This is a genomic window from Thalassobaculum sp. (genome assembly GCF_040219215.1).
Lineage (GTDB): Bacteria > Pseudomonadota > Alphaproteobacteria > Thalassobaculales > Thalassobaculaceae > Thalassobaculum_A.
In genome coordinates this window covers 1-111,096 of record NZ_JAVJSX010000001.1, presented here as the reverse complement: position 1 = coordinate 111,096, position 111,096 = coordinate 1, and the positions used below count along the sequence as shown (strand labels likewise).

Here is a 111,096-nt window from a genome sequence, read left to right as displayed (position 1 = left end):
GTGGCGGACGCCGATGCTGGCCACGATCGGCGGTAGCGTGACGCCGACACTGCGCACAGTCGTGATCAGGGCAGTGGACCGTGCCGCCGGGTGGGTTCGGATTTACACCGACCGACGCTCCGACAAGGTGGCCCAGCTCATCGACCGCCCGGCGGTTGAACTTGGCTTCTGGGATCCATCCGTGAACCAACAGCTCCGCGTCGCCGGACGGGCCCAACTCCTGACCGACGCTGAAGCAGTCGACTCCGCGTGGGCGGCACTGCGTCCCGAAGCGCGACTGATCTACCAGTCAGCCGCCGCGCCCGGCACGCCGATCGACCCCACGGCGCCGGCGCCGCCGGACGCAGACCGCCGTGACGTGTTCTCGGTCATCAATATCCGATGGGAGCGATGGGATTGGCTGTGGCTCGGCCCGGACGGTCATCGCCGTGCCCGCATCCACTGGTCACGGGACGGAGAACGACAGGCTGTATGGGTCGTTCCCTAGAGCCGTCTGAATCGGAGCACCGACCCGAAGGGATCGGTTAGCGCGCGACCAATCGAACAATACGTCCGATGGCTGACGCCAGGAACGACGCGACGGCGAGAACGACCGGGGCCAGAATTTCGCTTTGCGCAAGGGTCATGGCAGCGCCGGGATCGCGCACGGCATTGCGCGAGACAGTCTGTGGCATGGTTGCCTCCTGCAACATCCGGTGAACGGTGCCCGCATGTAGGGCGTCGGTTGATCCGCCACCAGCGCCGCCGCATCGGGTCCGACCTGCGTTCACTGCATGGCTATCAATGCAAATCGCAAGGTACCGAGATGGTCAGGATTACCCGACGCGCCGGGCCAGCCGGAACGCGCGCTGGCCACGCATCGCGCGATGGTTCGGCATTACCAGGATGCAGCCGTCGTACGGGGTGCACAGTTCCTCGCCACCATCGACGGCGATCACCTGCCCCGCTTTAGGAAACTCTTCCAAGCCATTAAATTTACTCGAAAAATAAAAGTCATCAGAGCGAATGGTATGGCCATCCGTCACCTCGAGAATGGTCTGCGGCGCCGGCGTCCGATCGCATACATGAGCGTCGAAGAACTCCGGTGACACCATGTCCAACGCCTTCAGGAAGTACAGCGCGGTATCCAGCGCGACGACCGCGGATGCCTTGGCCCAATGATGTCCGCATTCCACCAGGACCGCGATCTTGTCGCTGGCCGGATCATTGAACGGCGCGTACTCAATCAGTCGCCGCCCTTCCACATGCCCAGAGCCGCCGGCGACCGTCGCCGGAACCCGCATGTCGCGGGCGAAGCGCCGCTCTTTCTCCAGGCCGTGGATCAACAGGATCGGCGCCGAGTAGGTTCCCATCGAGTGAATGTCGAGCAGCCGATCGACCTTGTCGTAGAGCGGACGCAGTTCACGGGCCCGCCGCAGTTCTACCGACATGTCGGGACCATCCAGCCGATCGGCCGTCCACACCCGGTTCATGTCCTCGTCGACGAATCGCGAACGTGTCGGTTCGGCCGGATCGAAACGGGCGTAGGCAGCCGGATTGACGAAGCACAGCGTCAGGCGGCCGCGGGTCGGGCGGACACCGGCCCGCAGCAACGTATCGAGCGCAATGGCGCCGCACAGCTCGTTGCCGTGGATCACCGCATTGATCATGGCATCCGGCCCAGGCACACCGCTGTCCAGATGGTGGACATAGTCGATCCCGACATTGCCGGTCTTCCACGCAGCAATATCGGGCGCCTCAAGTTCCACATGCAGGGTGTCGTCGACCATGGCAGCGTTCCCAACCCAAAGCCCTGCATCATGCGACGCGGACGGTGGCTGGTAAACCAGTCGGGGCTCTCGAGATGTCGCGCGGTGCGCTTGGCCACCCTTGCGCCTTTCAGCGACCGGCGGCCACGGCCCAGCCTCTACCGCGTCACTTCAGCAATGCAGTTCCCAAGCCGCTTTGGTCAAGCCGGGTCCGTCGCATCATCTTTCAGGAACCAGCCGAAGAAGACCGTGGCAAGGACAGCCGCGACCAATTGCACCCCGACGAATGCGGCAACATCGGCCGGGTTGATCCCTGCGAATGTGTTGGAGAACGCTCGTCCGATGGTGACGGCCGGGTTGGCGAAGGAGGTCGACGACGTGAACCAATAGGCTGCGGTGATGTAGAGCCCAACCGCGACCGGAATGAAGTCCGGACGTGCCCGCAGACAGGTGAGGATGGTGCCGACCAGTCCGAATGTCGCGACAAACTCTCCCACCCACTGCCCGAGTCCGGTGCGATCGGTGCTCGAGGGGTCAATCAGCGGATTGCCAAACATGATGTGGGCAGCGAAGACGCCCACGATTCCGCCCGAAATCTGCGCCAGAACGAACAGGCTGGCCGCCCGGGCCTCGATTTCTCTGCGCAGAAGGAAACAGAGGGTCACGGCCGGATTGAAATGCGCTCCCGAGATCGGCCCGAAGACGGTGATCAGAACCACAAGGATCGCGCCGGTGGGGATGGTGTTGCCGAGAAGGGCAACGGCCACGTTTCCACCGGCAAGCCGCTCGGCCATGATGCCGGATCCCACGACGGTTGCCAAAAGCGAGAACGTTCCAAGCCATTCCGCGATAAGTTTCCGGAGCATGTGTCTCACTTAGCTGGTGATCTGGTGGGTCAGGGAGCAGAAGCGGTCGAGGTCGACGTTCCCTCCCGTGACAACGGTTGCGACCGTTCTACCCGAGATATCGATCTGCCCGTTCAGCACCGCGGCGATACCCACGGCGGCCCCCGGTTCGACGACGATCTTGTAGTGCTCGAAGGCAAAGCGCATCGCTGCGGCCACATCGGCGTCACTCGCCGTCAAGCCGCCCGCGAGGAGCGCTTGGTTGATCGGAAAGGTGACGGTATTCGGGATCGGCGTCATGATCGCATCACAGATCGTGCGGAGCCCAATTGGATTTGGCACCCGCTGGCCAGCCAACAGGGATCGGCGGGTATCGTCGAAAAGCTCGGGCTCGACTGCGTAAACCTGGGTCCCCGGAGAAGTCTCTCGCGCGACGATCGCGGTGGAAGCGGTCAACCCGCCACCGCCACACGGCGTCAGAACCGCATCGATGCGCGCACCGAGCGCTTCAGCCTGTTCGAAGATCTCCAAGGCAACCGTTCCTGCGCCGGACAACACCTGCGGATGCGCACTTGGCGGGACATGGACGCGTCCCGTCTCCTGCCTGAGGCGTTCGACGACGTCGTCATAGTTTTCCCGATCCCGGTCGAAGGTCGCGATCTCGGCCCCCAGCGACCGCACGGCGGCCATCTTGGCCGCGGGCGCATCGTCGGGCATCACGATCAGCGCAGTCGAACCGAGGATCCGCGCCGCTTGCGACACCCCCAGCGCATGGTTGCCCGAGGAGTAGGTGATCGCACCAAGCGCGCGTTCTTCAGCGGTCATGTTCAGGATCCGCCAATAGGCGCCGCGGATCTTGAACGCACCGGTTCGCTGGGCGCATTCGGCCTTGATCAGCAGCCTGCCACCGAGCGACGCATTGACGTCGGCATTCTCGAGCAGTGGGGTGCGAACGACAGTGCCATTCAAGGCTCTTGCCGCGGCTCGAACATCATTCAGGGAAATAGGGAACTCGGTGGCAGGCATTGCACGTCCATCATCTGCGATGATCCGGAACACCGCGTCACCCGACCAAGCCTGCCCCACAGACCATCTGCAGAGCATTCTGCCGTCGTGGAGAAAGCACACTGCCCCCAGCGGCTAGATGGGTGGATGGGTGCCCAACTCCTCGATCCGACAATGCTTCGGTAATTTCCGAATTATCGAAATCCCTATCGAGCGCAGCGAGCCTTGTCAAGATTCGATAGTTCGGGCATTAACGAATTATGGAACAGGACAAAGCAATTGAGGCGTTTGCCGCATTGGCACAGCCGTCGCGCATGTCGATCTTCCGATTGCTCGTCCGCGCCGGTCCCGACGGTCTCCAGGTCGGTGAGATCTCGCGGAGGCTCAACATCGTGGCGTCCACCCTCTCCGGCCATCTTGGGGTTCTAAAACGGTCAGGTCTGCTGCGAGCCACCCGGCATCAGCGGGAGATCCATTACTTTGCCGATCTCGAGGTCGTGAACCATCTCGTAGGGTTCTTGCTGGCGGATTGCTGCGATGGTCGGCCGGACAACTGCTCCGAGGTCCTTTCGCTCCTGAACCCGGTGTGACCGGCAGGTCAACCTGTGCATCAGGTCGGCGAGCATCCAGCCGGTCGCGCCGACACATCGGATCCGCGTGACCTGCTCACCCGACGACCGACAAACGGGCTCTTCAACCGGACTCGACGGAACCAGCTCAGACCCGAATATTGCTTGGATTCTCTGGAACTGCGCCTGACACAGCCAGCCAACTCACAGAAAGAGTTGGCGACCCCTACGGGATTCGAACCCGTGTTGCCGCCGTGAGAGGGCGGTGTCCTAGGCCTCTAGACGAAGGGGTCGTCGGCGAGAGGCGTCAGATAGCAAGCCTCCCGTTGGAATGCAAGAGCCCGAACAGGAGTACTCTCAGACGATCAGGACGTCCACGCTGACCAAGCTGCTGGTCGAGTAGTTCGACAGCGTGATGGTGTTGCCGCTTCCGAGATCGATCACCACGTCGCTGCCGACCTGGGTAGCCCGTGACGTCACGTCGGAGAAGCTGGTAATCCCCGACCCATTCACATTGCTTTGGATCACCAGATAATCGGTGAAATAGGTGAAGTCGGAGATCGTGTCGTTGCCACTGCCGCTACCGAAGATGAACCGGTCAAAGCCGTCGCCGCCGATCAGGAGATCGTGCCCCTTGTTGCCGTATATCGTGTCATTGCCGGATTCACCGCTCACAGTGTCTTCGTCCTGACCGGCGTAGATCAGGTCGCTGCCGCTGCCACCCAGGATCAGGTCCGAACCATAATTGCCGTACAGGACATCGTTTCCCGATCCGCCGTCGATGGTCTCAATACCACTGCGGAACTTCGGCACGCCATCGCTGCCGGTACTCTCGGGACCATCGTTCTGGCCACCAAAGATCGTGTCGTTGCCCGATCCGCCACTCAGCAGATCGGATCCGATGTTGCCGTAGATCAGGTCAGCCCCGTCGCCACCCAGAACGGTATCGACGCCCGAACCGGCGGCGACCCCGTCATTGCCGCCCAGAACCGCAATGTAGTCCGCACCGTCGCGGCCGTGAACGTACTGAACGCCACTATCGCCGGTGAACGTCTCTGCGGTGTCCGCCCCGAACGTCACGTTGCCGATCGTCCCGGTGCCCGAGAAGCCGTAGAGATAGCGCGCGGCCAGAATGTCGTAGGATCCGAGAGACGTCGGATAGACGACGCTGCCGGTCGTGTAGGACATCACCGTGTTGTCGGTATTGTCGACCGATGCTGGCAGGAACGGTCCGGTGCTGTTGCCGTAGTCGCCCGGATGCTTCAACCCGATGGCGTGCCCGATCTCGTGCATGTACGTCAGGTAACCGTAGTTTCCGACGACCGGCGCAGTGTTGTAGGCAAAGGAATTGCTGATCCAGATATCGCCGCCGATGGCGCTGGTGCTCGGGTAGTACGCATAGCCCGCAAAATCGGACATCGCCTCGCTGCCGAAACGCAGCGTCCCGCCACCACCGGCGTCCGAAACCTCAACGAAGGTGATATTGGCGGCCGACGACCATTCGGCCAGGGCAAGCCGCGCCGCCGACTTCATGGTGACGTTGAATTCCTGGAAGTTCGAGGCGGTCGAGTTGTACGACGGATTGCTGGTCAGGAACGAGTAGGTGACGGTCACCGACTGCCCCATCAGGCCGATCGGCCCCCACTTCGAGGACGATCCGGCGACCAGCGCGTCGATTGTTCCGTCGCCCGAGGATTCGGAAGAGGTCAGGGCCTGACGACCCTCTGCCTGGAACGCCCCCGCACCACCAGCGCCGCAACCCGCACAGCCGCAATAGCGATGCGCCGCCAACTCACTGTCGTGTCCGATGGACATAGATCCCTCCGAACGCACCATTTCCTAAGGGTGCGCGCCAGCCGACCCTCTGGTCAAGATTGCTGCAGGGAAATGGCGACCCCTACGGGATTCGAACCCGTGTCGCCGCCGTGAAAGGGCGGTGTCCTAGGCCTCTAGACGAAGGGGTCTCGTCGGCAGGGGGATGTACCCCCGAGACGGCTGGAAATCAACCCCACAACGACGGCGTTGATCAACCAGTTGCGGGCGCCGCGTCATCGACGATCAATTGGACCTGATCGCCTCCCCGAAAGTCGTCGGCGCGGAGATGCCCGGCCACATGAAACGGCGTGCCCCCGGCCTTGAGCAAGGCCTGGCCAAGGTCACCGTCCAGCGCCCGGAACGCGATTGCCTTGACCCGGGCGCCGTCGGATCCCATCAGCGTGCAGCGGACGTGGTTCTCGCCGACCACGCCGGCTCCGACCACCCGCACGGCCGGAAACGCGAATCGCGGTTCGGCGTTTCCGGTGCCGAACGGCCCGATGCGGCCGACCGTACGAACCAGATCTCCGGTTGCTCCGCTCGGCGCCAGCGCGGCATCGATCGACAGGCTTGCCGTCCGGTCGCCATCGGCCAGATCGGCGGTGACACGCTCGCAGAGAAACGCCTGAAACGCCTCCACGCGGTCGGCCGCCACGGTAAAGCCGGCCGCCATGGCATGCCCACCGCCTTTGATCAGCACGCCGGCCTGTTGCGCAGCGATCACCGCCGCGCCCAACTGGACGCCCGTCACGGAACGGCCGGACCCCTTGCCGACCCCATCCTCAACACCGATCACACACGCCGGGCGATGAAACCGATCCTTCAACCGGCTCGCGACGATGCCGACGACGCCCGGGTGCCAGCCTTCTCCGAACACCACCAGCGCGGCCGCGTTGGTCTGGGTCTCAGCCTGGGCGATCGCGGCTTCGAGAACCTCGGCCTCGATGGCCCGCCGCTCGCCGTTGTAGCGGTCGAGTTCGGCGGCCAGCGTTGCCGCCTCCACCGGATCATCGGTTGCCAACAGCCGGGCTCCGAGATCCGCCCGCCCGACCCGTCCACCCGCGTTGATCCGCGGCCCGAGCACGAAGCCGAGATGGTACGGGTCCGGACGCCGGTCCAGCTTGGCGATGTCACCAAGCGCCGCCAGGCCCGGGTTCCCGCGCCCGGCCATCACCCGGATGCCCTGCGCGACAAAGGCTCTGTTCAGCCCGGCAAGCGGCACCACGTCGCACACGGTGCCAAGCGCCACGAGATCCAGCAGAACCCGCAGATCCGGCTCCGGCCGTTGCCGGAACCAGCCACGGCGCCGCAACTCCCGGTTCAATGCAACCAGCACAAGGAATGTGACGCCACACGCCGCCAGTTGGCCGTACCCGCCGGATTCGTCCAGCCGGTTGGGATTCACCACCGCCACCGCCGGCGGCAGTTGGGGGCCGGCCAAGTGGTGATCGATCACCAGCATGTCGATTCCGGCCGCACGGGCCTGACCGAGGGTCTCGACCGCCAGGATTCCGCAGTCGAGGCACACGACAACCCCGGCGCCCTGCCCGGCTAGGCCTTCAATCGCCGGCAGGTTGGGGCCGTAACCTTCATCAATGCGGTCCGGGATGTGCACGATCGATGTTGCCCCGACGGCCCTCAGATATCGGGTCATCAGGGCCGCCGAGGTGGCGCCATCGACATCGTAGTCTGCGAACAGCCCGACCGGCTGTCCGCCCTGCACGGCATCGCTCAGCCGTGCCGCCGCGACATCCATGTCCTTCAGCACGCTCGGATCGGGCAACTCGGCCTTCAGGGTCGGCTCCAGGAACCGCTCGACCCCGTCGAGCCCGATGCCGCGCTGGGCGATCAGGCGGCCGACAATCTCCGGCACCCCGTGACGCTGAGCAATCGCGAGACCGAGGCGCTCAGCCTCGATCACCGCGCCGCCGCGCGCAATCCACCGCTTGCCCGTAACCGATCGCTCGACGCCGAGGACCGGGGTGGTCATTGCAGCGGTCTCAATCCTTGGCGGACGGCTTGCGCGTGAAGTCGTGGGTGGCCTCGATGGTCCGCACCGTTCCGGTCGTGGAGCGCATGATGATCGAGTGCGTGTAGGCCCCACCGGTGTAGCGGCGAACGCCCTTCAGCATGGTGCCGTTGGTCACCCCTGTCGCCGCGAACATGACGTCGCCACCGGCCAGTTCCATCAGGCCGTACTTGCGATCCAGGTCCTCGATGCCCCAGCGCTTGGCCCGGGATCGTTCATCGTCGTTCCGGAACAGCAGGCGGGCCTGTATCTGCCCGCCGATGCAGCGCAGCGCCGCCGCCGCAAGAACGCCTTCCGGCGCGCCGCCAGAGCCAAGGTAGATGTCCACGCCACTGGTCGGCTGAGAGGTCGCGATCACACCGGAGACGTCACCGTCGGAGATCAGCATGATCCGGGCACCGGCCTCGCGTACCTTGGCGATCAGCTCGGCATGCCGTGGCCGATCCAGAATGCAGGCGACAATGTCGGAAACGTCGGCCTTCTTCGCCTTGGCGAGGTTCTTCAGGTTCTCCTCGACCGTGGCATCGAGATCGACCACCCCATCCGGCAGCCCGCCGCCGACCGCAATCTTGTCCATATAGACATCAGGAGCATTGAGGAAGCCACCCTCGGACGCGAGCGCGACCACCGCCAGCGCGTTCGCGCCGCCCTTGGCGGTAATGGTGGTGCCTTCCAGCGGGTCCAGCGCGATATCGATCTTCGGACCGCCGCGGCCGACCTTCTCGCCGATGAACAGCATCGGCGCTTCATCGCGCTCGCCCTCGCCGATCACCACCGTGCCGTCGATCTCAAGGTTGTTCAGCGCGGTCCGCATGGCATCGACCGCCGCTTGGTCCGCCGCCTTCTCGTCGCCCCGGCCCATCAACCGCGACGCAGCCAAGGCTGCGGCCTCGGTCACCCGCACTGCCTCGAGGGCGAGATTGCGGTCCATGGTGAAGACTTCGGCATCCGTTTTCGACATCGGTGGCTCCCGATCCCACAATTGGCGTTCTGATGTGACAAGTCCGCTCCGCAGCGAACCCCGGAGTGTCGAGCTTTTAGCCCATCCGGGCGTGCGTCGCGAGGCCCGATTGGATTCCTAAAGCTCAACAATCCTGATCATGGCCGGCGGTTCCTGCACGGCGTCGAGCCGGCCGATCTTCTCCAGGGCCCGGCGCATCGAAGCTTCGTCCACTTCATGGGTGGTCAGCGCCACCGGCACCTTTTCCATCGGCGCCCGCCCCTGCTGCAGCATAGACTCCATCGACACGTGCTCATCACGCAGGATGGCCGTTACGTCGGCCAGCACACCCGGGCGGTCGATCACCATCAGGCGAACATAGTAGCGGCCCTCCATCGCCTCGATCGGCGCTGGTTCGGCGGTGCGCAGCTCGGCCGCGGCGATGCCGAACACCGGAGCCCTACGTCCGGCAGCCACGTCAACGATGTCGCCGATAACCGCCGACGCGGTCGGCCCGGCACCGGCGCCACGGCCGAGATACAGCGTGGTACCGACAGCGTCGCCCTCGGCGACGACGGCGTTGAACACGCCCTCGACCTGCGCAATCGGCGCATCGCGCCGGACCATGCAGGGATGGACGCGTTGCCGGACGCCATCCGGCGATTCCTCGGCTATGCCGAGAAGCTTGATGCGGAAGCCAAACTCCTCCGCATAGGCGATGTCGAGCGGAGAGATCGGCCGGATTCCCTCGATGTGAACGCCGGAGAAGTCCACCTCGCGACCGAACACCAGAGCCGCCAGCAGCGACAGCTTGTGCGCCGCGTCAACGCCATCCACATCGAACGATGGATCGGCCTCGGCGTAGCCAAGGTCCTGAGCCTCGGCCAGCACGTCGTCAAACGCCCGTCCGGTCTCGCGCATCGCCGTCAGGATGTAGTTGCACGTCCCATTCAGGATTCCGTAGACACGGCCGATGTCGTTGGCGACCAGACCTTGGCGAAGTGCCCGGATGATCGGTATTCCACCGGCAACCGCCGCTTCGTATCCCAGCGCGGCGCCTGCCGCTTCGGAGAGTTTCGCAAGCGCTGTTCCGTGATGCGCCAGCAGGGCTTTGTTGGCCGTCACCACCGACTTGCCGTTCTCCAACGAGACCTGGACCAGATCGCGCGCCGGACCCTCCGACCCTCCGATCAGTTCACACACCACATCGACGTCTTCCCGCCTTGCCAGGGCGACCGGATCGTCCTCCCAGGCAATCCCCGACAGATCGACGCCCCGGCTCTTGTTGCGGTCGCGGGCCGACACCGCGACCAGTTTGATCGGCCGCCCGGCTCGGCGCGCCAAATCATCGTGACGGACCTGCAGCAGCCGCGCCGTTTCGGCGCCGACCGTGCCCAGTCCCGCCACGGCGACCCGCAAAGTTTCACTCATTTCATCCTCACTCAAAACATGAGATGATTCGCATAAAGCACTATAAATATTGCCTTATGAACGCTCTCGATCAGTATATCAGGAAGACCTCGACACGCCGGTTGCCGGCCTCTCCCGCGGGCATGACCTCATAGAACTCCGGCTGCGAGTCGCCGAGCGCATCGATTCGGATGCGATCGGCTGGCACACCCGCATGGACAAGCACATCGGCTACCGCATTGGCGCGCTTCAGCGACATGGTGAAGTTCGCAACCTCATGTGCCCGCAGGTCGAGATCCGCGGTGCGCGACGATGCATGACCGATCACCCGCACGGCAGCGCCGCTGGAAGCCGCAGTCTGTGCGACCTTCGCGAGCTCTGCGCGTTCAGTGCCGGTCAACCGAGCCGAACTGTGTCCGAAGTACACGGTCGAGGCCAGATAGGGCTGCCCCGAAAAGGAAGCGGCGGCCGGGACCGCATCGAGTGCATCATCATTGACGATGACGCTTTGGCCCGAGGCCGTCGGCGCCGAGGACGACGGCACGGCTGCCGGGGCCGACGACGGTGCGGCGGCCGCCTCCGGCCTGGGCGCCGGCGCCCGGCCAGCGTTGCCAGCCGAGTCCAAGGTCGTCCGCTCGGCGAGTTGCGACGTCAACGCCGGTGCGCTCGACGAGGGGGCCGAGACCCGTGCCGGAACGGGAGTCGGCTCCGATTGCGGCATCGCTCGCCGGACATGCTCGCCACCGACTTCCGCGGTGGTCGCGCCGGTTATGCTCGGGGTTTGCGGAGCCGGACGATTGGGCCAGAGCGCGGATTGGTCGTTGGCTCCCGCAGCCAGCCGCGAGGCAGACGACGGCGGCGTCGATGCTGGCACCGCTGCCTGGGGCTTGGTGGACGGAGCGGGCACTGGAACAGCCGAAATCGGCTCAGGAGGCGGTGTTTGCTTCGACTGCGGCGCGGTCGATCGAGGCGCCGACTGCACGGGTGCCGCCTGCACGGGTGCCGGCTGGGCCGCCGGGGCGTCGGTGTACCGCGCGTTGGCGCGGTCTGCGATCAGCCCCTGTTTCAGGGTCTCGCGCTGCTCCGGGGTGGTGGACGGCGTCGGACGCGCCGGGACGGTTGCCAGGTTGGGGTACTCGGTGTTCGAACTGGGTCCAGGGTCGCCGGCGACCGTGGTCGACGACGGAGCGGCCCCGTCCTTTGCGGGTTCGTCTTCGAACCAGCCGCCGATCGTATTGGATGTGCCGCGGTACCATTCAACCGGGTTGACGGCGTCGGGGATGGACGAACAACCGGTCAGACCGACCATGCCGACGACCGCCAGAACCTTCACCATCCGTCGCCCCGATGTCGCCATAGCGATCCGCGTTTTTTGAATCATCCCGCTCTCCCGACCTTGGCTATTCGTGTTGCCTTCAGGGCCCACGTCTCACAGCAGCGCAGCACCTTTACCTGCCAAACTGCGAAAATAACATGGGTTTCCATCTACGGACACGGTTAGCGCGACCGTGAAGTGCCGCAATGGCCACCCGACAACGGTTTCTGCTACAACCGACCGACAAGACGGAACCCTGCACCGTCCGGAGGCGCCACAAAACCGCCATGACCCAGAAACCCGACCCACAGACCACGCCGCCTGATCCGATGGAACTGTCCCGGACCATGGCCAGCATCGCCGAGCGCAGTCAGCGCATTGTCCAGGATTTCCTGGAACAGCAGAACCGGTCTGCGGGCGACCAGGACGCGCTGGGAATCTCCGATCCCATGAACATCGGCAACGCGTTCCTGGAGATGACCAGCAAGATGATGGCCGACCCGGCCAAGCTGCTGCAGGCGCAGTTCGGACTCTGGCAGGACTACCTGACGCTCTGGCAGGCGACCACGGCTCGGATCATGGGCGGCCCGGGCGAAGCGGTAGCGACCCCGGAGCGTGGAGACAAGCGCTTCAAGGACGACGCCTGGGAGGAGAGCTTCCTTTTCGACTACATCAAGCAGACCTACCTTCTGACGGCACGCTGGATGCAGAAGACCGTCGGCGAGGTCGAGGGTCTGGACGAGAAGACGCACCGCAAGGTCGATTTCTACACAAAGCAGTTCGTCGACGCGATGGCGCCGTCGAACTTCGCGATGTCCAATCCCGAGGTACTGCGGGCGACAATCGAGAGCCGGGGCGAAAACCTGGTCAAAGGCCTGCAGAACCTGGTCAGCGACCTTGAGCGCGGTCACGGCAAGCTCGACATCCAGATGACCGACCAGGAGGCGTTCGAGGTCGGCGTCAACGTCGGCACCACGCCCGGCAAGGTCGTCTACGAGAACGAGCTCATGCAGCTCATCCAGTACTCGCCGACAACCGAGACGGTGATGCGTCGCCCGCTTCTTCTGGTGCCGCCGTGGATCAACAAGTTCTACATCCTCGATCTGCGGGCCAAGAACTCCTTTATCCGTTGGGCCGTTGAACAAGGCATCACCGTGTTCGTGGTGTCCTGGGTCAACCCCGATGCCCGCCTGGCCGAGAAATCGTTCGAGGACTACATGCTCGAAGGGCCTCTGGCGGCGCTTGATGCCATTGAGAAGGCAACGGGCGAACGTGAGGTCAACGCCATCGGCTACTGCATCGGCGGCACCCTGATGGCTTCGACCGTCGCCTGGATGGCCGCCAACGGTGACGACCGGATCAAGTCGATCACCTTCTTCACCACCATGATCGACTTCGCCGAGGCCGGTGACCTGTCGGTATTCATCGACGAGGAGCAGCTGACGGCTCTTGAAGACCGGATGAGCAAGACCGGTTACCTCGACGGCCGGGCGATGGCGACCACCTTCAACATGCTTCGCGCCAACGACCTGATCTGGTCGTTCGTGATCAACAACTACCTGATGGGGAAGGAGCCGTTCCCGTTCGACCTGTTGTACTGGAATTCCGACTCGACGCGCATGCCGGCGGCGATGCACAGCTTCTATCTGCGCCGGATGTACCAGCAGAACGACCTGGTCAAGCCCGGATGCATCACGCTTGCCGGAACCCCGATCGACCTGTCGAACAACCGACTGCCGACCTTCGTGTTGTCGACCAAGGAGGATCACATCGCCCCCTGGAAGTCGACCTACGCCGCGACGCAGGTCTACAAGGGCCCGGTGAAGTTCTGCCTGGCCGGATCGGGTCACATCGCCGGTGTCATCAACCCGCCCGCCGATCCGCCAAAGTACGGGTACTGGACCCGCAAGGGAAAGGCGCCGAAGGATCCGGAGAAGTGGCTGGAAACCGCCCAGCAGACGGACGGTTCATGGTGGCCGGAATGGGCTTCCTGGCTCGGCAAGTTCGCTGGCGGCAAGGTTCCCGCCCGGGTACCCGGCGATCACGCGCTGGTGCCGATCGAAGACGCCCCCGGGCGCTATGTGAAGGCGCGCGCTTCGGACTAGGTTACCGCCCGACCGGCATGGGACAGCCGGCGCAGACGGGCCGGTCTCCGGCGCACCAGCACGAGCCGTCCGTGGCGGTCATGTGAGGTCGCAGCACAGGTATGTCTGCAAGTTCCTGACCGACATAGACGAGCACCGCGTCGCGGGGGCCTTCATCCAGGTAGGCCATCGGTACTACCAATTTCTCCTGAATCCGCAGGCCATTTTCGATGACGCCGCTGCGCTTCAGGACATGGAACCGGTAGTGCGCCACCACCGCAACTCCCCGATCCACCGCGACCGTCGCCTGGTCGCGCATGACCTGTGCAAGGTCCGGGGGCCACGCAGCCAGCAGGTGCCCGGTCAGATCACGCCCCAGGTTCTGGGCGAGGTGCGTTCCGAACAGCCGGTAGCGATAGTCGTTCCGGTCGGCATCCCACTGGAGGATCCCAATTCCGCCAAGCCATTCGCGCAACTGCTCAGGACGAAATGAGCTGCGACGGATGATCCCGTCTGATCCACGGCACCGCTCCAGAAACTCCAGAAGACTTCGGCTGGATTCTGAGATCAGCCTGTCCGCCGCTAACGGCATTCCATTCACGCTCCCGATGCTACCTGAACGGCCTCCGATCCTGGTCTCATCGGAGATAGGACCGGGCGAGTTCGCAATAGTGTGTCGCGGAAGTGTGAATATTCTCGATATCCTCGGGAGTCAGATCGCGCATCCTGCGGGCCGGTACCCCCGCCCACAGTTCGCCGGAGCGCACGACCTTCCCCGGCGTGACCAGCGCGCCCGCCGCGACCATCGCGTGGCGCTCGACCACGGCACCGTCCATGACGGTAGCCCCCATCCCGACGAAGCTGTCGTCCTGCAGCGTACACGCGTGAATGACCGCCGCGTGGCCGATCGTGACGCCGGCACCGATCAGCGTTGGGAATCTGTCGGTCGCGATGTGGACAATCGTACCGTCCTGCACATTGGTCCGTTCACCGACACGAATGTAGTTTCCGTCGCCCCGCAAGACGCAGCCGTACCAGATCGAAGCGTCGGCTCCGACGACGACGTCGCCGATCAGCACCGCTGTCTCTGCCACGAAGGCACCGTCACCAATCGTCGGCATGACGCCGTGGTGCCGTCGGATCAAGGCAGGCATGCGCCCAACTCCCAGTCAGTATCGTCAGGTACGCTGGGCCGCGTACCGATCAGCCTGCGGCTATACCCGATACAAGTCAGTTCGGAGCAACCACTTGACGATCGTTGATTGGTTGGATCGGGCGAGCGTTCGCGCCCATCGCCTTGGAGAGAACGTCGATGTGCTCCTGCGACATTGGCGCCGTCACTCTCTCGACCATCCATCGCACGCCCTCCGAGCAAGGCGGGGTCGTCAGCGATCCGTCGTAAACCCAAAACTGCGTAAGCGCGGGCAGGATATCCCGTGGATTGATGACGGTATTCGCGAACGTCTGCGCCGCCGCCTTCTGGGGCGGCGTGTGGGCAATGACCTTGGCGAGCGTCGGATTCGCCGCACCGTTCTCGAGGAACACGCCGATCACGGCTAGTTGGCCATCAGCCGAGCGGTGCACGAAATGGACCTCCGCGTCGAACCTCTTTCCGCCTGCCGTGTGCTCGCTCGGTGTGTGGAAATGAAACTGCAGAAGCTCGAATGCCTTGCCATCCAAGGTCATCGTGCTGCCGTTCTCGATCACCACCTCGACCGTATGGCCGTTGTGCAGGATGGTCAGCGGCAATGGCTTGTAGTCGATAGCGACCGACACCGGGCTGCCGGGCTTCTCGGCGCTGGCCAGATCGATCGGAGACTGCTGACGGCCGGATTCGCAGGCGGCAAAATCCGGCGACAGCTTGGCCCATTCGCCGGGACCCTTGCTGCCCTCATAGCCCCACGCCGGCTTGTTGCCTTCCGCCGCCATCGCGCCGGAAGACCATGCTGCCGACGTGGCGATCACCATAGACGCCAGAATCCCTGTCCACCGTGCCACAACACCCTCCCCGTTACATGTGGGTCGAACCATAGGATGCGCGGATCTCTCCCCGCAACCGACCCGACCGACGAAGCCCGTACATATCCTGTTAAGACGGCCACCTTCAGTGACGGCCGCTGCGACACGTCGATGAAAAAAGGGCCGCATCGCTGCGGCCCTTTGATCGGCAACTTCTGACTGCAGCGTTCAGCGCTTGGAGAACTGGAAGCTCCGACGCGCCTTGGCCCGGCCGTACTTCTTGCGCTCGACCACGCGCGAGTCACGGGTCAGGAAGCCGCCCTTCTTGAGGACGCCGCGCAACTCCGGCTCGAACAGGATCAATGCCTTGCTGATGCCGTGACGCACGGCGCCGGCCTGGCCCGACAGACCACCGCCCTTCACCGTGCAGACGACGTCGAACTGCGTATCGCGGTCCGCCGCATTGAACGGCTGGCCGATCATCATCCGCAGCACCGGGCGCGCGAAGTACGCCGACTGGTCCCTGCCGTTGACCGTGATCTTGCCCTGGCCGCGCTTGATCCAGACACGGGCGATCGCGTTCTTGCGCTTGCCGGTGGCATAGGACCGACCCTGGGCGTCGATCTGCGGCTCCGGCTTGGTTTCCGCGACACTCTCGGACTTGAGGTCGGCGAGCTTGCCGAGGCCCTGCGGCTCGGCGCTATCGGTATCGATCGACATCGCTTACCTCGCGTTCTTCGGGTTCATGGCCGCAACGTCCAGCACCTCGGGCTGCTGCGCCTCGTGGGGATGCTCGGCACCGGCGTAGACACGCAGGTTGCCCATCTGGGTCCGGCCGAGCGGGCCGCGCGCGATCATGCGCTGCACCGCCTTGGTGACCACCCGCTCCGGGTGCTGACCCGCCAGCAGATGATCGGCACGCCGCGACTTGATGCCGCCCGGATAACCGGTGTGCCAGTAGTACTGCTTCTGCGACAGCTTGTTGCCGGTCAGCTTCACCTTTTCCGCGTTCACCACGATGATGTTGTCACCGCAGTCCATGTGCGGGGTGAAGGTCGGCTTGTGCTTGCCGCGTAGGTATTTTGCGATGATCGAAGCGAGGCGGCCGAGAACAACGCCTTGAGCGTCGACCACGAACCACTTCTTTTCGATCTCGCTCGGCTTGGCCGAGTAGGTCCGCATTGCGATCACCCGAGAGACACGTTGATAAAAGCTACCCGCCGACCCCGGACGGACCGACGACGCGCGGCTATATGACGGAACCCGGAAGGACGGTCAAGCCGAAAGCATCAAAAAAATCAGTGAGATTGCACCAAAGGTATCAGAATACCTCTACCTTGAAACGCACGGTAACGGCCAGCCGCTCGTCCGGTGCCAGCGTGCGGTCGCCGGTATCAGAAACGCCCTTGAACGCCAGGTTGCTCGCGTCGATGCAGTGGGTGACCGGCTCCAGGCACAGGAAATCCTTTTCCGGCGGCGTGAACACGATGAAATGAGACAATGCCGCACCACCGTGGATCGACAGCGCGAGGCCCCGTTCCGGCCAGATGGCGTGGGCATCGCCGCCCCAGCCCCCGAAGCCTTGATCCAGCCCGGTTACCACCGCTTGCGGTTCACTGAAGTCGAGTTCTGCCGGGATCGGTTGCGGTCCGGCCGGAAACTTGCCGTCAACCGGCGGCCATTGCGTGGCGGCGGCAAACCACAGTCCCATCTCCGCTGTCCGCGGCAGGTACGGATGCAGGCCGAGGCCGACCGGCATCTCATCCCCGGAGCGGTTCTGGACGGCCAGCGTGATGCTCAACGCCTCGTCGCTGAGGCTGACGATCTGGTCGGCGCCATAGGCGAAGGGCCACCCTTCCTCGCCCGTCGGATGTTCGTAGTTCATACGAAGTGATGTCGGCGCACCGTCGGCCGTCACGGACCATCCGCGTCGACGACCATGGCCGTGAATGGCGTTGCCGGCGCCGCGCTCCGTCTTGTCCAGCGTTAGCACCTGCCCGGCTGCCGCCATCCGTCCGTCACGAACGCGGTTCGACCACGGCACCAGCGGAAAACAGCCTCCGGCCCCGGCGCTTGCCGGATCGCGCTGGCCGTCGGCGACCGGTAAGAACAGATCGATGCCGTTGTGCCGGAACGCCGTGATCCGTCCACCGAATTCGGGCTCGACGATCGCCTCCAGATTGCCGGCGTTCAATTGGAAGCGCGTCGTCATCGGGTCTCCTCCGGTGGAATCGAGTAGGTGCAGGTCACATGACAGACCGGTTCATCCGGTGCATCCGCTGATACCAGGGTCACCTCCCCGTAGGCGAGTCGGCGACCGCATTTTATCAACCGTCCCTCGGCCAGCAAATCGCCAGGCTTCGGCCGCCGCAGGAAGTTCGCGTTGAGGCTGGTGGTGACCGCCAGTTTGACCGGACCGATCCTCGACAACACCGCGCCGTACATCACCACGTCGGCCATCGCCATCATCGCCGGACCGGTGACCGTGCCACCCGGGCGCAGCAGATCCTCGCGAAACGGCAGGCGGGCGGTGGCGAAACCGTCGATCATCGTCTCGAACCGAATCCCGAGATTGCCGGCCATCGGCACTTCCTCGCGCATGATCCGATTCATCTCGTCGACCGACACCTTTGCCGTCATCGCACTTTTCCTTTTAAAGGTGCCGTCGCTAGGGTCGCACACCGAACGCCGTCCGACGGAGATTTCATGAGCCAACTGTTTTCGCCGATTACCTTGCGCGACATGACGGTCAGCAACCGCCTTGTCGTTTCACCGATGTGCCAGTACCTCTCGCAGGACGGCAATGCTGAAGACTGGCACCTCATGCATCTCGGCCAAATGGCCATGGGGGCCGGTGGTCTGCTATTCACCGAAGCGACGCACGTTTCGCCGGAAGGCCGGATCACCCCGAGATGCCTGGGCCTGTGGTCGGACGACAACGAGCGCACCCTGAAGCGGGTGGTCGATTTCTGCAAGACTCACGGCGTCGCCAAGATGGGCATCCAGTTGGCCCACGCCGGCCGCAAGGCATCGAACCGCCCGCCGCTGCAAGGTGCCGGCCCGCTCGCCGCGAACGAGAATCCCTGGCAGACCCTTGGCCCATCCGAGGTGCCCTATGGTGACTGGCCGGCGCCGCGGGCGCTGGACGACGACGGACTCGCCGCGGTCAAGGCGCAGTTCGTGGAAGCGACCGAGCGTTCCGCGCGGATCGGCTTCGACGTAGTCGAGGTCCACGCCGCCCACGGCTATCTGCTGCACCAGTTCCTGTCGCCCCTGTCCAACGTCAGAAACGATCGGTACGGCGGATCGATCGAGGGCCGGATGCAGTTCCCGCTCGAAGTCTTCGATGCTTGCCGGGCCGTCTGGCCGGAGACCAAGCCGATGGGTGTACGGGTATCGGCCACCGATTGGGTCGACGACGGCCTGTCGGTCGACGAAGTGGTCGAGTTCTGCAAGGCGCTCAAGGAACACGGCTGTGATTTCATCGACGTATCCTCGGGCGGCAACCATCCGGGACAGAAGATCACGCTGGGTCCGGGTTACCAGGTGCCGTTTGCCGAACGGGTCAAGCGGGAGGTCGGAATTCCGGTGATGGCGGTCGGCCTGATTACCGAACCCGCACAGGCCGAGAGCATCGTCGCATCCGGGCAGGCCGACTTCGTGGCGTTGGCCCGCGGCGTGATGGACAATCCGCGTTGGGCCTGGCACGCGGCGCGCGCCCTCGGCGCACAGACCGACTATCCGGCACAGTACGTGCGCTGCCGGCCGGACACGTGGCGGGCGGCACCGGCCGTCATGGCACCAGCCGCCGAGTAGCTCGACCTCCGGCCGATGGACCGGCTCGCCGCCCGGCGGGCCGGTCCATCAAGGACTGGCGCCAGGGTGGCGCCTGCCGTTACCTTGACGGTCGGGTCCTCTGCCATGGGCTCCCGCGAAGCCTGCGATGAGAGTCCGATGTCCGCACCCGCCGTGTCCCAGTCCATCGAACAGGCACGCGCACTGATCGCTCGCGAAAGGACCGCTGAGGCGCGATCCCTGCTCGCTCCGTTGAGAGGTGTCGCGGCAATCGCCGGCCCGATCGAAATGCTGGTCGGCTACAGCTACATCATCGACACCAACGTCCCGCAGGCACTGGCAGCGTTGCGCAAGGTTCCCGCTCGGGTCGAAGCCGGGATCGGACTGGCCGTGGGACGGCTGCTGCTGAGCTGCGATGCCGGGCCCCTCGCACTTGACCGCTTTCGCCGAATTCTTGTGCAGCACCCCGCTGTCGGAGATGCCGTCGTATCGACCGCCGAGGCAGCCAGCCTGGCCGGGCACGCGACAACGGCCCTTGCCTGGGCCAACCGGGCGGCGGTGTTCGCTCCGGTGTCGGCCGGCCTCTACGGCGCCAGGCTGCAGGCGCTCATAGACCTGGGACAGACGGCGGAGGCGGCAGTTCTGGTCAAAGAGATGGAATTGTCCGGCATCGACGTCGATGCGGTCGTCAGCTCCGTCACCCGCCGCTTCATGGGCCTGGACAACCGCACCGCGGATGTGGATCGACTAATGTCTGCTCTTGAGGATACGACGCTACGCCGCCCGAAGGTCGCCACCGTCGCGGCGGTAGCCTCGTACGTCTCTGGATCCCCGGAACGTGCGAACGCGCTTCTGGCGGCGGCAGGGTGGAGCGACCCGGCCGGTGTTTCGCTGCGACACGAGATCGCGCTGGAGCTCGGCGATGCCGACACCGCTGCCAGAGCGCACGCGCAGGCGCGGCTGCGGGCGCTGCATCAACCGGGCGACTGTGATGCGACGCTCGGGCTTCTGGAGTTCTGGTTGCGAACCGCTGCCCATGATGCCGAAACGGTGCTCCGCTGGACAAGCCGCGGCGCCGTCCTGGCCGGCCAAGCACTCGCAGCCGGGCCAGACCGGTTGTTCGACGAATGTGTCCGCTGGAAGAATGACGAGTCGAAGCGGGTGCACGGCCGCAGCAGCAAGCTCGCACACGCCCTCGGCGCGTTGGCCGCCGAGACGACATTCGGCAGCCCGGTTGCGGTCCGCAACGGGACGGAGCACGCCAGGATCACGATCGCCGGCCGTGCGCTCAAGCTGCGCCTCACCTCGAACCACATCCGTCGCTCGACCAGTGTTCTTTTTGCGATGGAGCCGGGCATGTACCGGTGGTTCGCCGGCTTCGATCCGTCCGATGTTTTGGTCGATGTGGGCGCCAACATCGGGATGTACTCGGTCCTGGCCGCGGGGATCAGCGGCTGCAGGGTGATCGCGATCGAGCCGTTCTCGCTGAACGTTGCCGACCTGCAGCACAACGTGGCGATCAACGGCCTGGAGCACCGGATCACGGTGATGCACGCCGCGGCCACCGATCGTGAGCGTGTTGACCGGCTGTACTTCGGTCAGAACTTCGCCGGCGCCGCGAACCAGTCGTTCGGACGCGACGACATCAGCGAGCAATATGACGACCGTGACGCCAACAGCGAGGAGGTGCGGGGTGTCCCGCTCGACACTTTGGTGGCCCGCGGCGAGATTCCCTTCCCGGCCCACGTGAAGATCGACGTCGACGGATTCGAAGAGCAGGTCATCGAGGGTATGCGGGGTATCCTCTCCGATCCCCGGTTCAAGTCACTGCGCATGGAAATCCGCTGGCTGGAGGATTCGCGCGAATCTTTCATCGACACGATCCTGGCTCAGGGCTTCTCGGTGAAGGTCGCCGACGACGTCAAGAACCTGCTGTTTACGCGACTGCCACCGGGCTGAGCCCCAGCGCCCCGAGCAGTTCCGTCATCGTCGGCACGGTGTCCGACGCGCCAGCCGAGATCAGATCGTCCGGCGCGCGATCAGCGGCGTAGCCGATCACCCGGGCACCGGCGGCGACACCCGCGCGCACCCCGGTGGGGCTGTCTTCCACAATAATCGCCCGATCCGGTCGGGTGCCGACCAGTTCCATCGCCGTCAGGTAGACATCCGGGGCCGGCTTTGGCCGTGCCACGGTTTGCGCCGACACCACCCGGCCCGGCGCGCGCTGCCAGATCCCGACCCGTCCCAGCCCGCGTTCCAGATAGGTCGGATCGCTCTGGCTGGCGACGCCCCAGCCGATCCCGTTGGCGTCGAGCGCATCCAGGACGTCGATCACCCCGTCGATCGGTTCCACTCCGCTGGCCACGGCCTCACGGACCAACGCGTTGTGCCGCCGAACCCAATCCGGAGGGACGGCCATGCCGGTTTCGGCCGCCACGGTCACCGCAATCTGCGCCGTCAGCCAACCGGTGAAGCGATGGTGAACCTCTTCCTCGCTCATCCGAAGGCCGAACTCGGTGAGGTCGTCCTTCAGGATCGCCACGGCAATGCGCTCGGAGTCGATCAGCACTCCGTCGCAGTCGAAGATCACGGCATCATAGTCGGCACGAGGCAGGTACGGCATTACGAACCTTTATGTCGCATTCAGCGGTCGCGAGATGACGGTTACCGCAGCCCCATCAAGGCGGGCAGTTCGGTCATGCTCATGAACGTCGCAAGCGCGCCGGCAGCCTTGAGCGGAGGCTCACCCGAATCATGCGCGTATCCGAACACCCGCATGCCGGCGGCGACGCCGGCGGTAACCCCAGGAGCGCTATCCTCAACCACCGCCACGTCCTCCGGCGGGATGTCGAAGGCGGCGGCGGCGTGCAGGAACAGATCGGGCGCCGGCTTCGGCTCGGAGACCATGTCGGCTGAGAAGATCCGGCTCTCCAGGCGCTCGTACAGCCCGGTCACTCCGAGCGAGACCCGCATCTTGTACAGCGGCCCGTTCGAGCCGACGCAGTACGGCACCCCTGCCCGATCCAGCGCATCCAGGACGTCGACGATTCCGGGAATCAGTTGCAACTCCCGGCGAAACGCATCGAACTGCTTCTGGTAGATGTCGTCGACCCAGTGATCGCCCAGATCGATGCCCAGATCCTCCTCGACCCGGATCTTGATCCGGGTCAGCTTGCCGCCGCGATACCGTTCAAGCGCTTCATCGCCCGACATGGCGAGGCCGGCGGCACTCAACGCCTCGGCGATCAGCCGGTTGGCAATCGGCTCGGAATCGACCAGCACGCCGTCGCAGTCGAAGATCACCAGGGACGGCGTCCATACCATCCGATCGCCCTCAGATGCCGGCGCCGAAATCGAGCAGCGCCTTGGTGAAGGCTTCGGGACGCTCGGCCGGGATCAGGTGCCCGGCGTCGGCGAAGTCGACCCGGGTTGCGTTCGGAATCCGCGCGGCCAGTTCGTTCACGTCGTCGGCGACATAGAAGACCCGATCATGCGCGCCGACGGTCAGCAGCACCGGCGGTGTCAGGCTTTGCCATGGAAAATCCCAGTCGGTTGCCGTCGACTCGACCATCAGGCGGTAGCCACCATCACTCGGATCGATCGGCGCGTAGGGCTCGCCGGTCTGCACAGTGCTGCGCATCTCGGCAAGCTTGTCCGGGTTCACCAGCATCGGCAGCGACAGTTCCATGATCAGCCGGAACCCGCCGGCCTTTACGCCATGGGCCATCGCCTGGTTGATCCACGCCAGACGCTCGGTCGGCTTGCGCAGCGTGTTGATGAGCACCAGTCCGGCGGCCGGAACGCCTTTGGCGAATGCCTGCGCGGCGAACAGACCACCGATCGACAGGCCGACCAGGATCGGCTTCGGCGGCGCGATCTCCCGGCACAACCGAACCAGGTCGTCGACGATCTGAACCGGGGTCGGGCGGGTGGTCGGCGCTGTCCGGCTCTCGGCCTGACCGCGGAAATTGTAGACCAGGGTACCGAAGCCGGCCTCCCGCAGAGCCGGGCCGATCACCGCCTGCCACATCTGGGCGTTGCCGGTCAGCGCGTTGACGAACACGAAGGTCTTACCGGCCGCACCGGGGGCTGCGTATTCGTAGTACAGGCTTTCGCCATCGGCGATATCGAGATGCGGCATGATCGGACCTCCTGTCATTTTCTTGTCGGTACGACGGGCGGCCCGGCCCGTCAATCGCCGCCGATACACGTTGCACCGCACCATGGCGGCAATACCGTCGTGCCGCGATCGCGCTTGCCGGATCCCGATCCGACCCGTAAGCGTCCGCAATGGAGATCATTCTTGAAATCATCGTGCCGGTGTTCGGCATCGTCGGCATTGGCTATGCCGCCGCGCGGCTGGGCTGGTTCAAGCCCGACGCCACCAAGGGACTGTCGACCTTCGTCTTCGACTTCGCGATCCCGGCGATGCTGTTCCGGGCAATGGCGACCACGACGCTGCCCGCCCAGATCGAGTGGGGATACCTGATTTCCTACTTCGGCGGTGGCTACGGCGCCTGGCTGATCGGCAGCCTGATCAGCCGTTACGGTTTTCGCCGCTCCGGCGCCGATCCAGCGATCGCCGGAATGACCGGCGGGTTCTCCAACACCGTGCTGCTCGGCGTGCCGCTGATCCTGACCACCTTCGGCGAGAAGGCAACGTTGCCGTTGTTCCTGCTGGTCGCCTGCCACTCCTGGCAACTGTTGTCGGTGTTCACCATCCAGGCCGAGATCGGCATCGGAGCGCGGGAGGAAATGCGCCGGCTGCCGTTGAACGTGGCGACCGGGCTGGTCAAGAATCCGATCATCATCTCGCTGCTCGCCGGCATCCTCTACAACCTCGCCGGGCTGCCGCTGCCGCATGTGGTCGACACCCTGACCGCCACCCTCGGCCGTGCCGCCATGCCCTGCGCGGTTTTCGCCATGGGATCGTCTCTGGCCGGTTACCGCCTCGCCGGATCCATCGGCGAGGCCAACATCGGCGTGGCGCTGAAGCTGTTGGTGCACCCGATCCTGGTCTGGCTGCTGGCCACCTACGTTTTCGCCGTCGAACCGCTGTGGCGCGACGTGGCGGTCATCCTGGCTTCGCTGCCGGTTGGTGTGAACGTCTACCTGATGGCCCAACGCTACCAGGCCGGTGTCGCCCCGGCCGTGACCGCGGTGCTGGTCTCCACGGCGGTGTCGGTGCTGTCGGTCGCCGCCGTGCTGACCCTGCTGGAGGTGCGGTGAGCGCTTGCAATCCGCGCGACACGTCGCAAAGTGAAGGCCGAACCAGGGAGACCACCATGTCCCTCGCCCATGCTTCCGATGCCGAACCGATCCTCCTGCGGGACGACCGAGACGGGATTGCCACCCTCACCCTCAACCGGCCGGCCCAGCGCAACGCGCTGTCGCGCGATCTGATGGCCGCGCTGCAGACGGAGCTCGAGGCGATCCGCACCGACCGCTCGGTCAAGGTCGTGATCCTTGCCGCCAACGGCCCGGCATTCTGCGCCGGCCACGATCTGAAGGAGGTGCGCGCCCACAGCGACGAGCCGTTCTTCAAGGCGCTGTTCGAGCAATGCTCCGAACTGATGCTGACGATCACCCGGATCCCGCAGATCGTGATCGCCCGGGTTCACGCCCTGGCGACCGCCGCCGGCTGCCAGCTGGTGGCGAGTTGCGATCTTGCGGTCGCCGCCGACAGCGCGAAGTTCGCCACCCCCGGCGTCAACATCGGCCTGTTCTGCTCGACCCCGATGGTCGCGATCAGCCGCAACATCAGCCGGAAGAAGATGATGGAGATGCTGGTGACCGGCGAGGCGATCGACGCCGCCACCGCCGAGACCCTGGGCCTGCTGAACCGGGTGGTGCCGCTCGACCAATTGGACACGGCCGTCGGCGAGTTGGCCGCCAAGATCGTCTCGAAGTCGCCGCTGACCCTGGCGATCGGCAAGGAGGCGTTCTACGCCCAGGTCGAGCAGCCGATGGCGGATGCTTATGCCTACGCCAGCGCCGTGATGACCCGCAACATGATGGCGCGCGACGCCCAGGAAGGCATCGATGCCTTCATCGCCAAGCGCGCTCCGGTGTGGACCGGGAACTGATCCGAAACGCGAGGAAACCATGGCCGAGATCGATCCGACCCGGGCGGTCGTCCACGACGCCTATTCCGACGACTACATCCGCGACATCCTGCGCAACGTGAAGACCATCGCGATGGTCGGCGCGTCGGACAACTGGAACCGGCCGTCGTACTTCGCGATGAAGTACCTGCAGCAGAAGGGCTACCGGGTGTATCCGGTCAACCCTAAGGTCGCGGCGGCGGGCGGTGAGATCCTCGGCGAGAAGGCCTATGCCGACCTGAAGGACCTGCCCGAAACCGCCGACATGGTCGATGTGTTCCGCAACTCCGCGGCCGCCGGCCCGGTTACCGACGCCGCCATCGAGCACGGCACCAAGGTGGTGTGGATGCAGCTCGGCGTGCGCAACGACGAGGCGGCGGAGCGTGCCGAGAAGGCCGGCATCCAGGTGGTGATGAACCGCTGTCCGAAGATCGAGTTCTCCCGGCTGTTTGGCGAACTCGGCTGGCATGGCTTCAACAGCCGGGTGATCTCATCCAAGCGCCGGACGCCGGGCAGCAGCGATGCGGTAAAGGGCGACAGCGACGTCGGCGACGGTTTCATCGCCAAGGGGTTCGAGACCTTGGCAGTGCACGCCGGCGCCGCCCCCGACCCGACGACCGGCGCGCGCGCCACCCCGATCTATCAGACCACCGCCTACGTGTTCGACGATGTCGATCACGCCGCGTCGCTGTTCAACCTGCAGACCTTCGGCAACATCTACTCGCGCCTGTCGAACCCGACCGTGGCGGTGCTGGAGGAGCGGATCGCCGCCCTTGAGGGCGGCCATGGCACGACCTGTACCGCATCCGGCCATTCCGCCCAGCTGCTTGCGCTGTTCGCGCTGATGGGCCCGGGCGACCGGTTTGTCGCCTCGAAACGGCTGTATGGCGGGTCGATTACCCAGTTCGGCCGAACCTTCAAGAAGTTCGACTGGCACTGTGACTTCGTCGACGTCGAGGACCTGGAGGCAACGCGCCAGGCCGCGATGCACCCGAACTGCAAGGCGATCTTCGCGGAATCCCTGGCCAATCCCGGTGGCGTCATCACCGACATGCAGGCACTGGCCCGGATCGCCGACGAGGCCGGGGTGCCGCTGATCATCGACAACACCATGGCCACCCCATATCTCTGCCGGCCGATGGAACACGGCGCCGACATCGTCGTGCACTCCACCACCAAGTTCCTGTCGGGGCATGGGAACGCCATGGGCGGGGCGGTGGTCGACAGCGGCAAGTTCGACTGGTCGAAGAACGACAAGTTCCCGTCGCTGAGCCAGCCCGAACCGGCGTATCACGGCCTGACCTTCTTCGAGACCTTCGGCGATCTTGCCTACACCATCTACGGCCACGCCGTCGGCCTGCGCGATCTCGGCCCGACCATGGCGCCGATGAACGCCTACCTGACGATCACCGGCATCGAGACCCTGGCGCTGCGCATGGAGCGCCATGTGGCCAACTCCCAGAAGGTGGCGGAATGGCTCAACACGCACCCGAAGGTGGCGTGGGTGTCGTATGCCGGCCTGCCCGGCAACCGGTACCACGAGCTTGCCAGCCGCTATCTTCCGAAGGGGGCGGGATCGGTCTTCACCTTCGGCGTGCAGGGCGGGTATCAGGCCGGCGTGCGGGCGGTCGAGCGCTGCCGGCTGCTGTCGCACCTCGCCAACATCGGCGACACCCGCTCGCTGATCCTGCACCCGGCCAGCACCACCCACCGCCAGTTGACCGATGAGCAGCGCACGACCGCCGGCGCCGGCGACGACGTGATCCGCCTGTCGATCGGACTGGAGAGTGCCGAGGACATCATGGCCGACCTGGACCGCGCGCTGGGGTGAGCGGCAGCGTCCACGTCGAGTGGGGTGAGCACGGGGCGGCGCTGACCGGCCAGGATGTCGTGGTCATCGTCGACGTGCTGTCGTTCTCCACCGGTGTCGACGTCGCCGTCAGCCGCGGTGCGATCGTCTATCCGTTTCCGTTACGGGGATTGGCTGTCGCCGAAGCGGCCGCGGCGTCCCTCGGGGCGCGTTGCGCCGGCCCGCGCCGCCAGGGTGGCCTGTCGCTGTCCCCGCTAAGCCTGTCCGTTCTCGCTCCAGGGGAAAGCGTGCTGCTGCCCTCCCCGAACGGCTCAACGCTGTCGCTGCTGCCGGATGCGCCCGCAGTCCTGTGCGGCAGCTTGCGCAACGCCGGTGCCGTCGCCCGCGCCGCCGCTCGTTCCGGCGACCGCATCCTGATCGTGCCGGCCGGTGAGCGCTGGCCGGACGCTCGACTGCGTCCCGCCGTTGAGGACCAGATCGGTGCCGGGGCGATCGTTGCCGCCCTCGCCCTGTCCGCTACGCCCGAGGCCGAAGGTGCCAGAGCGGTGTTCCTTGCCGCTCAGGCATCTCTGGCGAGCACGCTCGATGCCTGTCTTTCCGGCCAAGAGCTAATCGAAATGGGCTTCCCGCAGGATGTCGTCTGCGCCGCGCAGTTCGATGCCTCGGCCGTGGCACCGATCCTTGTTCGCGAGGACCGAGCCTATGGCGAACTGGGAATCGCTCTGCCGGACGATATCGCGCGACGCCCTGTCGTGCGCTATGAGGCGACCCGCCCTACCTGACCCATCATCGTCAACGTGGGCAAACGGCCGACAGCGATACAGCGTGTCACCAACGAGCCGCATCGCTGTCGGCTGCAGCGAACACGAGCTACTCGGTCCAGCTCTCGGAGAACGCCAGGGCACAGGTGCTGAACGGCTTGCCTTCGCGGTCGCGCGGGAATGGACGGCCGGAAGCCTCTTCGCCGTTGATCGTCAGCCGAGCACCGTGAGCGGGGATGAGCACGGTGCAAACGCCGTACTTCCGGCCAGGAACCGAGTTCGGTTGAGTGTGGATCAGCAGCGGATCACCGCAATTGTACCAAGTCAGATCGACCACATCATCGTGCGAGACCAGACGCTCGGTCCAGAAATAGCGCGGATCGCCCGCTTTGGAGAACTCGGCATCGATCACCTGAATCGAGGTGTCGGCCAGTTCAGGGTTGAGCATGCCCTGCACGGTCTCCTGAAGCCACCGCGCCATCGCGATGTTGTCGGAGTAGATCCGCCAGGCATTGTCGGTCAACTCGCTCTTCACATAGAGCACATGCCCGGGCCCGCCGGGACAGGTGATGACGCGCCAGAAACTCGCGTCAGTGGAGTTGGCGTCACCGTCGTTCTGGGCGAGCCGGATGAACGGATTCTCGCCGGTCATGATCAACCGGTTCGGGTCGACACTGCTCACGACATTCTCCTCCATGCTTCAGTCCGGCCGATACGACCGGAACCGTGTTGTCCTCATTGGTCGCCGGAGCATAGTCCGACACCAGCCTCCGGCTAAGCGTCCTGATCACCGAGCGCCCGCTGCATCAGAACGCTGTCCACCCACCGGCCGAACTTGAACCCGACCGACCGGACCGTACCGGCAGGCCGGAAGCCGAAAGCTGCGTGCAGACCGATCGACGCGTGATTCTCGGTGTCGCCGATCACCGCCACCATCTGCCGCCATGGCCCTAGCTCGCACCGGGCAATCAACGCCGCGAGCAATGCCCGGCCGATTCCATGCCCGTGATAGCCGTTCCGGACGTAGACCGAGTTCTCGATCGTATGGCGGAACGCCGGTTGCTGACGGTACGGCGACGCATAGCTGTAGCCGACGATCGTTCCGCCGAACTCCGCCACCAGGTGCGGCAGATTGGAACGCAACACGTCCTGCCGCCGGCGGCCAAGCTCCTCCACCGACGGCGGTACCTCCTCAAAGCTCGCAAGGCCGTGCAGGACATGAAAGGCGTAGATCTGCTGAATCGCTCCAAGATCGGCTTCACGGGAATCGCGGGTGGTTGGAACGCCGCTCATGGTCAGCGGGCAAGCGAGAACATCAGTTGATACATCCCGAGTTCGACATCTGAAGCCCCACGTTCAGCGAGCCCCGCGGTGATCCCCCCTTCCCGCACGGCATCGTGAACCGCCGAACGCTCGGTCCCTTCGATCACCGCGGTGAACGGCGCCCGGCCGTCCGAGCCAGAACGCATCGATTGCTCGGTCGTCGGCGTCAGGCTCCTCGTCAGATCGGCCTCCCAGAGTTGAACTCGGGTGATGCCGGCCCGATCGCGCAGCCCATGCAAGACATCTCCGCCCAGCCAGCGCGCGATCGGCTCGCGCATGGCATCGCTCGGTGCGTAGCGGATCGATGCCAGATAGCCGCCCGCCGCTTCGCCCGACACCAGTCGCACCCGGCAGGTTGCACGGACGAAGTTCCGAAACCCCGGCATCATCCGCTTGGTCCAGTCGGTTGGATGGTCAAGGGTGTGCCGATAGATTGGATCGTCGAAGCTCGACAACGAATCGACCTCATACAGCGCCAGGTATCGATACCGGCCCCGGTCGACTCGGCGATACCGGCGGCCCGACCTCCAGCCAGGAAGGCCGACACGCTCGGGTACATGCTCCCGGTGATACCACTCTGCGAACTCCGCCTCGACCGAAGGATCGGCATCGCCCCAAACCGCCATAACGGCGTCAGCCATCTTTGTCTCCTGATCGATGCTGTTGACCCAGAATGCCCGTCGAGCCCGTTCTGGTGCGAACTGTCGAACAGCGGGAACAGCGAGACAACCAGGCACCGCGTCCGGATCTGAAATTTGTCGTTTGGGCGGACGCTTGCCACCGACTCGACTGGCAACTGCGCTCCTTCCCAGGCGAATTTCTCCAGGGAGATCCGAGATGGATCGCTCAGCAAACTCACCATGTGATCATATCAATTTTCTCGCATAACGTGCCGCTCGATCCGCGAGCGCCCGTTCGGGAAATGCAAATCATCAATAAAATAAACATTGTAATCTAGCATACTATTACCTGGCTAATCAGGTCGCCGAAATCCTCACGTCAAATGATTCATGTATAATTGATATTCAAAGGCAATCATTGCCTAGAATACTAAGTGTTCATCAGATTCGATTTCTTACGAACGTCTTCTCCGCACATATCATATGAGATATGGTCCCAACTCCGGTGAGCGAATGGAGTGTCCATTCGGGGAATGTCGGGGGAAAAGCGGACTGATGTTCTAGCTAACGACTGAAGCGATTGGCTGGTTCGACAGAATCCGAGTGGTGTTAAGCCACCGGCGCCAATTCGACCGGGCTGTACTGGGAGGAGACTGTTCATGAGATTTGTCAAAACGCTCGCGCTGACTGCTTTTGCAGCGGCTGTGGCTTTGTCGGCCACGCCTGCGGAAGCGCAGAAGGTGCGGTGGAAACTGCATAGCGCCTGGGGTTCTGCCGTGCCGCACCTCGGCACGTCGGCCGTGAGGTACTCCGAGAACATCAGTCGGATGACCGGCGGCGACTTCAACATGAAGTTCTTTGAGCCGGGTGCGCTGATCCCCGCCAACGAAGGCTTCGACGCCACCTCCAAAGGCTCGATTGAAGCAGCTTGGACGACGGCAGGTTATGACGTCGGCAAGTACCCGGCATTGGCCTTCTTCACGGCCGTGCCGTTCGGCCCGTCGATGGGCGAGTATTTCGCCTGGAAGAAGTTCGGCGGCGGTGACGATCTCGAACAGGAGATCTACGGCCAGCACGGCGTGAAGAAGATCGACTGCTTTGCGATCGGCCCCGAAACGTCGGGCTGGTTCAAGACCGAGATCAAAGACCTCGATCAGCTTCGGGGCCTGAAGATGCGCTTCTTCGGACTCGGCGCCCGGGTCATGCAGAAGCTCGGCGTTTCGACCCAGCTTCTTGCCGGCGGCGACATCTTCCCAGCCCTTGAGAAGGGCGTGATCGACGCCACCGAGTTCTCGATGCCCGCGATGGACATCAAGTACGGCTTCTATCAGATCGCCAAGAACAACTACTTCCCAGGCTGGCACCAGCAGGTATCGGTAAGCCATCTGCTGATCAACATGGAGAAGTGGAACGCGCTCCCGGACAAGTACCGGGCGATCGTCGAGATTGCTTGCGGCGAGAGCATTCACAACACGTATGCCGAAACCGAGTACGTCAACCCGTTCGCCATGGTCGAGATGGGTGAGAAGTATGGCGTGCAGACCAGGCGCTGGACCGACGACCAGATCGCGGCGTTCGAAAAGGCTTGGCTTGAGGTTCTTGAGGAAGACTCCAAGGCCGATCCTCTCTTCAAGAAGGTTGCCGACAGCTATCTCGGCTTCCGCAAGATCTACTCGAAGTGGGGCGACGCTCAGTCCCTGAAGCCGACGTACCTGAAGTAACAGGCAACGGCTCGGATAGGTTTGCCAACTTGGCGCGGAGCACCGGTAGCCCTTTGGGCGCCGGTGCTCCCGCCGGTCCGGCGGATACGCCATCCATTCCCGGTTTGATATCAAGGGACTCGGTTGATGCAATATCTGGTACCTGCCCTAAGAACCGTCAGCCGAAACCCGGTTCTTGCCGTGCTCATCGTCGCTTTGCTGGTTATCGGCGGAGCGTTCTCCTCGATCATGAGCATGACCACGGACCAGCAGAACGAACTGCTGTGGACGCTTCAAGAATACCTACCGATCATTATGTTTGTCTCGCTCGCAACGCTGTTGTTCTCTGGGTTTCCAGTAGCGTTCATCCTGGGCGGACTTGCTCTACTATTCGGCCTTCTGGGATACTACCTGGATATTTTTTCACTGATTGAATTCTTCAACTTTATGCCTCGGATCTGGTTCCAGGGCGCCGAGAATCTGGTGCTCGTCTCGGTTCCGGCATTCGTGTTCATGGGCGTCATGATGGAGCGCAGCGGAGTCGCCAACGACCTGCTGTACTGCGTCCAGGTCCTGCTGAAGCGCGTCGCCGGTTCGCTGGCCCTGGCCGTGGTGGTCATGGGCACGGTGCTGGCCGCCATGACGGGAATCATCGGAGCCTCCGTGACGATGATGACCGCACTCGCGCTGCCGACCATGATTCGCCAAGGCTACAGCCATGCGCTGGCAACCGGCTGTATCGCGGCATCGGGAACTCTCGGCATCCTGATCCCGCCGAGCATCATGCTGATCATCATGGCCGATCTGATGGCGGTGTCGGTCGGCAACATGTTCATGGCGGCGATCCTGCCCGGCCTGCTGCTCGCGGTGTTCTATCTTCTGTACGTCGCGGTCTTCGCCAAGACCGTGCCGTCGGCCGCTCCGCCTTTGCCGCGTGAACTGCTCTACGTGCCGAAGGCGCAGTACCCGAAGATGATCTTCAAGAGCTTCCTGCCGCCCGTTCTGCTCATCAGCATGATCAAGGGGTCGATCCTGTTCGGTGTCGCCACTCCCAGCGAGGCCGGCGCGGTCGGCGCGTTCGGATGCCTCCTGCTGGCGATTGGCAACGGCCGGTTGACCTACCCAATGCTGCAGGGCGTCTGCCACACCTCGGCGCGCACCATCGCGATGATCTTCTTCATCATCATCAGTGCGACGTGCTTCGCCTATGTCTACCGGTCGCTGGGCGGCGACGACATTGTCGAGCATCTGATCAAGTCAGCCGGATTCAGTTCGTGGGAGCTGTTGTTCCTGCTGATGGCGATCACGTTCTTCCTCGGGTTTTTCCTGGACTGGATCGAGATCACGCTGATCGTTCTGCCGGTGTTCGCCCCTCTGGTCGCGTCTCTCGACTTCGGCAGTCACGTCGACTCCAAGGACGTGGTGTTCTGGTTCCTGATCCTGATGGCGATCAACCTGCAGACCTCATTCCTGACACCGCCGTTCGGGTTCGCGCTGTTCTACATGAAGGGGATTGCGCCGAAGGAAGTGAAGATCCAGTCGATCTACAAGGGCATCATTCCGTTCGTCATCCTTCAGTTGATCGGGTTGATGCTGGTGATCTGGAAGCCGAACATCGCCTTGTGGCTCATGAAATCGGTGTACGACTATTGACGGCGACAGCCGGCGATCTGGAGGAAATGCTGTGACGCAAACGACCGCTGACGCGGCCACGGGTAAGCCGACCGAGACTGACGAGCTCGTCCACCTGACCGACGATCAATTGCCGATGATCCTGGTCGTGAGCCAGAAGCTGCGAAACTTCGTCGACTTGGTCGGGCGTTTCGGATCGTGGTTCGCCATGCCGTTGATCCTGATCACCGCCTTCGATCTCCTGATCAGGAAGACCGGGAAAGGCCAAGTGTGGCTGGTCGAGAACGTCAGCCCGTACTTCGGATCAACTTTGTTGCAGGAACTGGAGTGGCACTCCCATACAGTGCTGTTCTGTCTGGTTCTGGGCTTTGGCTACATCTGGAACACCCACGTCCGTGTCGATCTGGTACGCGAGACGCTGAAGTTTCGGAAGAAGGCCTGGATCGAGTTTATCGGCCTCAACATATTCCTGATCCCGTTCACCTGCGTGATCGTGTACTTCGCGTTCGTCTACGCCTACGACTCGTGGTCGATCAACCGCGAGGCGGGTTGCGGATGGTACGAGTGCGGCGAAGTGTCCGCTTCGCTGGTCGGACTCAGCCACCGCTGGATTATCAAATTGACCCTGGCGTTCGGCTTGGTCGTCGTGCTGATTGCCGGCATCGCGGTCTGGTTGGAGATGGCGATGGTCCTGTTCGGACCGCAAAATCTCCGGTTCCATCTCAGCACCATCGAATGGCCGGAAGCCGAAGGGTCGACGATCGAGGGCAAGGAGCGCCTTGATCTCGACCAGGCTCCAGACGAACTTGAGCGTCGTGCCAAGGCCCTCGCCGCTCAGAACGCGTCGGCTGCGAACTAACCAAGGTCCGTTCCTCAGGACCGGCAACAGGACAATGCGGTGCTTGATTGGGAGAGTCTGTTCAAGCGGTATGTCTGGGACGACCGGACCACTCCGTACTTCATAGCCACCGGAAAACTCACCCGACGACAGGCTGACAGCGAGGTTTTTGCGTACTGCCTGTTCGTCGGTGTCCTGTTCTCCGTCGTTGCGTTGAGCGCAATGAGTGAACTGTCGCCGCACGGCCGATCACCGTTGATCATGCTTTATGGTTTCACGGTGGTGTTCGCGAGTTTGTTGCTCAACTACACCAAACTGGTGTCGGCAGCGGTGTATCTCGGTGCCACCCCGTTGGCCGGCCTCGCCTATCTGGTGATCTATGGCATCGGGTCCGACCGTGAATCGGTCGATACCATCGTTGTAGCCATCGTCCTGCTGCTCATCCTTTGGTACTCGCTGCGGCTCGTCAGAATCGTTCAACAATATCCAACCATGCCTGAAGGCAGTGAAGAGTCGCCACGTCGGCGTCTTTTCAAATGACGGAGCCCTATACGTGGCTCGGATTTCGCCTTCCGAGACCTTTTTATTTTGTTCGTCACCTTTCCGTATTTGTTGCATCCTCGATTGTTTTAGGCATTCTGAATTTTATGTTAACTATGAAGATCCCTCTATTTTGGCCTCTTGCCGGCTGGGTCACCGTTCTCGCCATCCATTACCTGGTCGCCAGTGCCTACGATCCCGACGAGGCCTGGGTCGAGGAACGGATCGTTGACTTGCGTGGCCGCAGCTACGATCTCGACCACATTCAGAACATTGAGAAGCGGATCCACGCCCGGGACGATTCCGTGACGCCTCCACCAGACCGCGATCAGAAGTCGAACTGATTCACTTGCTCTCGGATGTGACCTTGGGTCTTGGCATTGCGCCCTACCCGGGGACCCGACCAAGGCGCTGCTCACCTTCGAATCGCCCGCCCCAGCATCCGAGCGCCCTCCCGAGACATCTTGTGGGCGAGCAGAACTCGCGGATTGGGTGAACGACGCCCCACAATTCTCGCGACCTCCAGGGCGAATGCTCAAAAATTGATCATATTTCGGATCACTTCGCGCTAAATCGCGTCCAAAGCGCGACATTGTGTACCAACCTTCTTGAATTCCAGAGATCCGATGGTAACAATGGCGCTGCCGTCGCGGCTCCGAAAAATTGAAATCGGAGTTTAATCAATAAAATCAAATAATAAGCGACGGATCGGCGAAACGGGACCGGTTCCTGCGGAATCGGTCTTCGACTGGGAGGTTACAGGAATGGTCTTTAAAGGTTGGGTTAAGACGGCTGCCCTTATGGGGTTGGCGGCAGGCGTTATGGTCGCATCGACCAGTGACGCGGACGCCAAGCGGGTCCGCTGGAAAATGCATTCTGCGTTTGCCGGCAAGATCGCCGTCATCGGCGAAGGCGCCGTCAATATCTCGGACACCGTTACGAGCATGTCTGGTGGCGACGTCACCTTGAAGATGTTCGAGCCAGGCGCGCTGGTTCCGGGCACCCAGTATTATGATCCGGTTTCCAGCGGAGCGCTTGACGCCGCATTCGGTACGCCGGGTTATAATGTTAATAAGAACAATGCTTTCGCGTTCTTCTCGGCCGTTCCTTTCGGCCCGAATGGCGGAGAGTATCTGGCATGGATGCGCTATGCGGGTGGCGAGGAGATGGCCACCGAGCTCTATGCTCGTGACAAGATCCGCTACAATCTCTGCGGCATTATTGCTCCGGAATCGTCAGGCTGGTTCCGCAACGAGATCAAGTCGCTTGATCAGTTGAAGGGCCTGAAGATGCGTTTCTTCGGCCTCGGCGCGAAGGTCATGGAGAAGTTCGGCGTGTCGACCCAGCTGCTGGCTGGAGGTGACATCTACCCGGCGCTGGAACTCGGCTCGATCGACGCGACCGAATTCTCGATGCCGGCGATCGACAAGGACCTGGGTTTCTACCAGATCGCCAAGCACAACTACTTCCCGGGCTGGCACCAGCAGTCGACGATGAACGAGTTGCTGATCCACCAGCCGTACTATGACGCGCTGGACGAAACTCAGAAGGCGGTCATCAAGGGCGGTTGCGATGCGAACGTGATGTACATGTTCGTCCGTGGCGAAGCGATCCAGTTCTCGGCGATGAAGTTCCACCAGGAGAAGGGTGTCACCATTCATCGTTGGTCGGATGAGAATCTCGCCAAGTTTGAGGCTGCCTGGGAAGAGGTCATCACTGACGAAATCAAGGACAACGCAGACTCCAAGAAGATCTGGGCGTCTCTGAAGTCCTTCCGTAAGGACTATGCGATCTGGAAGGACAACGGCTACCTGAAGTAAGGTCACCGGATATTCTACAGATTGTTGCGACTTGAATGCGGTGCTGACCTCTTGCTGGTTGGCGGGAGGCAGCACCGCAAATTTTACAGACCCGACCGAGTCGGCAATCTTGCCGAGGAAGTCGGGTGTCTTTTTAGGTGAGACGCATTCGTTTGGTCGTTGGCACAAGAACCACTACTGGGGAACGCCCGATGCGCAGTCTTCTACAGGTCGCCAATCAGCTTGAACGCTTTCCACAGATGTTCGGAAAGGTTGGAGCCTGGCTGATCCTTCCGCTCATTTTTATCATCATGTTCGACGTGGTGACCCGGAAGTTCACGGTCGTCCAACAGGCGATCATGAACTCCCCGCTGTACGTGATCCTGTCGCCGACCAAGTTGCAGGAGATGGAATGGCACCTGCACGCCGCCCTGTTCCTCCTGGCACTGGGTTACGCCTACACGGTCAACGCGCATGTCCGGGTCGACCTGATGCGCGAGAAGATGAGCGATCGTGGGCAGGCGTGGGTTGAATTGATGGGTATCGTCTTCCTGATGATCCCGTACATCCTGGTCGTTCTCTATTACGGCTGGACGTTCTTCTATCAGGCCTGGGAGTCGAATGAGGCGTCCGACGCGATGACCGGCCTGTCGCACCGCTGGGTCATCAAGTCGTTCGTGCTGATCGGGTTGTTCCTTGCCCTGCTGGCCGGAATCTCGACCTTGCTCCGACAGGTGGTGTTTCTCTTCGGACCGGAGGAACTGCGTCCGGAGGTCAAGATGAACATGCTCACCTCGGCCGAGGCGGAGCATCTTCCGAAAATCGCAGATGACGATGAAGGCAACGATATCGCGAAGCTCGAGGGTCACTACGATGACTCCGAGATCGTGCGGGGAGGCTGAACCGTGGATTTCTATTGGGAGGACTATCTCTCGGTCTACATGTTCGCAGCGCTTGCGTTCGGACTGTTTTCCGGGTTTCCGGTCGCTTTCGTGGTGGGGGGAATCGGCCTGGCATTCGGCTTCATCGGAGCGGCGGTCGACTACTTTTCGTTGATCGAGTTCTACAACATCCTGCCTCGGATCTGGGGCGGCGCCGCCGCCAACCCGGTGCTGGTTGCGGTTCCCTGCTTCATCTTCATGGGGACGATGCTGGAGCGGTCCGGCGTCGCCAACGACCTGCTCGACATCCTGGAGATCCTGCTGCGCCGGGTCCCCGGTGGGCTCGCCCTCTCCGTAACGGTGATGGGCACGATCATGGCGGCAACCACGGGCATCATCGGCGCATCGGTCGTCATGATGACCCTGATGGCCCTGCCGACCATGCTGCGCCAACGCTATCAGAAGGAGTTGGCCACCGGCACGCTGGCTGCCTCGGCAACCCTGGGAATCCTTATTCCTCCGAGCATCATGCTCGTCATCATGGCTGACCTTCTGGCCATCTCGGTTGGCAACCTGTTCCTCGGCGCCATCCTGCCGGGACTGCTGCTGTCGGGCCTGTACTTCGCGTACATCCTGGCGGTATCGGCGCTCAAGCCGCATTGGGCGCCCTCGCTGTCGGACGACGTCGGCCCGGACACCCACGCCGGAATGGCGTTGATGCTCCTCAAGGGCTTCGTACCACCCGTGTTCCTGATCACGCTCGTTCTGGGCTCGATCTTCGCCGGCTGGGCGACGCCGACTGAAGCGGCCGGCGTCGGTGGCTTCGGCTCGCTGGTTCTCGCGGTAGTCAACCGCAAGTTGACCTGGTCCGTCGTCAAGGATGTCTGCGAACGCACCGCGCTGACCTCCGGGATGATCTTCTTCATCTTCATGGGGGCGACGGCGTTCTCCTACGTGTTCCGGTCGCTCGGCGGTGAAGACATCATCGTCGAGTTCATCGAGCACCTCGGCTTCGAGGCCTGGGGCCTGCTGTTCGTTCTCATGGGAACGATCTTCATCCTCGGCTTCTTCTTCGACTGGATCGAAATCACCCTGATCGTGCTTCCGGTGTTCACGCCGATCGTGGAGTTGATGGATTTCGGCTCCCACGTCGAAGGCCGCGACGTCATCTACTGGTTTGCGATCCTGGTCGCCGTGAACCTGCAGACGTCCTTCCTGACGCCTCCATTCGGCTTCGCCCTGTTCTATCTGAAGGGCGTGGCGCCCAACTCGGTGAAGATCCAGAACATCTACCGCGGCATCATACCGTTTGTGGCGCTGCAGGTGATGGGCTTGGTCGCCGTGATCATCTGGCCGCAGATCACCTTGTGGCTGCCGTCCATCGTGCTGGACTGAGCACGCCGGAACCCGGGACCAGACAAAGACAAGGGCCGCTCCTTCGGGAGCGGCCCTTCGTCATTTCAGGCCTCGAACGGTTGCCGCGACGAGCGCTATGGGCTGCCGACCGGCACCACCCGCTCGAGATAGGATGCGTAGTCGGTCTCCTTCGGCGCGTACTCGGCATCGAACAGAGGGCTGGAGATCACGAAGTCGGCGGTCGTACGGTTGCAGGCCATCACGATGTTGTAGACCGTCGAAAGCCGGACCAGCGCCTTGACGTCGACGTCGTGCGGCATTGCCGACATCGGGTCGGAGAAGAAGATCAGCGCGTCGAGGCCGCCATCGGCAATCAATGCGCCCATCTGCTGGTCACCGCCAAGCGGCCCGCTCTTGAGACGCGTGATGGACAGCCCCAGGCGATCGGCGATCAGGCCGCCGGTCGTACCGGTCGCCCATAGTTCATGCACTGCCAGCCGTGCGGTATGGGTGGTGGCCCAATCGAGCAGATCGGCCTTGCGTGCGTCATGGGCAATCAGGCCGATCCGCTTGCGCCGAAGCATCGCCCGCTCGCCACGCATCAGCGGATGAACTGGTCGACGTAGTCTGCGCCCAGCCCAACCTCGGTGTAGTGCTTGCGGCACATGTCGAGCTTGGCGAACACGTCCTCGAAGCCCGTGCAGCGGCCCTGCTCGTCGACGTAGTACATGCAGCCCGAGATGTTGAAGAACGTGATCATTTCCTCGCAATCCTCGTCGACCACCAAGGTATGCGTCTCGCCCGGCGGTTCGAACACGTACGAGCCTTCGGTCGCGATCCAGTCATGCTCCAGATAGCGCCACTGGCCCTTCAGGACGAAGCCATGAACCGGTGCCGGGTGCAGATGCCGGCTCAGCACGCCCGATTTGCGCACTCGCAACAGATTGCACCAGCCGCCGTTCAACGTGTTGAACATCAAGGGTCGGAACCAAACGTTCGGTGCCTGCGGCACCCAAACCCGCTCGTCGTCCGGCATCGCCTTCTCGACGATCTCCAGTGGCGACAATGGATGGGTCGACGCCGGACGCTGTTGGTCGGCATTGCGCGCGCGCATGAAGGAATCCTTTCGTGCTCGATCGAACTGAACGTTATGCCCGAGCCTTCGGGCTGTCATTGCCATGGCTCACTTGCGAGCCTCGTTCCGTCAACAGGGCTTGCACCACATCCGACCGCGGGATCGGCGCCACCGCTCCGTATCCGGTGGTCGTCAGCGCGGCGGCGGCGTTGGCGTAACGGGCGGCCTGGAATGGATCGTCACCGGCAGCAAGCCGGGCCAGCAAAGCGCCGTCGAAAGTGTCGCCTGCCCCGGTCGCATCGACCGCGGTGACCCTGAACGAAGCGATCCGCTCGCGCCGGTCGGCGGTGGCGATCAGCGCGCCCTCTGCTCCGAGTTTCAAGGCCACCACTCGCGGCCCTCGCCGCAGATACGCATCGGCGATCGCGTCGGGATCATCGAGCCCGGTCAATATCCGGGAATCGTCAACCGATGGCAGCGCGATGGTGCAACGCTCGATCGCACCGTGCATGACGGCTCTTGCTCGCTCCAGCGACCAGAGCTTCAGGCGCAGGTTCGTGTCGTACGCCACCTCGCAACCGGCATTCCGTGCTTCCTCGATCAACCGGAATCCCGCGTCGCACGGCCCTTCACCAACCGCCTGGCTGATTCCCGACAATTGAACGACACGAACCCGCGGCAACAGCGAAACAGGAAGATCCTCCGGCCGGTATCGGCTGGCGGCGGAGCCCGCTCGGTAGTAGCTGAAATCCCGGCCGGCCGGACTGGGAGTGATGAAATACAGCCCGGTCGGAGCCGCCGCAGCCGTGTACACGTTGGAGTCGTCGACGTTCTCCCGGCGCCACAGTGCCCGCAGTTCCCGTCCGAAGGCGTCATCCCCGACAGCCGACGCGTAGGCGGCGCGCGCGCCCTGCCGCGACGCGGCGATCGCGCAGTTCGAGGTGTCGCCACCGTAGCCCGGCCGATAGGCCGCTCCACCACCCTCCTCGTCGATGCGGGTGAGTTCCATGAGCGGCTCGCCGAAGCAGAGAAGGTCGATGTCGCGTGTTGTCATGGCGCGCAAGGTGACCGAGCCTGAGAAATCCGGCAAGCCCGAACGGCCAAATCTGTTGCCTAGCCCCCGACCCCTGCTAGTGTGTCATCATATGTCTTTCGGGCCGACCGGCCATCGAATGCATCACCCGTACGCATTGCCAACAAGGGACGCAAACAATGACCGAGATTTCGGCGGCAGATCTCGACCGCCTCACCGCCTGGGACACTCCGACGATCTGCAACGCGCTTGAACTCACCAACCCGGAGCGGCGGGCCACCGGCTTCACCACCGGGCACATGGTCTGCGCCTTTCCGGAGTTGAAGCCGATCTGCGGCTACGCCCGCACCGCAACCATCCGTGCCGTGGCGCCGCCGGTCCGCACGGCCGCCGAGAACCTGGCGACCCGGCAGGCCTATTATGAGTACGTGGCCGCCAAGCCGGGGCCGACGGTCAGCGTGATCCAGGACCTCGACCCGGAGCCCGGATTCGGCGCGTTCTGGGGTGAAGTGAACACCGCCATCCACAAGGGCCTTGGCGCGCTCGGTGTCGTCACGGACGGGTCGATCCGCGATCTCGACGCCTGCGCCAAGGGCTTTCAACTGGTCGCCGGCCGCGTCGGACCGAGCCACGCCCATGTCCACCTCGTCAGCCACGGCGGACAGGTCAACATCTTTGGCATGGTGGTGAACGACGGCGACATCATCCATGCCGACCGGCACGGCGCCGTCGTCGTACCGCGCGACGCGGTCAAGAAGCTGCCCGATGCGATCGACCTGCTGACGCGCCGCGAGGCCGTGATCCTGGATGCGGCCCGCGCCCCCGACTTCAGCATCGACAAGCTCAAGGCAGCAATGGGCCAGTCGGCCGAGATCCACTGACCGGAGCAGGACAAGCCGCCATGGCAACCAACAAGAAGAAAGTCCTGGTCCTCAGCCCTCTTCACCCTGATGGCATGGCGCTGTTCGAAGGGCGTGAGGACGTCGAGGTCGAGGTCCTGACCGATGTGTCCGAGGAGAATATCCTGCGACACATCAAGGGTGTGCACGGGATCGGTGTTCGCGTCGCCACGATCTCGCGCAAGATCATCGAGGCCGCCGGCGGCACTCTTGAGGTCGTCTCCAGGCATGGCGTCGGCTACGATTCCGTGGACGTCGCGGCCTGCACCGACAATGGAGTGCGGCTGGCGATCGCGCCGCGTGCCAACGCGCCGTCGGTTGCCGAGCAGGCCATGATGTACCTGCTGACGCTCGCCAAGCAGGTCGCCGCCTTCGACCCGCTGATCCGTCGCGGCGACTGGGCCAACCGGCACCAGATCCAGGCGATCGACCTTGACGGCCGCACGCTGCTGGTGATCGGCCTGGGCCGCATCGGCTCGCGGTTGGTCAAGCGCGCGCGGGCATTCGACATGCGGGTCATCGGCTACGACCCTTACGTCCCGGCTGAAAAGATCCGGGAAATGGGCGCGGAACCCGTGGACGACTTCCGGACCATTCTCGGCGAGGTGGACGCCGTGACGGTCCACTGCCCGCGCACCGCCGAGACGATCGGCATCATCGGTGAAGCAGAGCTCAACGCGTTGCGCCCCGGTGCACTGGTGGTGAACTGCGCGCGCGGTGGACTGGTCGACGAAGCGGCACTGGTCGCGGCTATCCGCTCGGGTCAGGTCTCCGGCGCGGGCTTCGATGTGTTCGACGTCGAGCCACCGGCCCCCGACCACCCGTTCTTTGCCGAGAAGCGCATCCTGATGACCCCGCATTCGGCCGGGATCAGCCTGGAGGCAGCCAAGCGATCGGCGGTACAGACTGTGGAGAACATTCTGGCCACTTTCGACGGCACGCTCGATCCGGCCGTCGTCGTCAACAAAGAGGTCCTGTAAGGGCCTGAAACCTGAGGAAGGAAACGCTCATGGACAGCCGACTGCACCGGGCATGGGCCGAGGGCAAGGGCGCACTGAACGGTTGGCTCTCGATCCCGTCAACCGTCACCGCCGAATTCATGGCCCTGCAGGATTTCGACAGCCTGACCGTCGACCTGCAGCACGGCCTCGTCGACTATCAGACCGCGCTCAGCCTGTTCCAGGCGGTCGAAGGCCGGGGTCCGGCAGCGCTCGCCCGGGTGCCGTGGAACGAGCCGGGCATCATCATGAAGCTGCTGGACGCCGGCGCCATGGGGATCATCTGCCCGATGATCAACACCGCCGAAGACGCCAAGAACTTCGTCGGCGCCTGCCGCTACTACCCTGACGGCTACCGCTCGACCGGCCCGACCCGCGCCGGGCTGATCTATCCCGACTACTTCCCGACCGCGAACAAATCGATCATTGCGCTTGCGATGATCGAGACGGTCGAGGCGGTCGGCAACGTCGATGCGATCTGCGCCACCCCTGGTTTGACCGGTGTGTATGTCGGGCCGAGCGACCTGGCGGTGTCCATGCTCAAGAGCCCGGGCATGGATCCGACCGATCCGGAGGTTGTCGCCAACATCGACAAGATCCTGGCCGCCGTGAAGAAGGCCGGTCTGAAGGCCGGCATTCACTGTCTGACGGCGGCCTATTCGCGCAAGATGGTGGAAAAGGGCTTCGATTTCGTCACCCTCGCCTCCGACGTCCGGATGTTCCTGAACGCGGCGTCGGGCGACGTGAAGACCTATCGCGACCTTGAGGCCAAGCGATGACAAACGGCGTCAAACGCGAGGGGAGCCAGGCGCTGGTTCCCTCCGCCGGCATGGAAGCACTCGGCCGGGCGATCTTCGCCAAGGCCGGGTGCTCACCCGAGGAAGCGGACCGGATTGCCCGGCGCCTGACAGGCGCCAACCTGCGTGGCCACGACAGCCACGGCGTGATCCGCATCCCCCGCTACGTCCAGTGGATCGGCGATGGGGTTCAGGTTCCGAACCAGACGGTCACGTTGCTGCTCGACCAGCCGAGTTTCGCCATCGTCGACGGTCGCTACGGCTTCGGCCAGTCGATCGGCGAGCAGACGGTCGACATCGGCATCGCGCGTGCCAAGAAGCGCGGCGTAGCCGTTACGGCTCTGCGCAACTCCGGCCACCTCGGCCGGATCGGCGATTGGGCGGAACGGGCGGCCGCACAGAACATCGTCTCGATCCATATGGTTAACGTCCGCGGCTCTCTGCTGGTCGCGCCCTACGGATCCCTCAGCCGCCGGATGGGCACCTCACCGTTCTGCGCCGGCATACCGGTCGCCGGTGGCGAGCCGATCATCCTGGATTTCGCGACGTCGCTGGTCGCCGAAGGAAAGGCCCTGGTTGCGTTGAAGGGTGGCAAGCCGCTGCCGCACGGCTCGTTGGTCGATGGCGACGGCAACCTGACCGCCGATCCCAGCCCGCTCTACGGCACGGTTCCGCCGAACGGCTATCCCGATGCCAACAACGGTCCAGGCGCCTTGCGGGCGTTCGGTGATCACAAGGGGTCGGGCATGAATTTCCTGATGGAAATGATGGCCGGTGCCCTGGGCGGCAGCGGGACCGCCGGTGCTATCGGCGAGCCGAAACGCCGCCGGTTCTGCAACGGCATGTTCTCTTTCTACGTCGATGCCGCCGCTTTCGACACCGAGAACGCGTTCGCGGCCGAGGTTAAGAGCTACGTCGACTTCGTGAAATCGGCGACCCCAACCACCCCGGGCGGCGAGGTTCTGGTTCCCGGAGAGAAGGAGCGCGCGACGCTGGCCGAGCGCACCGCCAAAGGCCTGCCGCTGGCGGTCGAGGCCTGGGACGACATCCTGAACACCGCCCGCAAGCTCGGGATAGGCGAGGCCGATATCGAGGCGGCGGTCGGCGGGCCGGTCTGATGGGTTGAACGCTCAGTCACGCGACCCCGGCACCGGGGTCGTGTGATCCGCGACATACGCGCCGCGGCTTCCCTTCGGACGCCATCGGCCGGTCGTGGTATCGGCGCTGGTGTGCAGTTCGAGCTCCGCGTTCAGCTCGGCGCCAATGCAGACGATGTACGCGGAGATGTAGAGCCACATCAGCAGAACCACGACCGCGCCGAGCGCGCCGAACGTCTCATTGTATGTCCCGACATTGGCAACATACCGCCCGAACCCCCAGGATGCAGCCAGCCACAGCACGGTTGCCAGGATCGAGCCCGGTGTGATCCAGACGGCCCGGGCGCTGCGGCGGTTCGGCCCGTAGCGGTACAGCAGCCCGAGCGCCACCAGCACGATGCCGGCCAGCAGCACCCAGCGGGCTCCCAGCAACACGTTGGATACAGTGTCCCGAACGGCCAGCAGCGCCACGGCCGCCGGAACCGCTGCCAGCAGTCCAATTGCCAGCATCGCAAACACGAGGCCGGCCAAGGTGAAGGCCAGGGCCGTGATCCGCGGCCGGATCCAGCCGCGACGGTGGGTTTCGTTGTAGGCGATGTCCATCGCGCTCAGCAGTGCGTTGGCGCCCTTTGCGCTGCTCCAAACCGCCAACGCGAGGGTGAAGATGAGGCCCAGGCCGAGCGTGGTGTCGGTCGTCCCGCTGACCTGCGTCAACTGCGCGGCCAGCAGGTCAAATACCTCGCCTGGAACCAGGTCTCTGATTGGCTCCAACTGCGGCATCACCATGCCCGGATCGGCGATCAGACCGTACAGGATCACGAACGCCGCAATGGCGGGAAAGATCGACAGGAAGCCAAAGAACGCCACACCGGCAGCCACGACGGGCACATCGTCGCTGGAAACCTGTTCCGCGACCCGCTTGGACACCCCCCACCACCCGCGAAGCGGAATCCGACGCGGTGCCGTCGCGCGCTTTCCCAGGTGGTTGCTGTCGGACTCTGTCATCGTCGGGTGGGGATACCTTCCGGAACGGCCTTGGAGACAGACCGGCTCAGGAAAGACAACGCATTGTGATAAGTCGAGGTTCCGGGAGGCCCTCAGTTGTTGGAACCGTCGGCCGGCCCGTAGCGCCGCTCCTCGGCGTAGTACCCGTCAAAGCCGACGGTCTCGTACAACTGGTCGAACGGCATCAGCCGGTCGCTGCCAGGATGGTTACCGCCCGCCATCAGCGCCAGCGCATCGTGCATGGCCCGCAGAGAGGCGTTCAACAGAGTCAGCCCGAACAGCGCCAAGTCGTACCCCAGCGCCTCGGCCTGCTTGGGAGACAGCAACGCCCGATCCGGCTTTTCGACCTGCGCCAACATGGTCGGCACCGCGACCCGGCGGTTCAGTTCGGCCATCTCGGCCTCTGACTGCGGTCCCTCGAAGTAAACGATGTCGGCACCCAGGTCGGCAAACGCTTCGGCACGCCACAGAGCCTCCTCAAACCCTTCGGGCCCCCGGCTGTCGGTCCGGCCGATGACCAGGATATCGCCGCCCGCCGCCTGGATCTCGGCGCGCGCGTCCAGTGCCGCACGCAAGCGCGTGGTGGCCTCTTCCCGGTCGACCACCGCCAAGCCGTGGGCGTAGCCGCAGCGCTTGGGATAGACCTGATCTTCGATCATTGCGCAGGCGAAACCGGCGCGATGATAGCCGCGGACGGTACGCTTTACGTTCACCGGGTTGCCGAAGCCCGTGTCGGCGTCCCCGATCACCGGGATGTGGACGGCGTCGCAGATTCGCCGCCCCTGCGCGACCATTTCCTCGTAGGAGATCAGCCCGGCGTCCGGCAACACCAGTTGCGTCGCCGACACCGCGAACCCGCTCATGAACGCAACATCGAAGCCGGCGCGCTCGATCAGACGGGCTGACATCGCGTCGAAGCAACTCGGCACCACCGCGATGCCGGGCCTGGTCAGCAGGGCGCGCAACATCGGTGCGTGCGTGGTCATGGGTTGTCTCCTCGATGCGGTACTGCAGGCTGACTGCCGCCCAGAGACTAGCGCCTACAGTCGGCGGAATGCACCACCGACATCACTCAAAGTTCCGCAGGCCGCTCGAACGCCCGGCCGACCGACCGGGCCAACGCCTCCGGCAGGTCGCATCCCCAATGGTCCGCAAGATACCGCCGGAAATCGTAAATCGTAACGGCCGGACAGACCTCGAACTCCAACAGGTACGGAGATCCGTCCGTGCCCACGCGGAAGTCGAGTGAGAACACGTCCCGCAGGCCAACTCCCACTGCGACGCGGCGTGCCATCGCGGCGATCTCGACCGCAAGGCCTGCGTTCTCCTCGGCAAGGTCGATCATCCGCGGAACGAACGCCGCCGTCCCGCCCCGCGACGCCGATGCGGCACCGTCCGTGTCGGCCGTGCCGGACAGAGTGATGTTGTCGGCCATCGTCATGAATGCGCCGGCCGCCTCGCCTCGGCCGCCGGTCTCAAGTCGGTAGACGCCAAGGCGCAAAAGATCGGGATCGGCGTCGACCGCCATGTACGACACCCGCACGTCGAAGCCTGGAACGAATGCCTGAATGACGGCGTCATCGCGGTAGCGCGCGTGGATCCGGCCGGACAGTACCGTCGCCTGCTCGACGGAAGCCACTCGCGAATCGGTCCAGACCCCCAGCTTGGCACCGAGTGTGTTGGGCTTCACGAACCAGGGCCCCGGGCTGTCCAAAGGCAGCGACAGCCAGCGTCCGTCCCGCATCAACCCGGTTCGCGGCACGGTAACGCCAAGCGACGCCGCAACCGCACCGCACTTCGCCTTGTCCTGTGCCAGGTTCTGGATGTGTGGCAACGCGCCGAAGCTGCGGGCGCCGAACAGCCGGGCGACCGCCGAGCCGCCGCTGCCTCGATAGTACCGGATGCCGTCGGTTACCGGCCAGACCAGGGTGTCGGCCGGCCGTTCGCGCAGCCAGTCGATCCAATCGGCCGGCACTGTGGGATCGGCGAACCGGACGGACACGCCGACAGCCGCCAACGCGCCGCGGATCGGGGCTTCGAACGCGACCAGATCGGTCGCCTGGCTGAGATACGCGGCGATTTCGCTTGCCGTATCGGGATCGAACCCCGCAGCCCGAAGGCGCGCCGCGCACCCCGCCTCCCGCTCGGCCAGGATCAGCATGCGCCGCGTCATGCCAATTTCCCCCGCCGATAGGATTCGATCAGTTCATGCAGCCGCTGTCCGTCAAAGACCTCGAAATGGCCCGGAAGCACCCGCGACACCGGCAGATCGAGCAGCCGCTGGTGGGTGGCCAGCAGGTCCGGGATCGAAGCGCCCGGGATGGTGTCGTACATCTCGCCGTCGTAGATCGCGTCCGCGGCGAACAGGAAGCCGGTCGCTTCCTCGAAGAGGCATACATGCCCGGGCGAATGGCCGGGCGTGTGCAGCACCGTCAGTGTTCGATCACCAAGCTCGATGGCGTCCCCCTCCTCGACCGTTGCGGTCGCCGGCATCGGCGGCAAGCGCCACGCGTCGACGTCGAAACCGCCGGGAACCGGATCGAAGACGAGTGCGTCGTAATCGTACAGGAACGGCACGCTCTGCACCGCTTCCGGCGACGGATCGGCCAGGATCGACGCCTCCAACGGGTGGACCAGCCGATCGGCAAACTGCTGCAAGCCGCCGATATGGTCGAAATGCGTGTGACTGGCGACAGCGACGACCGGTCGGTCGAACAACTCGGGCACGGCCTGATCCAGCGGAACCAGGCCCCATCCGGCGTCCAGCACGAGCCGACGCTCGGTACCATCGATCACCCAGATTGCGCCACGGCAGTACGGATGGGCGAACAATTCCTCGATCCGCCACAGCCCGTCGCCATGGTGCTCGATCCTGATTGCCCCGTCGTCGCGCGCCCGCATCGCATGACCTCAAGCTGAGGAAACGATGGTGACAAAAGCAAAACCCCCGCGCCAGGGGCGTGGGGGTTCGCAAACCATCCAGACGTCGCGAACGACGCTTAGATCTTCTCTTTGACCTTCAGGACCTGACGGCCACGATACATGCCGGTCTTCAGGTCGATGTGGTGCGGCCGGTGCAATTCGCCGGTATCCGGATTCTCGACATAGGCGTCGGGACGGATACTGTCGTGCGCCCGGCGCATTCCCCGCTTGGACGGGGTGGTTTTCCGCTTCGGAACGGCCATCGTTCGCACTCCACAAGAAACACTGCGTCGCAGGCGCACCCGCAACGGAGGGCGCGTTATACGGATTCGCGCCGGTGGATGCAAGGGTCGAAGCGCACGGCGGATCGGGTAAAGTCAGGCGCCGGCCGGGTGTCACACGATCGACACGAGTTTCCCGTACAGACGTGGCACACTCCCGCGCTTCCGCCACCCAGTCGTTGTCTATCATGAACGCCGTATTTCAGAATGCCCGCCTGCTCCTGAGCGACCAGATCGTCCCCGGAACTCTGGAGGTGCGGGATGGCCGGATTGTCGCCATCGACAGCACGCCGGCAGCGCCGAACGGCGCCGTGGACCTGGACGGGGACTACCTGATGCCGGGCCTCGTCGACCTGCATACCGACAATCTGGAAGACCATTACCAACCGCGGCCGCAGGTCTACTGGGACCCGATCGCCGCGGCGGTGAACCACGACGGAGAGGTCGCTGTCTCCGGCGTGACCACCGTGTTCGATTCGCTGTGCCTTGGGCTCACCGACAAGGGCGAGATGCGCGCCAAGCATGTGCGGCCGCTGGTCGACGGCATCACCGGTGCCAAGGCAGCCGGAATGCTGCGCGTCGACCACCGCATCCATCTGCGCTGCGAGGTCATCGGCCCGACCGTGTTGGACCAGCTCGCAACCTTCGACGACGACCCCATGATCGGATTGATCTCCGTCATGGACCACGCTCCCGGGCAACGGCAGACTGCCGACGTCCAGGTCTGGTTCAAGCTGCGCTGCGAGATCGACGGGATGACCCGGGACCAGGCGAACGCCGATCTCGAGCGACTGACCAACGCGTCCCGCGAACTCGGACCACGCCATCGCCGAGCAGTAGCCGCCTGGGCGCGTGACCGCGGGCTCAGCCTTGCCAGCCATGACGACCAGACGGTCGACCATGTCGTGGAGTCCGCGGATATCGGCTGCACGATCGCCGAGTTTCCGACGACCGTCGAAGCGGCGCGCGCCTGTCGGGAGCGCGGTATTGCGGTCATGATGGGCGGCCCCAACCTGGTTCGCGGCAAGTCCTCTTACGGCAACATTACCGCGCGCGAGCTGGCGGAGGCCGGATTGCTGGACATCGTTTCCTCGGACTATGTGCCGGCCAGCATGCTGCACGCCGCCTTCACGCTTGCCGAGGCGGTCGATGGGTGGGATCTGCCTCGCGCGGTCGCCACGGTTACGTCGATCCCCGCGGCGGCCGCCCACCTCGATGACCGAGGGCGCCTTGCGGTCGGCCTGCGCGCCGACCTGATCCGGGTGCGGGTAGTCGACGGCCGACCGGTGGTACGCGGTGTCTGGGTCGCTGGCGAGCGGGTGGCGTGACGGGCTTCGCTCCGCACATCCCGGTGCTGGCGCTGCTTGGGCTGGCGGCATGCTCCGTCCCAAGCCAAACGCCGACGGACTGCCCCACCCCAACGGTCGTGATCGACGTCGGCCATACCGAAGCTGCGCCCGGCGCGACCGCCGCGTCTGGCGCCACCGAGTATTCGTTCAATCGCCGGTTTGCTGCGTTGCTCGCACAGGCGCTGCAGGATCACGGCCAGCCTGCCCATACTGTCGAAATCACGGAACCCGATCCGCGCCTGGACCGTCGGGTCGGCGAGATCCGGTCAATCACGCGCAACACTGCGCATGGGCTTGTCCTCTCGGTGCACCACGACTCGGTACAGGAGCGCTATCTAAAGCTCCACCTGGTCGATGGCGTCGAACGCTCCTACACCGACGCTGCCAGCGGCTTCTCGCTGTTCGTGCCCGCCGAAACACCGGTTGCCGGCGATAGTCTGGCCGCCGCCCGGTCCATCGCCGATGGCCTGATCGCCGCCGGTGAGCGACCGAGCCTGCATCATGCCGAACCCATCGAAGGCGAGAACCGTCGCCTGCTGGATCCGAGGCGCGGCATATATGCAGGCGATTTCCTGAAGATCCTGCGCACCGCCGAAGCGCCGATCGTCCTGATCGAAGTCGGGGTGATCAAGAACCCGGCGGATGAACAGCGTCTGTCCGATCCATCAACCGCCGCCGCGGTTGCCAGAACAATCGCCGGCGGCGCGACCCTGCCCTGCCCGGTCAGTTCCCGGTCAACGGCCAGAACAGCGGGATGATCAGCACCGCCGTCACCCACAGGATCAGGTTCAACGGAATGCCGACCCTCAGGAAGTCGACGAACCGGTATCCGCCGGCGCTGTAGACGAAGGTGTTGGTCTGGTAACCGATCGGCGTGGCGAAGCTGGCGCTGGCGGCAAACATGACCGCCACCACGAACGGCCTCGGATCGACCCCCAACTGGTGCGCCAGCCCGGCCGCGAGCGGGGTCAGCAACACGGCGACCGCGTTGTTGCTCATGATCTCGGTCAGAACCGACGTCAGGAGATAGACCCCGGCCAGCACGGCGAGCGGTCCAAGTCCGGCAGCCAGCATGGCAACCGACTCGACGATCAACTGCCCGGCACCGGTCTTGTCCATGGCGCGACCCAGCACCAGCATGCCGAGGATCAGCATCAGGATGTCCCAGTGCACCGCGTTATAGGCGTCGTCGGAGTCCAGACAGCCGAGGCCGACCACGGCTGCAGCCGCTATCAGGGCGAGTGCCGCGATCGGCAGCACTTCCAGCGCCGCCAGCACCACCACGCACAGCACCGCCGCCAGCGCGATCGGCGCCTTGCCGCGGCGAAACGGACGCTCTGTCGGTTGCGTCAGGTTCACGAACTCGCGCCGCTCGAACATCCGCGCCATGCTGGCCGGCGGTCCCTCGATCAGCACCGTATCGCCGATCCGCAGCCGGATCTGGTCGAAATTCTCCTCCACGTGCTCGCCATGACGATGAATCGCCAGGACATAGGCGCCGTAGAGCCGTTGCAGGTCCAGATCGACCAGACGCAGCCCCAACGCGTGCGATCCAGGGCCGACCACCCCCTCCATCAGCACCGTCTCGTGGGTGGCAATCGGTTCGATGGCATGGCCATCCAGCCCTCCGAATTCCACATCGCCGGCTTCGCGCAAGCCCAGCATGTCGCCCATTCCACTGCGAATGACGACGCGATCGCCGGCGGCCAGCACAAGATCGTCGAGGTCATAGCGGTACGAACGATCGGCCCGCAGCACGTCGATCACCCGCAGGCCACGCTGCTCGGTGAAACCCGCCGAACGCAGTGGCCGGTCGACCAGCGGCGAGCCGAACGGCACCAGCACCTCGGCGAAAAAATGCCGGTCCGAGGACTTCGGAAGCATGGCCGCAAGGCTGTCCCGGGTCGGCAGCAATCGCTGTCCGATCAGCAGCATGTAGGCCGTCCCGACCACAGCCATCACCACTCCGGCCGCCGTGATCTCGAACATACCGAACGGTGCCAATCCGACACGCTGCGCAACCCCGTCAACCAGCAGGTTGGTCGATGTGCCGATCAGGGTCGTCGTGCCGCCGAAGATGCTGGCATAGGACAGCGGTATCAGAAGTTTGGACGGCGAAGTGCCGATGGTCTGGGCGAGCGCGATGACCACCGGGGCCAGGATCACCACGACCGGCGTGTTGTTGACGAACGCCGACAGCACCATGACCCCGATCATCAAGACGGCCAACGCCGCGATTGCCGACGCCCCGGCTGCCTTCATCATCACCCGGCCGAGGACGTCGATCACCCCGGTCCGTTCCAGTGCGGCACTCAGCACGAACATCGACGCGATCGTCGCCAATGCCGGATTGCCGAAAACCCCTAGGACCTCGTGCGTCGCGAGAACCCCGGTCGCCAACAGCACGGCGACGGCGCTCAACGCGACGATGTCCGGTTTCATACGCTCCCGAACGAAACCGAAGAAGACGATCACCACCAGCACAAAGACGATGGCGACGTCGATGACCGCACGGTCCATGTCGTTTCGTCTCGCTGCTCAAGTACACCCGGCGCAGCCCGGGATCGTCGCCCAACGCTCCTATGACGCCGCGGGTTCCGGCTTGCCGGCCTCCCCGTCAATTTTGTAGCGGAAGTCGCAATAGCTGGCCCCGCCCATGATGGTCTGGGTACGCTCCAGGGTGATCCGCGGGTCGAAGCCCTGGCAGAACGTGCCATCACGGTTGCACGACAGCAGGTGCCCTATATCGCCAAGTCCCATCGCCCGGTACATCTCCGAGTAGCGGCAGCGCGTCACGTTGAAGTCGAGAGTCTCCGCCGAGCGTCCGACCTCCTCGATCTCCAGCGCGCCACCGGCTGTCCAGTGCTTCTGGATGGCAGCAAAACCCTCGATGCCCAGATGTCCGTCGGCCGCCTCGGCGAACGACTTGCCCTGCGCGATCGCCGCCTTCTCGATCGCCGACCCGAGCACGGCCTGCGCCGCCTCGACGCCGAACCGCGACACCATCTCGTCGTAGATCGGCTTGATCACCTGGGCCTCGATCCGCCGTTGCTGCAGGATCGGAAGCTGTTCGCCGCGCTCGCTCATCGTGTTCTCCGTTTCACGCCTTTCGGGACAACCGTCGGTCCGCCTCCGCCACCTCCGCGGCAACAGCAGCCACAGCGGGCCGGCTGCCAACCGCATCGTGCCACGCCTGCAAGGACGGCACAGACGTCAATCTCGGTCCGCCGAGCCGCAGCGCGTACAGCACGCTCATGAACATCGCGATGTCCGCGGTCGTGAATACCCCACAGAGATAGGGTCCCTCGTGCTTGGATGCGACCATCCGGTAAAGGTCAAGCAGTTCCCGCTCGGCCTGCTCGCCTTCCAGCGCCTGCTGCTCGCGCCGTTCCAGGTCGGGATGCACCGGTTCGGTGCGGTACATCAGTTTGACGAGCGGCCGCAGCAGGATCTCGTCGGCGGTCAGTTCCATCAGACGGCACCGCGCCCGTGCCTTCGGGTCACGGGGCATCAGCGGAGGTTCGGGATAGGCATCCTCCAGATATTCGAAGATGACAGTGGAATCGAAAAGCGTGAGGTCTCCGTCGACCAGGACCGGCACCTGCTTCTTGGGATTGGCGGCTTCGACGGCCGGGTGCTTCGGCGAGTACCCCTCGGCCTGCGAGAATGGCACCAGTTCACGCTCGAACGGCAGCCCCTTCTCGGCCAACGCGATTTCGACCTTTCGCGCGAACAGGCTGAGCGGTGCGGAGTACAACTTCATGTGTCTGCTCCATCGCGGGACCAATCAGGATCTCGATAGGAACATACAGGGAACATTAACGCGCGACAACGCCATTACCGGGCGCTGTAACCACCGTCGAGCAGCAGGTCGGCGCCGGTCATGAAGCTGCTGTCCTCGCAGGCCAGGAACACCGCGCCGCGCGCCATCTCCTCCGGCCGACCCAGACGGCCGAGCGGGTGCATGGTTTTTCCCCACTCGCTCTCCGCCCGCTCGGGGCTGCCGTAGCGCGAGAACAGCCGATCGGTCGCGGTGCCGCCGGGCGACAGCGTATTCACCCGGATTCCGTCCGCCGCATGGTCCAGCGCCATCACCTTGGCCAGTTGGACCAGCCCGCCCTTGGTGGTGCAGTAGGCCGCACTGCCGGGTGTACCGACCCGCGCCATCTGCGATGCGGTCAGAATGATCGACCCTCCGCCGGCCCGTTTCAGATGCGGGATGCCGTGCTTGCAGAGGTGGAATACCCCCGTGAGGTTAACCGCCAGCGCCTGGATCCAGTCGGCCTCGCCCAGGTCCTCCACGGTGGCCGGCGGGGTCAGGGTCGCCGCGTTGGCGACCAGGATGTCCAGACCGCCGAACGCCTCGACTGCGGCATCCACCGCGTCCAGGACGGAGTCGGTGGAACGCACGTCGCAGTAGCCGCCCTCCGCCTTGCCGCCAGCGTCGCGGAGTTGCGCGGCCAGCGCCTCGACCTCGGCGCCGTGCAGGTCGGCGCACCACACGGCCGCCCCTTCCGCCACGAACGCCTCCACGATGGCCTTGCCGATGCCTCGGGCGGCACCCGTCACAATCGCCGCCTTGTCCACCAGGCGGCCGGCACCGGCATCGGACATGTCAGTTCTCCTCGTCTTGGCTCAGGATGTTGGCGGTCTGCGACCGGGGGTCGCGCAGGGTCCACCGACCGCTCTCGACGGTGTGCATGAAGTCCTCCAGAACCGCATTGAACAGCGCCGGTTCCTCAAGGTTCATGGTGTGTCCGGTTTTCGGCAGGACCGACAGCGCGGCCGACGGAATATTGCGCTTCATGAAGTTGCCGACATCAAGGCACGGTTCGTCCTCGTCGCCGTTCACGATCAGGGTCGGCACCGTCAACGCACGCATCCGGTCAACCAGATCGTACAGCGACGGCCGGCGCGCCTGGACGCCGCGCATGGTGTTAGCCGAGCCCAGCGTGGAATGTTCGCACAACTGGGTCTCAAACTCCTTCCAGCCGCGCGGATCCTTGGCCTGGAACTGCACGCGGGTCGGCCCGATGGCGTAGGACTTGCCGACCACCGCCATGGTCTCGGCGGCAATCCGTGCGGACGTCGCCTCGGTCTCTTTGCGGAACTGCTCGCGCTTGTCGGCGTCCGCACCGTAGCCACATCCGGCGACCGTCAACGACAGCGCGCGGTCCGGGTAGCGGAACCCGAAATGCAAGGTCGCGAACCCACCCATCGACAGGCCTACAACATGGGCGGCGTCGATGCCGAGCCCGTCGAGCACCGATCGGATATCGTCGGTCGCGCGGTCCTGGCTGTAGGCCTCATGGCTCTGAGGAACATCCGACGGCGGGTACCCCCGGGCGTTATAGCTGACACAACGGTAGCGCCGCCCGAAATGCCGCATCTGCGGCTCCCACGAGCGGTAATCGCCCGCGTACTCGTGGACAAACACGATCGGCGTGCCTTCGCCGACCTCCTCGAAATACAGCTTCACGCCGTCGTCGGTGGTGACGTGTGGCATCGGGCGGATCCTCCCAGGATCGATCAACGGTTAATGGAACACCCCCGCGGACGCCAGGGCAATGGTCGGTCGGCAATCACGCGCGCCGTCGGCGCGACAGAACCAATGCAAGGGACGCGGCAAACACCGCCGCGCCGATGAACGCCACGATCACCGCGGTCAGCGCCGGCAGCGGGCCAGCCAGGAAATGCAATGCCAGGCAGAAGCTGGCGTATACGACGAGCGACGGCTGCGCTGCGTTAAGGGTCGCGGCCGTGAATTCCCGACCATAGTGACCATAGAGCATCCAGGCCGACGCGATCAGAGTGGTCGGGAAGGCCAGCAGGAAGCCCGACCACACCGGACCCAGCCACGGGCTGGCCGTCGCCACGCTGGCCACCGCGAGCCCCGCTACGGCGCCGCGCACCATCACGAAGCTCCAACCGGCCGGTGCCGCAGCGCTGGTGGGGCGACCGATGCCGCGACGACGCAACAGCCAGGCGAGCACCGCTCCTGCACCGGCGGCGGCGAATGCGAAAGGCAGGGTTGCCGGCAACGCCTCGGTCGCCAGGGCCCATGCCGTCCAGGCGGCCAATCCGGCGGCCAACGACACCAGGAACCCGCCGAACCGGGCGGCGTGCACCCAGGCGGTGCAGAACAACAGGACCGCTCCGGTCACCGCGAAAGCCGTCAGAGCGCCAGCGTGAATGAACGGTGCCTCCTGCTCCAGCGCGATGAAAAAGAATCCCGGACCGGCGTTCACCGGCAGGGTGATCAGCACGCTGGTCAGCACCGGACCGACGCGCTGCGCCAGCCGCCCGGCGGCAACGATCACCGCGGCCGTCGCCAGCGCCTTCCACAGGATCGAGACAACAACCAGCGAGACGCTCAACCCGCCACCATCAGATCGACCAGCCGCCGGGCGTCGTCGAGGCTCTCCAGGTCATCGACCAGCGCGATCAGGGTATCGGCGTTGCCGGCGGGCACGGGGCCGTGCGCAAAAGCGAGATTGCCGCGGAACTTGGCGAGGTGGGCGTCATGGCTCATCGGCTTGGCCGGGTTGCCGTAGATCACCGACAGGGTCTTCGACAGATCTGCGTCGGAGTGTCGAGTCACCATCACGGTAACCGGCGTCAGCGCGTTCGGGTCGGGGTTGCCGTCGGCGGTGATGGTGATCCGTTGCGCCAGTTCCAGGGTAGCCGCATCGCCCAACGCCTCGGGCGTAAAATCACCAACGCCAAGATCGCCGGTCACCAGCAATCGTGCGGCAGCGTAGGAACCGCACAGCCGGGCATAGTTCGGTGTCATCGCATTCTTCGGCGGCCGGCCGATCAGCCGGTGGGTCAGCGGCGGCACCGCTGCGGCTACCGACGCCACCTCGCCAGCCGCGAACCCATGTTCGGCCCGCAGCTCACGCAGCGCGTCCAGGATGCCGTGGGTTGCCCGACCGCTCGGGAATGGCTTGTGCGCGACCTCGGTGATCCGCCAGATGCGACCAATGCCGGCGGTCAGCGCGTCGGCGTCGTAGTCGCCTTCCATCAGGTTCAGGTAGCCGAACGGACCTTCCAGCGTGCCGCGCAGGCCGGGAATGCCGGCTTCGGCCATCCGAACCGCCACCACCGCGTTACGGGCGTTGAAGCCTGCCTGCATGGCCAGCAGCGGCGAGCCCTCGACGTGTGCCTGCATGGTACCGCCAGTCTGGGCGTAGTAGATGCCGAACGCGTCCAGCAGCCGCTCCCGGTCGAGACCGAACGCGGCACCGAGGGCCGCCACCGCGCCGAACCCGCCTCCGGTCGCCGGCCGGAAGAACCGCAGCCCGTTGCGCACTGAGCAGCCGATGTGGCAGGCGACGTTGACGCCCAGCACCACCGCACGCAACAGAGACTTGCCGTCGATGCCACCGCGCGCCTCGGCCTCGGCCATCAGCGCCGCAAACGGCACCGCCATCGGGTGCAGCACCGCCTGCTCGTGGACGCAGTCGTACTCGGAGTTGTGGATCAGATAGCCGATGACCGCTGCGGCGGCCGGTGGCGGCAGCGGCTCACCGGTGCCCCAAACCCGCGCACCCGCGCCGGGCACCGCGCCCTGGAACGCGGCGATCGTCTCCCGGACATATGGCGCCCGTGTACCGGCAAGGCCGACCCCGAGGCTGTCCAGGATGAAGACCTTGGCGGCGCGGATCGCTGCGGCCGGCAGATCCTCGAACCGCGTGCCGAGCACGTGATCGGCGAAGCGCTCGATCGCGTCAGCCATGGACCTCTCCGCCTGTTCGCAGCCCGCGCCGCGCGTCGGCCGGGATCGTGATCTCATCGCTCATGAATGCTGTCATCCGTCCGCCACCCAGTGGGAGTTCCGGTGTCCGGCACCGACGTTACCGAACCGGTCCGACCCTAGCAGGAAGCCGAAACCACGGTGAAGGCGCCCACTCGCCCGCTCGCGGCACGACGCCCGTTCACTGTCGGCGCAATTCGCCGCCCGCCTGCCGCAGCACCAGGCGGTTCCGGAACGCCGCTTCACGGGAACGAAGAACGCCCGTCCGGGTTGTCGACAGGTCGGGCATCCGCGGGGCGCCCGGCATCATCCTGTAACCCCAATCCGTGGAGAAAAGCATGGCGGGCGGAATTCTGTTGTGGCTGCTCGGGGTTCCGATCCCGATCATCATCCTGCTTTTCCTGATCCTGTAGGGAGACGACCATGGTCTCCGTTTCACCGGAACTCGTGGACAGCCAGGATGCTTCTGGCTCCTGCGTGTCGTGGGCCGCAATCATCGCAGGGGCCCTGGCAGCCAGCGCACTGTCCCTTGTCCTGCTGATCCTTGGTACGGGCATCGGCCTGACGATGGTGTCTCCCTGGTCGGCACAAGGCGCCGGAACCACGGCAATCGCCGCTTCTGCCGCCGCCTGGTTGGTGTTCACCCAATGGGCGTCATCGGGCATTGGCGGGTACGTCGCCGGTCGGATGCGCCTGCGCTGGCCGGGCGTCGACCGCGACGAGGTGCTCTTCCGGGACACCGCCCACGGGCTCCTGGTGTGGGCCCTCGCCACGGTGCTCGTCACCGGCCTGCTGGTGGCCGGTGGTGCTGCCACCGTGCGAAGCGGCGGATCGGCCGTTGTGGCCTTCACCGTCCAGGACTCCGCCGACGCGCCGGCCCGGACCGCCGTGCCGACCGACTATTTCGCGGACATGCTGTTCCGACCGGGCGGCGCGTCGACCGCGACCGGTATTGAGGCGCCTGGAATCGACCCGAGCGATGACGATGCCAAGGGCGAAGCGTCGCGGATCCTGGTCATCGGGCTGACAAAGGGAGACGTTCCCGCGTCGGACAAGGTGCAACTGGCGCATCTGGTCGCGACCCGCACCGGCATGTCGCCCAGCGACGCGCAGGCGCGCGTGAACGACGTCCTCGGCCAGATCGAGACCACCAAGTCCGAGGCCAAGGCAGCCGCCGAAGACGCGCGCAAGGCCGGACTGACTATCGCGCTGGTATCGGCGCTGTCGTTGTTCGTCGGCGCCTTCATCGCCGGGGTGGCCGCTGCCATCGGCGGACGCCAGCGCGACCTCGTCTGACGACCTCGCCGATCCGCACGGTTGATCGATTGCAAACCATCGTCCCGGCAATGGTCCCCGACCACCGCCGGGACGATGCCAATGCGCTGCCTCAATTTCACACCAGATTAACGGTGCTACGAAACCACCGCGTTACCGATCACTCACGAGGTTCCGTGTCGTGACCGACGATCCCTATACCGTGCTCGGTGTCGAGCGCACCGCAACCGACGCTCAAATCAAGTCCGCCTATCGCGCCCTGGCGCGCAAGCTTCACCCCGACATCAACGCCGGCGACGCGGCGATGGAGGAGCGGTTCAAGACCGTGTCCGCCGCCTACGACTTCTTGCGCGATCCGGAGCGCCGACGCCGCTATGACGCCGGCGAGATCGATGCCACGGGTGCGGAAATGCCGGACCGCCGTTTCTACCGGCAGTACGCCGACACCGGCGCCAGGCATCGCTACGAACCGGATACCGGCTTCGACGATCTCAGCGACCTGTTCGGCCGGGCCGGCTTTGGCGGCGCACGAGGCGGCGGGCGAATGCGGCTCCGTGGCGCCGACCTGCGCTACCACCTGGAGATCGGGTTTCTCGATGCGGTCAACGGCGCCACCCGCCGGGTCACCACCCCGGACGGCGCCACGCTCGACATATCGATTCCCGCGGGCATCGCCGATGGCCAGACCATCCGCCTCGCCGGACGGGGCCAGCCGGGGCTCAACGACGGTCCGCCAGGCGATGCGCTGATCGACATCGCGGTGGCATCGCATCCGTTGTTCGATCGCAAGGCCAACGACATCCGCATCGAACTTCCGATATCGATCGACGAGGCGGTGCTGGGAGCCTCGGTTGACGTGCCGACCGTCTCAGGTCGGGTCAAGCTGCGGATACCGCCCGGCTCCAGCACCGGCAAGGTTCTGCGCCTGAAGGGCAAGGGCGTGCGCGGCCCGAAATCGGTGGCGGGCGACCAATTGGTCGAACTGAAGATCGTGCTGCCGGAGACCGTGGGCGAGCGGTTGAAATCCGCCATGGAATCGTTGCGTGAGGCCGGAGGCTACGATCCCCGCTCAGGCTGGAAAGGACGCAACCCATGATGCTGGAAACCGACGTTCTGGCCCAGATCCGGGGGCTGACCCGCACTCGGCTGCGGATCTGCATCGAGCAGGAATGGGTGCGCCCGGCGCGCGGGGATCGTGGCCATGCCTTTGATGATCTGGATGTGGCCCGGTTGCGTCTGATCGCTGAATTGACCGAGGATCTTCAGGTCAACGATGACGCGGTGCCGATCATCCTGTCCCTGGTCGACCAGGTGCACGGCCTGAAGCGCCGCCTGCGGCTGCTGGATGAAGCGATCGCCCAACAGGACGATGCGGTCCGGGGGCGTATCGCCGAACATGTTCAGGCCCGGGACGGAACCTGACGTTGCTGCGCGCGCCCCGCTACCGCCTACGCAGCGGTGGCGCGCAGCCGCGGCAACTCGTTCTCCTCGGCCTCGGCGGCAGCAATCGCGCGGGCGAGCGCGCCCTGCAGGGCTTTTGCCGATTCCAACGTCAGCTCTACCGCCGCCCGCGCGCCAGGTCCGCGATCCTGATTGACGAAATCGATGATGATGGCGTCGTCCAGCAGCGCGTGGTTCGGGTGATCGTAAGACACCACGGCATGGGACACCGGGAACCACCCGTCCATGCTCTTGCCCGCCCCCTCGGCGCGGACGACCTCGACAATGGACGTACACATGATGCCTACCCCGCCAGATGCTTGCTGAAGAACGCGAAGATCTTCTCCCAGCCGTCCATCGCCTGTTCGACCCGGTACATTGGCCGGTGGTAGTAGAAGAAGCCGTGGCCGGCACCGTCGTAGCGGTGGAACGCATAGTCCTTGTTGTGAGCCTTCAGCTCAGCCTCGTGCTGGTCGACCTGCTCCGGACTCGGCGCGCGGTCATCGTTGCCGAACAATCCCAGCAGCGGGCAGCTCAGATCCTTGGTCAGCGAGATCGGCGGTATCGGTTGCTTGGCCGGACGGTCGTCCTCGGCCTGCACGACGCGCCCGCCCCACAGCTCGACCACCGCGTCGACGTTGTCACGCCGGCAGGCGTACAGGAACGCTTGGCGCCCCCCCGAACAGCTGCCGATCAACCCAACCTTGCTGCCGACATAAGGTTGGGCGCGCAGCCATTCGACCGCACCCTCGGTGTCGCCGACCATCTGGTCGTCGGCCACCCCGCCTTCCGCCCGTGCCTTTGCCGCGACGTCGTCGGCATGCCCCTCGCCGAGCCGGTGATAGAGGTTGTGGCTGATGGCGGCGTAGCCGTGATGGGCGAACTTGCGGGTCATCTCCCGGTAGAACTCACCCCAGCCAGGCAGGTGGTGGATCAGGACCACGCCCGGGAACGGTCCCGGTCCCATCGGCCGCGCAGCGTAGGCCGAGATCGGTTCGTGGTTGTTGCCGGGAATGGTCACGGATTCCGCGATCATGCTTTCGTAGGCCATGGTCGTCACCTCTCGGGCACGCAGGACGGGAGCAGCCGCCGATGGATCCGTTGGGCGGCCGGAAAGCCTAGCACGGCGAGCATTGGCATCGCATAGCCGGGTTTGACCGTTGTCGCATTCGGGCCCAGATCACCCCGACGCGATCTCCCAGCCGATCTGCGCCAGCCGCGGCGCCTTCGCCCCGACCTCCAGGGCGTCCAGGGAACTCGCGTTGCCGGCCAGTCCGCGGGCGTAAACGCCCTGACAGATCGCGGCCAACCGGAAGAATGAGAACGCCTGGAAGAACGGCAGATTCGGGATGCCAGCGCGCCCGGTACGGCGGCAGTAGGCAGCGATGTAGTCGTGCTCCGCCGGGATTCCGAGGGCCGCCAGATCGAGGCCGACCATGCCTTTGAGCGCCTTCTCGTCATACGGCATGCGGTAGGGCATGCAGTTGTAGGCGAGGTCGGACAGCGGGTGGCCGAGCGTGGACAACTCCCAGTCCAGGATCGCGATCACCCGCGGTTCGGTCGGGTGCAGCATCAGGTTCGGCAGCCGGAAATCACCGTGGACGATCGACACCTCGTCGGGCGGTGGCTCGTGGGCAGTCAGCCAGTCGATCAGCGCGTCCATGTCGGGCATCGGGTCGGTCTTCGAAGCCTCGAACTGCCTGGTCCAACGATCCAACTGGCGGCCGACGTAATTGGCGGGCTTGCCGAATCCCTCGAGGCCAACCGCCGCCGGATCGACCTTGTGCAACCTGGCCAGCGCGTCGTTCATGGAATCCCAGATCGCGGCACGCTCATCCGGGTCGAAGCCTTCGTCCAGGGACGGTTCACCCGGTATCCGGCCTTCCAGGTAGTCCATCACGTAGAACGCCGTGCCGATGACCGACGTGTCCTCGCACAGCAGGCGCATCACCGGTACGGGCACGTCGGTGGCGGCCAACGCGGCCATCACCCGGTATTCGCGCTCCACCATGTGGGCCGACGGCAAGAGGGTACCCGGCGGTTTTTTGCGCAGGACATAGGCATCGTCGCCGGCCTCGACATGAAAGGTCGGATTCGACTGGCCACCCTGGAACTGCATGACTTGCAGGCCGCGTTCCGCACCAGGCAAGCCCTGGTCAGCCAGGAAGCGGGCCAGCGCCGCCTCGTCGAAGCGGTGGGCGTCGGTTACCGGGCCGAGAACTGTCATGCCCCGCGCCTCAGGAGGGGTCGCCGATGGTCCGACCGCCATCGGCGACGATGGTCTGGCCGGTGATGAACGAGGCGCTGTCTGAGGCCAGGAAGGTGGCAAGGGCTGCGATCTCCACCGGCTCGCCGATCCGTTTCAGCGGGGTGATCGCCTCCATGATCGCCAGCCGCTTGGGGTCCTCCCACAGAGCGCGGGCAAAATCGGTGCGTATCAGGCCAGGGGCGATGGCGTTGGCGCGGATGTTGTGGCCACCCCACTCGACCGCCAGATTGCGCACGAACTGCTGCTCCGCGGCCTTGGAGATGCCGTACAGGCCAAGCTTGCGGTTGCCGTACAGCGAGGCGATTGACGAGATCACGATGATCGAGCCGGCGTTCCGCTCGGCCATCTGCGGGGCCACCATGTTGCAGAGCCAGAACGCGCTCTTGACGTTGGTGGTCATGATCTTGTCGTAGGCCTCGTCGGAGACCTCGTGCATCGGGCCGAACACCGGGTTGGTGGCGGCGTTGCACACCAGCACATCAATTTTGCCGTAAGCCCTCCTGGTGGCCGCGACCAGTGTTTCCAGATCCTCCTTGCGGCCGATGTTGCATGGCACGGCGATGGCTTGGCCGCCGGCCGCTTGGATCTCGGCGACCACCGCGTCGCAGGCCTCCTGCTTGCGGCTGGACACCACGACCTTGGCGCCCTGCTTCGCCATGGTCTCGGCAATGGCCCGGCCGATACCGCGCGACGAGCCGGTGATCAGGGCAACCTTGTCGGTGAGTTCAAACATCGCGGAACGTCCTTGGCTACGGGATCAGGTTGCGGTGACACCGCCGTCGACGACCAGTTCAGTGCCGGTCACGAAGGCTGCGTCGTCGCTGGCGAGATACAGCACGGCCCCGGCCACATCCGCCGGCTCCCCCATGCGACCGAGCGGACTGGCGCTCTGCAGGGCGGCGCGCATCCGCTCGGGGTCGCGGTGGGCGGCGACCATGCGGTCGACCATCGGGGTGTCGGTATAGGACGGATGTACGGAATTGCAGCGGATGCCGTAGCCCTTGCGCGCGCAATGCAGCGCGACCGACTTGGTGAGCATCCGCACCGCGCCCTTCGACGCGCAGTAGGCAGCCAGTTGTGGGGCGCCGACGATCCCCGCGATGCTCGACATGTTCACGATCGAGCCGCCGCCGGACTGCTTCATGGCCCGCACCCCGTGCTTGCAGCCCAGCATCACACCTTCGGAGTTGACTGCCTGGATCCGGCGCCACCCTACCACCGTCATGTCCTCGATCGAGCCGTCCCCGCCGCCGATGCCGGCGTTATTCACCAGGATGTCGAGCCGTTGGTGACGTTCCAGCGCTTCATCAATGGCCTCGACCCACTGGTCCTCGTTGGTGACGTCAAGCGGAACCGCTTCCGCCGATCCGCCCGCATCGACGATCTCGGCGACCACGGCAAGCGCGGTATTCTCATCGATATCCGCGACCAGCACGGTGGCCCCCTGCTCGGCCAATGCATGCGCGATCGCCCGGCCGATACCCGACGCCGCCCCCGTCACCAGCGCGATCTTCCCGGCAACCCGGTTCTGTCCGGCGGCCATGCGTGCATCCTCCCTCGCCGCCGTTCGGGCGGCGGCGGCAAGCTTAGGTAGGGCGGGACAGCCTGTCGAGGCGGGCGCTGGCTATTCGGCGGGCTCGCCGAGCGGCGATGTCCCACCCCCTGGGCGCCCACGCGCCTCACGACCGACGCGTGGGTGAATCCGGCAGGCCAGCAGCGACAGGCAGAATGTCACCGCGCCGCCGACCACGAACACCACAGGCAATTCGAACACCCGCAGAAGGACCGAGAAGACGCCTGGCGGAACGATGTCGGCGACATCGCGGTAAGTCGAGTAGACGGTCGTCATCTCGGCCCGCTCGTGCCGGCGCACCGCGAACAGGAACAGCATGTTGCCGCCGGCGTCGATGGCGCTCATGCCCAATGCCGCGCAGATGATCAGCGCGACGCTGATCCAGGGATGCCCCCAGAACGCCGCGACCAGTACCGTCGTGATCGCTGCCAGCATGAAGCCGGCCATGAAAACCCGCCGGATGCCCTCGCGCCGCACCAGTTGGCCCGACAGCGGGGTCAGGAACAGGAAGCTGGTGCCGACCGAGACGATCGCTCCGCCGACCTCGGGGCCCAAGCCGCTTTTGACCGCGTAGATCGGAACATAGATGAAGAACACCACCCACCACACGTTGCGGCCGGTGGTCATAACCCAGGCGAGCCGCAGGCGCGGTTGCGCGAAGTAGCGTCGGACATAGGCGAGCGGCGTGGGCACCGGCACCGCCTTCTGCACGACCGCCGGGTTCTCGGTGATGCGCAGGAACCAGAAATACCCCAGCGCGACCAGCGCCACCCCGGCCGAGGCAATGTACGGCACCTCGCGCCCCATGTGCTCGCCCAGCCACACGCCGAGGAACGGGCCAGTGCACCACGCCGCCGCCGAGTAGAACAACCGCATCGGCTCCGACCGGCTCAGGTCCTTCTTGGCGATGAAATCGAGAATGTAGAGGCTTAGGCACACCGTGACGGCGACTGTGCCCACGGCCCGCACCACCATGCCCGCCATGAAGCCCTCGAACACCGGCACCACATAGAAGACCGGTGCCAGAGCGAGACCGAGAAACCCGATCGAGTACACCCAGCGCCGGGCTGTCTGGCGGACCAGCCAGGGGATGCACAGGCTGGTGGCCAGCGCACACAGGCTGGCCCCGAAGAACACCGAACTCACGCCCTCCGCGTCGCCGAGAAACCGAAAGGCCTCGATCGGCAACACGGTCGACAGCAACGCCCGGGCGAAGGATTCCAGTGCGAACAGCACCGCGAATGCTTCGGCCCCGGGCGCGCCCAGCCGCTTGAAGAAGACGGGGCGTCCCAACTGCATGATGGAGCCAGCAAAATAAGGGTTTCAATCGGACCAGCATTAGGCGCTCGACCGCAGCGCTCGCCAAGAGATTTTGCGGCTTTCCGACGGCTATCGTCCGCCGGTTCGGCGCCGTGCCCGGATACCCCGCAACAACTCCTCGGCATAGGGCAGGATTTCGAACACCGCGATCGCCGACAGGACACCCGCAACGTACTCGACCGGCAGCGGTTCGGCCTTAAATCGCACGGCCCAGTCGGCCTGCTCCTGGCCCAGACCGATCAACGCCAACGCCTGCGGCCAGTGCAGGACCAGAACAAGGGACATCGCCATGAAGGGGATAACCGCGAGGTAGTTGTGTACATGCTGCTCGGTCGGGGTGATCTCACGCCGCCGCCAAGCGTACGCCAGGTCCCAGTGGGCCGTGACCTCATGCAGCACGAACGCAGCGATCATCACGGCGATGACCAAGGCGTTGACGTCCAGAAGCAGCCCCAGCAGCACCGGAGTGCCCGCCTGAACGAGCATCAGGATGTGAATCGCCGATTCCTTCCAGCCGCTCGTCTCGGCGATCCGGCTGGCCCGGTGGCACAGATAGTCGGCGAAGCCGGCAACCAGCCAGATCGGCATGACCACATAGAGCAGGTACAGCCTCGTGGCCGTCTCAACCGTCATGATGTCCATCCCCGGATTCCGGTAGGCTTGCTGGTTCCTGAACCGCATCGGGCGACGCGGGTTCCGGCGGCCCGCTACCCCTCGTCGCAGCGCCGCGACGTTGCTATCGTTTCGGCAACGGCGCGCTCGACGCACCGAACCAGGGAGGACACCGAATGCTGCGCGGCCTGATGATGGATCGCCCGTTGCTGATCTCCAGCATCATCGACTTCGCGGCGGAGATCCGCTCCGACACCGAGATCGTCTCCGCCCGCGTAGAAGGTGATGTGCACCGCTACACCTACGTCGACTCGCGCCGCCGCATCGCCCAATTGGCGCGCTGGCTGCAGGATTACGGGATCAAGCCAGGCGACCGGGTGGCGACCCTGGCCTGGAACGGCTACCGGCATTTCGAGCTCTACTACGCGATCGCCGGCATCGGCGCGGTGTGCCACACCATCAACCCTCGGCTGTTTCCCGATCAGATCACCTACATCGTCAACCATGCCGCAGACCGGCTGCTGTTCGTCGATGCGACCTTCGTGCCACTGGTCGAGAAGCTGGCAGCGGGTTTGCCCTCGACGATGCGAACCGTGGTGATGACCGACCGCGCCCACATGCCCGACACCGCGCTCGAGGGCGTCCTCTGCTACGAGGAACTGCTGGCCGGGCAGCCCGAGACCATCGAATGGCCGGAGTTCGACGAGAACTCCGCCGCGGGGCTCTGCTACACCTCCGGCACCACCGGTAATCCCAAGGGCGTGCTGTACTCGCATCGCTCGACCATCCTGCATACCTTGGGTGTGCTGGCGGTCGCCGACGGCATCGGGCTGCGGCCGGGTCAGTCGATCCTGCCGGTGGTTCCGCTGTTCCACGTCAATGCCTGGGGCTTGCCCTACCTGATGCCGCTGACCGGCACCAAAATCGTGTTTCCGGGGCCGCGGCTCGACGGCCCCAGCCTGTTCACCCTGCTGGACCAGGAGAACGTGACCGCCGCCTGGGGCGTGCCGACGGTCTGGCTCGGCTTGGCCGCCGAGATGCGCAAGCAGGGCCGGGCCCCGGCCGGCCTGCAGGTGGTGCTGACCGGCGGGTCGGCAGCTCCCGGCCCGCTGATCCGCGAACTGGAGTTGAACTACGGCCTGAACATCACGCACGGCTGGGGCATGACGGAGATGAGCCCGGTCGGCTCGCTCACCGTGCTGAACGAGAAGATGCGCAAGCAGCCGCGCGAGGAGCAACTGCCCTACAAGGCGTCCCAGGGCCGCCGGCTGTTCGGCTGCGACCTGAAGATCGTCGACGAGGACGGCAAGCGCCTGCCACACGATGGCGTGGCGTTCGGCGAGCTGCTGGTGCGCGGCCCGGCCGTGATGTCCGCCTATTTCAACGACGACGACGCGAACGCCGCCTCGCACGACGCCGAAGGCTGGCTGCGCACCGGCGACGTGGCGCGCATCGACCCGGACGGGTTCCTGTTCATCGTCGACCGCACCAAGGACGTCATCAAGTCAGGTGGCGAATGGATCAGTTCGATCGACTTGGAGAATGCCGCCATCGGCCATCCCGCGATCCAGGAATGCGCGGTGATCGCGGCGTCCCATCCGAAATGGTCGGAGCGTCCGCTGTTGATCGCCGTGCTGAAGGAGGAACAGACGGCGACCGCGGAGGAGATCCGAAGCTTCCTCAGCGACAAGGTCGCTAAATGGTGGCTGCCCGACGACGTGCTGTTCGTCGACGATCTGCCGCACACCGCCACCGGCAAGCTGTCGAAGCTGCAGTTGCGCGAGCGGTTCAAGGACCATGTTCTGCCCACCATCGCGGAGCGGCCCGCCCCTTGAATGGACAGGCCGCTGGCTTGGACGGCGGAGGTGCGGTGGAATTCAGGGCCTATGAGCCGGCCGGCGGACCACCCGCACCGTTCCGCTATCACCTCCCCCGCAGTAGAAGCGGTCTCCACCGTCGGACTCCACCCCGGAGATGTTGGTTCCCGGCGGCATGTCGAGGCTTTGCAGGACCTCGCCAGATTGCGGATCGATTCGCCGCAGCTCGCTCTCGTTGGCTTCCCATGTTCCATGCCACAGCTCGCCATCGACCCAGGTGACGCCGGTGACGAAGCGATTGGACTCGATGGTGCGCAGAATGGCCCCGGTCCCGGGGTCGATCTGGTGGATCTTCCGATCGCGGTGCTGTCCGACCCAGAGGGAGCCTTCGGCCCAGGCGAGCCCGGAATCGCCGCCACCACCGGGCGCCGGGATCGTGGACTGCACCTCGCCGGTCGTCGGGTCGATCTTCTGGATGCGATCCTCGGCAATCTGGAACAGGTACCGGCCGTCAAAGGCCGTTCCGGCGTGAGCCGCGACATCGATCGTGCGCCCGATCTTGCCGCTCGCGGGATCGAGGGCGTTCAGCTTGTCGCCGGATGCGAACCAGATTTGACGACCGTCGCAGGTGACGCCGGCTACCTCGTCGACACCTTGAAATGGCCCGTACTCCTGAATGACGTCGGCTGCGGCTCGTTTCATCTGTCCAACCTCTCGGTTCGATTGACGGGCTAGACTTAGTGGCTCGGCAGCGGGGCCGGGAGTAACAAGGTTGTCGGGAAACCAGGCACCGGCGGGCTCATCCAACGACGCGCCCGCCCGCGACCGACCATTTGCACCCGCCCGGCCACCGCGAGCGCATCGAGAGCACGCTGAACGGTCCGCTGGCTGGTCCCAAGCGCAATCGCCAGCGCAGAACTTGACCAAGTTTCACCGTCAGCCAGCAACGCGAGCAGCGCCGCGTGCTCCTCCTCGACCGGCGGTACCAACACGACTACCCGCCGGCCGTCATTTGGCATCAGGACGAACCCTTGCTTGGTTGCCCGTACCCCGGCGAGCGCTCCAAGCTCCGTGCGAAGCCGGCCGATCTCCACCCGCAACCGCGCCCGGTGCGATTCGTCCACGAACCTCGCGCGGAACGCGCGTGCCAGCAGACCGTCCCGGGGCGCATCCCAGGGCCATGCCTCCGCCAGGGTTCGCACGAGCGCGAACAGCACCGGTCGGGTCGCGAGCGATACCACCACGTCGGCATCGCGCACGACACAGCGGCATGCGTCCACGACCAGCGCATCCGATGCCAACAGCGCCTCGACCTCGTCTAGCCGCAGCAGTCGTTCCTCGCCCTGCGCGATCAGGCGGGCCGCAGGCGTGCTGAGCGCCAGCGATGCGCTATCGACCTCCGCGATCAGGCCATGAATACCGGCATGGCGGGCGGCATCCATGGCGCGCGCGAGCGCGTCGCGCGCCGGCGTGGTCGCCAGTCGCCGCATTGCTATGCCCGCAACAACCAGTTCGTAGCCGACCCTGGACGCGGGCGGCAACCGGCCGGGATCGAGTGCTGCCAGCGCTTGCTCGGCCTCGTCGAGCCGGCCGATCAGCAGCAGGCGCCGGGCCGCAAGATATCCTGCATGGTCGGCGTTCCCCCGGTCGCCGTGCCTCAGGAGTGTCACCCGTGCTGCATCGAGATCCTTTACAGGCCATCCCAGGTCGCGTGAGACCAGCGCGATCTCCGCCTCGGCAACCACGCACCGCGCACGGGCCACTGGCTCCTTGGGGCCAAAGCCTCGCGCCGCATCCCGCAGGAGGGTCTTTGCCCGAGCCATTTCGCCAAGCTGCGCCATCGCGACACCGCGAAGCGCCAGCGCAGGAGCATCATCACGCAGGGCCACTCGATTCAGTGCCCCTAGTGGATCTCCGGACGCCAGAGCCCGTGCCGCCGCCGTGATCAGCGAGTCCATCGAGTTCCCGACACAGTTGTCACATCCATGGCTCAGCGCCCGGACCGAACCAGTCGACAACCACCAGCCAGTCCGTCGCCGAGAACGCCACAAACGCGGTCGCGCGCACAGGAGGGGTCGCTTTCGGGGTGGCCTGCTCGGCGCCACGAGACCGACACATACTGAGGATCGACCTGATGATGACGGCCGTCGTGACCGCCGTCGCCCGCCAGCGTCCGGATCAGCCGCGCGTCGGATCCTCCGAGACCTGAATCAACTGCTTGCCGAAGTTCTCGCCGCGTAGCAGGCCGATGAAGGTCTTAGGGGCGTTCTCCAGGCCGACCGTAATCGACTCCCGATACTTGATGCGCCCCTCCCGAAGATAGCCACCAACTTCTTTCATAAACGCCTTGTGGCGGTTACCCCGGTCCGAGACGATGAAGCCCTGGATCTTCAGCCGATCGGTCAGAACCCGGCGCATCAGCGCCGGCAGGCGGTCGGCATCGCCGCCGACCGGGCCGGTGTTGTACATCGAGATCATGCCGCATACCGGAATCCGTCCAAACGGATTCATGAGCGACAGGGCGGCATCCAGGGTCGGCCCACCGACATTCTCGAAGTAGACGTCGATCCCGTTCGGGCAGGCCGCCTTCAGATCGTCGCGCAGCGTCGCCGAACGGTGACTGACGCAGGCGTCGAAGCCGAGTTCGTCAACCACATAGCGGACCTTCTCGTCCGGTCCGGCGACGCCGACGGCCCGCGCGCCCTTGATCTTGGCAAGCTGGCCAACCACCGAGCCCACAGCCCCGGACGCCGCCGACACCACCACCGTCTCGCCCTCCTGCGGTTCGCCGATGTCCAGCAGGCCGACATACGCCGTCAGGCCGGGCATGCCCATCACGCCGACCCAGGTCGACAGCGGCGCCAGCGCCGGATCGAGCTTGCGCACGCCGTTGCCGTCCGAAACCACATGGCTCTGCCAGCCGAACATGCCGAGCACGAAGTCACCCTCGGCATATCCCGGGTGGTTGGATTCCATCACCTGGCCGACGGTACCGGCGCCCATCACCTCGCCGATTTCCACCGACTTCGCATAGGATCGGGCGTCGTCCATCCGGCCGCGCATGTACGGATCGAGCGACAGCCAGATGATCCGGACCAGCATCTGCCCCGGTCCGACCGCCGGCAGTTCGGCCTCGGCGATATCGAAGTTCTCCGCCGTCGGCTCGCCCTTTGGGCGCTTGGCGAGGCGGACTTGCAGGCTCTTCATCGGATCTTCCTCGTCGTGGTTCAAACGGCTCGGTTCAGGCGCGCAGGTCCTCGCGAATCAGGTCGGAGGCTTTCTCGCCGATCATGATAGAAGCGGCGTTGGTGTTGCCGGATACCATGGTCGGCATGATGGATGCGTCGGCGATGCGCAAGCCCTGCAGACCATGAACGCGCAGGCGGGCGTCCACCACCCCTTCCGGCCCCGGTGCCATCCGGCACGTGCCGATCGGGTGGAACGCGGTGTTTGCGGTGCGACGGATATGGTCGAGGATGTCCGCATCGCTGCTGATGCCCGGCCCCGGGTCGACTTCCTCGCCTCGGAATTCATCCAAGGGTGCCGCGTTGCCGAGCCGGCGGATCAGCTTGACGCCGTCGACCATGGTCTGCTGGTCTACCGGATCCGACAGGAAGTTGAAACGGATCTCCGGGTGCTGCCTGGGGTCGGCCGAGCCGATGTGAATCGAGCCCAGGCTTTCCGGTCGCAACTGGTAGCAGGTCAGGGTCATCCCCGGCCACGGCTGCAGGCTGCGACGCGACGCGTCGCGGATGACATACGGCATCACATGCATCTGGATGTCCGGGCATTCCAGGTCCGGCCGCGTCTTCAGGAACCCGAGCAGCGGCGCCGAGGGCAGGGCCAGAAAGCCACGGCGGGTCGCGAGGTAGCGCATCGCCTGCCAGACCTTTCCCAGGCCGGCGATGCGATCGTTGTACGACAGGCCCCGCTGCTTGAGCCGCCAGTATACGCGGGCGTTGATATGGTCACGCAGATGCTCGCCGACGCCCCGCAGTTCATGGCGAACGGCAATGCCGTGTCGAGCAAGCACCTCCGGGCGACCGATCCCCGATAGTTCCAGCAGCTGCGGCGTGGCCACGGCGCCGGACGATACCACCACCTCCCGCCCGGCCCTCGCTTCGAGCGTGCGGCCGTGCTGTTCGTAGGCGACGCCGACGCAGCGGGTGCCGTCGAACAGGAGTCGGGTGGCATGCGCATCGGCCACGATACGCAGGTTCGGGCGGTTGCGTGCCGGCTTCAGGTAGGCCACCGCAGCGCTCATCCGGCGGCCGTCACGGATCGTGGTCTGAGTGCGGACCACGCCCTCCTGGTCGGCGCCGTTGTAGTCCCGGTTCCGCTTCAGGCCGATGGACTCGGCGCCGGCGAAGATCGCTTCGTACAGCGGGCTCTGGTCATACGCCTCGCAGACGTGCAGTGGGCCGCCCTGCGAGCGCCAGTCGTCGGCGCCGTGTTCGTAGTTCTCCATCCGCTGGAAGATCGGCAGCACATCGTCGAAACTCCAACCGCGGTTTCCGAACTGCGCCCAGGTGTTGTAGTCGATCGGCTGGCCGCGAACGTAGACCAGCCCGTTGATCGACGACGACCCTCCGACAACGCGGCCGCGCGGCACCGGAATCGGCCGGTTGGCGGTTCCCTCCTCGGGGATAGAGCGGTACCGCCAATTGGCAGTCGGGTGATCGATCAGCAGGCCGAACGACATCGGCAGGGAGGTGTAGGGATGGCTCGCCGCTCCCGCCTCCAGCAGCAGCACCTTGAGCTTCGGATCCTCGGTCAAGCGTGACGCCAGGGCGGATCCGGCGGACCCGGCACCAACAATAACGAAGTCGTACGTCTCGGCCTGATCCACGCCCCGTGCTCCCTTATGCCCGCAACTCTGGCGGTTGCTGCCTGGCCGACGATTGTGCACCGCGGTACCGCCTCGGTCTCGACCGAACTTCCGGACGAGAGCGGTTCCTCATCAGAAACAGTTCTCCTTTCAGAAAACAGTATTAATACCAATGTGATAATCTAAGTTACTCACATTATGCACAAGGTTATCCCGATAACTTCGGACTCGGCCGAATCCATGATCATCCAACCACGCAGAATCCGATCATGTTCCGGCCTGCCGGTCTTCAGCGATGTCGCGGTCCTTCACACTCTCCATCACTACATAGGTGCTGGTGTGAGAGACGTGCGGCAGGCTCGACAGGCTTTCCCCCAGGCTGCGACGGTACGCCCGGATGTCTGCAGTGCGAACCTTCAGCAGATAGTCGAACCCGCCGGCGATCATGTGGCACTGCTCGACCTCCGGCAGCTTACGTACCGCCCGGTTGAACGCATCGAGCGCCGGTGTCGTGGTGTCACTCAGCGTCACCTGAACGAACGCAATGTGTCCGGCGTCCAGCCGCGCCAGATCGACCAACGCCGCGTATCCCAGAATGTAGCCGCGATCCTCCAGCCGACGGACCCGCTGCTGGCAGGGACTTTTCGACAGCCCCACCCGTTCGGCCAGTGCAGTCATGGTGATCCGGCCGTCCTTCTGCAGTTCTGTGAGGATTTTACGGTCAATCCGATCCAAATCGTCTGTCATGACTTACACTGCCATCCATTTCGTCCGCTAGAATGAATTAATTCAGGATGAACGCCTGGAAAACAACCGCGAACGATAAATCCACGGCCCTGAACTGCGCTAGGATGACCACACAACAGCAGGCGACGACGAGGTGGGCCATGCGCGACGATACCGACACGCTCTCCGAACTCCGGCGGTCGATCGCCGCCCACACGCTGGCCGATGAAAAAGCGACCCTCGACGGATTGATCGCCGTCGCCGATCTGGACGACCGAGTCCGGGCGACCATCTCCGCCGATGCGGCGCGCCTGGTGCGGGCAGTCCGCAGCAGCACCAAGCCCGGCATCATGGAGAGTTTTCTCGCCGAGTACGGGTTGAGCACCAAGGAAGGTGTCGCCCTGATGTGCCTCGCGGAAGCGCTGTTGCGGGTCCCCGACCGCTGGACCATCGACGCGCTGATCGAAGACAAGGTGGCCCCCGCCGACTGGGGCCGTCACCTCGGGCACTCCAGCTCCCCCCTTGTCAACGCCTCGACCTGGGCGCTGATGCTGACCGGGCGGGTCGTCGGCGGGCACGAGGACGAGGACCTTGCCGGCGCCCTGCACGGCATGGTGAAGCGGTTGGGGGAGCCGGTGATTCGCACCGCCGTCCGCCGCGCCATGCAGGAGCTCGGCAAGCAGTTCGTGCTCGGCCGAACCATCGACGAGGCCGCCGAACGGGCCAAGGGGATGGAGGCCAAGGGCTACACCTACTCCTACGACATGCTCGGCGAGGCGGCTCGCACCGAGGCCGACGCCCGGCGCTATCACATCGCGTATTCCCAGGCGATTGCGTCCATTGCCGCGCACTGCACGCACGGCGACATCCGTGCCAATCCCGGCATTTCGGTCAAGCTGTCGGCGCTGCACCCACGATACGAGTACGGCCAGAAGCCCCACGTGATCGACGACATCGTTGCCCGGACCCGCTCGCTGGCGCTGATCGCCAAGAGCGCCGGCATGGGGTTCAACATCGACGCCGAGGAAGCGGACCGGCTCGACCTGTCGCTCGACGTCATCGAGGCGGTGCTGTCGGATCGAGCGCTTGCCGGCTGGGACGGGTTCGGCGTCGTGGTCCAGGCCTACGGCCGGCGGGCCCGCTATGTGATCGAGTGGCTGTATGCACTGGCCGCCCGTCTCGACCGGAAGATCATGGTGCGGCTGGTCAAGGGTGCGTACTGGGACAGCGAGATCAAGCGCGCCCAGGTCATGGGGCTCGACGGGTTTCCGGTGTTCACCCGCAAGGTGTCCACCGACGTGTCCTACATCGCGTGCGCGCGAATGCTGCTGGGCATGACCGACCGGATCTACCCGCAGTTTGCCACCCACAACGCGCACACCGTGGCCGCCGTTCTGCGGATCGCCGGCGGCATCGACGGCTATGAGTTCCAGCGCCTGCATGGCATGGGCGAGGCGCTGCACGAGGCAGTGCGCAAGGAGAGCGGCGCCCGGTGTCGGATCTATGCTCCGGTCGGTGCGCACCGTGATCTGCTGGCCTACCTGGTGCGACGGCTGCTGGAGAACGGCGCGAACTCATCCTTCGTGAACCAGATCGTCGACGAACGGGTGAGTGCCGAGGAAATCGCGCGCGACCCGATCACAGCGGTCGGCGCTTTGGGGGCGAAGGTCGCCAACAGCCGCATCCCGCGACCATCCGCCATCTTCGGCGAGACTCGTCGCGGGGCGAAGGGCTGGGATCTGACCGACCCGGTGACTGTAGCCGAATTGGATACGGCCCGTGAACTGTTCCGGACCTCCAGTTGGTCCGCCGGGCCGATGATCGCGGCAAAGATCGCTGGTGCAGGCGCGAGCCACGATGTGCTGAACCCTGCCAATTCCGGTGACCGTGTCGGCGCGGTCACCGACGCAACGGCCGAGCAAGTGTCGGCTGCCGTTGGAGCGGCGAGCGCCGCCCAGCCGGACTGGGCCGCCCTGCCCGTCGACGAGCGCGCCGCCTGCCTCGATCGGATCGCCGAACTGTACGAGGCCAATGCCCCCGAACTGTTCGCACTGGCCTGCCGAGAGGCCGGAAAGACCCTGCTGGACGGCGTATCGGAAGTCCGCGAGGCCGTAGACTTCTGCCGGTACTACGCGGCGGAGGCGCGCCGACATGGCGACGGCGCCCGGCCGCCGTGCGGGGTGTTCGCCTGCGTGTCGCCGTGGAACTTTCCGCTGGCGATCTTCACCGGGCAGATCGCCGCTGCCCTGGTGACCGGCAACGCCGTTGTCGCCAAGCCGGCCGAGCAGTCGGTGCTGATCGCGGCCCGCGCGGTCGAGTTGATGCGCGAGGCGGGCGTGCCGGGGGCGATCATCCAACTCGTACCCGGCCCGGGCGAGACCGTGGGCTCCGCCCTCGTCGGCGACCCGCGGATCGGTGGTGTCTGCTTCACCGGATCGACCGACACCGCCCGACGCATCCATCAGGCCCTGGCCGCGGCGACCGGCCCCGATACGCCGCTGATCGCGGAAACCGGCGGCCTCAATGCCATGATCGTCGACTCTACCGCCCTACCTGAACAGGCGGTGCGCGACATCGTCGCCTCGGCGTTCCAGAGCGCCGGCCAGCGCTGCTCCGCCCTGCGCATCCTGTACGTCCAGAAGGATGTCGAGGAGCGGGTGCTGGAGATGCTGTACGGCGCGATGGATGCGCTGCGGATCGGCGACCCGTGGGACCTGTCCACCGACGTCGGCCCGGTGATCGACCGCGACGCCCAACGCGACATCGAAAGCCACAGCACCGCCATGGAGGCGGCCGGGCGCCTGCTGCGCCGTGTCACGCTGCCCAAGGAGGCAGCATCCGGCAGCTTCGTACCGCCAACAGTATTCAAAGTCGACGGCATCGGCGGGCTGGAACGCGAGGTGTTCGGGCCGATCCTGCACGTCGCGACCTACGAGGCCGTGCACCTCGACCGGACCCTGAACGCCATCAACGCCGCCGGCTACGGCCTGACCCTGGGCCTGCACACCCGGGTCGACAGCCGGGTGCAGCAGGTAATCGACGCTGCCAAGGTCGGCAACCTCTACGTCAACCGCAACCAGATCGGCGCGGTCGTCGGCTCCCAACCGTTCGGTGGCGAGGGTTTGTCGGGTACCGGCCCGAAGGCCGGCGGCCCCTACTACCTCGACCGGTTCCGGCAACCCGCACGGACACCGACCTCCGGCTCAACAGCATCTGCACCTGCCACCGTGACTGCCGACTCGCTGAACCGGGCCATCGATGGCGTCAAGACGGACGGCTGGTCGACCCGTACCGACCGCCTGGCCGTCCTGAGGCGGGTAGCCGCCGGCCTGGACACCAACACTCGTCCGGTCGTTAAAGCCGCGATCGCTGCGGCTGAAGCACTCGATCTCTCTCCGGTCGACCTGCCGGGGCCAACCGGCGAGAGCAACCGGCTTTCCCTGCACCCGCGCGGCACGGTCCTGTGCCTTGGCGACCTTGGGAGCGGGAACGCAACCACGCTGCTCGCCCAGGCCGTGCTGGCCCTGGCGTTCGGCAACGCCGTCGTGGCAATCGCTCCCGGCGCGGCTTCGGCGGTATCGACCCTCAGGGCCGCCGGGGCACCGGTCACGGCGATCGACGGGCGCGTCGCACCTGCGTTGCTGGAAACCTGCCGGCCGTTCGACGCCCTGGTCGCAGACGGGCCGAGCGGTGCGTTGGTCGAAGCGCGCCGGGCGCTCGCCGGGCGGAACGGAGGGGTCGTGCCTCTGGTGATCGGGCATGCCGACCCGCACCGCCTGCTGGTGGAACGGGCGCTCTGTGTCGACACCACGGCGGCAGGAGGAAATGCTCAGCTTCTGGTGTCAGCGGCGGAGTGACCGTTCGAGGATGCAGGAGGCTCGGCGTACCGGTAGTCGCCAACCTACGGCCGCGGGTCCATCAGCCGGGTGTCGTAGGCCCGTGGCATCAGGCCCGACTGGAACCACAGCACGAATGAATAGATGCTGAACACCGGCACGCCGAAGGCTCGGCGGAGGTCGGCGGCGTAAGGCACCATGTTGGTACACTCCAGCACGATCGCGCCGATATCCGGATGCGACTGCAGCAGCGTCCGCCCGGCGTCCAGCAGATCCAACCGCGACATCTCGGTATCGAGCGTAAGCTCGTTGCCCAGGATTGCCCTGGTGAACTCCCGCCCGCCCTCGGTGCCGACCACCGGCGTGTCCAACGCCACACCGGCCGCCGCCAGATGAGCCTCGGTCAGGGTGTCCTTCGACACCGTGATCACCCCGACGCGCTTGCGTTTCGGCAACAGCGCCTGAACCGTCGGGATCTGCATCAGCGACGAGGTCGCGACCGGTACTCCGACCGCATCGGCGATCTCGCGCTGGAACAGCGACAGGAACCCGCAATTGGTCGTGATTCCGTCAGCGCCGGTGGCGACCAGATCCTTCGCCGCCTCGATGAACGGCTGCAACAGCCCTTCGGCCCGGTTGCGCACCACCCGATCCGGCGAGGCGCCGCGCACCACCCGATAGTGCACCGGAAACGGCCAGGTGAGGGCGTTGCCCATGTCACCCGGTACCCGCGGGAACCGCGCCTCCAGCATCAGGATCCCGACGGCCGCGCCGAACACCGCCTTTCCGCCGCCTTCGACCGTCGATCCGGCCGCCGCCCGCTCCATCGATCAACCCTCCGGTCACGCCCGACGGAACGCTATCCGGTTCACCGGGTGACGCAAGCGAAACGCAAAACGAAAGAGGCCCGGCTTGCGCCGGGCCTCTCGCTTCAGTCTGGATTCGGCGTTCAGGACTTCGGCTTGGCGTCGCCGACTTCCTTGTAGTTGCCCTTGGTCCACTCGTACCAGGTGTAGTCCGCCGTCGTGCGGTCGCCCTGCTTGTCGAACGACAGCGGGCCGATCACCGACGAGAACTCACCGCTGTGCAAGGCAGCCTGGACCTTCTTGGAGTCGATGGAACCGGCCTTCGTCACCGCCTGGGCCCAGATCTGGATCGCGGCATAGGTGTAGAGGGTGTAACCCTCCGGATCGTAACCCTCAGCCTTGAACTTGTCGACGATCGTCTTGGCTTCCGGCTTCGCACGGGGATCCGGCGCGAACGTGAAGAGCAATCCTTCGCCGGCATCGCCGGTGATCGACCAGAACTCCAGGGTGTTCAGCGCGTCGCCGGACAACACCTGGGCGTTCAGGCCCTGCGAGCGCATCTGCCGGACAATCAGGCCAAGCTCGGTGTGGTAGCCGCCGTAGTACAGGGCGTCGATGCTGGCAGCCTTCAGCTTGGTCACGAACGCCGAATAGTCACGCTCGCCCGGATTGACGGTCTCGTACAGAGCGACTTTGCCACCGGCCTTCTCGAAAGCGGCCTTCGTCAGGTCGGCCAAGCCCTTTGAGTACGCCTGCTTGTCGTGCGCGAACGCGACGGTCTTGCCTTTGTAGTGCTTGGCAAGCCATGCACCGGCAACGTCGCCCTGCTGGTCGTCGCGACCGCAGGTCCGGAACACGTTGGCGAAACCCTGTTCGGTGAACTTCGGATTGGTCGACGCCGGGGACATCATGAGGATGCCCTCTTCGTTGTAGACCGCCGAAGCCGGAATCGACGAGCCCGAGCAGAAGTGCCCGGCAACGAACTTGATCCCGTCATTCACGAACTTGTTGGCGACAGCCACCGCTTCCTTGGGGTCGCACCGGTCGTCACCGATCGACAGCACCAGCTTCTCGCCAAGCACGCCGCCGGCTGCGTTGATGTCGCGAACCGCCGCCATTGCGCCCTTCTGCATCTGTTCACCGAACGACGCATACTGACCGGTCATCGGACCGGCGGTCGCGATCTTGATTTCCGCGTGGGCGCTGGCGGCCGTGAGACCCAACAGCGCCGCAGCCGCGGCCGTGACCATGTACCTCTTCATCTGCGAAGTCTCCTCTATCGATCGTCTTCGTTACTTCGGCACCGGGCAGCAGCCTGGAAGACGCAAGCTGCTAGTCGGTCGCCGTCTTGGCGTGAGACGCACCGCCAAAATCCGTTCCAGGAATCGCTTGCCAGCTCAACAGGCCGGTTCGCTCATACAACCATGGATACTGCGACACCATCATGTCCACCTGGTTCCATCGGAACGCCAGCGCGGCAACTGCCAGGAACATGACAAGCGCAATTGCAAATCCCATTGGATCCATAAGCGAGGCCTCACGCAAGGCGAACAGCAGGAACCGGTCGGCCATGGCGATCAAAAGCGCGTAGGCCAATGCGACCCTGATCGACCGCCAGCCGCGCGCCGCCGCCTGTCCTGCCAACCAGCTGCACAGCCCGAACACGATCGACAGGATGATGAACACCGGCACCGACTTCGAGAAGATCGCTTGGTCCATCACGCGTGTCCTCCCTCAAGATAAGCCGCCTTGACCTCGGGGTTCTCCAGCAGTTCGCGCCCGGTACCCGTCATCGTGATCTGGCCCGTCACCAACACATAGCCGCGGTGCGCCAGCCGAAGCGCATGATGCGCGTTCTGCTCGACCAGCAGAACGGTCATCCGGCGTTGGCTGTTGATACGGTGGATCGCCTCGAAGATCTGCTTCACCACCAGCGGCGCCAGACCAAGCGACGGCTCGTCGAGCAGCAACAGCGTCGGCTCGCTCATCAGCGCCCGGCCGATTGCCAGCATCTGCTGCTCACCGCCGGACAGGGTTCCGCCCCGTTGACCTTCGCGCTCCTTCAGTCGCGGAAACAGTTCGAACACCGTGGCGAGATTGTCGTCATAGCGCTCCGGATCCGCCGTCAGCGCACCCATCCGCAGGTTCTCCAGGACACTCATCCGCGGAAAGATCCGCCGTCCCTCCGGCGAACAGGCGATGCCGCGCCGCACGATGGTGTCGGTCCGATCGGCGGTGATGTCCTGGCCATCGAAAACGATCTGGCCGCGTCGAGCCGGCGACACGCCGCAGATCGTCATCAGCAGGGTCGACTTACCGGCGCCGTTCGCCCCGATCAGGGCGACGATCTCGCCCTCGTCGACGTGCAGGTCAACGCCCTTCAGGGCCTCGATCGCGCCGTAGAAGGTGTGCACTCCCTCGATGCGGAGCATCACGCCACCTCCTCTTCGCCGAGATAGGCGGCGATCACGCGAGGATCGCTTTGAACCTCCGCCGGCGTGCCGTCGGCGATCTTCTTGCCGTAGTCGAGGACGATAACGTGATCGGAGATCTTCATGACCACGCTCATGTCATGCTCGATCAGCAGCACGCCGATGCCCTTCTCCTTGCGCAGCAACAACAGCAACTCGTTGAGCTGTCCGGACTCCCGAGGATTGAGGCCGGCCGCCGGCTCATCCAGACAGAGCAGCACCGGGTCGGAGCACATGGCGCGGATGATCTCGAGCCGCCGCTGCGCCCCATAAGGCAGGTTGCCGGCCTGCCAATCCGCCAGGTCCACCAAGTCCGCCAGTTCCATGTAGTGTCGGGCTTTCTCCACCGCGGCATCTTCGGCATGCCGGTAGCTCGGCAACCCCAGCATCCCCGAAACCGAGTACCAACTGGCCCGCATCAGGTTGGTGTGCTGCGCCACCAACAGATTCTCCAACACCGTCATGCGCGGGAACAGCCGGATGTTCTGGAAGGTCCGGGCAACCCTGGCATCCCGGCCGATCCGGTATGCCTCCAGCCGTTCCAGCAGGAAGCGCCTGCCATCCGCCTGCTCCAGCCGCAGCCGTCCGACGGTCGGCTGATAGAAGCCGGTCAGGCAGTTGAACATGGTGGTCTTGCCGGCGCCGTTCGGTCCGATGATGCCGGTGATCTCGCCGTCCCAGGCCGTGAAGCTCACATCATCGACCGCCGTCAGGCCGCCAAAACGCATGGTCAGATGCTCGACCGAAAGAAGCGCTCGCGTCATTCTGCCGCCTCCCCGGCTGCAGCCACCGGTCTCGCGGACGGACGTCCCGGTCCCGGCGGTGGCCGATTGGCCAGCAAGACCGACGGCTCGCGATGCGACAGCAGGCCCCGCGGTCGCCAGATCATGATCATGACGAGGCCGGCTCCGAACGCGACCATGCGGTATTCAGCCAGGTCTCGGAAAACCTCCGGCAGGCCGATCAGCAGCAACGCAGCGATAGCGATACCGACCAGCGAGCCCATGCCGCCCATGACGACGATCGCCAGGATGATGGCGCTTTCGATGAACGTGAAGCTCTCCGGACTGATGAAGCCCTGGCGGGTGGCGAAGAACGCACCGGCGAATCCGCCCCACGCCGCCGAGATCCCGAACGCCGCCAACTTGATGGTCGTCCGGTTGATCCCAAGCGAGGCGCAGGCAATGTCGTCCTCGCGCAACGCCTCCCAGGCACGGCCGATCGGCAGCTTGCGGATCCGCACCGTGAACAGTGCCACCAGGGCCGCCATCACCACGATCAGGTAGTAGAGGAAGATGATCCGGTGCTCGGACGAGTACTCCAATCCGAAATACTCATGGAACGGAGGCAGCCCGTCGGAACCGTTCCTCGTCATCGATGCCAAGCCGAAGAAGTCCGGCCGCGGGATGCCCGAAATGCCGTCCGGGCCATTCGTCACGTCGTACCAGTTGATCAGTACGATCCGAACGATCTCGCCAAACCCGAGGGTGACGATCGCAAAATAGTCGCCACGCAGCCGCAGCACCGGGAATCCGAGGATCAAACCGAACGAGGCCGCCAGCAGGCCGGCGAACGGCAACGCAAGCCAGAAGCTGATGCCGAGATGCTGCGCGGCCAGTGCATAGGAGTACGCCCCGACGGCATAGAACGCGACGAAGCCGAGGTCCAGCAGGCCAGCGTAGCCAACAATGATGTTCAGCCCCCAGCCGAGCATGACGTAGGTCACGATCAGGGTGGCGACATCGATGACATAGCGATTCGAGAACGGCAGGAACGGCAGCGTCAGTGCGAACACCACGGCGAGTGCCGCAAATACCTTCACCAGCTTGCGGACCTGCTCACCGATGGCCTCGGTGCGCGCGTCGCGATCGGCCTTGGTCATCGAGGAGTTTCGCTGGCTGACCTGCACAACCGCGCGGATCGCCAGAATCGCGCCACCGACCCCGGTCAGGAACGACAGCGTGTATGTCGGCGTGATCGCCGGCCAGGAGATGATGCCCAGCAAATGCGCCATGCCGTCGCGGAACAGGTCGAGCAGACCAATCAAAGCGGCAATTCCGCCGCCGATTGTGACCCAGGTCTCCCGGCCCGGGGTCCGCAGCAGGATGATCCCGAAGCGACCGAGCACCAGCATCACGACGATGAAGACGGTAGACCCCCAGCGGCTGGCCAGCTGCAGTCCGCCGACATCGTCGATGGTCTGGTAGGTCACCAGGGGCACCGTGAGGGCCAGCCCGGCCAGCGCGGTCAGACAGAGTTCCTTGAGCACCGACTCAACCCCGGGCCGAGCAGCCTCAACAGTCGCAGTGCTCATGTCACACCTTCTCGACTTCGGGGCGGCCCAACAGACCCTGTGGCCGGAAGATCAGCACCAGGACCAGAATCGAGAATGCCGCAACGTCCTTCCATTCGCTGGAAAAGTACCCGGCCCACAACGCCTCGATCAGCCCGATCAGCAAACCGCCAAGCATCGCGCCCGGAAGCGACCCGATGCCCCCGAGCACCGCAGCGGTGAACGCCTTAAGTCCGGCCAGGAATCCGAGGAAGAAGTCCACAACGCCGTAGTACAGCGTGACCATCACCCCGGCGACCGCCGCCAATGCAGCACCCATGACGAATGTCATCGATACCGTACGGTCGACGTTCACGCCGAGCAGCGCCGCCATGGTCTTGTCCTGCTCGCAGGCACGCTGCTGCCGCCCCAGCGACGTGGTGTTGATGAACTGGGTGAAGCAGACCATCAGCACGACCGTCGTCACGACGATCATGATCTGCAGGTACGACAACTGAACGGTGAATCCACCGTCGTCCATGATGGTGAAGCCGCCCTGCACCATCGGCGGCACCGGCTTGTTCCGGGCGCCCTGAACCAACTGCACGTAGTTCTGCAGGAAGATCGACATGCCGATTGCCGAGATCAGCGGCGCCAGCCGGAAAGACCCGCGCAGCGGCCGATAGGCCACACGCTCGATCGTCCAGCCATACGCGGCCGTGATCAGCATGGTGAACAGCAGGACCAACAGAATCGCGACGACGAGCGGGGCGTTGGACAGGGCGGTGAATGCGATCACCGCCACGAACGCCGCGATCATATAAATCTCGCCATGAGCGAAGTTGATCATGCCGATGATGCCGTAGACCATGGTGTAGCCGATCGCGATCAATCCATAGATCGACCCCAGCGTCAGCCCATTGATCATTTGCTGAATCAGATACGCCATATACCCCCATCCGGCGGCTCGGTTACTCAGGGAGCGCACTCACTGCCGGCCCAAGGGCCGCCGGTGGCTGCGTTCTCGTCCGGTCCGAACCTGCCTGTCTTGAGCGCCTGTTCCGTCGCGCACCGCGGTTTTCACGATGACTCGACGCACCTCCTTTTAATCCAGCCGGGTCCCGGGATAAAGCGGGCATCGGACGGATCATCCAATAATTGCGTGACGAATAATTAATTGGATACCACTCCTGCTTCAGCATACCGTTGTAGAAGGGATTCCAGCGGCTTGCCGAAAGCAGGCGCGGCGACAGTCAGGGAGGGTACTATGCGGAAATTGATGGCAGGTGCGGCGGTGGCGGTCGTGCTCGCAGCGGCGCCCGTCGCTCCGGCAGCGGCAGATCAGATCACGACCAAGACCCTTGCCTATACGTTCGTGCTCGCCCTGGCCGGCACGGCTGCCGGTGCGATGCTGGTGCCGTACGCCGCGCCAGTCGCCGCACCGTATGTGGCCGGGGCGTACGCCACGACAGCCACCGCGGTGAACGGGGCGGTAACCGGTCTGGGCGGCTTGTTGCTGACGGAACCCCGGATGACCGGTGCTATCCTGGGCATGGGCGCGGGCCTGATGAGCGGCCTGTACTACTTCACCGAGTAGGGCGCTAGAGACAAACCCTCTCGTCATCCACAGACCGATTTCCTGACCGTCGGGCGCGAAACGCGCACCAGCCAGTTGCGGGGGCACGGCATGCATTTTCGCTACCTTCTTTCGGCGTGCTTCGCCGTGTTCGCTGGAGCCTTGTGCAGCGCTCCGGCCCTGGCATCTGACCTTGGCAGCCAGCACCAGGGGAGATTGAACACCCTATCCCGACAAGTCCCGCTGCCAGCTGGCCAGTGGACGGTCGTCGGCCATGCGACCAACCAGTTGGTCAGCGGTGCACCGGGCGCGTTCGGCACGATCCAGAACACAATCCTGGCCCGCAAGGTGGACGGCAGGGTCGACGGCCTCATCGAGATCAACGTCAACCGGCTACCGGTCGACAACGGATGGGGATCGGCCAGCGCGTGCAATGCCAAGGACGGCCTGGCAACCGTTGCGTTCTACAAGACCGGTGTCGATGGCTTCTGCCTGTTCGTCCAGCCCACGGAATTGGGAGCTCCCAACGCTCCGGGGCCCCAAGCCTGGCAAACGGCTCGGCCTGTGCTCCACGAGGGAGCGTCACCACCGACCGCCCTGTGGCTGACGGTCGGCTTTCGGGTTTCGGACCGGCGGGACGTACTCGACGTGCGATACCATTTCGACCCGAGCCAGTTGAATCTGCAGCCGGTACCGCTTCAAGACTGGAAACTGGAAGCGGTCCTGAAGGCGCCAGACCGCTATGCGGCGGTCAACCAGCTGACCTCATGGGGCGGGCTGGCGGCTGGGCTGGTTCAGGATGGCTTCTGGAACAGCCTGTCCGAGCAGACCGCCAGCGCCGCACTGCCGAACCCTTGGGAGGTTGCGGTGCCGGCCGACGCCGCGAATGCCCCCCCACCGACCGCCGCCACCGGTCGCGTGAGCGCGACAGCGCGAGTCGATGCATTGGACAAGCTGCTGGCGTCAGGTGCCATCAGCGCCGCCGATCACGCCGCCTACCTCAAGGCAATCAACGACGAGAGTGCCAAGCCCCCGCCGAATCCGGACGACTACTACCGGTTGCTGGGCTTCAAGGTGATCTCGTTCAATTTCTTTCGGGTCTCTGTCGACTACATCCTGGCGTTCGTAGTTACGGTCGACTCTCTGATTTCAGGCTATATTACAGCCACCATCGTGGCGACGCACAGTGTCGCCCAGGTTTTCAACGACATGTGGTGGGATAATTACATCGCCACTCAGGCCAACAGCAACACGGTCGACTTCGTGTATATCGGCTCGCAGGCGGAGGGCGTGTCTTGAACCGGCCCAACAGAGCAATAAGCGCGCTCCTCGGCGCACTTGTCCTGGGTGTGGCAACGTTTGCGGGAACCGTCCAGGCGCAGACCGTCGGCACGGTCGTCAAGGATATCGTGGACGTGGCGGGCAAGCAGGTGCCGCTTCCTCCAGGGGACTTTACCGTCCTGGCCGTCGACAACGTGCCGGCCCGAATCAAGAAATCGGGAGCCGAAAGCGAACGCCTCGATCTCGGGCCGGTTCGACTGGTTGTGCTGGGGCAGATCAAGGACGGGCGGATGGCCAATGTGGTCCAGATCGCCGCCAACCTGATCCAATATCATGACGGTTGGGGTATGACCGAGGACTGCACCCGGTCCGACCTATACGCAGCCGTCACCCAGTACAAGAGCGGCTGGGACGTCTCCTGCCTCTATCTCAAACCATTGGCTGTCACCGGCGATGCGGAGGCACCGGGGGGCGAGGCGCTCAGGCAGTTCGCCCAGGGCTCGAGTGTCGATGTCAGCGATTTCTGGCTGGTCGCGGGCCTGCGTATCGCAAACCGGCGAGACGTCGTCGACGTCCGGTACCACGTTGATCCGGCAACCCTCGGCGCAGCGGCAACCGCTGCAGAGGCCGCATCCTGGGCGCCGGAGTCAATCGAGCAGCATCCCGCCCGGCTGGCCATCGTAAAGGATCTCGCTGCGTGGGCCGGGCTGATGGCGGAACCACTGGATCAGGGGCTGAACGGTCGACTGGCGGCTACGTCGTTTCCCGGTATGCGCAATGCGGCGGCGGTTGCGCCCGATGACGCCCGGCGCGCTGCCCAGATCGCTTCGCTCGACAAGCTGCGGGATGCCAAAGCGATCGATGATGCCGAGTATCAGCGCCAGAAGGCGATCATCGCCGCCGGCGCCACGGCGGCTGCCGCCGGTGAATGGACTTACGCACAGGTTGCCGGTTGGAAAGCGTTCACGTATCGCGTGGTCGTGACGACGATCAATGCCGGCATCGACTACATATTCATCGGTCGACCTTTTGCCGCCGGCGTGCTGGTCATTCTGCAGGTCGTCGTAAACACCACGAAGTTCTTCTTCCATGAGATGATGTGGCAGGAACTGCTGGGCATCGGGCCGCTGCAGCGGGACGGTCCGAACATCATCGAGTTCGGGCGGATCGTAACCGCTTCATCCGGTTAAGGGGACCGCCCGACCCGAATACTGTGCTGCCAACGCCGGCATGGGCAGACAGGACCGGTGGACAACGCTAGTCTCGGCTGCATGGCTGATCCCATGCTCGCCTTCATCTCGGAGCCACTGGTCGATCCGAAACGGATCGGAGCGCTTCTGGGTGTCATAAAGCCTGAGGCCCTGCATCGCACGATCGACGCGTTCCGCGAGGCGATCGAAGAGCGGGCAGCCCAGATCCGGGTTGCCCTATCGGACGGCCAACACACCGACGCCATACGACTCGCGCATTCCATCAAGGGCGTGTCGGTGAACTTCGGTGCGGCCAGGCTCGGCGCGATATCATCGAAGATGGAGTCGCTGTTGAATGACGGCAACATCGCCGCCGCTGCAACTCTTGTCGATGACCTGGAGGATATCGCCCGAGATACGGCGGCCGCCTTGGATCGCGTACAGGATGAAATCGGCAAGAGCGCCGAGCGCGACTAGCCTTTCAAGGTGCCGCGTAGCGCCGCCAGAACCTCGGCTCGCTTACTGCGCATCGTCGCCGGCGGGATCGGCACTGATTTTAGCCACATCTTGAGACGGTCCACCGCGCCGTGGACCCCCTCGTCCTTCAGCACATAGTCGTCGCAACCCGCCTCGAAGCACGGGATCAGCGTGGACGGGTCACGCGAGGTGGTCACCACCAGGATCGGCATTCCCTCCTGGCCGATCTTCCGCGCCTCTTCGATGAACTCGATCCCGGCGTCGCTCTTGTAGTCCTTGAACCGCCGGTACACGCCCAGATCAACCACGCACGCCGCTATCGTCGACGTCCTCAGAACATGCAGGGCATCATAAACGTTGTTCGCGCTGACCACGTTGTCGTTGACGTCGGTCGCCAGTCCCTGGAACAGCAGCACCTGAACCGCATCGTCCTCCAATAGGAGGATCGTACGCTTCTTGACACTCATTCCCGTGGAACGGCGGTGCCTGGCAAACCCGCCTTCGCTCGATACCGCCCCGACCTGACCAGCCTGAACTGCGAGTTGCCGATCGTCACGGCAGCCAGTCGGCGATCACGAACGGCACGCGTTGCCGTGGAACTTCCGGATGATGCCACGCGTACACGGTTTCAGCCGCTTCGTAGGCCACACGCTCATCGGCACCGGCCTCTTTCAAGGCGGTGTACGCTCGGGTAACCGCCAAGTGGCAGGCGGCGGTTACGGGGCAATTCGGCTCGACCATAGTGACCGATTCCTCGCTCAGTGCTTCTTCTTCAGCCGGACGCCGAACAGTTCGAGATGGTGATCGACCAACTCGAAACCGAGGTCCCGGGCGATCCGCTTCTTCAGGTCCTCGAGTTCCTGGTTGAAGAACTCGATCACCTCACCGCTCTGCACATCGATCATGTGGTGATGGTGGTCTTCCGGACCCGACTGCTTCTCGTAGCGCGCCCGGCCATCGCCGAAATCGCGCTTCGAGACGATGCTCATCTCTTCGAACAGCTTCATGGTGCGGTAGATCGTGGCCATGGATATGGAAGAGTCGATCGCCTTGACGCGGTCGTACAACTCCTCGGCATCCGGGTGATCCTCGGAGTCCGAAAGGACCCGCGCGATCACCCGACGCGGTTCGGTCATCCGAAGCCCCTTCTCGGCGCACAGCGCCTCGATCCTGGACAGCACCCCGATCTCGTCCACCACTCCGCCTTCGACGGTCACTGTTCCGTCCTCAGTTGACGCCGATACTCTGGATGATCTCGGCTTTACCGCGGGTCATGTCGAACTTCAGACGTTCCACCGTCTCCAGATCCGTCCCGGTCACGCGAACGAAGCGCGCGTTGGCCGGATAGTCGATCGAATGGATCGCGCCTACGTCGTATAGCCCGGCCACCCCCGGGGTCAACCGGTAGGTCTTGTCGTGCTCGATCGCCGCATCGCCGGCACCGGAGCTGCCGTCGACCCGACGGTACTCGCTCATCTCGGTGTACTCGGTCGCCTGGCCATAGATCGCCCAGGACGAGCCGTGGTCATGCGGCGGTGACTTGCGGGCGTCCTTGTTCACATGCGCAAGAACCACGAAATCGAAATCGGGATCACGGTAGATCTGATGCGTGCCGTACTCGGCATCCGGGCCGCAGACCGATTGGACGAATTCGTCGTTCTTGAGCAGGGCTTCGAGGTTGCGCCGGATCGTCTCCTTGCCGCCACGGCCGGGATCCGCCTTGAGTGCAGCGTTCGCGTCCTTGCAGAACTGCTCGAACGTGTAGGCCATCTCCACTCCTCCAGTCGTCGCGTTTGCGTTGATCGCCAATTTACGCCAGCGACCTTACGAGGACAACGCCGCCCGGTCGACCCCACCCGCTTCAGGAGGCCAGCAAGCTTTCCATCCGATCCCGGTACGCCTCGATCGGTGAGACAACCAGGCCGTCGACCTTGCCGGCATCGTCCCACTCCCTCAGCCGCAAGGCGGCCGAGAGGTGCGGGTCGGCCGCGAACACCTGGACCTCCTGCGGTGACATCGGCCCGCCCTGATGCGCCAGCGTGTGCGTGGACGCGGCCGACAGCCCGGCCGCATAGTCCGGATCGACCGCCACCCGGTAGCGCTTCGCGGCCACGTGCATGCGCACCGGCGCCACCACGCTCTCAGGAAAGTGCCGGGCCAGAAACGCGGCCCCGCCAACGTCGTGCCGGTGCACGCCAAACGCGTCATCCGGATCCTCGATCAGATGCCCGACATCGTGCAGCAGGGCGGCGATTACCAACGCATCACCGGCCCCTTCCCGCTCGGCCAGCGCCGCGCATTGCAAGCCGTGTTCGGCAACCGAGACGTCCTCGCCGTACGGCTCGCTGCCACGGGTGGCGAACAGGTCCAGGATATGATCGACGATAGCTGTCATGACGACACGATAGCGCAGGCGAATGGGCGGGTCGACGATGGCGCGAGCCCGCGCCTCCCTTCAATCAACCGGCGTCAATCGGGTCACGGTTTCGGGCGCCAGTTCCGCCAGGTAGATGGCCCCACCCGGCCCGACCGACATGCCATGCGCGCCGTTGATCGCAGCCCGCCCGCGCCCGGCGATCGAGCCATCGAGCCGCAGCGCATGTATCCGCGGCACCTGATCGGAGACCAGCACCAGTCCGCGGTCATCCACCACCACGTCCATCGGCTTGTGCATCCCCTCCCAGACCGCAAGCACCCGGCCCCCCCGATCGAACACTTGGACGCGGTTGTTCTCGCGATCAGCGACCAGCACCCGGTCCTGCGGGTCGATGGTGATCGCGTGCGGCGTGATGAACGCACCCGGTCGGGTTCCGAGCGTGCCCCATGAACCGAGATGCGAGCCGTCGGCGGAAAAGCGATGGACACACGTGTTGCCGTAGCCGTCCGAAACGTAGATCTCGCCGTCGGGCGCAACGGCCACGTCCGTCGGGCTGTTGAGCGGCGCCTCGAAAGCCGGGGTGTTCCGGGTGCCCAGAGTGAAGATCACTCGGCCGTCGAGATCGGCGCACACGACTTCGTGCGCATCCCGGTCGACGATGAACAGCCGCTCCGTGCCGTCCGGCCGCCGGTCTATGTGGATCGCATGCCCGTCGGCGATCCGCCGATCCATCAGTCCGGTGACGAAACTCCCGTCCGGTCCGAAGACAAGCACGGGTCGGTCGGTGCGCTGCAGGACGAACAGCCGGCCATCGGAAGAGGCCGCAAGCTGGCTGACCATGCCCCAGGACATCCCCTCCGGCAGGCGCGCCCACCCACGCTCGATCCGGTAACGGCGGTCGCCGAGCGCGGTGAAGATCCCCTCATTGCCCAGGCTCTTGCTCATCGGTGTGAACCCTCAACGCCACAACCACGGTCGAGCCTGCCTACACCTTGGTATGCGCCGGCTGGCCCGCGACACCTTTGTAGAGCACGCTCTGGCGGAATTCGAGGATGCGCTTGTGCTCGGCGATCGCCTCGGCGTCCATGTCGGCCTTCGGCGCCTTCTCATGCATGAAGTGGCCATAGCGGTCCTCGCCGCGCACCAGCAGGGCGGCATCGCGATCGCCGTTGATCTGGCGGACGTGCGGGGCGACGTAACGGATCGCAACGCCGATCCTTCGGTCGTCGCTGCGGTTCGGCTCCGACGCGTGGGCCGCCAGCACGTGATGCAGAGACACTTCGCCCGGTTGCAGGGGCATGAGCACCGCTTCGTCTTCGTTGACGTCCACCGCGATCTCCTGCCCGCGGGTCAGCAGGTTCTCCTTCGCCAAGGTGTCGCGGTGGGCAATCTGGTTCCACTGGTGGCTGCCCGGGATCACCTTCATGCAGCCGCTGACCTCGGTCGCCGGCGACAGCGCGACCCAGGCGGTCACCACATCCGGCTTGTCCAGGCCCCAGTAGGTGGCGTCCTGGTGCCAGGAGACGAAACCGGGGTTGTGGGCGTCCTTCACGAACAGCGAGGTTCCCCAGCAGAACAGGTCGGAGCCCAGAAGATCCTCGACCGCGTCAAGAATGCTCTGGTTCAGGACCAGTTCGGTCACCCAGGTCTGCAGGAGGTACAGCTTGGCGCCCTTCGATAGTTCGTACCAGCCGCCGTTCGCCGCCTCGTAGGCCTCGAATCGGCGCCGATACGCGGCCGCCGTGGCCGCGTCCATCGCCCGGACCGGCGAGGCATAACCATCACGGTGGTATGCCGCGACCTGCTCATCCGACAGAACCTTACCCATCACGCGTCACTCCCTTCGGCCGGCTGAGCTCTTCTCATCCGTTTCGGCTACGGTACGGGCGCCGACCGGCGTCGACAAATGATAGGATTTCATAGTTCGACTGAGCAGTGTTCAGGTGACAATGCCCGATCTACCACCCCTGTCCGCTCTGCAGGCCTTCGAGGCGACCGCCCGCCGGCTCAGCGTGCGCGATGCGTCGGAAGAGTTGCGCGTCACCCCATCGGCGGTCAGCCATCGTCTGCGGAACCTGGAATCCGCCATCGGCGTCAAGCTGTTCCACCGTCTCAACCGTCAACTCATCCTCACCGACGCTGGATCAGTGTATCTGTCGCGGGTCGCGCCGGCGTTCGATGCACTGCGCGCGGCGACATCGGAAATCGCCGAACGTGGATCGGCCGACACGCTCACCCTGACGGCCCCGCCAAGCTTCGCGGAGATCTGGCTGCTTCCCCGGCTCGGCCGGTTCCTGTCGGCGCATCCCGATATCGATCTGCGGGTGGAGGCATCGTCACGCGCCGTCGACTTCGCGCGCGAACCGGTCGATGCCTCGATCCGCTACGGTCGCGGCGACTGGCCGGGCGTCGTCGCCCGCAAGCTGGTCGAGGAGCGGCTCGTAGCGGTATGTGCACCATCCCTGCAGACCGGCATCTATGGATTGACGGAGCCCGGCGACCTCGCCCGACATACTCTGATCCACTCCGACCAGCGGCTGACCAGTTGGACCGCGTGGCTGCGCAGCCATGATCATGGCACAGTCAAGGGCGCCCGGAACCTGAGGTTCTCGCAGTCCGCCCACTCCCTGCGCGCGGCGGCCGACGGCCTCGGGGTCGCTCTCGAAAGCCGGGTCATGGCGGCGGCTTACCTGTCGGCCGGAACACTGGTGGAGCCGTTTCCCGATCTCGCGCCGGCCGACGACGGTTCAGCGTACCATCTTGTGGTGCCGCCCAACCGGTCGACGCTGCCGAAGGTGCGTGCTCTCGATGCGTGGCTGACCGACGAAGCAAACGGTACACCGATCTGAAACCTTGCCGATGCCGCCGCTTTGATCCATCACACGGCCTGACCGGAACGCGATGGTACTCATGCCTCGATCAATGCCCTCCCTTGTCCAGACTGCGAGCGAGCTCGCCCCGCTACTCGCCAGGGTGGCCGACGGCGCGCTGCTGGTCGGCTTGGATTTCGACGGCACATTGTCGCCGATCGTCGACCGGCCGGAGGACGCCCGGCTCGAGACGGGCATGCAGCATCGCTTGAGCAAACTGTCAGCGCTGGTCCCGACGGCGGTCATCAGCGGACGTGACCTTGATGCCCTTCGCACACTGGCACCGGTCGCGGGCCTCACGCTCGTCGGCTCCCACGGTCTCGAGATCTCCCGTCCGGACGGCGTGGTCGAGCGCGCCGATGGCCTGGATCGCAGTGACGCCGACCTGTCGGAGTTGATCGAACGCCTCCACCGGACCACCGGCGGGTTGAAGGGGGTCCTGGTGGAGCCCAAGCGGCATTCGGTTGCCGTGCACTGGCGAACGGCGGCACCATCCGATCAGGATGCGGCTGAACAGGCCGTATTGGATGCAGCTCGGCAGGTTGTGTCGTTCAAGGTCGTCACCGGAAAAATGGTTGCCGAACTGCGCCCTGCGATCGAACGCGACAAGGGCGGAGCGGTTGTCTTGCTGCAGTCCAGGGTGGCGCTGAACGGGACGGCGCCGACGGTGCTCTATATCGGCGACGACGTCACGGACGAGGATGCATTCCAGGTACTCGATCCGACAAAGGACGTGGGAATCCTGGTGGCCTCGTCACCGCGGCCGAGCGCCGCGACCTGGCGACTTCCCGACATCGCCGCCGTCGCCGGCTTCCTCGACAGACTGATTCAGACGCGGCAGGCCGCGCCTACTCCATGATGCAGCAGGACACCAGGTCGTCGCCGCGATAGAGGGCAGCGGCGAAGCGATGATTGCCGTCCTGGATGTGGCCGTCGCGGATCGTGACCGAACAGCGATTGGGGCGGACGTTGCGGATCAGCCAGGCGATGCGTCCGGCATGCTCGGCCGCTGGCACCGGTGCGTTCGGATCGCGGCCCTCTTCCGGCGCGATCAGGTCGTCGTTGGCCAGATGCCGCTCGATCAGGCCGTCGTCGACGGTAACGCCGCCGGCCCAGCGCGGATAACTGCGCACACCGGTCAGTTCCATCACTTCACGGACAGGCAGGGTCGCGAGTCGGATCGCCATCGGAAGGCCCCTCTCCGGTGCATCGTGTCGTACATGCGGGCACCGGCAGGCCGAGTGATCCCAAGGTCTGGAAACGTCACGGAGGCCCCGCGCTGGGCGGTGGCCTCCGTGACGAAGGGGCGTATATACGGATTCTTTTTGCGTCGCAACACCGTCAAAACGACAACGGATGTCGTCGCCAGACGATTGTTTCCGATGGCCTCACCCTATCTACCGGACAGCATCAGAAACAGTGCCGTGCATGCGGCCAGGACCACGGACCGCCGCTATGCCACAGGGCCTTGAAAACCAGAACCTTGCCGTCGATCCGTCGGTTGACCCGGCTGTCCTGATCGTGATGCTGATTGCCTTCCTGATCGGTGCCGTCGGGCCGTTCGTGCTGTGCGTCGTGGGCTCTTTCCGCGAGGAGCGTGCCATGCGTCGCTATGCTGCATCCGCGAAGGCCGCTGAAGAGCTGCAGATCGCCAACCCGGTCGACGGAAACGTGCTGCCCGCCGCCCTGCCGCTTCAGGCTGCCGCAATGCCGGAAACCATGCAGCCGGCGAACGATGCCGCCGGCCCGGTTCAGGCAGTCGGACGCTGACACCGTCGGATAGCTCGGAGCTATAGCCGGCGCGGCAGATAGATCGCTATGCCGGCCGTCCCGATCATCAGCACACCGAGCGCGACGAACACCGATCCAAGCGGAAAGATGATCAGCAGGCCGGCGAAGATCGCCGCCGGCAGCAACTGCGACATCTCGATGTACGTTCGGAACACCGAGGTCATTTCGGAACGCTCGTACGGATGGACCGAGCGCAGGAACGGGATGTTGCCGAGCGCGTCCAGGGTCACAGACCCAAGGCAGGCCACGAAGAACAGGGCAGCCAGAACAGCCGGTCCTGGCTGAAGCAGGCCCGCGATCACCGACAAGGCGCCGCTGAACACCAGGGCGCCCATCACCATCCCGCGGATTCCGAAGCGACTGCCCAACCGACCGGCGATCGGCGCCAGAAACAGCATCCCCTGCCCCCCCGACAGCATCGCCGCGGCCAGCATCTCGTCGCCGCCGGCCTGCACGATGTACAGCGGCGGATAGACGAAGAACGTCGTCCAGAACGCGCTGCGGGCGAACGGGATCGCCCAGGCCAGACGCAGGCGCGGCTGGGCGATGAACCGGCGGATGTTGTGCCACGGCATCGGCGGCTTCCGTGTCGCCGGCGCGACCGCCGGATTGTCCTGCATCCGCAGCAGCCAGAAGTACCCCAAGGCAAGCAGCGCAAACACCGCGCTCGGAACGCAGACCGCCAGCAGGCCGTGGGTCTTGTACAGCCAGATCCCGAGCGCCGGGCCGATGAACCAAGCCACTCCCATCACAGCCAAACGCCGTGGCTCGGCCGTCACGAAGTCTTTCCGGCGGATGTAGTCGAGGATGTAGAGGTTCAGCGCGATGTTGACGCACACCACCGCGAGCGCCCGGAACTGCAGCGAGGCGATGAACGGGATCGTTGCCTCGGTGATCATCAGCAGAGATGCCGCCACCATGAACAGGCAGCCGGCCGAGAACACCCACTTCCTCCGAACCACTCGGATCACCAAGGGGACAGCGAAGCTGGCCAGCAGCGCCATCACCCCGATCGTGGTGTAGGTGATCGACACGTTGCGGGCCGAGCCCAACAGCTCGTAAGCCTCCAACGGAATGATTCCGGCAATCAGCGAGCGTGAGAACGCCTCGGTGGCCGACAGAATCGCAAAGACGTTCGCGCCGGGTCTGTCGACGACCCGCAGCCACATGGGAAAGCGGATTTCCATGCCGGCAGCTTACCGATGGAACCCCGCGAGACCAGTCTGTTTGCGACACCTCGGCAACGCTTGGGCAGATGCAACGCTTCACCGCGGCTGGGCTGTCCGGTCTGACCGTTCAACCGGCGCGACTCGGTTGCCGCCACACGCCCCGTTCGGTATTCCACCGGGCACCGCTGGGGTACGTACATCCACGTCAGAGCGATGCGCACTGAGCAGGCGCAGCTGGGCAAGTCCGGAGAACGCATGAGATACGAAGAGTTCAACGCCTTCTGCGCGTCGCTGCCGGCTACGACCCACGTGGTGCAATGGGGCGGCTCCGACGTCTGGAAGGTCGGAGGCAAGGTGTTCGCCATCGGCGGCTGGGACAAGGGCAAGGACCCTGCCTACACCTTCAAGGTATCCGAGATCGCCTACGAGTTCCTGAAGGAGCAGCCCGGCCTTCGCCCGGCGCCGTACCTGGCATCGCGCGGCATGAAGTGGATCCAGCACTACGGCGCGCCGGGCCTGAGCGACGACGAACTGCAGGATTATCTGGGCGAATCCCATCGCATCGTGGCCCGCGGGCTTACCAAGAAGCTTCGCCGAGAACTGAGCCTCTACATCGAATAAGCCGGCATCTCAGCGCCCGGCGTCTGCGGAGTCTCCCCGCCGAGCCGACAGGATCGCCTGGACCAGATCCTCGGGCACGCTCATCAGTGCCTGCTCGTCGCTGTACCGGATCGTGTCGCCGGCCAGCCGGCGTGCCTTGTCGTAGGCGCGCAGATACCGACGGCAGTGCGAGCACAGCCGGGTATGCAGGTTGATCCGATGCCGATCCACGGGCCGCAGCGTCCCGTCCAGGTAATCCACCAGCCCCGCCTCGAACTCTTCGCAGGTCATGGCGCCGTGCAGCCCCCAACTCATCCAGTGGCGGACCCGTTCCATCAGGCTGCGTTGCCGACTCATGCCGAGAAGTCTCCCGTCCACAGCGGTTCGATCAGGCGCTTCAGGGCCGCGCGGGCGCGGTGCAGACGAACCTTCATCGCGCCCTCGGCAATTCCCAGTGCGTCGGCGGCCTCTTTGGTGCTCCAACCTTCGAGGTCCCGAAGTACCAATGCCGTTCGGTACCCATCAGGCAACATGTCGATCTTGCCGCGGACGAAATCCCGTACCCGCCGGCGTTCCAACTCGCTTTCGGGATCGCCGTCCGGCACGTCGACCGTATCGCGCCGCCAACCATCGGCGTCGAAGCTGGGCAGCAGATCGTCGATCGGCGTCTCGGCGAGGCGTCGCTGCTTGCGCAATCTCATGAGAGCCGCGTTGATGGCGATGCGGTGCAGCCAGGCGCCAATCGATGAGCGTGGCTCGAAGCTGTCGATCGCCCGGAATGCCGACAGGAAGGCTTCCTGCACGCAGTCGTGGGCAGCCGCCTCGTCGCGCACCAGACGCCGGACCGCTGCCAGCAGGCGGCCGCTCTCACGACGGACCAGGATCTCGAACGCGCGCTCGTCACCGGCCTTGAGGCGAGCGACCAGCGCGGCCTCCTCGGCCTCGATATCATCCTGTTGTGACAAGTCGTTTGTCAGCGGTGCGCCCGCCCTATCCGCGTTCAGGTGCGCCCGAGCATCGCAGGGCGGAACGTTGGAGCCAAGAGCCCGGTTGTCATCGCCGGCCGGCGAGCGACTGACCGATCTGCCCTCGGCCGGACTCCGCTCGATCCGGCGGCAGATGCTAGGTAACCGTCCGATCTCCCCGATCTTGCACGGTGGTGATCAAGGTTGATGGGGCAGCGATGGTCGGCGCCCGTGACGGAGTGGAACTGCCCGGCTGCCCACACACCGAAGTAGCGGGGACAGCACCTTGCCAAGAGTTGGCAGTATGACTGGTGACATGAACCCGTCTATGCTCGCGGCATGAAGCTCTTGTTCATTCATGGGGCTCCCGCGGCTGGCAAGCTGACGACCGCAGAAGCGCTGCTCCGTCGAGTGAATGGTCGATTGTTCGACAATCATGCTGCTATCGACGTTGCCCGTACCGTGTTTGACTTCGGGGCTCCGGCTTTCTGGGAACTAGTTCAGACGATACGAACATCTGTCCTCGACGCCGCCGCAGAGAACGGCATTCCGCTCTTGGTAATGACGTTTGTATACGTGGACCCCGACGACCTACCGACATTCGAGTTGTTTGAGGCAGCAGTTCAGCGCCACGGCGGGCAATTGCTTCCGGTTTTCCTGGACTGTTCGACCGCGGAGATTGCTCGGCGCGTGAACAATCCCGATAGGCTCGCTAGAAGGAAGATGGCTTCTGAGCAGAGCGTTCGGGCCTTCATGGCCCGACATCGTGTCGCTGCGGTTCCGCGACCCGACTGTCTTGCACTCGATAGCGCGGCAAACCCTGCGGAAGCAAACGCCGACCGAATCATCCGTCACTTTGAACTCGCCACGGATTAGGGCGGTACTAGTCGGTTTTTTGGGAGAATGTGGAAGTGGAAGAAGGTGGATAGACTATCGATTCTCGGCATGTGGCCTGGACGGCAGGGTAGTGCCGGAGAACGTCCACTGTCTATTTTTCCAAGAACCGCGACAGGTACTCGTCGGCTCAGGCATAATTGTGCCATGAGAGCACCGGTCGACTCTGTTCGATCTCATCGAGGCCGAGTGGGATGCGACCTACTCGCTCCTTCAGCGCACGAGGGCGCTCCTTAATACAGCGCATCGACCAACCGCCTATAATGTCGGATGGAACGTTGGCCGAGTAGCCGGTCAGGAAATCCTTCATTCTTACCTGCACCTCATCCCGTGTTTTGAGGATGAACCTCTCGCGGGCAAGGGGATCCGGTACTGGTTGAAGCAACCCGAGAACAAGCGCTCAGGGTGAGCTGCGCTAGCCTGCTTCACGGCGAACGCCTTGGCCCGCTGATTTCTTCAGGCGCGTTGTCAGGGCAGCAGGTCGTCGATCTGCGCGATCTTGTGGTCGGCGATGCGGCCGAGCACCGTCCCGAGCGGGACGGACCGGTCGGCGCTTCGAGGAATCCCAGATGCCACACGGGTATTGGCGAGCGTCCGTTTCGCTCGCAGAATGCGCTGGGCGATTCGGCATCGACCTCGACCGTTGGAGGACGAGTGAATGAACGAAATGACCACCGTCGGCTTCACCGAGATGAAGCATGGCACCCGCGACGACTACGCCCTGCTCGGGCGCCACGAGGCCGAGTACGCCGCCGGCACGGCTGACCGCCTGCTCGCGCAACTCGCGAAGCTCGGGGACGGACTGTCCGGCTACAAAGTCAGCCGGCTGGAACACTCGCTGCAGACCGCGGCACGGGCCGAGGCCGATGGCGCCGACGTCGACTGGGTGGTTGCCGCCCTGCTGCACGACATTGGCGACGAGTTGGCGCCGCACAACCACGACAGCTTCGCCGCCGACATCATCCGCCCGTTCGTGCGCGACCAGGTCAGCTGGGTGGTGCAGCACCATGGCATCTTCCAGATGGTCTACTACGCCCACCACTACGACCGGGACCCTGAAGCGCGCCGCAAGTTCGCCGACCATCCCTGCTATCAGGACGCCGTCGACTTCTGCGAACGTTGGGACCAGTCGAGCTTCGACCCGGACTATCCGACCCCGCCGCTGGAGCATTTTGCCCCGAAAGTACGTGAGGTGTTCGTCCGTCGGGCCTGGGACGAAGCGGTACTGCGCAAGGGTATCCGGGAACCGTTGGTGCGCTAGAAGAACCGCCCCGAGCGCTGCCACGGAACGGGGCCAAGTCAGCTGTGAGCATCCTTGGAGAAATAATCATCGAGCTCATTCAAGCTTCTCTGTTCCAACGGTTCCCGGGTCTGTTCAGAGTCGTCTGGGGAGCAGCGGCGTTGGCGCTGACCGCGATCGGAATCGGTTGCCTGACAGCCAACAATACGACCGCAGGATACGTTATTCTCGCACTTGGATTGTTCAGCGGCGGTGTTGCGTTGCTGCGCCGCTGAAGCGCCAAAGCCGGCCTTTCACTGCTTCGATTGGTTGTCCCGACACGCTCACGCCAAACGAGCCTGTTCACGCTCGAGTCCGGCCAGCTTGTCCGGATTGCGGACGATGTAGATATCGGCCAGCCGGCCCTCTGCGTCATAACTGAAGGTCACGGACGCACCGACTTGACCGTCACCGGAGATCAACAGAACCCCGCGGCCGCCGTTGATATCGGCCGGCCGCCACTCGTACGGCCTCCAGTACCCGCGCAACGAGCCCATGATGAACTCCAGCACCTCACCCTTGCCGCGCAGAGTGTGCTGCAGGGTCGGAACCTTGCCGCCACCGTCGGAGCAGAGCGAAACATCGTCCGACAGCATGGCCGCGAACCCAGTGGTCTCACCGGTCACCAGGGCGCTTTGAAACGCCGACAGAAGGGCCTCCTGGCGCTGTCGCGGGGCGGTATATCGGTTGGTCGACCGGCCGACGCGAGCCCGTGCCCTGGACACCAGCTTTCGGCAGGTCGCTTCCTGCAGGCCAAGGGACGCCGCCACCTCCTCGTACGAACAGTCGAAGATGTCGTGCAGCAGGTACGCTGCCCGCTCCTTCGGGCTCAACCGCTCCAGCAGCAGCAGAAAGGCCGTCGACAGGCTGCAGGCAAGCTCAAGAGAGGTCTCCGGGGTGTCGTCGGTCACCGTTTGGACCGGCTCCGGCAGCCAGGTTCCCACATAGTCCACGCGCTTGCGCCGAGCCGACTTCAGGAGATCCAGGCAGTGCCGGGTGCACGCGGTGGTCAGCCACGCCGCCGGGTTCTCGATGGTACCGATGTCGGCGCCGCGCCATTTCAGGAACGTCTCCTGGACCGCATCCTCGGCATCGGCACGCGAGCCGAGAATGCGGTAGGCGAGCCCGAGCAGATGCCGTCTGCGATCCTCGAACACCGTCACACTGTCCGGACAGGGCATGTCAGTGCGCCGAGATCTGGATGCGGTTCCACAGATTGATCATCGCTACCGACGCTGTCAGCGCACCGATCTCTTCGTCGCTGAAGTGCTCGCGGAGTTGGGCCCGCAGGAGGCCATAGTCCGTCCGGCGGTCGATCACGGTCAGCGCCTCGGTCCACGCGAGCGCGGCCTTCTCACGGGCCGTAAAGTCGCTGACGTGATCCCAGACGATCACGCGATCAAGGCGGGCCTCCGTCTCGCCGTCCTCGCGGGCCTCGCGCAGGTGCATCTTGATGCAGAATGCGCAGCCGTTTATCTGCGATGCCCGCAGTTGCACGAGATGATGAATGATCCGATCAAGGCCGTGCGTATCCACGGCGGAGTGAACCTGGCCCAGGGCCTGGATGACGTCGGGGACGGTCTGGCGATAGTTCAGGGGGGGTGTGGTGGTCATCGGAACGCTCCTTGGATCAGCTTGGGTCGTTACCCATTCGACGATCCACGGACTCACGGTGTGACACCGAGAGGCAAAATCCCGCTCAGTTCACCATAAATCTCGCCAACCCGGCCTTCAGCGCATCCGGCATCGGCTTGGCTGCGACCTCCGGCCCGGCGGTGGTGTAGGCCAGAACTTGGATGACGGCGAACCGTTCGGCGCCGCCGACCGAGCCCGCCACCGCCACGGTGAAGGCGCTGTTGCCAACCTTCAGCACCTGGAGTTCAAGTTCCAGCGCATCTCCCTGTCGAAGCGGTCCCTTGAAGTCGACTTCCAACCGCACCGTCGGCACCGCCCGCTTCTCGCAGCCGTGCAGACGTGGCCACGGGTGGTCGAGAGCCTCCGCAAAGAAGTCCTCGATCAGGCGGTTCACCATCATCAGGATGCGCGGGTAGAAACCGATGCCCGCCGGATCGCAATCCTCGAACCGCACCGGCACGGACTTGGTGAAGGGGGCCATCGGCGTCAGGAAGGATCGGGGATCAGTGCCGTCGCCTCGATCTCCAGGCGCGCCGCCCGCTCCACCAGACCGCTGACGCCGACCACCGCCATCGCCGGAAAGTTCCGGCCCAGGGTCTCGCGGTAGGCGACGCCCAGCGCCGGCAGGCAACTCCGGTACTCATCCAGGTCGACCACGTACCAAGTCAGGCGAATCAGGTGTTGCGGTCCGGCGCCGCCGGCGGCCAGGATCGCCACGATGTTCTCGAAGATCTGCCTGGCCTGGGCGACGAAGCCGTCGGCGAACCGCTCCTCGGCATCCCACCCGACTAAACCACCGGTGACGACGATGGTGCCGCGCCCCATCATGCCGTTGGCGTAACCCTTGGGGCGTGGCCAGCCCTCAGGGTTGAGGGTGGTCGGCCGATCGCCTTCCGGCGCAGGCGTGCGAAGGTCCATTCCGTCAGTCTCCAAAGTCAGGCGGCGCCGCGCGCCTTGTGCCCGGCCGCTGCATGCTCGGCCATGGCGCGCAACTCATAGCGCTTCAGTTTGCCGGTGTCGGTGCGCGGCAAGGCGCTCAGATACTCGATTGAACGCGGGTACTTATAGGGCGCGATCTCGGCCTTCACGTGATCCTGCAGGGCCTTGGTCAAAGCCGGATCGGCGGTTTGCCCAGGCTTCAGCACCACATAGGCCTTCACGATCGACCCTCGGTCAGGGTCCGGCTGTGCGACAACCCCGCACTCCGCCACTGCCGGGTGCGACAGCAGTGCGGCCTCAACCTCCGGGCCGCCGATATTGTAGCCCGACGACACGATCATGTCGTCGTTACGCGCCTGGTACCAGAAGTAGCCGTCCTCATCCATGCGGTAGGTATCGCCGGTCAGGTTCCAACCGTCCTCGACATACTTGCGCTGCCGATTGTCGGCCAGATAGCGGCATCCGGTCGGGCCGCGCACCGCCAAGCGGCCGATCTGGCCGGGCGGCAGTTCGGCACCATCGGGTCCGACCACCTTGGCCTGATAGCCAGGCACGACCTTGCCGGTGGCCCCCGGGCGGATCTCGTCGAGGGTGGCGGAGATGAAGATGTGCAGCATTTCGGTGGCGCCGATGCCGTCCTGCATCTTGATGCCGGTCGCGGCGAACCAGTCGTCCCACGTCGGCTTCGGCAGGGTCTCGCCGGCCGACACGCACTTGCGCAGCGAGGACAGGTCGCGCCCGTGCAGCTTGCCGAGGATCGCGCGATAGGCCGTCGGCGAGGTGAAGCACACCGTCGGCCGGTAGGTCTCGATCGCGTCGATCAACTGGTCCGGCCCTGCCTTTTCCAGCAGCACGGCAGAGGCGCCGACCCGCATCGGAAACAGCACCAATCCGCCGAGCCCGAAGGTGAAGGCGAGCGGTGGCGATCCGATGAACCGGTCATCCGGCTCCGGGCGCAGCACATGCTTGGAGTACGCGTCGCAAATCGCCAGCATGTCCCGATGGAAATGCATCGTGCCTTTCGGCTCGCCGGTGGTGCCCGAGGTGAAGCCGATCAGGCAGACGTCGTCACGCGCGGTGTCGACCGCCTCGAATGTGTCGGGCTTGCCGGCCATCCGAGCTTCCAACCCGTCCGGTGCGTCGGTGGAGAAGTATATGATCCGTTGCAGGACACAATGTCGGCGCGCGCCCGTCTTTTCCATCTCGTCGCCAAGGCGGGCGTCGCACAGCGCCAGACGGATCTGGCCTTTCTCGACGATCGTCGCGAGTTCCACCGCCCGCAGCAGCGGCATGGTGCAGACGACGATGCCGCCGGCCTTGATCACCGCGAACAGGGCCGCTGTCATGGTCGGATTGTTGGCCGAGCGGATCAGCACCCGGTTGCCCGGAACCAAGCCCAGATCCTCGACCAGGACCCGTGCCATCCGGTTCACGGTCTTCTGGAAGTCGGCATAGCTGACATCGCCATCGGGTGTGGCGAACAGGATGCGGTCGCCGCGGCCTTCCGCCACGTGGCGGTCCAGGAACTCCACCGCGCAGTTCAGGCGCTCCGGATAGCGGACATCCTCCAGATCGAACAGGAAATCCGGCCACTGCTCCTTCGGCGGCAGGTTGTCGCGCGCGAAGGTATCGACATGCGCGGTGTAGTCTCCCATCGCTCCGTCTCCCATCACACAGCCTGTCCTCACCTTCACCGGCCGGAACAGGCTTTCACGCCGTTCCCCCGGCCCGCGCGTCCAGGACCTGGCGCGCGATGACGATCTTCTGAACCTCGCTGGCACCCTCGTAGATCCGCAACGCACGGACCTCGCGGTACAGTTCCTCGACCTTCACGCCGGTGGTCACACCAAGCCCGCCGTGCAGCTGAACCGCCCGGTCAACCACGCGTTGGGCAGCCTCGGTTGCATAGAGCTTGGCCATCGACGCCTCGCGGGTAACGCGCGCGGCACCCGAATCCTTGGCCCACGCGGCTCGGTAGACCAGGAGGGCAGCGGCATCGACCTCGGTTGCCATTTCGGCAAGCGCGGCTTGGCTCATCTGCAAATCGGCAAGTGGCGCACCGAACATCCGACGCCTAGCGCCGTGGTCCAATGCCTCGTCCAAGCCGCGGCGGGCAAAGCCGAGTGCCGCCGCACCAACGGTGGCGCGGAACACGTCCAGGGTCGCCATCGCCACCTTGAAGCCGTCGCCCGGCTGGCCGAGGCGGTTCGACACTGGAACCCGGCAGCCCTTGAACTGCAGCCGTGCCAGCGGATGGGGTGCGATCACCTCGATCCGCTCGGCGATCTCCAATCCTGGCGTGTCGGCATCGACCACGAACGCCGACAGGCCCTTGGCCGCCGGCGCCTCGTCGGTGCGCACGAACACCACGTAGTGACCTGCGATCCCGCCATTGGAAATCCAGGTCTTCTCGCCGTCGATCCGGACATGGTCGTTGCCGTCCGGCGTAGCCGTGGTCGTCATGGCGGCGACGTCGGACCCGGCGTTCGGCTCGGACAAGGCGAACGCAGCGATCGACCGGCCTTCGCGCACCGGCGGCAGCCAGCGGTCCTTCTGGGCATCGGTCCCGAACAGCGAGATCGAGCCGGTCCCGAGGCCCTGCATGGCGAACGCGAAATCGGCGAGCCCTGCGTGGTAGCCCAGGATCTCGCGGGCGAGGCACAGCGAGCGCACGTCGAGCTTCGGATACCAGCCGCCGTGCGACGCCGGCACCACCAAATCCAGCCACCCGGCGTCGGCCAGGGCGGCCACCAGACGTCGGCAGGACCCGTCGACGTCATGGTGATCGATCAATCCGGCCACGTTCTCCTTGGCCCACGCATCGATGCCGCTCGCCAGTTCGGCGTGGTGCGGCTCGAAGAACGGCCAGGAGAGGAAGCTGCGATCGGCCATCGCCTCAGTTCCCCTCGAACTCGGGCTTGCGCTTGCCAGCGAAGGCGTGGAAAGCGCGCTGGAAGTCGCGGGTCTGCATCAGCATTCCCTGGGCCAGCGCCTCGGCGTCGATCGCCTCGTCGACACCCATCGCCCATTCCATGTGCAGCATCTTCTTGGTGATGCCGTTGGCGAAGCTCGGCCCATCGGCGATCCGTCCGGCCAGCGTCCGGGCTTCGCCCTGCAGCGCGTCCGGTTCGACCAGCCGGTTGAAGAACCCCCAGCGCTCGCCCTCCTCGCCGCCCAGCGACCGGCCGGTGTACAGCAGTTCGCTGGCCCGGCCCTGACCGATGATTCGCGGCAGGATCGCGCACGCCCCCATGTCGCAGCCGGCCAGCCCAACCCGGTTGAACAGGAAGGCCACCTTGGCAGCCGCCGTGCCGAGACGCATATCCGACGCCATCGCCAGAATCGCACCGGCCCCGGCGCACACGCCGTCGATCGCGGCGATCACCGGCTGCGGACAACTGCGCATCGCCTTCACCAGATCGCCGGTCATCTGGGTAAATTCAATGAGGCCGACCGTATCGCGGTCAAGCAGCGGACCGATGATCTCGAACACATCGCCGCCGGAGCAGAAGTTCCCGCCAGCCCCGGTGATCACCACCACCTTGACCTCGGGTTCGTGCTGCAACGCCCGGAAAAAGTCGCGCAGCTCGGCATAGGACTCAAAGGTCAGGGGGTTCTTGCGCTCCGGCCGGTTCAGCGTGACGGTCGCGACCTTGCCGTCGACCTCCAGGCTGAAGTGCTTCGGTGTGAATTCGCGCACCGGAAGGATCGTGGCGTTGGCATGGGTCATGACGGCACCGGATTGCGTGAGCTGCGCTGGACCGACCGCTTGGCCGCTCCGAGCAGTCTCATCAGGGAATCGATCTCGACCGGGCCAAGATCGGCGAACAGATCGGCCACCCAGTCTTCATGCTCAGCCGCCATCACCGCGAACGCCGCGTGGCCTGCCTCGGTCAGACTGACGTAGTGGGCTCGTCGGTCGGCGTCGGACTGACGGCGCTGCAGCAAACCCTCGGTCACCAGCCGGTCGACCAGCCCGGTGACGTTGCCGTTCGACACCATCATGCGGCGCGACAACTCCCCCAGGGTCATGCCATCCGGCGTGCGCTCCAGCTGCGCCATCAGGTCGAAGCGCGGCAGGGTGATGACGAACCGGTCGCGCATCCGGCGGCGAATCTCGCCCTCGATCATCGTGGTGCAGGTCAGCATGCGCAGCCACAGACGCAACTCGGCCTTGTGGTCGGCGTGGCCGCCACGGGCGCGGGATTCGGAGTCGAGGGAGTGGGTTTCAACCGGCTCGGCGCTCATCGCATCCTCACATGATCTCGCCGCCGGCGACCGCGATCGCCTGGCCGGTCATGGCACCGGAATCTGGGTCGGCTAGCCACAGCACCGCTCGCGCCACCTCGATCGGGTCGATCAGCCGTCGTTGCGGATTGCCCGACACCATCTCGGCGATCAGCGCTTCAGGATCCTTGCCGGTACGCTCGGCAAGCCGGGTCGCACTGCCGCGCACCAGGTCGGTGTCGGTGTAGCCAGGGCAGACCGCGTTCACCGTCACGCCGGTTCGCGCCGTCTCCAGCGCCAGCGATCGGGTCAGCCCGATCACCGCATGCTTGGCCGCGCTGTAGGCCGAGACATAGGCATAGCCCTTGAGGCCGGCGGTACTGGCCACCGTGACGATCCGGCCCCAGTTGCGGTCAAGCATGCCGGGCAGCACATGGCGGGTCGCGCGGACGACGCTGGTGAGGTTGAGGGCGAGCATCCGGTCCCACAGCGCGTCGTCGGCGTTCTGGAACTTTGCTGTCTCGGCCGCGCCGGCGTTGTTCACCAGGATGTCGATCGGACCCTGTCCGCTCTCGGCCGCTTTGATTGCCTCGGACAGCGCCGCCGTATCGGTGACGTCGCCGACCACGGCCCGGCCGCCGATCCGCCCGGCCACCGCCTCCAACGCTGGTCGATCCCGGCCCAGCACCGTCACCCGGGCTCCGGACTGCACCAGTGCATCGGCGATCGCGGCGCCGATCCCGCGGCTGCCACCGGTCACCAGAGCGTGACGCCCGTCCAAGCCCATCGGCACGATCTCCCGATCAATTGTTTCAAGCTTAAAACATCAATCGGAAACCGACAAGCCGACCGCCCGGTTGTCGGGAATATATTTTAAGCCTAAAGTTTCTGGATTGTGCCGCCCAGTGCTGGCGGCGCGCTGGGAGGCGAGCCATGCGAATCTCGGTCGTCGGCGGCGGACCCGCCGGTCTGTATTTCGCCATCCTGATGAAGGCGGCGCGTCCCGCCGACCGCATCACCGTGTACGAGCGCAACCGCCCGGACGACACGTTCGGGTTCGGCGTGGTGTTTTCCGACGAGACCCTGCAGACCTTCGAGCGGTACGACCCGGAAACCTACCGGCTGATCACCGAGCGGTTCGCGTACTGGGACGACATCGAGATCCACTTCAAGGACACGGTGCATCGGATCGGCGGCAACGGTTTCTGCGGCTGTGCGCGGCCGACCCTGCTGCAGTTGCTGCACCAGCGTTGCCGAACGCTCGGCGTGGAGCTGGTGTTCCAGCATGAAGTGACCGATCTCGACTCGCTGATTGCCGACAGCGACCTGGTGGTGGCCTGCGACGGCATCAACAGCGCCATCCGCAAGCGCTACGAGAACCATTTCCAGCCGGAAGTTGACCTGCGGCCGAACTTCTTCGCATGGATGGGCTCCGATCGGCCGTTGGATGCGTTCTCGTTCTTCTTTCGCGAGACCGAGCACGGCATCTTCATCGCCCACACCTACCAGTACGAGCCCGGGCGCAGCACCTGGGTGATGGAAACAGACCCCGCCACCTTCCGGCGGGCCGGGCTCGATCGCATGGACGAAGCTCAGTCGGCGCTGTTCCTGGAGGGCGTGTTCGCCAAGGAGCTGGCCGGCCACAAGCTGATCACCAACCGCTCGATCTGGCGCAACTTCCCGACCATCCGCAACGCCCGCTGGGTCAAGGACAACGTCGTCCTGCTGGGCGACGCCAAGGGCACGGCGCACTTCTCCATCGGCTCCGGCACCAAGCTCGCCATGGAAGACGCCATCGCGCTGTTCGAGGCATTCCAGAACGAGCCTGAGGTTGGCTCAGCGCTGACGCGGTTCGAGACCAGCCGGCGCGAGGACGTCGAGAAAACCCAGCATGCCGCCGACGTATCGCTGGTCTGGTTCGAGCATCTCGACCGATTCTGGCACATGGACCCGGTGCAGTTTGCTTTCGGCCTGATGACCCGCTCGAAGTCGATCACCTATGACAACCTGCGCCTGCGCGCGCCGGAGTTCGTCGGCGCGGTCGACCGCATGGTGGCAAGCCAGGTGCGCGACCGCCTCGGCTTCGACGTCGACATCAAGCGCCCGGTGCCGCCGATGTTCCAACCTATGCAGCTGCGCGGCATGACGCTGGCCAACCGGCTGGTGCTGTCGCCGATGTGCCAGTACTCCGCCGTCGACGGCTGCCCGACCGATTGGCACATGGTGCATCTCGGCGCCCGCGCGCTGGGCGGGGCGGGGCTGATCTACACTGAGATGACCGACGTTTCCGAGGAGGCCCGCATCACCCATGGCTGCGCCGGGATCTACACCGACGCCCATGAGACCGCATGGAAGCGGATCGTCGACTTCGTTCACGGCAATTCCGCCGGCAAGATCTGCGTGCAGCTCGGCCACGCCGGCCGCAAGGGCTCGACCAAGCTGATGTGGGACGGCATCGACGAGCCGTTGGACGACGGCAACTGGCCGATCGTCAGCGCTTCGCCAATTCCCTACTTCCCGCACAGCCAGGTGCCGCGGGAGATGACCCGCGCCGACATGGACCAAGTGGTTGCCGACTTCGTCCAGGCAACCGAACGGGCCGAGCGTTGCGGCTTCGACATGCTGGAGGTCCATGTCGCCCACGGCTACCTGCTGGCCTCGTTCGTCTCGCCGCTGACCAACCGACGCACCGATGAGTACGGTGGATCGCTGGAGAACCGGCTGCGCTTTCCGTTGGAGGTATTCGACCGGGTGCGCGCGGCGTGGCCGGACGACAAGCCGATGTCGGTCCGGATCTCCGCCACCGACTGGAAGGACGGCGGCATCACCGGCGACGACGCCGTGGCGATCGCCCGCGCCTTCGCCGAGCACGGCTGCGACCTGATCGACGTGTCGACCGGCCAGACCGTCCACGATGCCGAGCCGGTGTTCGGGCGGATGTTCCAAACACCGTTCTCCGAGCAGATCCGCAACGAAGCCGGACTGGCCACCATGTGCGTCGGGAATATCGTTTCAGCCGACCAGGTCAACACCATCGTTGCAGCCGGCCGCGCCGATCTGGTCGCGTTGGCCCGACCGCATCTGGTCGACCCGGGGTTCCTGGTGCGGGCTGCCGCGTTCTATGGTGTGCGTGACGTGCATTGCCCGCCGCAGTATCTCGCCGGGATGGAGCAGCTTTACCGGACCGCCGCTCGTGAGCGCGAGGATCTGTTGGAGCTTCGGCGAAAAGCCCGGCCGAAATCCCATCACCAACCGCTGGCGGACGCGGCACAATAGAGCGATCGGAACCAGGAGAAGCGCGATGAAGGCCATCGTGGTCGGCGGCGGGATCGGGGGGCTGGCGACCGCGCTCAGCCTGCACGAGAAAGGCATCGAGGTTGCGGTTTACGAGCAGTCGCGCACCATCCGCGAGCTTGGTGTCGGCATCAATACCCTGCCCCACGCCATCAAGGAACTGGCGGCACTCGGCCTCCTCGACGCCCTCGACCGGGTCGGCATCCGCACCCATGAGCTGATCTACACCAACCGCTTCGGCCAGGAGGTCTGGCGCGACCTGCGCGGGCTCGACGCCGGCTACGAGTTTCCACAGTTCTCGATCCATCGCGGCAAGCTGCAGGCCATTCTGCATGAGGCGGTGCTGGAGCGGATCGGCGGTGCCAACGTCCACCCCGGGCACCAGCTCGTCGGATTCGACGACAACGGCAGCGGCGTAACAGCCCGCTTCGACCGGCGCGACGCCGGGGACACCGTGACCGCCACCGGCGATGTGCTGATCGGCGCCGACGGCATCCACTCCACCGTCCGCTCGACGTTCTACCCTGACCAGGGACCGCCCAGTTGGAACGGGCTGATGCTGTGGCGCGGCGCGGTCGAGGGCGAGCCCTTCCTGACCGGGCGGTCGATGATCATCGCAGGCGGCATGAACGCCAAGTTCGTATGCTACCCGATCTACAACAACCCGGACACGCCGGGCCGCATGCTGATCAACTGGGCGGTGGTGGCCAGGACCGGCGACGGCTCGACCCCGCCACCTCGTCGCGAGGATTGGAGTCGGCTGGGCCAGCGCGAGGAGCTGATGCGCTACGTCGACGGGGTGTTCACCCTCGATGTCATCGACCCGGTGGCGATCATCAATGCAACGGTCGATTTCTACGAGTATCCGATGTGCGACCGGGATCCGGTGGAGAGCTGGAGCTTCGGCCGGGTAACCCTGCTCGGCGACGCCGCCCACCCGATGTACCCGGTCGGCTCGAACGGCGCATCCCAGGCAATCCTCGACGCGAGGTGCTTGGCTGGCCTGCTCGCCGACTGCAAAGGCGATGTGACGAGCGCCCTGAAGGCCTATGAGGTCGAGCGCCTGCCCATGACCGCCGACATCGTGCGCACCAACCGCAAGGGCGGCCCGGAGCAGGTCATCGACCTCGTCGAGGAACGCGCTCCGAACGGTTTCGAGAAGCTGTCCGACGTCGCCACCCACGAGGAACTGGAGGC

117 protein-coding genes and 2 tRNA genes (1 of these 119 only partly in view) are annotated in these 111,096 nt (G+C 64.9%); 40 read left to right on the top strand and 79 right to left on the bottom strand.

The features are described from left to right. Positions 1–487 carry the 3' portion of a pyridoxamine 5'-phosphate oxidase family protein gene (locus tag RIC54_RS00600; protein ID WP_350097838.1) on the top strand. The gene continues 92 nt to the left of window position 1, outside the view, so the window shows 487 of its 579 coding nt (coding positions 93–579); the start codon falls outside the window, past its left edge; its stop codon occupies positions 485–487. A 37-nt stretch (positions 488–524) separates the two neighbouring features. On the opposite strand, the gene RIC54_RS00595 is transcribed toward RIC54_RS00600, so the two are convergent. The 4 genes from RIC54_RS00595 to RIC54_RS00580 all read right to left on the bottom strand — a co-directional run bounded on the left by RIC54_RS00595 (position 525) and on the right by RIC54_RS00580 (position 3,619). After that, a complete protein-coding gene (locus tag RIC54_RS00595; RefSeq protein WP_350097840.1) occupies positions 525–674 on the bottom strand; it encodes a hypothetical protein in 150 nt (49 codons plus the stop codon). A 141-nt stretch (positions 675–815) separates the two neighbouring features. Beyond that, positions 816–1,769, bottom strand: a complete 954-nt coding sequence (locus tag RIC54_RS00590; RefSeq protein WP_350097842.1) for a M14 family metallopeptidase — start codon at positions 1,767–1,769, stop codon at positions 816–818. Positions 1,770–1,948: 179 nt separating this feature from the next. Then, positions 1,949–2,614, bottom strand: coding sequence for an aquaporin (locus tag RIC54_RS00585; RefSeq protein ID WP_350097844.1), 666 nt, complete (start codon positions 2,612–2,614; stop codon positions 1,949–1,951). Positions 2,615–2,623: 9 nt separating this feature from the next. Beyond that, the gene (locus RIC54_RS00580; RefSeq protein WP_350097846.1) at positions 2,624–3,619 is read right to left on the bottom strand and encodes a threonine ammonia-lyase; all 996 of its coding nucleotides are present in this window, start codon (positions 3,617–3,619) and stop codon (positions 2,624–2,626) included. Between the two features lie 239 nt (positions 3,620–3,858). Here RIC54_RS00580 and RIC54_RS00575 point away from each other — a divergent pair, with 239 nt between their 5' ends. Further along, positions 3,859–4,188 carry an ArsR/SmtB family transcription factor gene (locus RIC54_RS00575; protein ID WP_350150401.1) on the top strand — a complete coding sequence of 110 codons (330 nt, stop codon included), beginning with the start codon at positions 3,859–3,861 and terminating at the stop codon, positions 4,186–4,188. Between the two features lie 196 nt (positions 4,189–4,384). Here RIC54_RS00575 and RIC54_RS00570 read toward each other — a convergent pair. The 7 genes from RIC54_RS00570 to RIC54_RS00540 form a co-directional block, all read right to left on the bottom strand. Continuing rightward, positions 4,385–4,460 (bottom strand) — tRNA-Glu (locus RIC54_RS00570). 64 nt (positions 4,461–4,524) lie between these two features. Further along, positions 4,525–5,982 (bottom strand): matrixin family metalloprotease, encoded by a 1,458-nt coding sequence (locus tag RIC54_RS00565; protein WP_350097848.1) that lies wholly within the window; start codon positions 5,980–5,982, stop codon positions 4,525–4,527. A 73-nt stretch (positions 5,983–6,055) separates the two neighbouring features. Next, positions 6,056–6,131 (bottom strand) — tRNA-Glu (locus tag RIC54_RS00560). A 62-nt stretch (positions 6,132–6,193) separates the two neighbouring features. Continuing rightward, the gene (gene recJ, locus RIC54_RS00555; protein ID WP_350097850.1) at positions 6,194–7,972 is read right to left on the bottom strand and encodes a single-stranded-DNA-specific exonuclease RecJ; all 1,779 of its coding nucleotides are present in this window, start codon (positions 7,970–7,972) and stop codon (positions 6,194–6,196) included. Between the two features lie 10 nt (positions 7,973–7,982). Continuing rightward, positions 7,983–8,942 carry a class II fructose-bisphosphatase gene (gene glpX / locus RIC54_RS00550; RefSeq protein ID WP_350098071.1) on the bottom strand — a complete coding sequence of 320 codons (960 nt, stop codon included), beginning with the start codon at positions 8,940–8,942 and terminating at the stop codon, positions 7,983–7,985. Between the two features lie 147 nt (positions 8,943–9,089). Next, positions 9,090–10,382: a homoserine dehydrogenase gene (locus RIC54_RS00545; protein ID WP_350097852.1), complete on the bottom strand. Its 1,293-nt coding sequence runs from the start codon at positions 10,380–10,382 to the stop codon at positions 9,090–9,092. Positions 10,383–10,452: 70 nt separating this feature from the next. Next, positions 10,453–11,742: an OmpA family protein gene (locus tag RIC54_RS00540; RefSeq protein WP_350097854.1), complete on the bottom strand. Its 1,290-nt coding sequence runs from the start codon at positions 11,740–11,742 to the stop codon at positions 10,453–10,455. Positions 11,743–11,963: 221 nt separating this feature from the next. Here RIC54_RS00540 and RIC54_RS00535 point away from each other — a divergent pair, with 221 nt between their 5' ends. Next, entirely contained in the window at positions 11,964–13,781 is a 1,818-nt protein-coding gene (locus RIC54_RS00535) for a PHA/PHB synthase family protein (RefSeq protein WP_350097856.1), read from the top strand. Between the two features lies 1 nt (position 13,782). On the opposite strand, the gene RIC54_RS00530 is transcribed toward RIC54_RS00535, so the two are convergent. The 7 genes from RIC54_RS00530 to RIC54_RS00500 all read right to left on the bottom strand — a co-directional run bounded on the left by RIC54_RS00530 (position 13,783) and on the right by RIC54_RS00500 (position 18,359). Continuing rightward, positions 13,783–14,352 carry a PAS domain-containing protein gene (locus RIC54_RS00530; protein ID WP_350097858.1) on the bottom strand — a complete coding sequence of 190 codons (570 nt, stop codon included), beginning with the start codon at positions 14,350–14,352 and terminating at the stop codon, positions 13,783–13,785. Between the two features lie 46 nt (positions 14,353–14,398). Continuing rightward, complete coding sequence (locus RIC54_RS00525; protein ID WP_350097860.1) at positions 14,399–14,914, bottom strand: gamma carbonic anhydrase family protein; 516 nt, start codon at positions 14,912–14,914, stop codon at positions 14,399–14,401. 76 nt (positions 14,915–14,990) lie between these two features. Continuing rightward, on the bottom strand, positions 14,991–15,728 hold the full coding sequence (locus RIC54_RS00520) for a carbonic anhydrase (protein ID WP_350097862.1): 738 nt from the start codon (positions 15,726–15,728) through the stop codon (positions 14,991–14,993). Positions 15,729–15,947: 219 nt separating this feature from the next. After that, positions 15,948–16,439, bottom strand: a complete 492-nt coding sequence (gene rpsI / locus RIC54_RS00515) for a 30S ribosomal protein S9 (protein WP_350097864.1) — start codon at positions 16,437–16,439, stop codon at positions 15,948–15,950. Between the two features lie 3 nt (positions 16,440–16,442). Then, on the bottom strand, positions 16,443–16,901 hold the full coding sequence (gene rplM, locus RIC54_RS00510; protein ID WP_007673486.1) for a 50S ribosomal protein L13: 459 nt from the start codon (positions 16,899–16,901) through the stop codon (positions 16,443–16,445). Between the two features lie 139 nt (positions 16,902–17,040). Beyond that, the gene (locus RIC54_RS00505) at positions 17,041–17,931 is read right to left on the bottom strand and encodes an aldose 1-epimerase (protein WP_350097867.1); all 891 of its coding nucleotides are present in this window, start codon (positions 17,929–17,931) and stop codon (positions 17,041–17,043) included. After that, a complete protein-coding gene (locus RIC54_RS00500; protein WP_350097869.1) occupies positions 17,928–18,359 on the bottom strand; it encodes a PaaI family thioesterase in 432 nt (143 codons plus the stop codon). Before RIC54_RS00500 ends, RIC54_RS00505 begins: the two co-directional genes overlap by 4 nt. A 66-nt stretch (positions 18,360–18,425) precedes the next feature. Between RIC54_RS00500 and RIC54_RS00495 the strand changes: the two genes are divergently transcribed. Together RIC54_RS00495 and RIC54_RS00490 are read left to right on the top strand one after the other, a co-directional pair. Further along, positions 18,426–19,535, top strand: a complete 1,110-nt coding sequence (locus RIC54_RS00495) for an NADH:flavin oxidoreductase/NADH oxidase (RefSeq protein ID WP_350097871.1) — start codon at positions 18,426–18,428, stop codon at positions 19,533–19,535. A 369-nt stretch (positions 19,536–19,904) separates the two neighbouring features. Then, complete coding sequence (locus tag RIC54_RS00490) at positions 19,905–21,473, top strand: FkbM family methyltransferase (protein ID WP_350097873.1); 1,569 nt, start codon at positions 19,905–19,907, stop codon at positions 21,471–21,473. On the opposite strand, the gene RIC54_RS00485 is transcribed toward RIC54_RS00490, so the two are convergent. From RIC54_RS00485 to RIC54_RS00475, 3 genes are read right to left on the bottom strand one after another with little or no spacing between them, the layout of a single operon-like run. Beyond that, a complete protein-coding gene (locus RIC54_RS00485; protein WP_350097875.1) occupies positions 21,451–22,137 on the bottom strand; it encodes an HAD family hydrolase in 687 nt (228 codons plus the stop codon). The two genes, RIC54_RS00490 and RIC54_RS00485, sit on opposite strands and share 23 nt — an antisense overlap. A 41-nt stretch (positions 22,138–22,178) precedes the next feature. After that, positions 22,179–22,838 carry an HAD family hydrolase gene (locus RIC54_RS00480; RefSeq protein WP_350097877.1) on the bottom strand — a complete coding sequence of 220 codons (660 nt, stop codon included), beginning with the start codon at positions 22,836–22,838 and terminating at the stop codon, positions 22,179–22,181. Between the two features lie 10 nt (positions 22,839–22,848). Further along, entirely contained in the window at positions 22,849–23,655 is an 807-nt protein-coding gene (locus RIC54_RS00475; RefSeq protein WP_350097879.1) for an alpha/beta fold hydrolase, read from the bottom strand. 149 nt (positions 23,656–23,804) lie between these two features. Between RIC54_RS00475 and RIC54_RS00470 the strand changes: the two genes are divergently transcribed. From RIC54_RS00470 to RIC54_RS00455, 4 genes are read left to right on the top strand one after another with little or no spacing between them, the layout of a single operon-like run. Next, positions 23,805–24,743 carry an AEC family transporter gene (locus RIC54_RS00470; protein WP_350097881.1) on the top strand — a complete coding sequence of 313 codons (939 nt, stop codon included), beginning with the start codon at positions 23,805–23,807 and terminating at the stop codon, positions 24,741–24,743. 56 nt (positions 24,744–24,799) lie between these two features. After that, entirely contained in the window at positions 24,800–25,600 is an 801-nt protein-coding gene (locus tag RIC54_RS00465) for an enoyl-CoA hydratase (RefSeq protein WP_350097883.1), read from the top strand. Positions 25,601–25,619: 19 nt separating this feature from the next. Further along, the gene (locus tag RIC54_RS00460) at positions 25,620–27,449 is read left to right on the top strand and encodes an O-acetylhomoserine aminocarboxypropyltransferase (protein ID WP_350150399.1); all 1,830 of its coding nucleotides are present in this window, start codon (positions 25,620–25,622) and stop codon (positions 27,447–27,449) included. Continuing rightward, entirely contained in the window at positions 27,446–28,210 is a 765-nt protein-coding gene (locus RIC54_RS00455; RefSeq protein ID WP_350097887.1) for a 2-phosphosulfolactate phosphatase, read from the top strand. The genes RIC54_RS00460 and RIC54_RS00455 overlap by 4 nt, the downstream gene beginning before the upstream one ends. 88 nt (positions 28,211–28,298) lie before the next feature. Here the strand turns inward: RIC54_RS00455 and RIC54_RS00450 are convergent, their stop codons facing one another. From RIC54_RS00450 to RIC54_RS00440, 3 genes are all read right to left on the bottom strand, one after another. Further along, positions 28,299–28,871, bottom strand: coding sequence for a hypothetical protein (locus RIC54_RS00450; protein ID WP_350097889.1), 573 nt, complete (start codon positions 28,869–28,871; stop codon positions 28,299–28,301). Between the two features lie 92 nt (positions 28,872–28,963). Beyond that, positions 28,964–29,482, bottom strand: a complete 519-nt coding sequence (locus tag RIC54_RS00445; RefSeq protein ID WP_350097891.1) for a GNAT family N-acetyltransferase — start codon at positions 29,480–29,482, stop codon at positions 28,964–28,966. A 2-nt stretch (positions 29,483–29,484) separates the two neighbouring features. Next, entirely contained in the window at positions 29,485–30,153 is a 669-nt protein-coding gene (locus RIC54_RS00440; RefSeq protein WP_350097893.1) for a hypothetical protein, read from the bottom strand. Between the two features lie 638 nt (positions 30,154–30,791). On the opposite strand from RIC54_RS00440, the gene RIC54_RS00435 reads away from it, so the two are divergent. The 8 genes from RIC54_RS00435 to RIC54_RS00400 all read left to right on the top strand — a co-directional run bounded on the left by RIC54_RS00435 (position 30,792) and on the right by RIC54_RS00400 (position 38,917). Then, positions 30,792–31,853, top strand: coding sequence for a TRAP transporter substrate-binding protein (locus RIC54_RS00435; protein ID WP_350097895.1), 1,062 nt, complete (start codon positions 30,792–30,794; stop codon positions 31,851–31,853). A gap of 228 nt (positions 31,854–32,081) precedes the next feature. Then, positions 32,082–33,485 (top strand): TRAP transporter large permease, encoded by a 1,404-nt coding sequence (locus tag RIC54_RS00430; RefSeq protein ID WP_350097897.1) that lies wholly within the window; start codon positions 32,082–32,084, stop codon positions 33,483–33,485. A gap of 31 nt (positions 33,486–33,516) precedes the next feature. After that, the gene (locus RIC54_RS00425) at positions 33,517–34,323 is read left to right on the top strand and encodes a TRAP transporter small permease subunit (RefSeq protein ID WP_350097899.1); all 807 of its coding nucleotides are present in this window, start codon (positions 33,517–33,519) and stop codon (positions 34,321–34,323) included. A gap of 39 nt (positions 34,324–34,362) precedes the next feature. After that, entirely contained in the window at positions 34,363–34,842 is a 480-nt protein-coding gene (locus tag RIC54_RS00420; protein WP_350097901.1) for a hypothetical protein, read from the top strand. After that, a complete protein-coding gene (locus tag RIC54_RS00415) occupies positions 34,839–35,186 on the top strand; it encodes a 2TM domain-containing protein (RefSeq protein ID WP_350097903.1) in 348 nt (115 codons plus the stop codon). Before RIC54_RS00420 ends, RIC54_RS00415 begins: the two co-directional genes overlap by 4 nt. A gap of 420 nt (positions 35,187–35,606) precedes the next feature. Further along, complete coding sequence (locus RIC54_RS00410) at positions 35,607–36,662, top strand: TRAP transporter substrate-binding protein (RefSeq protein WP_350097905.1); 1,056 nt, start codon at positions 35,607–35,609, stop codon at positions 36,660–36,662. A gap of 191 nt (positions 36,663–36,853) precedes the next feature. Further along, positions 36,854–37,543 (top strand): TRAP transporter small permease subunit, encoded by a 690-nt coding sequence (locus tag RIC54_RS00405; RefSeq protein ID WP_350097907.1) that lies wholly within the window; start codon positions 36,854–36,856, stop codon positions 37,541–37,543. A gap of 3 nt (positions 37,544–37,546) precedes the next feature. After that, the gene (locus RIC54_RS00400) at positions 37,547–38,917 is read left to right on the top strand and encodes a TRAP transporter large permease (protein ID WP_350097909.1); all 1,371 of its coding nucleotides are present in this window, start codon (positions 37,547–37,549) and stop codon (positions 38,915–38,917) included. Between the two features lie 95 nt (positions 38,918–39,012). On the opposite strand, the gene RIC54_RS00395 is transcribed toward RIC54_RS00400, so the two are convergent. From RIC54_RS00395 to RIC54_RS00385, 3 genes are read right to left on the bottom strand one after another with little or no spacing between them, the layout of a single operon-like run. After that, on the bottom strand, positions 39,013–39,462 hold the full coding sequence (locus RIC54_RS00395) for a methylglyoxal synthase (RefSeq protein ID WP_350097911.1): 450 nt from the start codon (positions 39,460–39,462) through the stop codon (positions 39,013–39,015). Positions 39,463–39,479: 17 nt separating this feature from the next. Next, on the bottom strand, positions 39,480–39,992 hold the full coding sequence (locus RIC54_RS00390; RefSeq protein WP_350097913.1) for a 2,4'-dihydroxyacetophenone dioxygenase family protein: 513 nt from the start codon (positions 39,990–39,992) through the stop codon (positions 39,480–39,482). Positions 39,993–40,026: 34 nt separating this feature from the next. Next, a complete protein-coding gene (locus RIC54_RS00385; protein ID WP_350097915.1) occupies positions 40,027–41,007 on the bottom strand; it encodes a sugar kinase in 981 nt (326 codons plus the stop codon). Between the two features lie 158 nt (positions 41,008–41,165). Between RIC54_RS00385 and RIC54_RS00380 the strand changes: the two genes are divergently transcribed. From RIC54_RS00380 to RIC54_RS00365, 4 genes are read left to right on the top strand one after another with little or no spacing between them, the layout of a single operon-like run. Continuing rightward, positions 41,166–41,867, top strand: a complete 702-nt coding sequence (locus tag RIC54_RS00380; RefSeq protein WP_350097917.1) for an RraA family protein — start codon at positions 41,166–41,168, stop codon at positions 41,865–41,867. Positions 41,868–41,887: 20 nt separating this feature from the next. After that, positions 41,888–42,865 (top strand): hydroxyacid dehydrogenase, encoded by a 978-nt coding sequence (locus tag RIC54_RS00375; protein ID WP_350097919.1) that lies wholly within the window; start codon positions 41,888–41,890, stop codon positions 42,863–42,865. Between the two features lie 29 nt (positions 42,866–42,894). Continuing rightward, entirely contained in the window at positions 42,895–43,662 is a 768-nt protein-coding gene (locus RIC54_RS00370; RefSeq protein WP_350097921.1) for an HpcH/HpaI aldolase family protein, read from the top strand. After that, positions 43,659–44,798, top strand: a complete 1,140-nt coding sequence (locus tag RIC54_RS00365; RefSeq protein ID WP_350150396.1) for an Ldh family oxidoreductase — start codon at positions 43,659–43,661, stop codon at positions 44,796–44,798. Before RIC54_RS00370 ends, RIC54_RS00365 begins: the two co-directional genes overlap by 4 nt. Before the next feature lie 12 nt (positions 44,799–44,810). Here the strand turns inward: RIC54_RS00365 and RIC54_RS00360 are convergent, their stop codons facing one another. The 5 genes from RIC54_RS00360 to rpmF all read right to left on the bottom strand — a co-directional run bounded on the left by RIC54_RS00360 (position 44,811) and on the right by rpmF (position 48,967). After that, the gene (locus RIC54_RS00360) at positions 44,811–45,704 is read right to left on the bottom strand and encodes a YihY/virulence factor BrkB family protein (RefSeq protein ID WP_350097925.1); all 894 of its coding nucleotides are present in this window, start codon (positions 45,702–45,704) and stop codon (positions 44,811–44,813) included. A gap of 170 nt (positions 45,705–45,874) precedes the next feature. Continuing rightward, positions 45,875–46,768, bottom strand: coding sequence for an isocitrate lyase/PEP mutase family protein (locus tag RIC54_RS00355; RefSeq protein WP_350097927.1), 894 nt, complete (start codon positions 46,766–46,768; stop codon positions 45,875–45,877). An 86-nt stretch (positions 46,769–46,854) separates the two neighbouring features. Continuing rightward, positions 46,855–47,955 (bottom strand): D-alanine--D-alanine ligase family protein, encoded by a 1,101-nt coding sequence (locus tag RIC54_RS00350; protein ID WP_350097929.1) that lies wholly within the window; start codon positions 47,953–47,955, stop codon positions 46,855–46,857. Continuing rightward, positions 47,952–48,683, bottom strand: coding sequence for an MBL fold metallo-hydrolase (locus RIC54_RS00345; protein ID WP_350097931.1), 732 nt, complete (start codon positions 48,681–48,683; stop codon positions 47,952–47,954). Before RIC54_RS00345 ends, RIC54_RS00350 begins: the two co-directional genes overlap by 4 nt. A gap of 98 nt (positions 48,684–48,781) precedes the next feature. Beyond that, entirely contained in the window at positions 48,782–48,967 is a 186-nt protein-coding gene (gene rpmF / locus RIC54_RS00340; protein WP_350097933.1) for a 50S ribosomal protein L32, read from the bottom strand. A 206-nt stretch (positions 48,968–49,173) separates the two neighbouring features. Between rpmF and RIC54_RS00335 the strand changes: the two genes are divergently transcribed. Next, positions 49,174–50,313, top strand: a complete 1,140-nt coding sequence (locus RIC54_RS00335; RefSeq protein WP_350097935.1) for an alpha-D-ribose 1-methylphosphonate 5-triphosphate diphosphatase — start codon at positions 49,174–49,176, stop codon at positions 50,311–50,313. Beyond that, the gene (locus tag RIC54_RS00330) at positions 50,310–51,092 is read left to right on the top strand and encodes an N-acetylmuramoyl-L-alanine amidase (protein ID WP_350150394.1); all 783 of its coding nucleotides are present in this window, start codon (positions 50,310–50,312) and stop codon (positions 51,090–51,092) included. The genes RIC54_RS00335 and RIC54_RS00330 overlap by 4 nt, the downstream gene beginning before the upstream one ends. Here RIC54_RS00330 and RIC54_RS00325 read toward each other — a convergent pair. The 8 genes from RIC54_RS00325 to RIC54_RS00290 all read right to left on the bottom strand — a co-directional run bounded on the left by RIC54_RS00325 (position 51,058) and on the right by RIC54_RS00290 (position 58,481). Then, positions 51,058–52,854 (bottom strand): SLC13 family permease, encoded by a 1,797-nt coding sequence (locus tag RIC54_RS00325; protein ID WP_350097939.1) that lies wholly within the window; start codon positions 52,852–52,854, stop codon positions 51,058–51,060. The genes RIC54_RS00330 and RIC54_RS00325 overlap by 35 nt on opposite strands. Before the next feature lie 60 nt (positions 52,855–52,914). Next, positions 52,915–53,421 (bottom strand): L-2-amino-thiazoline-4-carboxylic acid hydrolase, encoded by a 507-nt coding sequence (locus RIC54_RS00320; protein ID WP_350097941.1) that lies wholly within the window; start codon positions 53,419–53,421, stop codon positions 52,915–52,917. A 13-nt stretch (positions 53,422–53,434) separates the two neighbouring features. Further along, a complete protein-coding gene (locus RIC54_RS00315) occupies positions 53,435–54,097 on the bottom strand; it encodes a glutathione S-transferase family protein (protein ID WP_350097943.1) in 663 nt (220 codons plus the stop codon). Positions 54,098–54,171: 74 nt separating this feature from the next. Next, positions 54,172–54,948, bottom strand: a complete 777-nt coding sequence (locus tag RIC54_RS00310) for an SDR family NAD(P)-dependent oxidoreductase (RefSeq protein ID WP_350097945.1) — start codon at positions 54,946–54,948, stop codon at positions 54,172–54,174. 1 nt (position 54,949) lies between these two features. Continuing rightward, the gene (locus RIC54_RS00305) at positions 54,950–55,840 is read right to left on the bottom strand and encodes an alpha/beta fold hydrolase (RefSeq protein ID WP_350097947.1); all 891 of its coding nucleotides are present in this window, start codon (positions 55,838–55,840) and stop codon (positions 54,950–54,952) included. Between the two features lie 76 nt (positions 55,841–55,916). Next, positions 55,917–56,711, bottom strand: coding sequence for a hypothetical protein (locus RIC54_RS00300; RefSeq protein WP_350097949.1), 795 nt, complete (start codon positions 56,709–56,711; stop codon positions 55,917–55,919). Continuing rightward, the gene (locus RIC54_RS00295; RefSeq protein WP_350097951.1) at positions 56,708–58,072 is read right to left on the bottom strand and encodes an MmgE/PrpD family protein; all 1,365 of its coding nucleotides are present in this window, start codon (positions 58,070–58,072) and stop codon (positions 56,708–56,710) included. Before RIC54_RS00295 ends, RIC54_RS00300 begins: the two co-directional genes overlap by 4 nt. A 199-nt stretch (positions 58,073–58,271) precedes the next feature. Next, positions 58,272–58,481 carry a hypothetical protein gene (locus RIC54_RS00290; protein ID WP_350097953.1) on the bottom strand — a complete coding sequence of 70 codons (210 nt, stop codon included), beginning with the start codon at positions 58,479–58,481 and terminating at the stop codon, positions 58,272–58,274. A gap of 32 nt (positions 58,482–58,513) precedes the next feature. On the opposite strand from RIC54_RS00290, the gene RIC54_RS00285 reads away from it, so the two are divergent. The 3 genes from RIC54_RS00285 (at position 58,514) to RIC54_RS00275 (ending at position 60,787) form a co-directional block, all read left to right on the top strand. After that, positions 58,514–59,386, top strand: a complete 873-nt coding sequence (locus RIC54_RS00285; RefSeq protein WP_350097955.1) for a hypothetical protein — start codon at positions 58,514–58,516, stop codon at positions 59,384–59,386. Positions 59,387–59,546: 160 nt separating this feature from the next. Beyond that, positions 59,547–60,461 (top strand): DnaJ C-terminal domain-containing protein, encoded by a 915-nt coding sequence (locus RIC54_RS00280; RefSeq protein WP_350097957.1) that lies wholly within the window; start codon positions 59,547–59,549, stop codon positions 60,459–60,461. Continuing rightward, complete coding sequence (locus tag RIC54_RS00275; RefSeq protein WP_350097959.1) at positions 60,458–60,787, top strand: chaperone modulator CbpM; 330 nt, start codon at positions 60,458–60,460, stop codon at positions 60,785–60,787. The genes RIC54_RS00280 and RIC54_RS00275 overlap by 4 nt, the downstream gene beginning before the upstream one ends. Before the next feature lie 26 nt (positions 60,788–60,813). Here the strand turns inward: RIC54_RS00275 and RIC54_RS00270 are convergent, their stop codons facing one another. From RIC54_RS00270 to RIC54_RS00240, 7 genes are all read right to left on the bottom strand, one after another. Next, complete coding sequence (locus tag RIC54_RS00270) at positions 60,814–61,104, bottom strand: DUF6295 family protein (RefSeq protein WP_350097961.1); 291 nt, start codon at positions 61,102–61,104, stop codon at positions 60,814–60,816. Positions 61,105–61,109: 5 nt separating this feature from the next. Next, entirely contained in the window at positions 61,110–61,856 is a 747-nt protein-coding gene (locus tag RIC54_RS00265; protein ID WP_350097963.1) for a dienelactone hydrolase family protein, read from the bottom strand. A 129-nt stretch (positions 61,857–61,985) separates the two neighbouring features. After that, positions 61,986–63,032 (bottom strand): phosphotransferase, encoded by a 1,047-nt coding sequence (locus RIC54_RS00260; protein WP_350097965.1) that lies wholly within the window; start codon positions 63,030–63,032, stop codon positions 61,986–61,988. A 10-nt stretch (positions 63,033–63,042) separates the two neighbouring features. After that, positions 63,043–63,807 (bottom strand): SDR family NAD(P)-dependent oxidoreductase, encoded by a 765-nt coding sequence (locus RIC54_RS00255; RefSeq protein ID WP_350097967.1) that lies wholly within the window; start codon positions 63,805–63,807, stop codon positions 63,043–63,045. 24 nt (positions 63,808–63,831) lie between these two features. Further along, entirely contained in the window at positions 63,832–64,617 is a 786-nt protein-coding gene (locus tag RIC54_RS00250) for an SDR family NAD(P)-dependent oxidoreductase (protein ID WP_350097969.1), read from the bottom strand. Positions 64,618–64,698: 81 nt separating this feature from the next. Then, positions 64,699–65,946, bottom strand: coding sequence for an MFS transporter (locus RIC54_RS00245; RefSeq protein WP_350097971.1), 1,248 nt, complete (start codon positions 65,944–65,946; stop codon positions 64,699–64,701). Between the two features lie 90 nt (positions 65,947–66,036). Next, positions 66,037–66,600: a hypothetical protein gene (locus RIC54_RS00240; protein WP_350097973.1), complete on the bottom strand. Its 564-nt coding sequence runs from the start codon at positions 66,598–66,600 to the stop codon at positions 66,037–66,039. A 155-nt stretch (positions 66,601–66,755) separates the two neighbouring features. On the opposite strand from RIC54_RS00240, the gene RIC54_RS00235 reads away from it, so the two are divergent. Further along, positions 66,756–68,414: a long-chain-fatty-acid--CoA ligase gene (locus RIC54_RS00235; RefSeq protein ID WP_350097975.1), complete on the top strand. Its 1,659-nt coding sequence runs from the start codon at positions 66,756–66,758 to the stop codon at positions 68,412–68,414. A 42-nt stretch (positions 68,415–68,456) separates the two neighbouring features. Here the strand turns inward: RIC54_RS00235 and RIC54_RS00230 are convergent, their stop codons facing one another. The 5 genes from RIC54_RS00230 to RIC54_RS00210 form a co-directional block, all read right to left on the bottom strand. Further along, a complete protein-coding gene (locus tag RIC54_RS00230; RefSeq protein ID WP_350097977.1) occupies positions 68,457–69,098 on the bottom strand; it encodes a Vgb family protein in 642 nt (213 codons plus the stop codon). A 35-nt stretch (positions 69,099–69,133) separates the two neighbouring features. Then, a complete protein-coding gene (locus tag RIC54_RS00225) occupies positions 69,134–70,354 on the bottom strand; it encodes a hypothetical protein (RefSeq protein ID WP_350097979.1) in 1,221 nt (406 codons plus the stop codon). Between the two features lie 220 nt (positions 70,355–70,574). Continuing rightward, positions 70,575–71,603, bottom strand: a complete 1,029-nt coding sequence (gene curA, locus RIC54_RS00220) for an NADPH-dependent curcumin/dihydrocurcumin reductase (RefSeq protein WP_350097981.1) — start codon at positions 71,601–71,603, stop codon at positions 70,575–70,577. 34 nt (positions 71,604–71,637) lie between these two features. Then, positions 71,638–73,245 carry a GMC family oxidoreductase gene (locus RIC54_RS00215; RefSeq protein ID WP_350097983.1) on the bottom strand — a complete coding sequence of 536 codons (1,608 nt, stop codon included), beginning with the start codon at positions 73,243–73,245 and terminating at the stop codon, positions 71,638–71,640. 246 nt (positions 73,246–73,491) lie between these two features. Beyond that, positions 73,492–73,971, bottom strand: coding sequence for an Lrp/AsnC ligand binding domain-containing protein (locus tag RIC54_RS00210; RefSeq protein WP_350097985.1), 480 nt, complete (start codon positions 73,969–73,971; stop codon positions 73,492–73,494). 140 nt (positions 73,972–74,111) lie between these two features. On the opposite strand from RIC54_RS00210, the gene putA reads away from it, so the two are divergent. Continuing rightward, the gene (gene putA, locus RIC54_RS00205) at positions 74,112–77,807 is read left to right on the top strand and encodes a bifunctional proline dehydrogenase/L-glutamate gamma-semialdehyde dehydrogenase PutA (RefSeq protein WP_350097987.1); all 3,696 of its coding nucleotides are present in this window, start codon (positions 74,112–74,114) and stop codon (positions 77,805–77,807) included. A gap of 44 nt (positions 77,808–77,851) precedes the next feature. Here the strand turns inward: putA and RIC54_RS00200 are convergent, their stop codons facing one another. From RIC54_RS00200 to RIC54_RS00170, 7 genes are all read right to left on the bottom strand, one after another. Next, entirely contained in the window at positions 77,852–78,613 is a 762-nt protein-coding gene (locus RIC54_RS00200) for an aspartate/glutamate racemase family protein (protein WP_350097989.1), read from the bottom strand. A gap of 122 nt (positions 78,614–78,735) precedes the next feature. After that, positions 78,736–79,854, bottom strand: coding sequence for a branched-chain amino acid ABC transporter substrate-binding protein (locus RIC54_RS00195; protein ID WP_350097991.1), 1,119 nt, complete (start codon positions 79,852–79,854; stop codon positions 78,736–78,738). Between the two features lie 70 nt (positions 79,855–79,924). Continuing rightward, the gene (locus RIC54_RS00190) at positions 79,925–80,311 is read right to left on the bottom strand and encodes a DUF6867 family protein (protein ID WP_350097993.1); all 387 of its coding nucleotides are present in this window, start codon (positions 80,309–80,311) and stop codon (positions 79,925–79,927) included. Then, positions 80,311–81,024, bottom strand: a complete 714-nt coding sequence (locus RIC54_RS00185; RefSeq protein ID WP_350097995.1) for an ABC transporter ATP-binding protein — start codon at positions 81,022–81,024, stop codon at positions 80,311–80,313. Before RIC54_RS00185 ends, RIC54_RS00190 begins: the two co-directional genes overlap by 1 nt. Beyond that, positions 81,024–81,827 (bottom strand): ABC transporter ATP-binding protein, encoded by an 804-nt coding sequence (locus RIC54_RS00180; protein ID WP_350097997.1) that lies wholly within the window; start codon positions 81,825–81,827, stop codon positions 81,024–81,026. Before RIC54_RS00180 ends, RIC54_RS00185 begins: the two co-directional genes overlap by 1 nt. Next, complete coding sequence (gene livM / locus RIC54_RS00175; protein ID WP_350097999.1) at positions 81,824–83,377, bottom strand: high-affinity branched-chain amino acid ABC transporter permease LivM; 1,554 nt, start codon at positions 83,375–83,377, stop codon at positions 81,824–81,826. Before livM ends, RIC54_RS00180 begins: the two co-directional genes overlap by 4 nt. Position 83,378: 1 nt before the next feature. Next, positions 83,379–84,284 (bottom strand): ABC transporter permease subunit, encoded by a 906-nt coding sequence (locus RIC54_RS00170; protein WP_350098001.1) that lies wholly within the window; start codon positions 84,282–84,284, stop codon positions 83,379–83,381. A gap of 318 nt (positions 84,285–84,602) precedes the next feature. Between RIC54_RS00170 and RIC54_RS00165 the strand changes: the two genes are divergently transcribed. From RIC54_RS00165 to RIC54_RS00150, 4 genes are all read left to right on the top strand, one after another. Continuing rightward, positions 84,603–84,932 (top strand): hypothetical protein, encoded by a 330-nt coding sequence (locus RIC54_RS00165; RefSeq protein WP_350098003.1) that lies wholly within the window; start codon positions 84,603–84,605, stop codon positions 84,930–84,932. A gap of 90 nt (positions 84,933–85,022) precedes the next feature. Continuing rightward, on the top strand, positions 85,023–86,210 hold the full coding sequence (locus RIC54_RS00160; RefSeq protein WP_350098005.1) for a hypothetical protein: 1,188 nt from the start codon (positions 85,023–85,025) through the stop codon (positions 86,208–86,210). Continuing rightward, a complete protein-coding gene (locus RIC54_RS00155) occupies positions 86,207–87,382 on the top strand; it encodes a DUF2061 domain-containing protein (RefSeq protein WP_350098007.1) in 1,176 nt (391 codons plus the stop codon). Before RIC54_RS00160 ends, RIC54_RS00155 begins: the two co-directional genes overlap by 4 nt. Before the next feature lie 81 nt (positions 87,383–87,463). Further along, positions 87,464–87,859: an Hpt domain-containing protein gene (locus RIC54_RS00150; RefSeq protein ID WP_350098009.1), complete on the top strand. Its 396-nt coding sequence runs from the start codon at positions 87,464–87,466 to the stop codon at positions 87,857–87,859. Here RIC54_RS00150 and RIC54_RS00145 read toward each other — a convergent pair. The 7 genes from RIC54_RS00145 to RIC54_RS00115 all read right to left on the bottom strand — a co-directional run bounded on the left by RIC54_RS00145 (position 87,856) and on the right by RIC54_RS00115 (position 92,064). After that, positions 87,856–88,326 carry a response regulator gene (locus tag RIC54_RS00145; protein WP_350098011.1) on the bottom strand — a complete coding sequence of 157 codons (471 nt, stop codon included), beginning with the start codon at positions 88,324–88,326 and terminating at the stop codon, positions 87,856–87,858. The genes RIC54_RS00150 and RIC54_RS00145 overlap by 4 nt on opposite strands. Positions 88,327–88,411: 85 nt before the next feature. Further along, positions 88,412–88,600: a hypothetical protein gene (locus tag RIC54_RS00140; protein ID WP_350098013.1), complete on the bottom strand. Its 189-nt coding sequence runs from the start codon at positions 88,598–88,600 to the stop codon at positions 88,412–88,414. A 17-nt stretch (positions 88,601–88,617) separates the two neighbouring features. Then, on the bottom strand, positions 88,618–89,040 hold the full coding sequence (locus RIC54_RS00135; protein WP_350098073.1) for a Fur family transcriptional regulator: 423 nt from the start codon (positions 89,038–89,040) through the stop codon (positions 88,618–88,620). 46 nt (positions 89,041–89,086) lie between these two features. After that, positions 89,087–89,629, bottom strand: a complete 543-nt coding sequence (locus RIC54_RS00130; RefSeq protein ID WP_350098015.1) for a hypothetical protein — start codon at positions 89,627–89,629, stop codon at positions 89,087–89,089. 91 nt (positions 89,630–89,720) lie between these two features. After that, entirely contained in the window at positions 89,721–90,254 is a 534-nt protein-coding gene (locus RIC54_RS00125; protein ID WP_350098017.1) for an HD domain-containing protein, read from the bottom strand. Between the two features lie 60 nt (positions 90,255–90,314). After that, positions 90,315–91,181, bottom strand: coding sequence for an NHL repeat-containing protein (locus tag RIC54_RS00120; RefSeq protein ID WP_350098019.1), 867 nt, complete (start codon positions 91,179–91,181; stop codon positions 90,315–90,317). A 40-nt stretch (positions 91,182–91,221) separates the two neighbouring features. Then, entirely contained in the window at positions 91,222–92,064 is an 843-nt protein-coding gene (locus tag RIC54_RS00115; protein WP_350098021.1) for a phytanoyl-CoA dioxygenase family protein, read from the bottom strand. Between the two features lie 121 nt (positions 92,065–92,185). On the opposite strand from RIC54_RS00115, the gene gcvA reads away from it, so the two are divergent. Further along, complete coding sequence (gene gcvA / locus RIC54_RS00110) at positions 92,186–93,085, top strand: transcriptional regulator GcvA (RefSeq protein ID WP_350098023.1); 900 nt, start codon at positions 92,186–92,188, stop codon at positions 93,083–93,085. A gap of 61 nt (positions 93,086–93,146) precedes the next feature. After that, positions 93,147–93,965, top strand: coding sequence for a trehalose-phosphatase (gene otsB, locus RIC54_RS00105; protein WP_350098025.1), 819 nt, complete (start codon positions 93,147–93,149; stop codon positions 93,963–93,965). Here otsB and RIC54_RS00100 read toward each other — a convergent pair. Next, complete coding sequence (locus RIC54_RS00100; protein WP_350098027.1) at positions 93,955–94,293, bottom strand: hypothetical protein; 339 nt, start codon at positions 94,291–94,293, stop codon at positions 93,955–93,957. The two genes, otsB and RIC54_RS00100, sit on opposite strands and share 11 nt — an antisense overlap. A gap of 268 nt (positions 94,294–94,561) precedes the next feature. On the opposite strand from RIC54_RS00100, the gene RIC54_RS00095 reads away from it, so the two are divergent. Then, a complete protein-coding gene (locus RIC54_RS00095) occupies positions 94,562–94,876 on the top strand; it encodes a hypothetical protein (protein ID WP_350098029.1) in 315 nt (104 codons plus the stop codon). A 20-nt stretch (positions 94,877–94,896) separates the two neighbouring features. On the opposite strand, the gene RIC54_RS00090 is transcribed toward RIC54_RS00095, so the two are convergent. Further along, positions 94,897–96,084 carry an MFS transporter gene (locus RIC54_RS00090; protein WP_350150389.1) on the bottom strand — a complete coding sequence of 396 codons (1,188 nt, stop codon included), beginning with the start codon at positions 96,082–96,084 and terminating at the stop codon, positions 94,897–94,899. 237 nt (positions 96,085–96,321) lie between these two features. Here RIC54_RS00090 and RIC54_RS00085 point away from each other — a divergent pair, with 237 nt between their 5' ends. Continuing rightward, positions 96,322–96,687: an MmcQ/YjbR family DNA-binding protein gene (locus tag RIC54_RS00085; protein WP_350098033.1), complete on the top strand. Its 366-nt coding sequence runs from the start codon at positions 96,322–96,324 to the stop codon at positions 96,685–96,687. A gap of 9 nt (positions 96,688–96,696) precedes the next feature. Here RIC54_RS00085 and RIC54_RS00080 read toward each other — a convergent pair whose 3' ends face one another. Both RIC54_RS00080 and RIC54_RS00075 read right to left on the bottom strand, forming a co-directional pair. Next, positions 96,697–97,023: an anti-sigma factor family protein gene (locus RIC54_RS00080; protein ID WP_350098035.1), complete on the bottom strand. Its 327-nt coding sequence runs from the start codon at positions 97,021–97,023 to the stop codon at positions 96,697–96,699. Continuing rightward, on the bottom strand, positions 97,020–97,631 hold the full coding sequence (locus tag RIC54_RS00075) for a sigma-70 family RNA polymerase sigma factor (RefSeq protein WP_350098037.1): 612 nt from the start codon (positions 97,629–97,631) through the stop codon (positions 97,020–97,022). Before RIC54_RS00075 ends, RIC54_RS00080 begins: the two co-directional genes overlap by 4 nt. A gap of 339 nt (positions 97,632–97,970) precedes the next feature. Between RIC54_RS00075 and RIC54_RS00070 the strand changes: the two genes are divergently transcribed. Next, positions 97,971–98,507 carry a P-loop nucleotide/nucleoside kinase family protein gene (locus RIC54_RS00070; protein WP_350098040.1) on the top strand — a complete coding sequence of 179 codons (537 nt, stop codon included), beginning with the start codon at positions 97,971–97,973 and terminating at the stop codon, positions 98,505–98,507. 676 nt (positions 98,508–99,183) lie between these two features. After that, positions 99,184–99,786, top strand: a complete 603-nt coding sequence (locus tag RIC54_RS00060; RefSeq protein ID WP_350098042.1) for an HD domain-containing protein — start codon at positions 99,184–99,186, stop codon at positions 99,784–99,786. Positions 99,787–100,088: 302 nt separating this feature from the next. Here RIC54_RS00060 and sigJ read toward each other — a convergent pair whose 3' ends face one another. The 9 genes from sigJ to RIC54_RS00015 form a co-directional block, all read right to left on the bottom strand. Next, positions 100,089–100,985, bottom strand: a complete 897-nt coding sequence (gene sigJ / locus RIC54_RS00055) for an RNA polymerase sigma factor SigJ (RefSeq protein ID WP_350098044.1) — start codon at positions 100,983–100,985, stop codon at positions 100,089–100,091. A 1-nt stretch (position 100,986) separates the two neighbouring features. Continuing rightward, a complete protein-coding gene (locus RIC54_RS00050; protein ID WP_350098046.1) occupies positions 100,987–101,418 on the bottom strand; it encodes a carboxymuconolactone decarboxylase family protein in 432 nt (143 codons plus the stop codon). Positions 101,419–101,503: 85 nt separating this feature from the next. Continuing rightward, the gene (locus RIC54_RS00045; RefSeq protein WP_350098048.1) at positions 101,504–101,920 is read right to left on the bottom strand and encodes an acyl-CoA thioesterase; all 417 of its coding nucleotides are present in this window, start codon (positions 101,918–101,920) and stop codon (positions 101,504–101,506) included. 5 nt (positions 101,921–101,925) lie between these two features. Next, the gene (locus RIC54_RS00040) at positions 101,926–102,357 is read right to left on the bottom strand and encodes a RidA family protein (protein WP_350098051.1); all 432 of its coding nucleotides are present in this window, start codon (positions 102,355–102,357) and stop codon (positions 101,926–101,928) included. A gap of 17 nt (positions 102,358–102,374) precedes the next feature. Next, positions 102,375–104,033, bottom strand: coding sequence for an AMP-binding protein (locus RIC54_RS00035; protein WP_350098053.1), 1,659 nt, complete (start codon positions 104,031–104,033; stop codon positions 102,375–102,377). 55 nt (positions 104,034–104,088) lie between these two features. Further along, entirely contained in the window at positions 104,089–105,270 is a 1,182-nt protein-coding gene (locus RIC54_RS00030) for an acyl-CoA dehydrogenase family protein (RefSeq protein WP_350098055.1), read from the bottom strand. Between the two features lie 4 nt (positions 105,271–105,274). After that, the gene (locus RIC54_RS00025) at positions 105,275–106,108 is read right to left on the bottom strand and encodes an enoyl-CoA hydratase family protein (RefSeq protein ID WP_350098057.1); all 834 of its coding nucleotides are present in this window, start codon (positions 106,106–106,108) and stop codon (positions 105,275–105,277) included. Continuing rightward, a complete protein-coding gene (locus RIC54_RS00020) occupies positions 106,105–106,626 on the bottom strand; it encodes a MarR family winged helix-turn-helix transcriptional regulator (RefSeq protein ID WP_350098059.1) in 522 nt (173 codons plus the stop codon). The genes RIC54_RS00025 and RIC54_RS00020 overlap by 4 nt, the downstream gene beginning before the upstream one ends. A gap of 7 nt (positions 106,627–106,633) precedes the next feature. Then, positions 106,634–107,392: an SDR family NAD(P)-dependent oxidoreductase gene (locus RIC54_RS00015; protein WP_350098061.1), complete on the bottom strand. Its 759-nt coding sequence runs from the start codon at positions 107,390–107,392 to the stop codon at positions 106,634–106,636. Positions 107,393–107,538: 146 nt separating this feature from the next. Between RIC54_RS00015 and RIC54_RS00010 the strand changes: the two genes are divergently transcribed. Then, positions 107,539–109,881 carry a bifunctional salicylyl-CoA 5-hydroxylase/oxidoreductase gene (locus tag RIC54_RS00010; protein WP_350098063.1) on the top strand — a complete coding sequence of 781 codons (2,343 nt, stop codon included), beginning with the start codon at positions 107,539–107,541 and terminating at the stop codon, positions 109,879–109,881. Between the two features lie 25 nt (positions 109,882–109,906). Further along, positions 109,907–111,096, top strand: a 1,190-nt coding sequence (locus tag RIC54_RS00005) for a flavin-dependent oxidoreductase (RefSeq protein WP_350098065.1), incomplete at its 3' end; no start/stop codon positions are given.

What these genes read in the sequence shown, in the direction of transcription:
- RIC54_RS00595 (WP_350097840.1), bottom strand. Translation starts at nt 674, where the DNA reads ATGCCACAGACTGTCTCGCGCAATGCCGTGCGCGATCCCGGCGCTGCC.
- RIC54_RS00590 (WP_350097842.1), bottom strand. Translation starts at nt 1,769, where the DNA reads ATGGTCGACGACACCCTGCATGTGGAACTTGAGGCGCCCGATATTGCT.
- RIC54_RS00585 (WP_350097844.1), bottom strand. Translation starts at nt 2,614, where the DNA reads ATGCTCCGGAAACTTATCGCGGAATGGCTTGGAACGTTCTCGCTTTTG.
- RIC54_RS00580 (WP_350097846.1), bottom strand. Translation starts at nt 3,619, where the DNA reads ATGCCTGCCACCGAGTTCCCTATTTCCCTGAATGATGTTCGAGCCGCG.
- RIC54_RS00575 (WP_350150401.1), top strand. Translation starts at nt 3,859, where the DNA reads ATGGAACAGGACAAAGCAATTGAGGCGTTTGCCGCATTGGCACAGCCG.
- RIC54_RS00565 (WP_350097848.1), bottom strand. Translation starts at nt 5,982, where the DNA reads ATGTCCATCGGACACGACAGTGAGTTGGCGGCGCATCGCTATTGCGGC.
- recJ (WP_350097850.1), bottom strand. Translation starts at nt 7,972, where the DNA reads ATGACCACCCCGGTCCTCGGCGTCGAGCGATCGGTTACGGGCAAGCGG.
- glpX (WP_350098071.1), bottom strand. Translation starts at nt 8,942, where the DNA reads ATGGACCGCAATCTCGCCCTCGAGGCAGTGCGGGTGACCGAGGCCGCA.
- RIC54_RS00545 (WP_350097852.1), bottom strand. Translation starts at nt 10,382, where the DNA reads ATGAGTGAAACTTTGCGGGTCGCCGTGGCGGGACTGGGCACGGTCGGC.
- RIC54_RS00540 (WP_350097854.1), bottom strand. Translation starts at nt 11,742, where the DNA reads ATGATTCAAAAAACGCGGATCGCTATGGCGACATCGGGGCGACGGATG.
- RIC54_RS00535 (WP_350097856.1), top strand. Translation starts at nt 11,964, where the DNA reads ATGACCCAGAAACCCGACCCACAGACCACGCCGCCTGATCCGATGGAA.
- RIC54_RS00530 (WP_350097858.1), bottom strand. Translation starts at nt 14,352, where the DNA reads ATGCCGTTAGCGGCGGACAGGCTGATCTCAGAATCCAGCCGAAGTCTT.
- RIC54_RS00525 (WP_350097860.1), bottom strand. Translation starts at nt 14,914, where the DNA reads ATGCCTGCCTTGATCCGACGGCACCACGGCGTCATGCCGACGATTGGT.
- RIC54_RS00520 (WP_350097862.1), bottom strand. Translation starts at nt 15,728, where the DNA reads ATGGTGATCGCCACGTCGGCAGCATGGTCTTCCGGCGCGATGGCGGCG.
- rpsI (WP_350097864.1), bottom strand. Translation starts at nt 16,439, where the DNA reads ATGTCGATCGATACCGATAGCGCCGAGCCGCAGGGCCTCGGCAAGCTC.
- rplM (WP_007673486.1), bottom strand. Translation starts at nt 16,901, where the DNA reads ATGCGGACCTACTCGGCCAAGCCGAGCGAGATCGAAAAGAAGTGGTTC.
- RIC54_RS00505 (WP_350097867.1), bottom strand. Translation starts at nt 17,931, where the DNA reads ATGACGACGCGCTTCCAATTGAACGCCGGCAATCTGGAGGCGATCGTC.
- RIC54_RS00500 (WP_350097869.1), bottom strand. Translation starts at nt 18,359, where the DNA reads ATGACGGCAAAGGTGTCGGTCGACGAGATGAATCGGATCATGCGCGAG.
- RIC54_RS00495 (WP_350097871.1), top strand. Translation starts at nt 18,426, where the DNA reads ATGAGCCAACTGTTTTCGCCGATTACCTTGCGCGACATGACGGTCAGC.
- RIC54_RS00485 (WP_350097875.1), bottom strand. Translation starts at nt 22,137, where the DNA reads ATGCCGTACCTGCCTCGTGCCGACTATGATGCCGTGATCTTCGACTGC.
- RIC54_RS00480 (WP_350097877.1), bottom strand. Translation starts at nt 22,838, where the DNA reads ATGGTATGGACGCCGTCCCTGGTGATCTTCGACTGCGACGGCGTGCTG.
- RIC54_RS00475 (WP_350097879.1), bottom strand. Translation starts at nt 23,655, where the DNA reads ATGCCGCATCTCGATATCGCCGATGGCGAAAGCCTGTACTACGAATAC.
- RIC54_RS00470 (WP_350097881.1), top strand. Translation starts at nt 23,805, where the DNA reads ATGGAGATCATTCTTGAAATCATCGTGCCGGTGTTCGGCATCGTCGGC.
- RIC54_RS00465 (WP_350097883.1), top strand. Translation starts at nt 24,800, where the DNA reads ATGTCCCTCGCCCATGCTTCCGATGCCGAACCGATCCTCCTGCGGGAC.
- RIC54_RS00460 (WP_350150399.1), top strand. Translation starts at nt 25,620, where the DNA reads ATGGCCGAGATCGATCCGACCCGGGCGGTCGTCCACGACGCCTATTCC.
- RIC54_RS00445 (WP_350097891.1), bottom strand. Translation starts at nt 29,482, where the DNA reads ATGAGCGGCGTTCCAACCACCCGCGATTCCCGTGAAGCCGATCTTGGA.
- RIC54_RS00440 (WP_350097893.1), bottom strand. Translation starts at nt 30,153, where the DNA reads ATGGCTGACGCCGTTATGGCGGTTTGGGGCGATGCCGATCCTTCGGTC.
- RIC54_RS00435 (WP_350097895.1), top strand. Translation starts at nt 30,792, where the DNA reads ATGAGATTTGTCAAAACGCTCGCGCTGACTGCTTTTGCAGCGGCTGTG.
- RIC54_RS00430 (WP_350097897.1), top strand. Translation starts at nt 32,082, where the DNA reads ATGAGCATGACCACGGACCAGCAGAACGAACTGCTGTGGACGCTTCAA.
- RIC54_RS00415 (WP_350097903.1), top strand. Translation starts at nt 34,839, where the DNA reads ATGACGGAGCCCTATACGTGGCTCGGATTTCGCCTTCCGAGACCTTTT.
- RIC54_RS00410 (WP_350097905.1), top strand. Translation starts at nt 35,607, where the DNA reads ATGGTCTTTAAAGGTTGGGTTAAGACGGCTGCCCTTATGGGGTTGGCG.
- RIC54_RS00405 (WP_350097907.1), top strand. Translation starts at nt 36,854, where the DNA reads ATGCGCAGTCTTCTACAGGTCGCCAATCAGCTTGAACGCTTTCCACAG.
- RIC54_RS00395 (WP_350097911.1), bottom strand. Translation starts at nt 39,462, where the DNA reads ATGCTTCGGCGCAAGCGGATCGGCCTGATTGCCCATGACGCACGCAAG.
- RIC54_RS00390 (WP_350097913.1), bottom strand. Translation starts at nt 39,992, where the DNA reads ATGCGCGCGCGCAATGCCGACCAACAGCGTCCGGCGTCGACCCATCCA.
- RIC54_RS00385 (WP_350097915.1), bottom strand. Translation starts at nt 41,007, where the DNA reads ATGACAACACGCGACATCGACCTTCTCTGCTTCGGCGAGCCGCTCATG.
- RIC54_RS00380 (WP_350097917.1), top strand. Translation starts at nt 41,166, where the DNA reads ATGACCGAGATTTCGGCGGCAGATCTCGACCGCCTCACCGCCTGGGAC.
- RIC54_RS00375 (WP_350097919.1), top strand. Translation starts at nt 41,888, where the DNA reads ATGGCAACCAACAAGAAGAAAGTCCTGGTCCTCAGCCCTCTTCACCCT.
- RIC54_RS00370 (WP_350097921.1), top strand. Translation starts at nt 42,895, where the DNA reads ATGGACAGCCGACTGCACCGGGCATGGGCCGAGGGCAAGGGCGCACTG.
- RIC54_RS00365 (WP_350150396.1), top strand. Translation starts at nt 43,659, where the DNA reads ATGACAAACGGCGTCAAACGCGAGGGGAGCCAGGCGCTGGTTCCCTCC.
- RIC54_RS00355 (WP_350097927.1), bottom strand. Translation starts at nt 46,768, where the DNA reads ATGACCACGCACGCACCGATGTTGCGCGCCCTGCTGACCAGGCCCGGC.
- RIC54_RS00350 (WP_350097929.1), bottom strand. Translation starts at nt 47,955, where the DNA reads ATGACGCGGCGCATGCTGATCCTGGCCGAGCGGGAGGCGGGGTGCGCG.
- RIC54_RS00345 (WP_350097931.1), bottom strand. Translation starts at nt 48,683, where the DNA reads ATGCGGGCGCGCGACGACGGGGCAATCAGGATCGAGCACCATGGCGAC.
- rpmF (WP_350097933.1), bottom strand. Translation starts at nt 48,967, where the DNA reads ATGGCCGTTCCGAAGCGGAAAACCACCCCGTCCAAGCGGGGAATGCGC.
- RIC54_RS00335 (WP_350097935.1), top strand. Translation starts at nt 49,174, where the DNA reads ATGAACGCCGTATTTCAGAATGCCCGCCTGCTCCTGAGCGACCAGATC.
- RIC54_RS00325 (WP_350097939.1), bottom strand. Translation starts at nt 52,854, where the DNA reads ATGGACCGTGCGGTCATCGACGTCGCCATCGTCTTTGTGCTGGTGGTG.
- RIC54_RS00320 (WP_350097941.1), bottom strand. Translation starts at nt 53,421, where the DNA reads ATGAGCGAGCGCGGCGAACAGCTTCCGATCCTGCAGCAACGGCGGATC.
- RIC54_RS00315 (WP_350097943.1), bottom strand. Translation starts at nt 54,097, where the DNA reads ATGAAGTTGTACTCCGCACCGCTCAGCCTGTTCGCGCGAAAGGTCGAA.
- RIC54_RS00310 (WP_350097945.1), bottom strand. Translation starts at nt 54,948, where the DNA reads ATGTCCGATGCCGGTGCCGGCCGCCTGGTGGACAAGGCGGCGATTGTG.
- RIC54_RS00305 (WP_350097947.1), bottom strand. Translation starts at nt 55,840, where the DNA reads ATGCCACACGTCACCACCGACGACGGCGTGAAGCTGTATTTCGAGGAG.
- RIC54_RS00295 (WP_350097951.1), bottom strand. Translation starts at nt 58,072, where the DNA reads ATGGCTGACGCGATCGAGCGCTTCGCCGATCACGTGCTCGGCACGCGG.
- RIC54_RS00290 (WP_350097953.1), bottom strand. Translation starts at nt 58,481, where the DNA reads ATGATGATCGGGATCGGAACCCCGAGCAGCCACAACAGAATTCCGCCC.
- RIC54_RS00285 (WP_350097955.1), top strand. Translation starts at nt 58,514, where the DNA reads ATGGTCTCCGTTTCACCGGAACTCGTGGACAGCCAGGATGCTTCTGGC.
- RIC54_RS00275 (WP_350097959.1), top strand. Translation starts at nt 60,458, where the DNA reads ATGATGCTGGAAACCGACGTTCTGGCCCAGATCCGGGGGCTGACCCGC.
- RIC54_RS00270 (WP_350097961.1), bottom strand. Translation starts at nt 61,104, where the DNA reads ATGTGTACGTCCATTGTCGAGGTCGTCCGCGCCGAGGGGGCGGGCAAG.
- RIC54_RS00265 (WP_350097963.1), bottom strand. Translation starts at nt 61,856, where the DNA reads ATGGCCTACGAAAGCATGATCGCGGAATCCGTGACCATTCCCGGCAAC.
- RIC54_RS00260 (WP_350097965.1), bottom strand. Translation starts at nt 63,032, where the DNA reads ATGACAGTTCTCGGCCCGGTAACCGACGCCCACCGCTTCGACGAGGCG.
- RIC54_RS00255 (WP_350097967.1), bottom strand. Translation starts at nt 63,807, where the DNA reads ATGTTTGAACTCACCGACAAGGTTGCCCTGATCACCGGCTCGTCGCGC.
- RIC54_RS00250 (WP_350097969.1), bottom strand. Translation starts at nt 64,617, where the DNA reads ATGGCCGCCGGACAGAACCGGGTTGCCGGGAAGATCGCGCTGGTGACG.
- RIC54_RS00245 (WP_350097971.1), bottom strand. Translation starts at nt 65,946, where the DNA reads ATGCAGTTGGGACGCCCCGTCTTCTTCAAGCGGCTGGGCGCGCCCGGG.
- RIC54_RS00240 (WP_350097973.1), bottom strand. Translation starts at nt 66,600, where the DNA reads ATGACGGTTGAGACGGCCACGAGGCTGTACCTGCTCTATGTGGTCATG.
- RIC54_RS00235 (WP_350097975.1), top strand. Translation starts at nt 66,756, where the DNA reads ATGCTGCGCGGCCTGATGATGGATCGCCCGTTGCTGATCTCCAGCATC.
- RIC54_RS00230 (WP_350097977.1), bottom strand. Translation starts at nt 69,098, where the DNA reads ATGAAACGAGCCGCAGCCGACGTCATTCAGGAGTACGGGCCATTTCAA.
- RIC54_RS00225 (WP_350097979.1), bottom strand. Translation starts at nt 70,354, where the DNA reads ATGGACTCGCTGATCACGGCGGCGGCACGGGCTCTGGCGTCCGGAGAT.
- curA (WP_350097981.1), bottom strand. Translation starts at nt 71,603, where the DNA reads ATGAAGAGCCTGCAAGTCCGCCTCGCCAAGCGCCCAAAGGGCGAGCCG.
- RIC54_RS00210 (WP_350097985.1), bottom strand. Translation starts at nt 73,971, where the DNA reads ATGACAGACGATTTGGATCGGATTGACCGTAAAATCCTCACAGAACTG.
- putA (WP_350097987.1), top strand. Translation starts at nt 74,112, where the DNA reads ATGCGCGACGATACCGACACGCTCTCCGAACTCCGGCGGTCGATCGCC.
- RIC54_RS00200 (WP_350097989.1), bottom strand. Translation starts at nt 78,613, where the DNA reads ATGGAGCGGGCGGCGGCCGGATCGACGGTCGAAGGCGGCGGAAAGGCG.
- RIC54_RS00195 (WP_350097991.1), bottom strand. Translation starts at nt 79,854, where the DNA reads ATGAAGAGGTACATGGTCACGGCCGCGGCTGCGGCGCTGTTGGGTCTC.
- RIC54_RS00190 (WP_350097993.1), bottom strand. Translation starts at nt 80,311, where the DNA reads ATGGACCAAGCGATCTTCTCGAAGTCGGTGCCGGTGTTCATCATCCTG.
- RIC54_RS00185 (WP_350097995.1), bottom strand. Translation starts at nt 81,024, where the DNA reads ATGCTCCGCATCGAGGGAGTGCACACCTTCTACGGCGCGATCGAGGCC.
- RIC54_RS00180 (WP_350097997.1), bottom strand. Translation starts at nt 81,827, where the DNA reads ATGACGCGAGCGCTTCTTTCGGTCGAGCATCTGACCATGCGTTTTGGC.
- livM (WP_350097999.1), bottom strand. Translation starts at nt 83,377, where the DNA reads ATGAGCACTGCGACTGTTGAGGCTGCTCGGCCCGGGGTTGAGTCGGTG.
- RIC54_RS00170 (WP_350098001.1), bottom strand. Translation starts at nt 84,284, where the DNA reads ATGGCGTATCTGATTCAGCAAATGATCAATGGGCTGACGCTGGGGTCG.
- RIC54_RS00165 (WP_350098003.1), top strand. Translation starts at nt 84,603, where the DNA reads ATGCGGAAATTGATGGCAGGTGCGGCGGTGGCGGTCGTGCTCGCAGCG.
- RIC54_RS00160 (WP_350098005.1), top strand. Translation starts at nt 85,023, where the DNA reads ATGCATTTTCGCTACCTTCTTTCGGCGTGCTTCGCCGTGTTCGCTGGA.
- RIC54_RS00150 (WP_350098009.1), top strand. Translation starts at nt 87,464, where the DNA reads ATGGCTGATCCCATGCTCGCCTTCATCTCGGAGCCACTGGTCGATCCG.
- RIC54_RS00145 (WP_350098011.1), bottom strand. Translation starts at nt 88,326, where the DNA reads ATGAGTGTCAAGAAGCGTACGATCCTCCTATTGGAGGACGATGCGGTT.
- RIC54_RS00140 (WP_350098013.1), bottom strand. Translation starts at nt 88,600, where the DNA reads ATGGTCGAGCCGAATTGCCCCGTAACCGCCGCCTGCCACTTGGCGGTT.
- RIC54_RS00130 (WP_350098015.1), bottom strand. Translation starts at nt 89,629, where the DNA reads ATGGCCTACACGTTCGAGCAGTTCTGCAAGGACGCGAACGCTGCACTC.
- RIC54_RS00125 (WP_350098017.1), bottom strand. Translation starts at nt 90,254, where the DNA reads ATGACAGCTATCGTCGATCATATCCTGGACCTGTTCGCCACCCGTGGC.
- RIC54_RS00120 (WP_350098019.1), bottom strand. Translation starts at nt 91,181, where the DNA reads ATGAGCAAGAGCCTGGGCAATGAGGGGATCTTCACCGCGCTCGGCGAC.
- RIC54_RS00115 (WP_350098021.1), bottom strand. Translation starts at nt 92,064, where the DNA reads ATGGGTAAGGTTCTGTCGGATGAGCAGGTCGCGGCATACCACCGTGAT.
- gcvA (WP_350098023.1), top strand. Translation starts at nt 92,186, where the DNA reads ATGCCCGATCTACCACCCCTGTCCGCTCTGCAGGCCTTCGAGGCGACC.
- otsB (WP_350098025.1), top strand. Translation starts at nt 93,147, where the DNA reads ATGCCTCGATCAATGCCCTCCCTTGTCCAGACTGCGAGCGAGCTCGCC.
- RIC54_RS00100 (WP_350098027.1), bottom strand. Translation starts at nt 94,293, where the DNA reads ATGGCGATCCGACTCGCGACCCTGCCTGTCCGTGAAGTGATGGAACTG.
- RIC54_RS00095 (WP_350098029.1), top strand. Translation starts at nt 94,562, where the DNA reads ATGCCACAGGGCCTTGAAAACCAGAACCTTGCCGTCGATCCGTCGGTT.
- RIC54_RS00090 (WP_350150389.1), bottom strand. Translation starts at nt 96,084, where the DNA reads ATGGAAATCCGCTTTCCCATGTGGCTGCGGGTCGTCGACAGACCCGGC.
- RIC54_RS00085 (WP_350098033.1), top strand. Translation starts at nt 96,322, where the DNA reads ATGAGATACGAAGAGTTCAACGCCTTCTGCGCGTCGCTGCCGGCTACG.
- RIC54_RS00080 (WP_350098035.1), bottom strand. Translation starts at nt 97,023, where the DNA reads ATGAGTCGGCAACGCAGCCTGATGGAACGGGTCCGCCACTGGATGAGT.
- RIC54_RS00070 (WP_350098040.1), top strand. Translation starts at nt 97,971, where the DNA reads ATGAAGCTCTTGTTCATTCATGGGGCTCCCGCGGCTGGCAAGCTGACG.
- RIC54_RS00060 (WP_350098042.1), top strand. Translation starts at nt 99,184, where the DNA reads ATGAACGAAATGACCACCGTCGGCTTCACCGAGATGAAGCATGGCACC.
- sigJ (WP_350098044.1), bottom strand. Translation starts at nt 100,985, where the DNA reads ATGCCCTGTCCGGACAGTGTGACGGTGTTCGAGGATCGCAGACGGCAT.
- RIC54_RS00050 (WP_350098046.1), bottom strand. Translation starts at nt 101,418, where the DNA reads ATGACCACCACACCCCCCCTGAACTATCGCCAGACCGTCCCCGACGTC.
- RIC54_RS00045 (WP_350098048.1), bottom strand. Translation starts at nt 101,920, where the DNA reads ATGGCCCCCTTCACCAAGTCCGTGCCGGTGCGGTTCGAGGATTGCGAT.
- RIC54_RS00040 (WP_350098051.1), bottom strand. Translation starts at nt 102,357, where the DNA reads ATGGACCTTCGCACGCCTGCGCCGGAAGGCGATCGGCCGACCACCCTC.
- RIC54_RS00035 (WP_350098053.1), bottom strand. Translation starts at nt 104,033, where the DNA reads ATGGGAGACTACACCGCGCATGTCGATACCTTCGCGCGCGACAACCTG.
- RIC54_RS00030 (WP_350098055.1), bottom strand. Translation starts at nt 105,270, where the DNA reads ATGGCCGATCGCAGCTTCCTCTCCTGGCCGTTCTTCGAGCCGCACCAC.
- RIC54_RS00025 (WP_350098057.1), bottom strand. Translation starts at nt 106,108, where the DNA reads ATGACCCATGCCAACGCCACGATCCTTCCGGTGCGCGAATTCACACCG.
- RIC54_RS00020 (WP_350098059.1), bottom strand. Translation starts at nt 106,626, where the DNA reads ATGAGCGCCGAGCCGGTTGAAACCCACTCCCTCGACTCCGAATCCCGC.
- RIC54_RS00015 (WP_350098061.1), bottom strand. Translation starts at nt 107,392, where the DNA reads ATGGGCTTGGACGGGCGTCACGCTCTGGTGACCGGTGGCAGCCGCGGG.
- RIC54_RS00010 (WP_350098063.1), top strand. Translation starts at nt 107,539, where the DNA reads ATGCGAATCTCGGTCGTCGGCGGCGGACCCGCCGGTCTGTATTTCGCC.